The organism is Colwellia maritima (assembly GCF_022669015.1).
GTDB lineage: Bacteria > Pseudomonadota > Gammaproteobacteria > Enterobacterales > Alteromonadaceae > Colwellia > Colwellia maritima.
This window is the reverse complement of record NZ_JAKKSL010000001.1, coordinates 922745-1038087: the sequence shown is the minus strand read 5'-3', so window position 1 is coordinate 1038087 and position 115343 is coordinate 922745. Positions and strand designations below refer to the sequence as shown.

The following is a 115343-nucleotide window of genomic DNA, read 5'->3' as shown; positions in this document are numbered from 1 at the left end:
ATGAGAAAGGCCAGTATAAAAAAGTACACGTTCTGTGGTTGTAGTTTTACCTGCATCTACATGCGCACAAATACCAATATTACGATAGCGCTCTATAGGGGTGATACGGGCCAATTTAAATTCCTCTTATGCTCTCTAATTTAACCTAGAATTATATCAATAGGTTTTATAATTAACTTAACGAAACATTCAATTAATAATTATTTTATTAAGTTAACTGCGATAAAAACACATATTTTAAAAACAAGTATGGCTAGCAAGATAAACTCTTGCTAGCCATGAACTTACTTAAAGATAAGCTCTTAAAGTAAGCATTACATTCAAACATTACCGTGAGATTACCGGTAGTGAGCGAATGCTTTGTTAGCTTCAGCCATACGGTGAACGTCTTCACGTTTTTTAACCGCTGAACCTTTGCTGTCAGACGCATCTAACATTTCGTTAGCTAGGCGCTGAGCCATTGATTTTTCACCACGTTTACGAGCTGCTTCAACTAACCAACGCATGGCTAGTGCATTACGACGCACTGGACGAACTTCAACTGGAACTTGATAAGTAGAACCACCAACACGACGAGATTTAACTTCGACTTGTGGACGGATGTTATCTAACGCTTCTTCGAACATCTCTAAATGAGTTTTCTCAGTCTTTTTTTCAGTTAAAATGTCTAATGCACCGTAAACGATTTTTTCTGCAGTAGATTTTTTACCATCAACCATAAGGATGTTGATGAATTTTGCTAAAAGTTCATTATGGAACTTAGGATCTGGCAATATTTTACGTTGCCCTACGACGCGTCTTCTTGGCATCTTAATTCTCCGTAGTATTCAGGATTAATCCAAAATATATAAATTTAAAATTTTTCATTTGGCCTTACTTAACGTTTTTATCTTTTACCATCGCTTTCTATTTAGAAAGGGGTAAAGATGGAAACTTAAGATTTAGGTCGTTTAGCACCGTATTTAGAACGGCCTTGTCTTCTGTCGCTTACACCAGAACAATCTAGTGCGCCACGTACGGTGTGATAACGCACACCTGGTAAATCTTTAACACGACCACCACGGATTAAGATCACGCTATGCTCTTGTAAGTTATGACCTTCACCACCAATATATGAAGTTACTTCGTAGCCGTTAGTTAAACGAACACGCGCAACTTTACGTAGTGCTGAGTTAGGTTTTTTAGGTGTAGTTGTATATACACGAGTACATACGCCACGACGTTGTGGACAGGCTTGTAACGCCGAACGTTACTTTTAGTTACCTGTCTAACACGTGGTTTACGTACTAGTTGATTAATAGTTGCCATTATAGCTCCTGATCAGTAAAAACATTGGATAATCTAAATTGACTAAGTTTGTCAAATTACCCGCTTATAAACGTGAAAATCTTACCTTTAGATACTGTGCCTACTGAGCACGGAATATAAGGTCGCGAAATTCTATAGGTCAATGAGCTAACTGTCAAGTAATAACTAATATCCAATGGTTAAAGTCTTTTCTGGTCAGTCTGTATGCTCATATGTGTGCGGCGCTAAAACAAAAAAACCGTACGCTTTCACGTACGGTTTTTTAAGTTATCTAAGTAATACCTCGTTTAAAGTATATTACCCATAAGCTTATTCTGAGCCTAAGTCTGCACTCAATGCATCAGCTAACGCCTGTTCAGCTTCATCTGCAGACACGGTTGTATCTTCGTGAGCATCAAAAGCAGCTTTAGCTTTAGCACGTTCTTGATGATAAGCATAACCTGTACCAACAGGAATCAAACGCCCAACAATAACGTTTTCTTTCAAGCCACGTAAACCATCTTTTTTACCTGCAACAGCCGCTTCAGTAAGTACACGTGTTGTTTCTTGGAAAGATGCTGCAGAAATGAATGATTCGGTAGCTAAAGAGGCTTTAGTAATACCCATCATTTGCATTTCGTATTCAGTCAGTACTTTACCTTGTGCTTCAAGATCACGATTAGCAATATTAACACGTGCTACTTCAACTTGTTCACCTTTTAGGAAGTCACTATCGCCAAGATCAAGTATTTCACATTTACGGATCATTTGACGTACGATAACTTCAATATGCTTATCGTTAATCTTAACACCCTGTAAACGGTAAACTTCTTGTACTTCGTTCACGATATAGTTTGCTACTGGTGCAACACCACGTAAACGTAGGATGTCATGCGGAGACTCAGGACCATCGGCAATAACTTCACCTTTAGCCACTTGTTCACCTTCAAATACGTTTAATTGACGTGTTTTAGGAATCATCTCTTCATATACATCGCCGCTCGGTTGAGTGATAAGTAAACGTACTTTACCTTTCGTTTCTTTACCGAAACCGATAACACCTGTTTTCTCTGCTAAAATAGCAGGTAGTTTAGGCTTACGCGCTTCAAACAAATCAGCAACACGAGGAAGACCACCAGTAATATCGCGAGTTTTAGAACTTGCTTGTGGTATACGTGCTAGTGCATCACCTACACTTACATCGGCACCATCTTCAAGGTTTACTATTGCATTACCTGGTAAGTAATAAAGTGCCGGGATTTCTGTACCCGCAATCATTACATCTTGTCCTTTAGGACCAACTAACTTCAACGCCGGACGCATTTCTTTACCACTAGCGCTACGCTGAGCAGCTTCAGTAATAACAATGCTTGATAGACCAGTAAGCTCATCAGTTTGGCGAACCATAGTCACGCCATCAATCAAGTCAACAAATTGTACTTTACCTTTTACTTCGGTAATGATTGGATGCGTATGCGGATCCCAGTTGGCGATCGTATCACCGGTTACCGTTTCACCGTCATTTTTAGAAAGTACTGCACCATAAGGCACTTTGTAGTTTTCAGTGACTCGACCCATATCATCAATAACCGTCAATTCAGATGAACGCGAGGTAATAACAATATGTTTGTCTGAGTTTGTAACAAACTTAGCATTCTGTAATTTAAGTATACCCGTGTTGTTCACTTGTACGCTATTTTCAGCAGAGGCACGAGATGCAGCCCCACCAATATGGAACGTACGCATAGTAAGCTGAGTACCCGGTTCACCAATTGATTGTGCAGCAACTACACCAATTGCTTCACCTTGGTTGATCATATGGCCACGAGCCAAATCACGACCATAACAGTTTGCACAAATACCGAAATCCGTTTTACAGGTGATAATTGAACGTACTTTGATATGATCAACTGAATTTTCTTCAATCACATCACAAAGAGCTTCATCAATTAACGTATTACGAGGAAGTAATACTTCTTCTGTACCTGGGATATATACATCTTCACAAACTACACGACCAAGTACACGCTCACGTAACGGCTCTACAACATCACCACCTTCAATCAGTGGTGTCATTAATAACCCGTCTTCAGTTCCACAATCATGCTCGGTAACTACCAAATCTTGCGCAACATCAACTAAACGACGAGTTAAGTAACCCGAGTTAGCTGTTTTAAGAGCAGTATCGGCCAAACCTTTACGCGCACCATGCGTTGAGATGAAGTATTCAGATACATTCAAACCTTCACGGAAGTTAGCTTTGATTGGTGTTTCGATGATTGACCCATCTGGTTTAGCCATCAAACCACGCATACCTGCTAATTGACGAATCTGTGCAGCACTACCACGAGCACCCGAGTCGGCCATCATAAAGATAGAGTTAAATGAATCTTGCTCTTCCATTACGCCATCGCGGTTTAAAACTTGCTCTTTTGATAAGTTATCCATCATCGCTTTAGATACTTTTTCGTTCGCAGACGACCAAATATCAATAACTTTGTTGTATTTTTCACCCGCAGTTACAAGACCTTGGTCAAACTGTGCTTGAATTTCAGCAACTTCAGCTTCAGAATCTTCGATGATAGTGTACTTAGCATCAGGGATAACCATGTCATCAATACCAACAGAAGCACCAATCATTGCATAATGAAAACCTGTATACATAATGTGATCAGCAAAGATAACGGTATCTTTTAAACCTAACGTACGATAAGCATGGTTGATCAATTTTGATATCGCTTTTTTCGCGAGAGGTTGATCAATAACGTCAAAAGGTAAGCCTTTTGGACAAACCTGCCATAAAATAGCACGCCCTACCGTTGTATTACGTAAACTAGTTTTCGCTTCATATTCACCATCAGCCGTTTTAACATATTCTGTGATGCGAATTTTAACTCGGGCATGAAGTTCAGCAACACCAGTACGGTAAGCTTTTTCAGCTTCTTTAGTGTCCACAAATACCATGCCTTCACCTAGGCCATTGACACGATCGCGTGTTAGATAATAAAGACCTAATACAACATCTTGTGATGGTACGATGATTGGTTCACCGTTAGCCGGTGCTAAAACGTTATTCGTTGACATCATCAACGTACGTGCTTCCATTTGTGCTTCGATAGTTAGTGGTACATGTACCGCCATTTGGTCACCATCGAAATCGGCGTTGTATGCCGCACAAACTAATGGATGAAGGTGAATTGCTTTACCTTCAATCAACACAGGTTCGAACGCTTGGATACCTAATCTATGCAATGTTGGTGCACGGTTAAGCATTACAGGATGTTCGCGGATAACTTCATCGAGTACATCCCAAACTTCCGAGCCTTCACGCTCAACTAATTTTTTTGCCGCTTTGATTGTTGTAGCTAAACCACGACGCTCTAATACACCGTAAATAAATGGTTTGAACAATTCTAGCGCCATTTTCTTTGGCAAACCACATTGATGAAGTTTCAATGTAGGGCCAACCGTAATTACAGAACGACCTGAATAATCTACACGCTTACCAAGTAAGTTTTGACGGAAACGACCTTGCTTACCTTTAATCATATCGGCAAGTGATTTAAGAGGACGTTTGTTAGAACCCGTAATAGCGCGACCACGACGACCATTATCTAATAGTGCATCAACAGACTCTTGTAACATACGTTTTTCATTACGTACGATAATGTCTGGAGCAACCAAGTCTAGAAGACGTTTTAAACGGTTGTTACGGTTAATAACACGACGATATAAATCGTTAAGATCTGACGTTGCAAAACGACCTCCATCAAGTGGTACCAATGGACGCAAATCTGGTGGTAAAATTGGTAGAACATTCATAATCATCCACTCAGGCTTGTTGCCTGAAGCAGCAAATGCTTCCATCAATTTTAAACGCTTAGTGATTTTTTTACGTTTTGTTTCACTACCGATTTCAGGCAATTCTTCACGCATTTGCGCTACTTCGCCATCTAAATCAATTTGTTGTAGTAAAGCTAAAACAGCTTCAGCACCCATTAGGGCGTCAAATTCATCACCGTGTTCTTCTAACGCATCAAGATATTCTTCTTCTGTTAGAATTTGGCTTTTCTCTAATGTTGTCATACCTGGTTCAGTTACAACATAAGATTCAAAATAAAGCACGCGTTCAATATCACGCAATGTCATATCAAGTAATAAACCAATACGCGATGGTAATGATTTCAAGAACCAGATATGAGCAACGGGACTTGCTAATTCAATGTGACCCATACGTTCACGACGAACTTTAGTTAAGGTCACTTCTACGCCACATTTCTCACAGATAACACCGCGATGCTTTAAGCGTTTGTATTTACCACAAAGACATTCATAGTCTTTTACAGGGCCAAATATACGTGCACAAAATAAACCGTCACGCTCTGGCTTAAAGGTACGATAGTTGATGGTTTCAGGCTTTTTAACTTCACCAAATGACCACGAACGTACCAAGTCTGGCGACGCTAGACCGATGCGAATGCCATCAAAGTCTTCTGTTTGATTTTGTTGCTTAAGAAACTTAAGTAAATCTTTCACACTCTTCTCCTGTCGGAGTTAAATCTATAGAAGAAGGTAAATATCTACCTTCTTCGCTTACTGCTTCACTGATATTTCAAATCATCAGTGTTCAGCGACTCATTGCTTAGAACCTAGTCTTGGTCTAATTCGATGTTAATGCCTAAAGATCGAATTTCTTTAAGTAATACATTGAATGACTCAGGAATTCCTGGATCCATTCGATGATCACCGTCAACTAAGTTTTTATACATCTTAGTACGACCGCCGACATCATCAGATTTCACGGTAAGCATTTCTTGTAGGGTATAAGCTGCGCCATAAGCTTCTAATGCCCATACTTCCATCTCACCAAAACGCTGACCACCAAATTGTGCTTTACCACCAAGAGGTTGCTGTGTAACCAAGCTATATGAACCGGTAGAACGTGCATGCATTTTATCATCAACTAAATGGTTTAGTTTTAACATATACATGTAACCAACCGTTACTGGACGTTCAAATTCACGGCCAGTACGACCATCTGTTAACGTGAACTGTCCACTTTCTGGCATTTCTGCAAGTTTAAATAACTCTTTGATTTCTTTTTCAGCCGCACCATCAAACGCAGGTGTCGCTATTGGCAAACCAAGACGTAAGTTACCGCTAAACGTAACACTTCCTCATCAGAGAAACTTGCTACATCGACAACTTGACGCGATTCACCAACATTGTAAACTTCTTGAATGAAATTACGTAGTTTATGAATTTCTTGTTGCGCTTCTAACATACGGTTAATCTTTTCACCAATACCGCGACATGCCATACCTAGGTGAGTTTCTAAGATTTGCCCTATGTTCATACGTGATGGAACACCTAACGGGTTCAACACAACATCTACCGGTACACCATGTTCATCGTATGGCATGTCTTCAACAGGTACTACGTTTGAAATAACACCTTTGTTACCATGACGACCGCCCATTTTATCACCTGGCTGTATACGACGTTTAACAGCTAAGTAAACTTTAACTATTTTTAACACGCCTGGTTGTAGGTCATCGCCTTGCGTTATCTTACGACGTTTAATTTCATACTTCTTATCGAAGTCTTCTTTAATATTGTCGTATTGCTCAGCTATTTGTTCTAATTCTGCTTGCTGATCTTCGTTTGATAAGTTTTGTGTTAACCACTTATCACGAGACATAGACGTTAAGTCAGACTCATTTAAGCCGGAGATAGTAGTAACTTCTTGGTACGTGCATAGATTCCGTCTTCTAAGATACTTAATTCATCGCCAAGATCTTTCTTAACTTCTTTAAGCTGCATTTCTTCAATTTCTACAGCTCGAGCATCTTTCTCAACACCGTCACGAGTGAAGATCTGTACATCAATGATAGTACCTTTTACAGAGTTTGGTACACGTAAAGAGCTGTCTTTTACATCAGCTGCTTTTTCACCAAAAATTGCACGTAACAGTTTTTCTTCAGGTGTTAATTGTGTTTCACCTTTAGGAGTAACTTTACCCACTAAAATGTCACCACCATTAACTTCAGCACCGATGTAAACAACACCCGCTTCATCTAATTTAGATAACGCTGATTCACCAACATTAGGAATATCAGCAGTAATTTCTTCACTACCTAACTTAGTATCACGTGCAATACATGTTAGCTCTTGAATATGAATCGTAGTAAAACGATCTTCAATCGCAACCCGTTCAGATAACAACATTGAATCTTCAAAGTTGTAACCATTCCAAGGCATGAAAGCAATACGCATGTTTTGACCAAGCGCTAATTCACCCATATCAGTTGATGGACCATCAGCTAATACATCACCACGAACTACTGGCTCTCCCATACGACATACTGGACGTTGGTTAATACATGTATTTTGGTTTGAACGTGTATATTTAGTTAAATTATAAATATCAATACCTGCTTCACCAAGACGCATTTCATTTTCATTTACTCTAACTACGATACGTGAAGCATCAACATAACTTACCACACCACCACGTTTAGCAACCGCTGTAACACCAGAATCAACAGCAACAACTTTTTCCATACCAGTACCAACTAACGGCTTATCTACGATAAGTGTAGGTACTGCTTGACGTTGCATGTTCGACCCCATCAAAGCACGGTTAGCATCATCGTGTTCAAGAAATGGGATAAGTGACGCCGCAACTGAAATAATTTGTTGTGGAGAAACATCCATATATTGAACTTCAGCCGGACCTTTTAATGTAAATTCATTTTTATGGCGACAGTTAACTAAATCTTCAGTCAGTGTATCGTTAGCATCACGTACAGCATTCGCTTGAGCGATAACAAAGTTACCTTCTTCAATCGCTGATAAATAATCAATATCGTTACTTACCACACCGTCTACTACTTTACGATATGGTGTTTCTAAGAAACCAAAATCATTAGTACGTGCGTAACAAGAAAGCGAGTTGATCAAACCAATGTTTGGTCCTTCTGGCGTTTCAATTGGACATACACGACCGTAATGCGTCGGATGTACATCTCGCACTTCAAAACCAAGACGTTCACGTGTTAAGCCACCCGGCCCTAAGGCAGAAATACGACGTTTGTGCGTTACTTCTGATAACGGGTTGTTTTGATCCATAAATTGTGACAATTGTGATGAACCAAAGAATTCTTTCACTGCCGCAGAAATTGGTTTTGCGTTAATTAGATCTTGAGGCATGATCGCATCTAAGTCACCAAGACTTAAACGTTCACGTACTGCACGTTCAACACGTACAAGACCTACGCGAAATTGGTTTTCAGCCATTTCACCTACGGAGCGAATACGACGGTTACCTAGATGATCAATATCATCAACTTCACCTTTACCATCACGTATATCGATTAAGGTTTTCATAACAGAGATAATATCATCTTGCGATAAAATACCAGAGCCAATATCATCAGCATTGCCTACGCGACGATTGAACTTCATACGACCAACGGTTGATAAGTCATAACGTTCTGAAGCAAAAAACAAGTTATTGAACAATGTTTCAGCGGCATCTTTTGTCGGTGGCTCGCCTGGGCGCATCATGCGGTAAATCTCAACAAGTGCTTCTAAGCGGTTAGTTGAGCTATCAACGCGTAACGTATCAGACATATACGAACCAACATCAAATTCGTTCATATATAAGGTAGATATTGATTTATGACCGACTTGGCTTAACTCGGCTAATAATTCTAAAGTTAACTCAGCATTCGCTTCAGCAATAACTTCACCTGTCGATTTGTCGATATAAGCTTTAGATAAAACCTTACCAACAATATATTCAGCAGGTACTTCTAATGAATCAATTTTAGCTTTGTTTAGCGCATTAATATGACGAGCCGTAATACGACGACCAGATTCAACTAATACTTCACCTTTTTCAATCGAAATATCAAAAGTAGCTGTTTCACCACGAAGACGATCTGGGATAAGATCCATAACCAACTTATCGCCTTTAATGGCAAAATTCGTTGTATCATAGAAAATATCTAATATTTCTTCAGTTGAATATTCTAATGCACGTAACATAATTGACGCAGGTAGTTTACGACGTCTATCAATACGCACAAATAAGTTATCTTTTGGATCAAATTCAAAGTCTAACCATGAACCACGGTAAGGAATAACACGTGCGTTATATAACACTTTACCAGATGAATGCGTTTTACCTTTATCGTGATCAAAGAAAACACCTGGTGAACGATGTAATTGTGAAACGATAACACGTTCTGTACCATTAATTACAAAAGTACCGTTATCTGTCATCAACGGGATTTCACCCATGTACACTTCTTGTTCTTTGATATCTTTTACAGTACCTGCCGGAGCTTCTTTATCGTAGACCACTAAGCGCAATTTAACGCGTAGCGGTGCAGAATAAGTTACACCACGTATTTGACATTCTTTCACATCAAATAACGGTTCACCTAAACGATAGCTTACATATTGTAATTCTGAGCTACCTGAATAAGCTTTTATTGGGAAAATAGAACGGAAAGCAGCCTCTAGACCGGTTTCACCTGTGGGATCAATATCAATAAACTTGCGGAAAGAATCGAGTTGAATGGACAACAAGAATGGATATTCCATTACTTGTGCACTTTTACCAAAGTCCTTTCTAATTCGCTTTTTCTCAAAGTATGAGTAAGCCATGGGGTTCCTCAGCTTGCTTGTTATGGCCAAATCTGTCTAGTAAGTAAAACTTACATAGACAGGTTATTTAGATAATGTTTACGTCTAAACATTACTAGATGATTACAAGAATCACCTAACACTTTTACAATAATACATACTGCCCTGTTTTTGTTAAAAAATCAGCATTTGTTTTATAACAGTAAAAAGCGCAAAAAGGCCGGTGACGTTAAAATCACCGGCCATGCCTTTTCAGGCAAACAATCTGTTTAATAACAGACTATTTGATCTCAACAGAAGCACCGACTTCTTCAAGAGTTTTCTTAAGCTCTTCAGCTTCAGCTTTTTCTACGCCTTCTTTGATTGCTTTAGGAGCAGCTTCAACTAACTCTTTAGCTTCTTTAAGGCCTAAACCTGTAGCGCCACGAACAGCTTTAATTACTGCAACTTTCTTCTCACCGAAGCTAGTTAGAACAACATCAAATTCAGTTTGTTCTTCAGCAGAAGCACCGTCACCACCGGCAACAGCAACAGCTGCAGCAGCTGATACGCCAAATTTTTCTTCCATTGCTTCGATTAGTGCAACAACGTCCATTACTGACATTTCAGCAATAGCGTTTAGGATATCGTCTTTAGAGATAGACATTATAAAATTTCCTGTTTTTTAAGAAACAGCCTTTGCTTCATTTTGAAGTCATAAGTACTGTTTGAATAACTATTAAATACAATAAGCTTGACTGATATTAAGGTTAATACTAGCCAAAATAGATTTCTTAGAATAAGAAAAACTATTAAGCAGCTTCTTGTTCTTTCTGATCGCGAACTGCAGCAATCGTACGACATAATTTGCCGGCAGATGCTTCTTTCATAGCGCTCATTAAACGGGCAATCGCTTCGTCGTAAGTAGGTAGCTTCGCTAACATATTTACATCGACTAAATTACCTTCAAATGCTGCTGCTTTTAATTCAAATTTTTCGTTAGTTTTAGCGAAATCAGTGAATAAGCGTGCTGCGGCACCTGGATGTTCGTTTGAAAATGCAATTAGTGTAGGACCTACAAATGTATCATTAACACATTCAAAATCCGTACCTGCTACTGCACGACGTGCTAATGTGTTACGGACAACTTTCATCCATACGCCATTCTCACGTGCTTGCTTACGCAATACAGTAATTGCTTCAACTGTTACACCACGGGCATCCGCGATAACAGCTGATTGAGCGCCGCGGCAGCTTCTTGAACTTCAGCAACAATTGCTTTTTTGTCATCAAGATTGATAGCCATTGGCTTTAACTCCTGGTTCAAACCGGAAAAATACCGGTATTTACAATCCCTAACGCCTAGTAATCTAGTCGTTAGGCCATTACGGCGAGGACCAGAATTTAAGGAAAAATATCTGGGTAATCACCATCTACGTAGGAAATTAAGTAAAATAAAATTAGTAGAAAGAATTAATTACAAGCTTCGAAAAGATAACCTGCACCACTAATGATTCTCTACACCTACGGTCTTGGACGGGGGTCATGCTGTATTTGCCATAAGACAAAAACAACTCGACTCCTACCAAAATTTAAGGGGCGAAATTATAGGTTATAATTTCGCCCTTGTAAAGTTCAAAAAAATAAACTTTACTTTTATACTATTAAGCTACAGTTAAACTAGCTTGGTTAACGGCAACGCCGGCACCCATAGTAGTAGAAAGTGAAACTTTCTTAATATACTGACCTTTCGCGTTTGCTTTGGTTTTGCTTTTTTAAGCGCTTCTAGCAAAAACTCTAAGTTAGCTTGCAATTGTTCAGATTCGAAATCAGCCTTACCAATAGTAGTATGGATGATACCGTTTTTATCATTGCGGTAACGAACTTGACCAGATTTAGCGTTTTTAACAGCGCCGGCTACGTCAGGTGTTACAGTACCAACTTTAGGGTTTGGCATTAAACCACGTGGGCCTAATATTTGACCTAATTGGCCAACAACACGCATTGCGTCAGGAGAAGCGATTACAACATCAAAGTTCATTTCGCCTTTCTTAACTAATTCAGCTAAATCTTCCATGCCTACAACATCAGCACCGGCTTCTTTAGCTTTTTCTGCGTTTGCACCTTGTGTAAATACAGCAACACGAACATCACGGCCAGTACCATTTGGTAATACAGCTGCGCCACGTACGTTTTGATCTGATTTACGAGCATCAATACCAAGATTTACAGCAACATCTACGCTTTCACGAAATTTTGCTGTCGCAAATTCTTTTAATAAAGAAACTGCTTCGTTAATATCATATTCTTTCGTTACGTCTACTTTTTCACGGATAAGACGAGCGCGTTTTGATAATTTAGCCATTGATTAGTCCTCTACCACTAAACCCATTGAACGAGCACTGCCCGCAATGGTACGCACTGCAGCTTCCATAGAACCGGCAGTTAAATCAGATTCTTTAGTCTTAACAATTTCTTCAAGTTGAGCTGTAGTTACAGTTCCAACTTTTTCTGTGTTAGGACGACCAGAACCGCTTTTTACACCGGCAGCTTTTAATAATAAATAAGCAGCAGGTGGAGTTTTTGTTTCGAAAGTAAACGAACGGTCACTATAAACAGTAATTACTACTGGAACCGGAGCGCCTTTTTCTAAAGAATCTGTTTTCGCGTTAAACGCTTTACAGAATTCCATAATGTTAACACCGTGCTGACCAAGTCTTTGGACCAACTGGTGGTGACGGGTTAGCTGCACCGGCAGCTACTTGTAGCTTGATTAAAGCTTGGACTTTTTTAGCCATTTTTAAAATACCTTCATTATGGGTAGTTAACGCTAATCACTATAAATTTATTACAGCTTTTGCTTCCCTGTTTACTAAATATTTTATTATAAGATACTTAAATAAAATTAAATTTAGGCCGCGCTAAAAAAACGCGGCAGCGGATTATATATTAATCAATCACTCAGTTTCAAGTGATTTTTTAAACTGCCTATAAAAAAGACATAAAAAAACCAAAGAGGACTTTGGTTTTTTTATTTAGTAAAAGTGCTTGTTACTTTCAGATGTGCCTAGCTACCTTTTTCGACTTGACCAAATTCTAGATCAACAGGGGTAGAACGACCAAAAATAAGTACGGATACTTTAATACGGTTTTTCTCGTAATCCAGTTCTTCCACAACACCATTGAAATCAGCAAAAGGTCCGTCAATAACACGAATAACTTCGCCTGGTTCAAATAATGTTTTAGGTTTAGGTTTATCAGTATCAATCAGACGTTGTAGTATACGATCAGCTTCTTTTTGTGTAATAGGTGCAGGACGATCACTCGTACCACCAATAAAACCTAAAACTCTCGGTACACTTTTAACTAAATGCCAAGACTGCTCATCCATTTCCATTTGAACTAAAACATATCCAGGGAAAAATTTTCGTGAACTTTTACGTTTTTGACCGGCACGCATTTCAACTACTTCTTCAGTAGGCACTAATACTTCGCCAAATTTATCTTGTAAACCTTGAATTTCAATATGCTCAAGTAATGTTTTCTGCACTCGACCTTCATATCCTGAAAACGCTTGCACTACATACCATCTTAATTTTGGATTCTGTATTACGGTTTCTGCTTGTGGTTCTTCGCTTTCATTACCTTCAACAGAATCTTCAATAAAATCTTCAGACATTATAATACCTTCATACCTGTAATTAAGCCGACTAACCAGAATAGAACAGAATCTAATCCCCAAAGTAGTAATGACATGAGTAATGTAACCACCAAAACAATACCTGTAGTTTGAATGGCTTCTTGACGTGTTGGCCAAACAACTTTACGAACTTCAGTTCTTGATTCTTTAGCAAACGCAACGGCTGAGCGCCCTTTAAAGGTTTGCATAGCAACTAAACCGGCAATACCTACAGCAACGACAACACCAACCGCGCGTAATAACACTGATTCTTGATCATAATAATAATTCCCACCAATAGCAGCAATTAATAATAAGACAATAATGCCCCATTTTAAGCCATCTAAAGAACTGCTTGGTTGTTCTTCTGTACTTGCATTCATATTTCTATCCGTAATTATCGTCAAATTTGAAACTATCTGGAAATGCGATTCCCGCGAATTTTTATTAAAATGGCAGGGGTGGAGAGACTCGAACTCCCAACCATCGGTTTTGGAGACCGCTGTTCTACCAATTGGAACTACACCCCTACAATGCATGAGACAGATATTATCTGCCAAAGCAATAGTTACACTTATCGGGCTAATCTTAGTTTTGTTGGGAATTAAGAGATACTCGAGAAGTGAGGCGCTATTATACTTAGTCAATCAGTTTACTCAAGGGATATTTACAAGATAATCCATTAGATGTGATGATAGCCCCCTTATCCCTTGACAAAAACGATGTGAAGCACTTAGTTAAATTATAAAAAAAGCAGTTATTCTTTTACCTCCATCACTATACCTACCGTTGTAACACGTTCATCCAACATATTACGCACATATAAGCAGATATTATCTAACCGAACAATTGCACCAATGTATAGTTCTGAATGATGAGAGGATTTTATAACGTGGTCTAAAGTATCATGCCCTTCGCCGATTTTAATACCGTAAGAAAGTTCTATATCAGAAATACAGGTATAACCTTTAACCCGCAACTCCCTATGCGGTAATTCTTCATTTTCATTACCGAGTGCGCCCGAGAACACATAATCAACAAAAGGTCGTATTCCAGGTTTAAGTACAATAAAGATTTGGTCTTCTGCTAGCAAGAGCGTAGAACCTCGTGGTGCAATTACTTTTTTATCACGACTGATCATTGCAATAACTGCATGTTCAGGAAGTGCTAAATGTGAAATTCGTCGTCCAACCGCAGGTGATGTGTGCCCTAAACTATATTCGACTATATCAGCATCCACTTCACCAAGTGCTGTAATTTCAAGGGTAGCTGCAGGTGTGACAGGAGGGGCTAATGTTAATTTCAACTTTCTTGCCATCCAAGCTAAACTTGAACCTTGTAGCGTGGCAGAAATTAACACAACAAAAAAGACCACGTTAAAAATAAGTGCTGCACCTGGTAATCCAAATATTAATGGAAATATTGCTAAAATAATAGGTACAGAACCTCTTAACCCAACCCAGGAAACCAATGCAATTTCACGTAGATTAAAACCAAATATAGCTAGAACAGGAATAACGGCCAGTGGTCTAGCAACAAAAATTAACACTAAGGCAATAAGAAGGCCTTCAAACCAAACGTCTAGTAAAGATGTCGGTGTGATTAATAAGCCAAGCACCACGAACATAGTAATTTGACTTAACCAAGCTAAGCCATCGTGAAATAGAAATGTACTACGTTGAAAAACAAATCGACTATTACCTACTACAACACCGGTAATAAATACAGCTAAAAACCCACTACCACCAATATTTGCTGTGATCCCAAATGATAACATGCCACAGGCAGCTACTAGCACCGGGTACAACCCTGCTGAAACGAGATGAATTCCATTAATCAATTTTACTGATAACCATCCTACAGTTAACCCAACAGCAGCACCTAACCCCATCTGCGAGATAAACATAACTAATAGGCCTGTACCTGGCTTCATGTCATTAACAAGGACCTCTAACAAACCGATCGTTAAAAAAATCGCCATAGGATCGTTTGAAGCACTCTCTATTTCTAACGTGGCCTTTAATTTACTATTTAAGTGAATGCCCGCATTTCTCAATAATGAAAAAACGGCGGCAGCATCTGTAGAGCCCACAATGGCCCCCAAGAGCATGCCTTGTAATAACGGGAGTTTTAAAATATATGCAGCTGCATAACCAGTCACAATACCAGTGATTAATACACCAAAAGTTGCCAGAGCAGAAGCGGGCTTCCATACTTGTTTAATCGCTTTAAATGGTGTCTGTAAGCCACCATCAAATAAAATGACAGCCAAAGCCAATGTACCTAAGGAATGAGCGGCCTCTGCATTATCAAAAAATATCCCCCCTGGCCCATCTTCACCGGCAAGCATACCGACGAGTAAAAACAGAACAAGTACAGGCAACCCCAAACGTGCTGATAATTTACTTGAGATTACCCCCAATAAAATCAAGACCGCAGCCAACAATATTATTTGGTCAACTAAAAACATAGACAACTCTCACTAAGGGCTAACAAGAAAAACCTCATCGCCGAAATATTTAATCATGTCTTTAAAAATAAGATCGAATTGCATATTTACTAATGATTATAGCATTAGTTCCTAACAATTATTTTTAGAGACAAATAAAATAAACCTCAAAAAAACATAGCCGCATACTAATCACATTACAAAACTCAGTATAGGTAAGCATAATTCATATTGATTTCTCAAAAATAAAAGGTAATGCACTACTAGGTAATACACTACTATTAATTTAAAGTTGTATTTCTAAGCCTATTTTACCAAAAAATAGCCTTAACATATTATTTCATTTGATATTTATTTCATTCAATTAGTTTGCAACAGAATGTAAATTTATAGATGGGTCACTAGCAATTATTAAAATGATTAGATGAAGAACAAAGTATTTTAATTTAATGAATTGCCAGAAAGGCACAAAATAAATCTGTGTTTGTGAAATAGTCACTAATGAAGATTAATTTACAATAATAAAACAAAAAAGGCCGCAGAAGCGACCTTTTCATTTAACGTATTTGAGTTTTATTTTGCTTGATAACCGATGGGATAACAAGGCATGGACACGGCGTTGACGCTAGTCAATGAGTATCCACAACGCAGTTAACGCAAGGGTAGCTGCAAATAAACCTTCAATTAAGCGATGATTGATGAAACAACACCGCCCTACAGTACGACCACCTTCACGGATTGCGAAGCGTAAACCTTCATCCATCGCTACTGGGTTGATTAGCTCAACAACAAATTTCAAGTTGTCACCAGGCATTACCATTTCAACACCTTCTGGAAGCTCTACTGAACCAGTGATATCCGTTGTACGGAAATAAAACTGTGGACGGTAGCCTTTAAAGAATGGTGTATGACGGCCACCTTCATCTTTAGAAAGTACGTATACTTCTGATTCAAATTTTGTATGAGGTGAAATTGAACCAGGCTTACATAATACTTGACCACGTTCAACATCTTCACGCTTAAGACCACGTAAAAGTACACCACAGTTCTCGCCAAGACGACCTTCGTCAAGAAGCTTACGGAACATTTCTACACCTGTACAAGTTGATTTTTGTGTATCACGGATACCTACAACTTCTACTTCTTCACCAACTTTGATGATACCACGTTCAACACGTCCAGTTACTACGGTACCACGACCTGAAATTGAGAATACATCTTCGATTGGCATGATGAATGCTCCGTCGATTGCACGCTCTGGCTCTGGAATGTAGGTATCTAATTGGTCAGCAAGTTCTATTATTTTAGCTTCCCACTTCTCTTCGCCTTGAAGTGCACCCAAAGCTGAACCTTGAATTACTGGTAAATCATCACCTGGGAAGTCATATTCAGATAGAAGTTCACGAACTTCCATTTCTACTAATTCTAATAATTCTTCGTCATCTACCATGTCACATTTGTTCATGAAAACGATGATGTAAGGTACACCAACTTGACGTGATAATAAGATGTGCTCGCGTGTTTGTGGCATAGGACCATCTGTAGCAGCAACTACTAAGATAGCACCATCCATTTGTGCAGCACCAGTAATCATATTTTTGATATAATCAGCATGGCCTGGACAATCTACGTGTGCGTAGTGACGTGTTTCTGTATCGTATTCAATGTGAGATGTATTGATTGTAATACCACGTTCACGCTCTTCTGGTGCATTATCGATTTGTGCGAAATCTTTAACTTCACCACCGTGAACTTTTGTTAATACCGCAGAGATAGCGGCTGTTAAAGTTGTTTTACCGTGATCAACGTGTCCGATAGTACCAACGTTTACATGTGGTTTATTACGTTCAAATTTTGCTTTAGCCATTTTAAAATACCTCTGGGTATAAAATTAAGTTTAGTTTTACATTTACTATATGTTTATGTGGAAATAATAGGATAGATATCTATTGAATGGTGCTGATAGGCAGATTCGAACTGCCGACCTCACCCTTACCAAGGGTGCGCTCTACCAACTGAGCCATATCAGCATTCATTTACAAAGATTGGAGCGGGTGGCGGGAATCGAACCCGCTTCATCAGCTTGGAAGGCTGAGGTAATAGCCAGTATACGACACCCGCTAACTCTATCAGATTATTTCTGTTTACATTTACACTTACTAATAAGCATAAATGAAAAATATGGTGGAGGGAGGTGGATTCGAACCACCGAAGGCGGAGCCGTCAGATTTACAGTCTGATCCCTTTGGCCACTCGGGAACCCCTCCAGTATATTTTTCTCTACTCTAGTAAAACAGAGTAGTATTAATGGTGCCGACTGCCGGAGTCGAACTGGCGACCTACTGATTACAAGTCAGTTGCTCTACCAACTGAGCTAAGTCGGCACTACATTAAGTGGTGCGAATTCTAGAGTAATGTTTTGCCCCTTGCAAGTGTAAATTTCAAAAAAACTCATGTTTTTTCTACTTTAAGGATGGTTTAGTGTGCGTTTGATGTTTTTTTATCCAAAGCTCATATGATTCATAGTACTAAGGACTAAATATATGCTTCTAAACCCAGAAACACGAGTTCATCGATAACATTGCAATGATGAGGGAATAATGACGACAATAGATATCCATTTCCACCAGTAAAAATGATTTTATCAATAACAATTCTTTGTTCTTCTATTTTAGATATTGCTAAATTCACCATACCTACAGTTGCAGCTAAAGCTGCATTGTTTACATTATCTGACGTATTTAGACCAAATTCTGTACTTTCATTTTGTATACCATCAGCTTTAACTTGTGCTGTTTTATCTAATACACTAGAAATAAGCGTATTAATTCCGGCCAAAATCCACCCCTTGGTGCTCCCCTGTAGCTAATACGAAATCCACAGTCGTTGCTGTACCTGCATCAATGATTAAAATATTGCAATTTGGAAACGAATTAGTTGCACCAATTAGTGTTAACCAACGATCTACTCCTAATTGGCTCGGGATTTCATACCCAGATGTAATAGTATTTTTTTGCTTTTCGCTCACTACCCGTTGATAAGATATTCGATTAACTTGACACCATTCTTTTATCTTTTCCGCTATCAGCGCATGGCTTACACTTGCAACCAATAACCGTGATGCCGTTTTAAAAGTTTCAGATAAAAATGGCTCAGTTACTTGGGTAGTCAGAATACTAAGTATCGTTGTGCGTTTTCCCTCATTAACAAAACAATACTTTGTTCTAGTATTACCAACATCAACTAAAACAATCATTCTAAGCCTCGTAAACTTACTTCTCCACCATATATAGGTTTCAATACGCCTTCAATTTCAAGCATTAGTGCCCCTTGACTATTTACACCTCGGCAAATACCTATTGTTTCTCGTTGACCAGTTATTAATTTCACTGGCTTGTCTAAATAAAAATCATGCTTATGCCATTCACCAACCATCGTAGACAATCCGTCGTTTTGTTGTTGCTTCAACCTTTTCATGAGATGGTATATCAACTTAGCCGCTAAATCATTTCTATCAATTTCATTTTTGCAATGAGATTTTAAGTCTGTCCATTTTTGATCTATCTTTAATGCAGCTTGTACCGGCATACTTAGGTTTAACCCTATACCTATTACACTATGACTTGGCTCTAGTGCGTGACCTTCAAGATCGATTAATATACCGACCCAATTTAACACCATCAAGATAAATATCATTAGGCCATTTTAATTGAACCTGAATGTTTGATAATTCATAAATAGCATCACTAACTGCTAGGGCAGCAACTAAACTCAAACCCATTGCCGCAGATAAACCTTGTTCTAAATACCAATATATTGATAAGTAAATTTGAGATCCGAAGGGAGAAATCCACTGCCGTCCCCTCCTACCACGACCAAGACTTTGATATTCTGCTAAGCATACTTGCCCTTGTGATAATTGATTAGGTAAACGACGCATCAGATAACTATTAGTTGAATCAATCAGACTATGGACTTCAATATCATATAAGTCATCCGAGTTAGCTAATGATTCAGCAATCCTACGTTTAGACAATAGATTTAATGGTTCAGATAATTTATATCCTTTGCCTGTCACACTATAAATATCTAACCCCATAGCATTCAATGCTTTAATGTGCTTAGAAATTGCAGTTCGACTTATACTGAGTTCATCACCAAGTGTTTGACCAGAAACAAAACTGCCTTCAGCAAGGGCTTGAATAATATGCTCTCTTACTGTTTTAGTCATAACAGTTCCGTTCAAAAGTTGGAGGTAAATCGGCAAAATCGACTTTACCTTGTGATGTAACCATATGCACTTCTGGAGAAAGTAATATGCCAAAAGATTCAAAAACTTTACGTTGAATTAACTTAGCTAATGCTACAATATCTTTTCCATTTTGACTTGCGTAATTAACTAAAACAAGCGCTTGATGCTCATGAACCCCAACACCATCTTTACAAAAACCTTTCATTCCAACTTGGTCTATGAGCCAACCTGCTGCAAGCTTAACTTGATTTATATCTTGTGGAAAAAATGGCATGTTAGGATAGATACTATGTAAATATAACAATTTTTCTTGACTGACAAGTGGGTTTTTAAAAAAACTGCCGGCATTAGGTAGCAACTTGGGATCCGGAAGTTTAGACTCACGTAATTTAATTACCTGATCCATCACTTCAAAAGCACTTGGGTTCAATCCTAAATCCTGTAAGCCAAAGATAAGATAATTTTGGTTGCCATATTTTCGGGAGTGACAATGACACTTCAGTAATAATACCTTTATTGAAAAATTCGTTCTTAAAGATACTTTCTCGATAACCAAACAGACAATCACGACTATTTAAGCACTTTATCGTCTTACTAGAGAAGTCATACCAATTAACTTGAATACAAAAGTCAGAAAACTCAACACCGTAAGCTCCAATATTCTGTACTGGTGCTGCACCTACACTACCCGGTATTAGAGCCAGATTTTCTAAGCCATTTATTCCTTTTTGTACACACGATGTCACTAAATCATGCCAGTTTTCACCTGAAGCGACATTAACTATGTAATTAGTATCATTTTCTGATATTGAAATCCCTTTAAAAGCCGGCTTAATGATCACAGGGGCAATAGTATCTACAAATAAACTGTTTGTACCTTCACCTAATATATAAAAACACTCTGCATCTAAGTCAGGTATTTCAGATAAATCACGTAATGAATTTAGCTGATATAGTATGGGTGAAACAGTCTTTATATTAAAACTATTATTATGTTGCAAAGAAAACTGTTTAATCAATTCCATTGCTTTTCCATATGGATAAATTTGAATGTAGATATTGTACTTAATATTCAGATCAACGCCAATGAAAGCATTAAAAGTTCGCTAATGTTTGAGCAAAACAAAAACAAGATCACTCTATCAATAATACCAGTTTCATTAATTAAGTGATCTATTTTTACGTAAAGAGAAGAACACCCACACGCTTTGCACCATCCGGCGCTACTGCGTTTCACTTCTGGGCGCCGCTGCAGTATATGCGAATGGATTCAGGTGGTGCCACTGTGCTAGTGTCTCTGTGACTTCAATTAACCTGTTTTAAATTTCATACAGCAAAAATCACGTCTCTTTCGAATCGGGCTTGGTGTCGTTCAGCAGACGCTTACTATACTTTTAATAATAGAAGTTTAGCAATGTCCTAATCTCACCTAAAGAGAAGAACACCCACACGCTTTCCACCATCCGGCGCTACTGCGTTTCACTTCTGGGCGCCGCGGCAGTATATGCGAATGGAGTCAGGTGGTGCCACTGCGCTATTATTGCTGCTGTGCAATTGTCGTTAATTTTATTTTAAATTCCCACACAGCAAAAAGCCCGACTCTTTCGAATCGGGCTTCTCTTAATAGAAGTTTAGCAATGTCCCGCTACGCTCTCACATGGGCTTTACTGCAACATAAGTCACACTACCATCGGCGCTACTGCGTTTCATTTCAAAACTAAATAGAAGTTTAGCAATGTCCTACTCTCACATGGGAACTCCCACACTACCATCGGCGCTACTGCGTTTCACTTCTGAGTTCGGAATGGAGTCAGGTGGTACCACAGTGCTATTGTCGCTAAACAAAAACTTTTTAATCACTCAACTTACGTTGGTAATTAGCAATCTTGGAAAACACTTAAGCAAGAATATTCTTACCTACGATATAAATACATTTATTCATTCAAGTCTCACGTGCGTGATGTTGCTATTCTCATAGCCTTTATTTGTCAGTCTTCACACAAAACCACTTGGGTGTTGTATGGTTAAGCCTCACGGGTAATTAGTATCAGTTAGCTCAAGGCCTTACAACCCTTACACACCTGACCTATCAACGTTGTAGTCTCCAACGACCCTTTAGGGAGCTTAAAGCTCCAGTGAGAACTCATCTCAAAGCCTGCTTCCCGCTTAGATGCTTTCAGCGGTTATCAGTTCCGAACGTAGCTACCGGGCAATGCCATTGGCATGACAACCCGAACACCAGTGGTTCGTCCACTCCGGTCCTCTCGTACTAGGAGCAGCCCTCTTCAATTCTCAAACGCCCACGGCAGATAGGGACCGAACTGTCTCACGACGTTCTAAACCCGACTCGCGTACCACTTTAAATGGCGAACAGCCATACCCTTGGGACCGACTTCAGCCCCAGGATGTGATGAGCCGACATCGAGGTGCCAAACACCGCCGTCGATATGAACTCTTGGGCGGTATCAGCCTGTTATCCCCGGAGTACCTTTTATCCGTTGAGCGATGGCCCTTCCATACAGAACCACCGGATCACTATGACCTACTTTCGTACCTGCTCGACGTGTCTGTCTCGCAGTTAAGTCGGCTTATGCCATTGCACTAACCGTATGATGTCCGACCATACTTAGCCAACCTTCGTGCTCCTCCGTTACTCTTTGGGAGGAGACCGCCCCAGTCAAACTACCCACCAGACAGTGTCCCCAAGCCCGATCAGGGCCCTAGGTTAGAACATCACGCATACAAGGGTGGTATTTCAAGGTTGACTCCACTCCATCTGGCGACGAAGTTTCAAAGTCTCCCACCTATCCTACACATGTAGGAGCAATGTTCACTGTCAAGCTATAGTAAAGGTTCACGGGGTCTTTCCGTCTAGCCGCGGGTATACGGCATCTTAACCGCAAATTCAATTTCACTGAGTCTCGGGTGGAGACAGTGTGGCCATGATTACGCCATTCGTGCAGGTCGGAACTTACCCGACAAGGAATTTCGCTACCTTAGGACCGTTATAGTTACGGCCGCCGTTTACCGGGGCTTCGATCATGAGCTTCGTCCGAAAACTAACCCAATCAATTAACCTTCCGGCACCGGGCAGGCGTCACACCGTATACGTCATCTTTCGATTTTGCACAGTGCTGTGTTTTTAATAAACAGTTCCGACCACCTGGTTACTTCGACCCTCCATCGCTTAGGAAGTAAATTCCATCACCATTGAGGGCGTACCTTCTCCCGAAGTTACGGTACTATTTTGCCTAGTTCCTTCACCCGAGTTCTCTCAAGCGCCTTAGTATTCTCTACCTAACCACCTGTGTCGGTTTGGGGTACGGTTCCTATATATCTGAAGCTTAGAAGCTTTTCCTGGAAGTATGGCATCAATGACTTCAACTCCTTGGAGTCTCGTCTCGTGTCTCAGCCTTAAGGGAGTCCGGATTTACCTAAACTCCCGCCTACGCACTTTCACACAGATTACCAACACTGTGCTCACCTAGCCTGCTCCGTCCCTCCTTCGCAATATATAGAAGTACAGAAATATTAATCTGTTTCCCATCGACTACGCGTTTCCGCCTCGCCTTAGGGGCCGACTTACCCTGCCCTGATTAACATGGGACAGGAAACCTTGGTCTTTCGGCGGGGGAGTTTTTCACTCCCCTTATCGTTACTCATGTCAGCATTCGCACTTGTGATACCTCCGAAGAACTTCTCAATTCACCTTCAACGGCTTACACAACGCTCCCCTACCACTCGAGCATATCTCTAAATCATCTCAACTTTAACCCCGCAACCGATTGACGTTCGGGTTGCTTGAACGTTATTTTACTTTTTTACATAAAGTAACATGTGAAAAATAACGTTAGTTAAAATAGCTTAGTGATATGCTCGAATCCGCAGCTTCGGTGACTAGTTTAGCCCCGTTACATCTTCCGCGCAGACCGACTCGACTAGTGAGCTATTACGCTTTCTTTAAAGGGTGGCTGCTTCTAAGCCAACCTCCTAGCTGTCTATGCCTTTCCACATCGTTTCCCACTTAACTAGTACTTTGGGACCTTAGGCGGCGGTCTGGGTTGTTTCCCTCTTCACAACGGACGTTAGCACCCGCAGTGTGTCTCCCGGATATCACTCACTGGTATTCGGAGTTTGCAAAGGGTTGGTAAGTCGGGATGACCCCCTAGCCTTAACAGTGCTCTACCCCCAGTGGTGTCCATCCGAGGCTCTACCTAAATAGATTTCGGGGAGAACCGGCTATCTCCCGGCTTGATTAGCCTTTCACTCCGACCCACAAGTCATCACCGCATTTTTCAACATACGTGTGTTCGGTCCTCCAGTTGATGTTACTCAACCTTCAACCTGCCCATGGGTAGATCGCCGGGTTTCGGGTCTATACCCTGCAACTAAACGCGCAGTTAACACTCGCTTTCGCTACGGCTCCCCTAATCGGTTAACCTTGCTACAGAATATAAGTCGCTGACCCATTATACAAAAGGTACGCAGTCACCAAACTAAATTTGGCTCCCACTGCTTGTACGTATGCGGTTTCAGGTTCTATTTCACTCCCCTCACAGGGGTTCTTTTCGCCTTTCCCTCACGGTACTGGTTCACTATCGGTCAGTTAGTAGTATTTAGCCTTGGAGGATGGTCCCCCCATATTCAGACAAAGTTTCACGTGCTCCGTCCTACTCGATTTCACTTAAAGGTTGCTTTAGTGTACGGGACTATCACCCTGTATCGTGGTCCTTTCCAGAACCTTCCACTAGCGCCCAATAAGCTTAAGGGCTGATTCGCGTTCGCTCGCCGCTACTAACGAAATCTCGGTTGATTTCTTTTCCTCGGGGTACTTAGATGTTTCAGTTCTCCCGGTTCGCCTCATTAAGCTATGTATTCACTTAATGATACCTGCCTTATGACAGGTGGGTTTCCCCATTCGGAAATCGTTGGCTATAATGGTTTTTATCACCTTACCAACGCTTATCGCAGATTAACACGTCCTTCATCGCCTCTAACTGCCAAGGCATCCACCACATACGCTTAGTCACTTAACCATACAACCCCAAATTGTTTCATTGTCTTTTGATTGTTATACTGTGTTGCTTACGTGTTTGTGTAGAAGAAACTACACGTCACAAATAAGCGCCTTGTCTAACAAGCCAAAATCCTGCGAAAAATCATTTTTCTTATAATAAGAGAAAAGACATTTCAAACATTTTAGACTACTCGGTGACTAAACCGAGTTAATTGTAAAGTCTGACATTTTCACGCACTTCACTTCATTTATTGCTAAATAAAAGTGATGAGTTACTTGAATAAGAGCTCATAACATTTGTTTAAAAACAAACGTTAAAAACAATTTGATAAGACATTCGAGGAGAACGCCTTATCACCATTACTTACCCACGATATTGGATAAATAACAGCTTGATATTTATAGTTATGCGAGCAACAGCGCGACACCGTGCTTGCCCTATAAATATCGGTATTTATATCAGCTTTCCAGATTGTTAAAGAACTCATCTCTTAGTCGCATTCGCTAAGAAATTTGGTTTAAAAAACCAAATTTAATTTATCAAAAAGATAATTTAAATTTGGCTTCTTTGTTCAATTAAAGAAGATCAGATGGTGATTTTGTTTTTTACAAGGCTTTTGGATACGACGCATAGTGTCTCTTATGCGAGTATTCAAGTAACGCCATAAAAATCAAAATGGTGGAGCTAAGCAGGATCGAACTGCTGACCTCCTGCGTGCAAGGCAGGCGCTCTCCCGGCTGAGCTATAGCCCCATCAGGGTTTCTTCTAATTTGTTATCATGTAATTTGTGTGAATACTCGTAAAGCCGAGGCTTTCATTAATCGTTTTTACTTCAAGATAAGGAGGTGATCCAACCCCAGGTTCCCCTAGGGTTACCTTGTTACGACTTCACCCCAGTCATGAAACACAAAGTGGTGACCGTCCTCCCGAAGGTTAAACTAGCCACTTCTTTTGCATCCCACTCCCATGGTGTGACGGGCGGTGTGTACAAGGCCCGGGAACGTATTCACCGTAGCATTCTGATCTACGATTACTAGCGATTCCGACTTCATGGAGTCGAGTTGCAGACTCCAATCCGGACTACGACAAGCTTTGTGGGATTCGCTCCACCTCGCGGTATTGCTGCCCTCTGTACCTGCCATTGTAGCACGTGTGTAGCCCATCCCGTAAGGGCCATGATGACTTGACGTCGTCCCCACCTTCCTCCGGTTTATCACCGGCAGTCTCCTTAGAGTTCCCGACTTAACTCGGCAAATAAGGATAGGGGTTGCGCTCGTTGCGGGACTTAACCCAACATTTCACAACACGAGCTGACGACAGCCATGCAGCACCTGTCACAGAGTTCCCGAAGGCACAAGTCTATCTCTAGTCTCTTCTCTGGATGTCAAGGGATGGTAAGGTTCTTCGCGTTGCATCGAATTAAACCACATGCTCCACCGCTTGTGCGGGCCCCCGTCAATTCATTTGAGTTTTAACCTTGCGGCCGTACTCCCCAGGCGGTCAACTTAGTGCGTTAGCTGCGCCACTCACGGTTCAAGACCACAAACGGCTAGTTGACATCGTTTACGGCGTGGACTACCAGGGTATCTAATCCTGTTCGCTCCCCACGCTTTCGTTCCTCAGCGTCAGTATCTGTCCAGGTGGCCGCCTTCGCCACTGATGTTCCTTCCAATCTCTACGCATTTCACCGCTACACTGGAAATTCCACCACCCTCTACAGTACTCTAGTTGACCAGTTCAAAATGCAGTTCCAAGGTTGAGCCCTGGGCTTTCACATCTTGCTTAATCAACCGCCTACGAACGCTTTACGCCCAGTAATTCCGATTAACGCTTGCACCCCTCGTATTACCGCGGCTGCCGGCACGAAGTTAGCCGGTGCTTCTTCTGTAAGTAACGTCACAGAATGCAGTTATTAACTACATCCCTTTCCTCCTTACTGAAAGTGCTTTACAACCCGAAGGCCTTCTTCACACACGCGGCATGGCTGCATCAGGCTTTCGCCCATTGTGCAATATTCCCCACTGCTGCCTCCCGTAGGAGTCTGGGCCGTGTCTCAGTCCCAGTGTGGCTGATCATCCTCTCAAACCGGCTAGAGATCGTCGCCTTGGTGAGCCATTACCTCACCAACTAGCTAATCTCACTTGGGCTAATCAAATGGCGAGAGGTCCGAAGATCCCCCCTTTGGTCCGTAGACGTTATGCGGTATTAGCAGTCGTTTCCAACTGTTGTCCCCCACCATAAGGCATATTCCCAAGCATTACTCACCCGTCCGCCGCTCGTCATCTTCTAGCAAGCTAGAAATGTTACCGCTCGACTTGCATGTGTTAAGCCTGCCGCCGGCGTTCAATCTGAGCCATGATCAAACTCTTCAATTAAAAATCGTTTGTGTAACCTCACCCTTTTTACCGAAGTAATAATGATGTGTTACTGCTCAATGAATTCTGTCGTGTATCAAAAAATTTGATACGCATTACATATATAAGTATTACTTTTCCGAAGAAAAGTATTCATTTATGTGAACATCATTCATTAAAGCGTTTTTTTGTTCTCGCTAATAAAAGCTAAAGAACTATGTAAAAACAAGTTAATGTGAGTATCCACACAAATTGCATGATAACTAATTGTTAAAGAACATCTTCTTAAGAAGATAAGTAAGAATCGCATTCGTTCGTTACTTTGAAATTAACCTTTGCTTCGTTGCTGTTGCCCCGAAGCAGGATGCGTATCATACGCTTCCGAGTTTTGATGTCAACGTTTTTTTGAATTTATTTAAAAGTTTTTTTAAACTTCCAAGCTTTTCATTTTAAAACGTTAAGTTAACTTGTTTACTGAGTAAGTAATGAGATAACTTATCAAAACATCCAGTTGGTTAAGCTTTTTGGCTGAACCCCTTGGAACTGGAGCGCATTGTAGAGAACTTTCAGAAAGGATCAAGCATTATTTTAATGTTTTTATTTGTTCGCATGTTAATTGAACTAAATGCTGTTATATCGAGCTAATAATCATTTTTACACTTTATATTGCATGTTTTTTACACTTATTGTTGCACAATGATAAAAGGTGGGTAACATAGAATTGTAAATTTCTTTTTTACATTTTGTTCTATATAAATTAAATAAAATAATAATTAGGTATCCATTATGAAGTCTCCGAATATCTCTACAATTGTGATAGCTGCTATTTTTGCTATTATTGCTTTTTTTGTTTTTAGTTCTATAACAGCTACACCCGTAGTTATTGCTGTTTTTGTTTTTGTCAGTATCTTTGTTGCTTTAATAGTAAACATTGGATCTGATAATCCTCAAGCAAGTTCTCCAACTGATCATCCTACCGCTGATATAAAAACCCTCTATGTTGGTAATTTACCTTACCGAGCAAATGAAACAACTGTTCGTGAGTTATTTTCAACTTATGGCTCAGTGGAGTCAGTTAGGTTAATGAAGGATAAGCATACAGGTAAACGTCGTGGTTTTGGTTTTGTAGAAATGTCAGCCGACGGTATAGACAAAGCGATTGAATCATTAAATGATGCTGAATTCAAAGAACGTACTTTAAAGGTTAGAGAAGCAAAAGAACGCCCTGAGCGATCTGATACCTCTGAATAAACATAATTCTGTTACATCTAATCTTTATCAACTCAAAACCCGAGACATATCGGGTTTTTCTTTTCTTATACATTACATTCTATGGTAAATAATATACCACTTATATTTTTAAATTTGATTCTACCTCTTTAAACCAACCCTTGCTTTATTATATGCACTAACTATTTTATTATACAGTCGATAAACAACTTAGCTTGAATAAGTATCTACTCAGTACTAGACAAAATATAAACTAACGCTAAAATTGCGCTCGTTAATATACCTGTTTCTTCCGGCACTAAAATTCAGCACTCACATTTAAGTATCATCATAAGGTAAACATATATGTTTAGTTATATACACCCAGATAACTATGAAAATCAATTAGCGGATAAAAAACAAGATATGACAACTTTATTTTCTTGTTTTGACTTACCCTCTGCTGAAATTTTCACATCAAAACCTCTACATTATCGTTTACGGGCTGAATTTAGGGTATGGCATCAAGATGATGATCTCTTTTACATTATGTTTAACAGTGAAACAAAAGAAAAATATAAAGTTGAGGATTTCCCGGTTGCAAGCCGGCTGATTAATCAGGCCATGAAAGCTTTACTGATAATAATTAAAGATCAACACGAATTACGTTTCAAACTGTTTCAAGTAGATTTTCTTTCAACGTTAAGTGGAGAGCTACTGATTAGCATGCTCTATCATAAACCTTTAGATACCACATGGGAGGAAAAAGCTAAAGCACTAAAAGCTAACTTATCGGTAATTGCTCCTGTAGATATAATAGGTAGAGCAAAAAAACAAAAAATTATTATTGATAAAGATTACGTGATGGAGTCACTTATTGTTGGTAGTGATACATATATTTATCAACAAGTTGAAAACAGTTTTACACAACCCAATGGCGGTGTTAATGAGCAAATGTTGCTCTGGGCTCAGCAAGCAACAACTAATTCAGGCGGAGATTTAATTGAACTTTATTGTGGCAACGGAAATTTCAGTATTGCATTAGCGAAAAATTTTGATCGCGTATTAGGTACTGAAATTTCAAAAACATCCGTTAAATCAGCACAAATCAACATAAAAGCAAACAATATTAACAATATTGATATAGTGCGAATGTCTAGTGAAGAATTTAGCCAAGCAATGAATGCCGAACGGAAATTCAGACGATTAGAGGGCTTCGACTTAACTGCATATAATTATGATACTGTATTAGTTGATCCCCCTAGAGCGGGTCTTGACAAGGAAAGTGTTGCCTTAGTTAGTCGTTTTAATAAAATCATTTATATATCTTGTAATCCTAATACATTAAAAGAAAACTTACTTGATTTAACTAAAACTCACGCGATTGAAAAATTTGCACTCTTTGATCAATTCCCTTACACCGCGCATATTGAAACAGGCATTGTTCTCATACGAAAATAACCCTAAATCCTTAACACTTACGATAGGTGAAAAGAAGCAACAACATCACTTTGTTGCCTTTCTTGCTCCTTTTCGCCTATCACTAAGCTCAGCGGCTCCACGAGCAATAAATCGTAATTGTTGAATTGTTTGCTTTGATAAATGTGTTCTTTCTGCTTTATTTTCCATGTCCAACGCATCTGAACCTGCACTAAATACAATGGTTACAGCCGCGTTAGCCTGCATGTAAGCAACATCTGAATCAAGATCATTAGCTTGTTGTAAATAATCACATAGCTCCATAGTGAAATAGCGAATTTCTCTTATAACAGCAGCCCTAAAAGCCGCAGATGTTCCTGAGCGCTCACGCAATAACAATCTAAAAACGTTACCATTACTTTCTATAAGTTCCATAAAAGTTTCAACTGATATTTGAATCACCGAGCCCCCCTTAGCAATACGCTGTCTTGCTTGACGCATCAGCTGCCGTAACGTTAATCCGACTTCATCTACCAACGTCAAACCAAGTTCATCCATATCACTAAAATGGCGATAAAATGATGTAGGTGCAAGACCTGCTTCTTTCGCTACCTCACGCAAACTCAAACTTGAAAAGCTTCGCTCTGCACTCAACTGATTTAGCGCTGCATCTATCAATAGTCGCCGTGTTTTTTCTTTTTGTTGGGCACGAACACCACTCATTGTCACACACTCCTAAACATATTCTATCGATATCATACTTTAATCAAGATTCAATATGCAGAAAAACAATGCAAACCGATAAAAACAAATGAATCAAGGCATAATGTATATGAAAAACGATATCGACATACCTAAATACATTATAGCAACTCATCTAGGGGGTAATAAAATAGTGATCTATTTTCTTACCATAATGTATAAATCCTGCTAAAATTTTCCGATAAATAGCAACAAACGCAGAACTTGAGGAAAACCTTTTGACTAAAGCCAAAGCACTGAAGAAAAAAGAAGAGAAACCTTATGATTATGATGTCATCATAATTGGCACAGGTCCAGGCGGTGAAGGTGCGGCAATGGAGCTTTCTAAAAAACATAAAAACGTGGCAATTATAGAACGTTATAAAGATGTGGGCGGTGGCTGTACACATTGGGGAACTATTCCCTCTAAAGCATTACGTCAAAGTGTAAGTCGATTAACTGAATACAATGCTAGCCCACTATTTAGAGGACACGATAAAGCTAAAAGTTTAACCTGCGCTGAAATACTTTCTCATGCTTCTGAAGTTATACGCAAACAAGTTCAGCTGCGAAGTGGATTTTATGACCGTAACAGAGTAACCGTAATCACAGGTAACGCATCTTTTATTGATTCTAACACGATTGAAATAGTGAAAGATGATGCTTCTATAGAAAAAATTACAGCTGAAAAAATAGTAATAGCAACAGGGTCATATCCATATCGCCCAGATAACATCAACTTTTCACATCCTCGAGTATATGACTCTGATACTATCCTTTCACTGAAACATGAGCCCCGTTCTATCATTATTTATGGTGCAGGTGTAATAGGAAGTGAGTACGCCTCTATATTTCGTGGCCTAGGTGTTAAAGTAGATTTAATTAATACTAGGGATCGGCTACTTTCTTTCTTAGATGATGAAATATCAGATGCACTGAGTTATCACCTGTGGAATAACGGTGTAGTAATTCGACATGGGGAACAAATTGAACGTGTTGAAACGAGTGACAAATCTGTTGTTGTTCATTTAGAGTCTGGTAAAAAAATGCGTGCTGACTGTTTACTTTTTGCCAATGGGCGTACCGGTAATACAAAGGATTTAAACTTAACCCATGCCGGCTTAAAAGCTGATGGTCGCGGACAATTGAAAGTAAATAATCAATATCAAACTAAGATAGAAAACATCTATGCTGTTGGTGATGTAATTGGTTATCCAAGTTTAGCTAGTGCTGCATATGATCAAGGTAGGCTAGCAGCATCAGCAATGATTGACCATCAAAGCAATGCTAAGTTAATCGCTGACATCCCTACTGGTATATACACAATCCCTGAAATTAGCTCTGTTGGTAAAACTGAGCAGGAATTAACAGCAGCTAAAATACCTTATGAAGTTGGTAGAGCACAATTTAAACATTTAGCAAGAGCCCAAATTGCTAACAGTTTAGTCGGCTCTTTAAAAATTCTTTTTCATCGAGAAACTAAAGAAATTTTAGGTATTCATTGCTTTGGTGAAAACGCCGCAGAGATTATTCATATAGGCCAAGCAATTATGCAACAAACTAATGGTGGGAATACGATAGAATATTTTGTTAATACAACGTTTAACTATCCAACAATGGCAGAAGCTTTTCGTGTTGCGGCTTTAAACGGATTAAATCGTTTATTCTAATCATTAAGAAATAAGCTTGTCCTAGAGGTTCAATATTTGAGCCTCTAGTGTTGAACAACACAAAAAAATTGAATGAAGGAATCTGCAGTGACAAAAACTCTAATTGTAATCATTTTATTTCTACTGAGTTATCCCGCGTAGCAGTTAATAATTATAGTATTTATTTAGTGAGACACGCTGAGAAGACGAACAATGCAGAGAATCCTTCATTAACAAGTTGCGGTAAGAGACGTGCGGAGATGTTAGCTAATATGTTGTCAAAAACAAATATTACTTCAATCTATAGCACAAGTTACCAAAGGACCATGCAAACATCAAAGCCACTGGCTGACTTAAACAATAGACCCATAAAAATTTATAATCCGAAACAATTAGACCAGTTAGCTTTAATATTACAGCAAAAGCATGAAAATACATTAGTCGTTGGTCATAGTAATACAACACCACAATTAGTTGAGTTGTTAACTAATCAAAAAATCCCCCCATTAACGGAACAAGATTTTCAATACCTTTATCAAGTTCATTTTGTTAACGAACAACCGCTACTCACCATTTTTCAACTGCCACTGAATTGTTTAGTAACCTTAAACTAACAAACCTCTAATACCAGTTTCATTAATTAAGTGATGCATTTTATACATAGAAAAATTGCCAGATACAAGGCATTTATTTCAATAACTAGTTGTTCTAATTATTAAATAAATAACGAAGTTGTTGGTGATTTTGGCAAGTAGAAATGATCACATAGTTAGTGAGATTGGTATAATTAAGATATAAAAAAAGGGCTATTTATAAAACATAACTAGCCCTTCATACTTCATTTACTTAATAAAGCTACTGCATATAATTATCTGGCATCGGTAGAGCCGCTACTCCAGAATCTATTGCTGCCTGTGCTACAGCTCTTGCAACCGTAGCTAATAAGCGTGAATCCATTGGTTTAGGAATAATATAGTTTTTACCAAAAACCGGCTCTTTGTCACCACTAGCAGATAACACTTCTGCAGGTACTGGTTCTTTAGCTAAAGTACGAATAGCATGAACAGCTGCAACCTTCATTTCATCATTTATAGTCCGTGCACGTACATCTAATGCACCACGAAATATAAAGGGGAAACATAACACATTATTCACCTGATTCGGGTAATCACTTCGACCAGTCGCAATGATTAAATCACTGCGAGCAGCTAAAGCTTCTTCTGGTCTAATTTCAGGATCAGGATTAGAGCAGGCAAATATGATTGGGTTATCAGCCATCAATTTAACTTGATCTTGTGATAATAAATTCGGTCCGGAAACGCCAACAAAAACGTCTGCACCAGTGATCGCATCGTCTAATGTTCGCTTATCTGTATTGTTTGCAAATAATTTTTTATATTCATTCAAGTCATCACGACGTGTGTGTACTATCCCTTTTGTATCAAGCATATATATCTTTTCGCGCCGGGCGCCACATTTTATGAGTAACTCCATACAAGCAATAGCAGCCGCTCCTGCACCTAAACATACGATGTTAGCTTGCTTAATATCTTTTCCTTGAATATCTAAAGCATTCATCATCCCTGCAGCTGTTACAATAGCGGTACCATGTTGATCATCATGGAAAACAGGTATTTTACATCGTTCAATGAGTGCTTTTTCAATCGCGAAACACTCTGGCGCTTTAATATCTTCAAGATTAATACCACCAAAACTATCCGCAATATTAGCAACAGTATTAACAAACTCTTCTACAGTTTTATGTTTAACTTCAATATCGAATGAATCAATATTAGCAAAACGCTTGAATAACAGAGATTTACCTTCCATTACCGGCTTAGATGCCATTGGACCTAGATTACCTAAACCTAAAATAGCCGTACCATTAGTAATTACTGCAACCGTATTACCTTTGGCTGTATATTTGTAAACATCATCTGGGTTTGCAGCTATCTCACGAACAGGTTCAGCGACACCTGGACTATAAGCTAGTGATAAATCTTCGCTTGTTTCAGCCGGAGTCGTTAGTGCTACACTAATTTTTCCTGGTGTTGGTAATGAATGGTAATCAAGTGCTTGTTGACGAATATCTGACATTGTTTTTCCCTAGTGCGTTGTTGTAAGTCTACAAATATTAAATTTTATTATTTTTCTTCTTATAGTTTATTTCATTCTCTGTGACTATCTAAAGCTTATTTAACTATATAAAATCGCTGTATGCTATATTAAATATAATCTTTTTCCTCACTAAAATCTCATTACTTCAAGTAATATCCACTATTGTATCAAAGTAATAGTAACAAAATGATGACATCATAACCGAATCAGGTCTTAAACTACTGAAAAACAAGTTTAGGTTAATATTGTAGACTACACATGGAGATGATTGTTTTCTTGAATTATTTTACGTAACCTTTCAAACATTATACCAGTTTCATTAATTAAGTGATCTTCTTTATATGCAGAAAAAATCGTCAAATACAATTCATTTATTTCAATAACTAGTGGTTCTAATTATTAAATAAATAACGATGTAACTGGTGATTTTAGCAAGTAGAAATGTTCGCATAGTTGCTGAGATTGATATTATATACGTATTAAATTTAAATTAAAAAAAACCCTTATCACATAAATGATAAGGGTTTTATATAACTTTTCGATTATAAAATTTAATCTAATAGATTAAGCTTTTACAACAACATCAACTAAAGTCCAGTTTTTAGACTTAGAAATTGGTGCTACTTCACGAATGGTTACTACATCACCTTCGTTACATACGTTAGCTTCATCATGTGCTTTCAACTTAGTTGAACGCGTGATAAATTTACCGTATATAGGGTGCTTAACGCGACGTTCGATCATTACAACAATAGACTTGTCCATTTTGTTACTGATAACAACGCCTTGTAGTGTGCGGATTTTCGCTTCGCTCATTACTTACCTGCCTTTTCAGTGATGATCGTCTTTACACGTGCAATATTGCGACGTACAGTTCTTAGCAAATGAGTTTGTGCTAATTGACCAGTGCTTGCCTGCATGCGGTAGTTAAACTGCTCGCGTAGAAGCTCTAGTAATTCAGCATTAAGCTCTTCAATGCTTTTTGCTTTAAGTTCACTAGCTTTCATTACATTACCGTCCTAGTTACGAAGGTAGTTTTAAACGGAAGTTTAGCAGCAGCTAAAGCAAATGCTTCACGTGCTAATTCTTCTGAAACACCTTCCATTTCATAAAGAACACGGCCAGGAAGAATTTGGCATACCCAATATTCTACTGAACCCTTACCTTTACCCATACGAACCTCAAGAGGTTTTTTGGTAATTGGCTTATCAGGGAAAACACGTATCCAGATTTTACCTTGACGTTTAACATGACGAGTCATAGCACGACGTGCGGCTTCAATTTGGCGAGCAGTCATACGACCACGCTCAACCGATTTCAAACCGAAAGTACCGAAGCTAACTGAACTACCAACCTGTGCAAGACCACGGTTACGTAATTTAAATTGCTTACGGAATTTAGTACGTTTTGGTTGTAACATTACTGATTCCTCTTACTTCGCTTTGCGGTTGTTCTTTCTTTTAGGTTTAGCCGCTCGGTTGTTCTGCCACAAGTGGCATTTTACCAATGATTTCACCTTTAAAGATCCAAACTTTAATACCAATAACACCATAAGTCGTGTCACCACGCGCAATGGCGTAGTCGATATCAGCACGTAAAGTATGTAAAGGTACACGACCTTCACGATACCATTCAGCACGTGCAATATCAGCGCCGCCTAAACGACCACTAACTTGAACTTTGATACCCTTAGCACCTAAACGCATTGCGTTTTGAACTGCACGCTTCATAGCGCGACGGAACATAACACGACGTTCTAATTGACTAGCAATACTGTCAGCAACAAGCTGCGCATCCATTTCTGGCTTACGTACTTCAGCAATGTTGATTTGAGCAGGAACGCCGGAATTTTAGACACTGCTAAACGTAATTTTTCAACATCTTCGCCTTTCTTACCAATAACAACACCTGGACGAGCCGTGTGAATTGTTACGCGGATAGATTTAGTCGGACGTTCAATAACTACTTTAGATAGTGAAGCGCGTTTAAGCTTTTCTGTTAAATATTCGCGAACCTTATGGTCGCCGTCTAAGTTATTAGCAAAATCTTTGCTATTTGCAAACCAAGTTGACGCGAAAGGTTTCGTGATCCCTAGGCGTATACCGGTAGGATGTACTTTTTGACCCATACTAATATCTCCTAAGAATCAGACACAATCACAGTAATGTGACTAGTGCGCTTAATAATGCGATCGGCACGGCCTTTCGCACGAGGTCTAATACGTTTCATTGTTGGACCATCGTCAACCATAATGGTTTTAACGATTAATTCATCAATGTCTGCACCTTCGTTATGTTCTGCATTAGCAATCGCTGAGTTAAGTACTTTTTTAACTAACTGAGCAGCAGATTTGTTGCTAAAAGTTAATATTTCAAGAGCTTTCTCAACGTGTACGCCACGGATTTGATCCGCAACTAAACGTGCTTTTTGTGCAGAACCGCGGGCAAATTTATGTATAGCAATTGCTTCCATCTAACTTCCCCTTACTTCTTCGCTTTCTTATCAGCGACATGACCGCGATAAGTACGAGTTGGTGCAAATTCTCCTAATTTGTGACCGATCATTTCTTCGGTTACAAATACAGGAACGTGTTGACGGCCATTATGGACAGCTATGGTCAATCCGATCATCGTTGGGATGATCATTGAACGACGGGACCAAGTTTTAATTGGCTTTTTATTCCCGCTTTCCACCGCTTTCTCTACCTTCGTCAACAAGTGTAGGTCAATAAAAGGACCTTTCTTGAGGGAACGTGGCATGGTGATTCCTTAATTATCAGTACTCTAATTACCGAATTAGTCTATTTAACTATCGATAATCTAGAGTATTTAGTTTAATGCACTAATTACTTAGTACGACGACGTACGATAAATTTATCGGTACGCTTGTTCGAACGAGTCTTATAACCCTTAGTTGGTACACCCCAAGGTGATACCGGGTGACGACCGCCAGATGTTTTACCTTCACCACCACCGTGCGGGTGATCAACTGGGTTCATGGCAACACCACGAACAGTTGGGCGAACACCACGCCGGCGTGAAGCACCGCTTTACCTAGAGAGCGAAGCATGTGTTCAGAGTTACCGATTTCACCTAAGGTAGCGCGACAATCAGCTTCTATTTTACGCATTTCGCCGCTGCGAAGACGTAAAGTAACGTAAGCACCATCTTTCGCAACTAATTGTGCATAAGTACCAACAGCACGTGCAATTTGTGCACCCTTACCTGGCTTAAGTTCAATTGCGTGTACAACACTACCTAGTGGTGTGTTGCGTAATGGCATAGCATTACCCGCTTTAATGGGAGCATCAACACCAGACTGGATAGTATCACCAAGACTTAAGCCTTTAGGGGCTAAGATGTAACGACGTTCGCCATCGGCGTATAATACTAAAGCGATGTTAGCACTACGATTCGGATCGTATTCTAAACGCTCAACTTTCGCAGGGATACCATCTTTAGTACGTTTAAAGTCAACAATACGATAATGATGCTTATGACCACCGCCAATATGACGAACGGTAATACGACCATTATTGTTACGACCACCAGACTTAGACTTAGTGTCTAATAATGGTGCGTAAGGCTTACCTTTATGAAGCTCTTTGTTTACCACTTTAACTAGGTGACGACGACCCGGAGAAGTAGGTTTACATTTTACAATAGCCATTTTCAACTACTCCTATGATTCAGCGCCAACGAAGTCGATGTCACTACCTTCTGCAAGAGTTACGTAGGCTTTTTTCCAGTCGTTACGACGACCAGTACGAGCACCTGTACGTTTTACTTTACCCTTTACATTCAGTGTATTAACACCTACAACAGAAACTTCAAAAAGTTTCTCAACGGCCGCTTTGATTTCAGCTTTAGTTGCATCAGTAGTTACTTTGAAAACAACAGTGTTGTTTGCTTCAGCAGCTACAGTTGCTTTCTCAGAAATATTTGGTGCTAAAAGCACTTTTAACAAACGTTCTTCGTTTATCATGCTAAAATCCCCTCAATTTCTTTAACTGCATCAGCAGTAATTAAAACTTTTTCGAAACCAACTAAGCTTACAGGATCAATTGCTTGTACATCGACTGCGTCAACTTTATACAAGTTACGCGCTGATAAGAACAAGTTCTCGTCAACTTCTTTTGTTACAATCAATACATCTTTAAGCTCTAAACCTTTTAACTTAGCAACTAAGTCTTTAGTTTTAGGCGTTTCTACCGAAAAATCGTTCACAACTACTAAACGTTCTTGACGAACTAATTCAGATAGAATGCTAGCAATAGCACCACGATACATTTTACGGTTAACTTTTTGGCTGTGATCTTGAGGTTTAGCAGCGAATGTTACGCCACCAGAACGCCAGATTGGACCACGAGTAGTACCGGCACGTGCACGGCCAGTACCTTTTTGACGCCATGGCTTCTTGCCACCGCCGCTAACTTCTGAACGAGTTTTCTGAGCGCGAGTACCTTGACGAGCACCGGCTGCATAAGCAACTACTACTTGATGTACTAAAGCTTCATTAAACTCACGTCCAAAAGTTGCTTCAGAAACTTCAAGAGCACCTGATGCGTCTTTTAATGATAATTCCATCACAAAATCTCCTGGACTAAGCTTTAACAGCCGGTTTGATGATTACGTTACCGTTGATAGCACCCGGAACTGCACCTTTAACAAGTAGCAAGTTACGTTCTGCGTCAACGCGAACCAATTCAAGGTTTTGTGTAGTAACGCGCACAGAACCCATGTGACCAGACATTTTTTTGCCTTTGAAAACGCGACCTGGTGTTTGACACTGACCTAACGAACCGTTAGAGCGGTGAGAAATTGAGTTACCATGTGTTGCATCTTGCATGCTGAAATTCCGCTTGATACCACCTTGGAAACCTTTACCTTTAGAGGTACCAGTTACGTCAACTAATTTAGTTTCATTGAAAATCTCAACAGTGATTTCACTGCCGCCTTCAATATCGCTACCTTCATTTGCATTTAAGCGGAATTCCCACAGGCCACGACCTGCTTCAACGCCTGCTTTAGCGAAATGACCGGCTGCTTGGTTTGTTAACACGGCTTGCTTTACGCTTGCCCGTGGTAACTTGAAGCGCTGAATAACCATCGTTGTCTACAGTTTTAACCTGAGCAACACGGTTCGCTTCAACTTCTAGAACAGTAACAGGAGTAGAAACACCATCTTCAGTGAAGATGCGAGTCATACCCACTTTACGTCCAACTAGACCTATAGTCATTGTTAAAACTCCTCTTAGCCCAAGCTGATTTGAACATCAACACCGGCTGCAAGATCTAAACGCATTAATGCGTCTACAGTCTTTTCAGTTGGCTCAACGATATCAATCATGCGTTTGTGAGTACGAATTTCGTACTGATCACGCGCATCTTTGTTAACGTGTGGAGAAATCAAGATAGTGAAACGTTCTTTGCGAGTAGGAAGTGGAATTGGACCACGAACCTGTGCACCAGTACGTTTTGCAGTATCAACGATTTCTGCTGTAGATTGATCAATCAAACGATGATCGAACGCTTTCAAACGAATGCGAATTCTTTGATTTGACATGTATCAAATCCCCTTTTAAAAGAACAAAAAAATACATCCCTCTGCTTCCTTATGTCTTTGGAAGGGGGTGTATTACATAAACATTCAACGCAAAATTAGCGCTGCTGTAAAAGAAAACAACTACAAAGCTGTTCTCTTAGTTTGTTATATTAGTATAAACACATAAAACAAACACACATTCCCTTGAACCGAATGCGGACGCGAATTATACATGATTTTGCCACTTGGGCAAGTAATTATTTATTTTTACCTATATTACAATTCCACATCAAACTTCGACGATAACCATCGCCTCCATCAATACACTCAATTCCCCCTATATAAAACAGAATAACTTGATTAATATTTTGTATTATCAGCCCTGCTTAACCTAATTCAACCTAATTCAGACTTAACTTAGTACTAACTTAAATTAATGCTGCTGTAATTTAGGTTTTTAAGCGTGAAGTCAAGCTAAACTCAAAATGTTGTTTACTTTAACCAACTCTCTTAATAATCCGCTAGTTACTAAAAATTACCCATTTACCTATAAACTATACTTATTTATCTATATATAAGCAGAGCTATTGTTCTTTTGTCATCATTTACAATTTATTTGCCAATTTTCTATCGATCTTTGTTGAGTAATGGTATACTCGCGCGCAAATTTTCAACAGTTCTACTTTTGTTCTTTCTTAGCTTATCCTAAGTTTAAGAAGAAAAAGTGGGATAGACCTTAAACTAAGTAGAGTAAAGTAATGGCAGATTTAGCTAAATACAGAAACATTGGTATTTTCGCTCATGTTGATGCGGGTAAAACCACAACAACTGAACGTATCCTTAAACTAACCGGAAAAATCCATAAAGCCGGTGAAACACATGATGGTGAGTCAACAACTGACTTCATGGAACAAGAAGCTGAGCGTGGTATTACTATCCAGTCTGCTGCGGTTACCTGTGAATGGAAAGGCCACCGTTTGAACGTCATTGACACTCCTGGTCACGTTGATTTCACAGTAGAAGTATATCGCTCACTTAAAGTTCTTGATGGTGGTGTTGGTGTGTTCTGTGGTAGTGGTGGTGTTGAGCCACAATCAGAAACTAACTGGCGTTATGCAAACGACTCTAAAGTAGCGCGCTTAATCTTCGTTAATAAGTTAGACCGTTTAGGTGCTAACTTTTACCGCGTAACTGACCAAGTTAAAAAAGTACTTGGTGCTCACCCGCTTATTATGACTTTACCCATTGGTGAAGAAGATGATTTCGTAGGTGTGGTTGATGTATTAAGCCAAAAAGCTTACATCTGGGATGAAACAGGTTTACCAGAAAATTATACTATTGAAGATATTCCTGCTGATATGATAGATGATGCGGCTATGTACCGTGAACAATTAATCGAAACTGCTTTGGAAGCAGATGAAGATTTATTGATGGACTATTTGGAAGGTGAATTAACACCAACTGAAGAGCAAATTAAAGCGTGTATCCGTAAAGGTACTAATGAATTAATGTTCTTCCCTACCTACTGTGGTTCTGCATTCAAAAACAAAGGTATGCAACTGGTTCTAGATGCTATTGTTGATTACTTACCTTGCCCTACTGACGTTAATCCTCAACCATTAACTGATGAAGAAGGTGAACCAACAGGCAAGTTTGCCATTGTTGATACTAAAGAAACATTCAAAGCGTTAGCATTCAAAATTATGGATGACCGTTTTGGGGCTCTTACTTTCATCCGTATCTACTCAGGTAAGCTTAAAAAAGGTGATACCATCTTAAACTCGTTTACAGGTAAAACTGAGCGTGTTGGTCGTATGGTAGAGATGCAAGCAGATGACCGTACTGAGCTTTCTGAAGCACAAGCCGGTGATATCTTAGCTATTGTTGGTATGAAGAACGTTCAAACCGGTCACACATTATGTGATCCTAAAGACCCATGTACGTTAGAAGCCATGGTTTTCCCTGCACCTGTAATTTCTATTTCTGTAACCCCTAAAGATAAAGGTGGTTCTGAGAAAATGGGCATCGCTATTGGTAAAATGGTGGCAGAAGATCCAACGTTCCAAGTTGAAACTGATATCGATTCAGGTGAAACAATCTTACGTGGTATGGGTGAGCTTCACTTAGATATCAAAGTTGATATCCTTAAGCGTACATACGGTGTCGATTTACAAGTAGGTAAACCACAAGTTGCTTACCGTGAAACAATTACTACAGCGATTGAAGATTCTTACACACATAAGAAACAATCAGGTGGTTCTGGTCAGTTCGGTAAAATTGATTACCGTATCCGTCCTGGTGAACCAGGTTCAGGCTTTGTTTTCACTTCAACAGTTGTTGGTGGTAACGTACCTAAAGAATTCTTCCCTGCTGTAGAAAAAGGCTTTAAGTCTATGATGGATACCGGTGTTCTTCTTGGTTTCCCTGTATTAGACGTTGAAGTTGAATTATTTGATGGTGGTTTCCATGCTGTCGATTCATCTGCTGTTGCTTTTGAAATCGCTGCTAAGGGCGCTTTCCGTCAATCAATTCCAAAAGCGGGTGCTCAGTTAATTGAACCTATTATGGCTGTTGATGTGTTTACTCCTGATGATCACGTTGGTGATGTTATTGGTGATTTAAACCGTCGTCGTGGGATGATCAAAGACCAAGAAGCAGGTGTTACTGGTGTTCGTATCAAAGCTGACGTACCACTGTCAGAAATGTTCGGTTACATCGGATCTCTACGTACAATGACATCAGGTCGTGGTCAATTCTCTATGGAATTCTCTCATTACTTACCTTGTCCAAATAACGTAGCGGAAGAAGTAATTGCTGAAGTAAAAGCTGCAAAAGCTGCTGCTAAAAAATAATTAACACTATGTTGTTAATATAAAAACCCACTTCGGTGGGTTTTTTATTGTCGGTAAAAAACAAATAAAAAAAGGTTGATAACCTTAATTATCAACCTTCACGAATTTGTTTTTATAAAAATTAACTGTTCTCTTGTTCTCGTGCAATAGCACGGTAAGCAATATCAGTTCGAAATTCGACACCTTCCCAACTAATTTGATGCAGTAGCTCATACGCTAATTGTTGCGCTTCGGTTACAGTGTTACCCAAAGCCGTCGCACACAATACACGACCGCCATTTGTTATTACTTCACCTTGCTCGTTTAACTTAGTACCCGCATGAAAAGTTTTAGCAGAAGAATTAGTGTTAATTTCAAGCCCAGAAATTACATCACCTTTAGGGTAGCTTGCCGGATAACCTTTAGCAGCTAGCACTACACCAACTGCAGCACGGCTATCAAACACAACGTTGATTTTATCAAGCTCACCACGAGTTGCCGCTAAACAAAGCTCTACAATGTCAGATTGTAAACGCATCATAATGGGTTGTGTTTCAGGGTCACCAAAACGACAGTTGTATTCAATGACATTCGGAGTACCATCTTCAGAAATCATCAAACCGGCATAAAGGAAACCTGAGTAAGGCGCCCCTTCTTTAGCCATTCCTTCGACGGTTGGCATAATAACTTCTGACATAATACGATCATGAATTTCAGGAGTAACGACCGGTGCAGGAGAATAAGCGCCCATTCCCCCCGTATTAGGTCCCAAGTCCCCATTTAAGGCACGTTTATGATCTTGGCTAGTTGCCATAGGTAAAACATTTTTACCATCTACCATTACGATAAAACTTGCTTCTTCGCCTTCAAGAAACTCTTCAATAACAACCCGATGTCCTGCATCACCAAAGGCATTGCCTGCAAGCATATCTTGAATGGCATCTTCAGCTTCCGCTAACGTTAGGGCAACAATAACTCCCTTACCCGCTGCTAAGCCATCCGCTTTAACAACAATAGGGGCTCCTTGTTCTCGCACATAAGCAAGTCTTGGTTCTACTTCGGTAAAATTAGCATAACTACCTGACGGTATGTTATTACGTGCCAAAAAATCTTTAGTAAACGATTTTGACCCTTCAAGTTGCGCTGCTTTCGCACTTGGACCGAATATGGCTAAACCTCGCGCTTGAAATGCATCCACTACACCATCAACTAGCGGTTGTTCCGGACCAACAATGGTTAATGCAACATCTTCAGTTTGAGCAAATGTCACTAGTGCCTTATTGTCGCTGATATCCAATGCGATATTTTCTACTTTATTTTCAGTTGCGGTGCCTGCGTTTCCAGGCGCTACATAGACTTTAGTAACTTGACTAGATTGTGCCGCTTTCCATGCTAGGGCATGCTCACGGCCACCTGATCCTATAACTAAAATTTTCATGTTTTTTCCTATTATTTATTTTGCTTTTTAAAGTCGCTAAAGCTACTATTTTCCGGCTTTACAAACTTTAAAGTCATGCGATCACTTTCGCCAATCGCTAAGTATTTATCTTTATCTTGCTCGCCTAAACGTAAAACTGGCGGTAACGTCCATACACCTTTAGGATGTTGAGCCATATCTTTTGGATTAGCATTAATTTCACTGGCGCCGAAAAACGAAAACCCGCGGCTTTAGCTTGCTTAATTGTATTAGATTCTGATACATATCCTACTGCTTTTTCAGGCGCTACACCTGCGGGTAATCTATGTTCAACCACGCCAAGTACACCACCCGCTTTAAGCGCTTTATAAGCATCTTTAAATGCTTGCTCTACACCTTCATCTTTCCAGTTATGTAAGTTCCGAAAAGTTAACACTAAATCAGCACTACCCGGAGGCGCTAAAACACTTGGCTTACGAGGTACAAAATCGGTCAGTTCAACCTCACTAAAAACAGGGTTTGAGGCAAGCATTGTTACTAATTGCTTACGCGAATTAGAATAATAATTATCTTCACCTGTATCTGGATAATGGGCACCATAAAGTTTGCCTTTTCCTTTTAGAGCCGGCGCTAGAATTTCGGTATACCAACCACCACCTGGTGTAATTTCAACCACAGTCATTTCTGGTTTAAAACCGAAAAAAGCTAAAGTTTCAATGGGATGACGATATTGATCCCTCGCTTTATTTTGAGCTGAGCGATGCTCACCTGCAACCGCTAGTTCAAGTGCTTCATTATTATGTTCATGATGGGCATGAGCATGAAGGTTAGCGCTAGTAAACGCACTTAAACTAAGTGCGCCTGTGATTACTATCGAGCAAAATACGGATTTCAAACTTTTCAACTGAGTCATAATATTTCCATTCACTGTATTAAGTTACTAAAAGAACACTATTTATAGCAGATTTTAAATAAACAAGCAGCGAGGATTTTATTCAAATACTCATTTTCATTGTAAGTAAATAAATCAACACTGCTTGAGAACGTATTTTGCTTTAAAACAAGCGTAAATCTTCGTAATTAATGTCTGAAATGTCTCATGCCAGTAAAGACCATGGCGATACCATGCTCATCTGCGGCAGCAATCACTTCATCATCTCGCATTGAACCACCAGGTTGAATTACTGCGGTGATACCTGCTTCTGCTGCAGCATCTAAACCATCGCGAAACGGGAAGAATGCATCTGATGCCATCACTGAGCCTTTCACTTCTAGGTTTTCGTCAGCCGCTTTAATTCCTGCCACTTTTGCAGAGTATACCCGACTCATTTGACCAGCTCCAACACCAATGGTTGCGCTATTTTTGACATAAACAATCGCATTAGATTTTACAAATTTTGCTACTTTCCAACAAAATTGTAAGTCGCGCATTTCATCAGCTGTAGGTTGACGTTTAGTCACAACAGTTAATTCGTCTTTTGTTACACGGCCTTGATCAGTATCTTGTACTAACAAACCACCATTAACGCGTTTGAAATCAAAACCAGTAGTTTTGGCGTGCCATTGACCGCATGCTAATAAACGAAGGTTAGGTTTTCCGGCAATAATCTGTGCTGCGGCGTCTGAAACACTTGGTGCAATAATTACTTCAACAAATTGACGAGAAACTATCGCTTCAGCAGTGCCTGCATCTAACTCACGGTTAAAAGCAATGATACCGCCAAATGCTGATGTTGGATCTGTTTTATAAGCACCTTCATAAGCAGCTAAAATATCATCTCCGATGGCAACGCCACATGGGTTTGCATGTTTTACAATCACACAAGCAGGTTCATCAAACTCTTTTACACATTCGGCGCTGCATCCGTATCAGCAATATTGTTATAAGATAATGCTTTTCCTTGCAGCTGTTTGGCAGTAGACACCGAAGCTTCTTCAGGGTTTGCTTCAACATAAAATGCCGCATCTTGATGAGAGTTTTCACCATAACGCAAATCTTGAGTCTTGATAAATTGACTATTGAATGTGCGTGGGAATTTAGCCTTCTCTTCAAATGAAGGGGCGGCTGCTTTGTCGCCATATGCAGGTAACATTTTACCAAAATAATTAGCTATCATGCCATCGTAGCTTGCCGTATGCTCATAAGCAGCAATAGCTAAATCGAAACGTGTTTTATAAGTTAGTGAATTTTCATTAACCTCCATTTCAGCTAAAACACGATCGTAATCACTCGTATTAACAATAATGGCCACATCTTTATGGTTTTTAGCTGCCGCACGTACCATAGTTGGTCCGCCAATATCAATATTTTCAACGGCATTTTCCAGGGTACAGTTTTCGTCACTTACTGCATTAGCAAAAGGGTATAAGTTCACCACAACCATATCAATCGCACTGATATTATTCTCAATCATTACTGCTTCATCTATACCGCGACGCGCTAAAATACCGCCGTGTACCTTGGGATGTAATGTTTTAACTCGACCATCCATAATTTCAGGATGACCAGTGTAATCTGAGACTTCAGTTACAGGGATGCTTTCAGCAGCTAATAATTTAGCGGTGCCACCTGTTGAAAGTAGCTCAACACCTTTTTCACTTAAACGACGAGCAAATTCTACAATACCTGTTTTATCGGAAACACTTAACAGTGCGCGTTTAATTGGACGTGGAGTATCCATTATATTTACCTTTTTAGTTGTAGCCTACTGCTAGCCTATTACCATTAACTGATAGCACTAACTTGCATAGCTACATGAAAATTTAGATTAGTTTAAAAACAACAAAAGCACCCGAGGGTGCTTTCTAGAAAAATGCTTTGGTCTAATTCATACCATATTTTTTTAATTTTTTACGCAAGGTGCCACGGTTGATACCTAATAAGTTTGCAGCTCTTGTTTGATTGCCGCGCGTATACATCATTACCTCTTCTAACATTGGCGCTTCAATTTCGCTTAATACTAGGTCGTACATGTCATCAACATCGTTACCATTTAATTGTTTTAAATAATTGTTAATCGCTATTTTAGCTTGTGTGCGTAATGGAGACGTTTTAGTTTGCGTTTGAATATCACCAGTGATAAACGGAGAAGAAATATTTTGTTCGAACATAATGTACAACTCTTTCTATTAATATAAATTAAACAACCAATTGCTCACTAATGAGCAAATTGATCAAAACAAAGGGTTAGCGCCTCAAGTTGTTCACTTGTTGACGATAAACCATTAAAAGTAGTTCTTAAAACCTTGCCTTGCTCACCTGCAAATTGCGCAGACAAACCATTTTCTAGCTCATAACCATATAAAGCAAGAGCATGGATATACCAAGACACGTGTTTACGAGCGATTCTCACGCCCATGTAGTCACCATAAAACTGATGCAATTCCATTACATGTCCAAGTAAAGTTGAACGTATCTCAGTCACTGAGGGGGCAGTCATTTTGGTACCTGTTTTCAAAAAATGATTAATCTCTCGAAAAATCCAAGGTCGCCCTTGAGCACCTCGGCCGATCATAATGGCATCAGCTCCGGTATAGCTTAATACTTGCTCAGCTTTTTCTACTGAGGTTATATCGCCATTTGCCACAACAGGAATTGAAACAGCCTTTTTAATTGCTTTTATCGTGTCATACTCAGCATTTCCTTTATAAAAGTCATTGCGGGTACGACCATGTACTGCAAGCGAAGCAATACCATTGTCTTGAGCAATTTTAGCTATTTCTATTCCATTGCGGCTATTCTCGCACCAACCAGTGCGAATTTTTAACGTAACAGGGATATTAACCGAGTTCACCACAGCTTTTACAATTTGTTCAACCTGTGTTGGCTCTCTTAATAGAGCAGAGCCCGCTAATTTTTTATTTACTTTTTTTGGACAGCCCATATTAATGTCAATAATTTGTGCACCATTTTCAACATTCATCTGAGCAGCAAAAGCTAATTCATCAGCACAACTACCCGCAATTTGCACACTACGAATACCGGCCTCTTGGCTATGAATCATTCTCAGTCTTGACTTATCGGTATTCCATACCATCGGGTTTGACGACACCATTTCAGATACAGCCAATCCGGACCTAACCGACAACATAATTCCCGAAAAGGTTGATCGGTAATTCCTGCCATCGGTGCAAGAAACACGTTACTGTCAAATTGATATGAACCTATTTTCAACGCATCACCACGAAAATCACTTTATAAGCTGATTATTTTTTAAGCACCACTGCAAAAGGGCGCTAAGTTTACGTGTTTTTTTATGAATTGAAAAGCCTAGAATTTGAACAAATTTTATTTTTTTTTGCCTTTTTAATATTGACTTTTGCCAAACCATTGAAGTGAACAGTTTTTGAACAACCCATTGGTGTTTTTAGTGATAAATATCACTTCGTTTTATTACTTCTTTTGCAAAAAAAATAAAATGGGGTATGGTTGCTGCTTGTGAAAATGATAAATAACAATTAAAGCCATGTAAAAAAGGCCTTAAACACGAGTAAAGGTTATCTATATGTTTGGTAGTTTAGTATGTGTTGGTACGGGTATGACTTTGGGTGCCCATATTAGCCCTATTTCACGTAGTTATATTACCCAAGCTGATGTGGTCTTTTCATTAATGTCTACAGGTATCACCGAACGTTGGGTAGAGGAAATGCATGAAGATGTTCGTAGCTTGCAACCTTACTATCAAGAAGGTAAAAATCGTAATATTACTTACAAGGAAATGGTTAACGCCATACTAGCCGAAGTACGTGCAGGCAAAAAAGTCACGGCGGTATTTTATGGTCACCCTGGCGTATTTGCTTGTGTTAGTCATAAAGCGATAAAGCAAGCAAAAAAAGAAAATTTTCCGGCCCACATGGAAGCAGGTATATCAGCAGAAGATTGCTTGTATGCTGATTTAGCGATAGATCCGGGTAAAACAGGATGCATACATTATGAAACCACCAGTTTATGTTTTATAAACGTAATATTGATACAGCCGCTCATCTAGTTCTTTGGCAAGTGGGTTTAGTGGCGACAAATCACTTAAAAAATTTGCAACGGGTAAAGCCTACAGACAAGTACTGATAGATTTGTTATTAGAAACTTACCCAAAGAGACCATCAAGTCATCCTTTATCAAGCGAAAGTATTACCCATAGAGACCATCCGCGCTGAATATATTGCACTAATCGATTTAATTGATGCTAAACTGGTTATGCATACCACTTTAGTGATTCCACCTAGTGAGAAAATGCTGCCAAATCAAACGATTTTGGATAAATTAGCAGCAATAGATTGTCAAGAATCACAAACTAGCTATAGACCTAAACTAACACTAGTGTTATAAAAATAGACTTAGCACAATAAAATTCGACACAATGGTTACAATAACAAAAACGGAGTACAACACATGTCTAAAGTTATTCATGTATTAGAACAGATGAGCCGTGACGCCAATTGTCAAAGTGAAGACGCTATCAACAATTTATTGGAGACTGCTGAACTTGACACTAAAATCACTGAAGCAATTATTAATAAAGATGTCAGCTCACTTGAATGTCAATTAGATGTTTGTCCTGATATTATATGCATAGTTATGACTCCTGATGATGACGAAGATGAAGAAAAAGATGATGAAGATTCATCAGAAGAAAAAAGCATTAACGTTATTGGTTTTTAACAAGCGCTTGAACTAGTGAACCTTATCAAGCTAAAAAACTTTCTTGTTAACATCACTGTTATTTTTACTATTTTCAATAGCACACCTTTGTGGGCTAATGAAAATACCAGTGCAGATAAAAATACTAGCTTTGATGATAGATTAACCCATGCCGATAACATCAGAAGCAGCCAACCTAAACTGTTTTTAGACTTAATTAATGAACTTAATCAAGATGCTAATAACATTTCTCTTGAGCAACGTCACTACCTTAATTACCTAAACCTTTACCTGTTAATATATCAAGGCAACATAGCCGAAGCCATTAACTCAGCCAACGCATTAATGAATTCTAATGCTAACAGCTTGCTAAAATTTAGGGCTAAACTTAGTTTAGCTAATATTTTTGCCGTTAACCAAAACTGGGCTGAAGGTTTGTCAACTGTATCGAATATACTAACTGAATTGCCCTTAATAGAGGATAAGAAGCTATATCCTTTTGCGTTAATCGTCACAGCCATCTTTTATAACCAGATAGGGCAATACAAGCTTGGACTTTCTTATGCCCAAAAGGTAGAACTTAGTAGCGAGCAAGGTAGGGATAACTGTATTGCACAGGGGCTAATACTTGAATCAAGGTTTAAATTAAAACAACTAACGCCTTCAGATCCTGCCATTAAACATACTATTAGTTTATGTAGAATAAATAATGAGCATCTTATTATTAATTGGATTCACTCTTTCGAGGCAAAAATGTACCTTGAAGCTCAACAACAAGATAAAGCATTAGAACTACTAAACTCGACCTTACAAAATGCCCTAAATACCAAATACCCGCGCATCATCGCTGACTATTATTCATTATTAGCACAGGTACATTGGTTAAATAAAGACGCCGTTTTAACCAAACAGTTCGCGTTAAAAGCACTAGAATTCGAGAAAAAAGAAGATACTGCACAAGCCAACATTTTGTCGTATAAATTACTCTTTGAACTAGAAAAAGCACAAAAAAATTATGAATTAGCATTGCTGTACCATGAAAAATACACGATAGCTGATAAGCTTTATTATAATGAAACACAGAAAAAATATTTGGCGTTTCAACTGGCTGAACATCAGGCCAAAGAACAACAAAGCAAAATCGACTTATTAAATAAAGAGAATGCCTTATTAACGGCTGAAAAAGTATTGCTAACCACTGAAAAAGCAATGACGCATAGTAATATACAGAACAACCGTTTAATTATTATTATCTTAACGTTAGCAATATCTTTATTATCTTTTTGGGGTTATCGATTATTAAAAGCACATAAACGAATAAAACAACTCGCTGAATATGATGCCCTTACAGGCATTTTTAATCGAGGACATTTTACCCATATTGCTGATTCTACCTTAGCTTATTGTAAAGATGCGGATCAAAATTTAAGTTTAATTATGTTTGATCTAGATGAATTTAAAAATGTAAATGACACTTATGGACATGCTTGCGGTGATTGGGTATTAAAGAAAACCGCTGATGTCTGTAAAAGTCTTGGGAGACAAAACGATATATTCGCTCGTGTAGGCGGTGAAGAATTTTGTATATTACTCACCAGTTGCGATATGCAAGCAGCTTTACAACGCGCCGAAGCATGTAGAAAGGCAATTGCCGAGATCAACACTACTGACTCAGGCTTTCAGTTCAACATAACCGCCGGCTTCGGCATAACTGATGCTAAAACGAGTGGTTATGATTTAGGTAAACTTTTAGCTGATGCGGATAACGCCGCTTATGCCTCTAAACATGCAGGTAGAAACGAAGTTACATTATTTAAAAAGGAAACCGTTGAGCAAGAAGTAATAAAACTAGATGATTCACTTAATGCTTTTTAGCCCATTATCAAACATTACTTATGCAAACTTTTATTTACGTTGCCCGTTTAAGCGTACCCATTCCTCTTGGACAGTAACAGGAGCCATATCGCACCACTGACCATAAATAATTTGTAAGCTTTCAGCCTGTTCTTCTAATACACCCGACAAAGCTAATAAGCCTTTATCACCAACATATTCTATTATCGTAGGCGCTAGTTCACGTAATGGTCCTGCTAAAATATTAGCCACCACTACATCTGCTTTAAACATAGGTTGATCTTTAGGAAGGTATAACGCTAATCTGTCATCAACCTTATTTCGTTTGGCGTTAGCAAGGCCGGCTTGTAGCGCTTGAGGGTCTATATCAATACCTATTACTTTTTTTGCGCCAAGTTTTAATGCGGCAAGTGATAAAATACCTGAGCCACAACCAAAATCAACAACGGTCTTACCTTGTAAATCTAAACTATCAAGCCAAGTTAAACAAAGTGCGGTGGTGGGATGTGTTCCTGTACCGAACGCAAGGCCAGGATCTAACATAACATTAACAGCTTCTGGTTCAGGCACATCACGCCGGCTTGGGCAAATCCATAAACGCTTGCCAAATTTCATCGGGTGGAAGTTATCCATCCATTCGCGTTCCCAGTCTTTGTCTTCTAACTGCTCTAATTTATATTGCATTTGTGCTTTGTCTGGATGAATGCCTTGTAAATAACTGATCACTTTATCCATATCATGACTAGCATCAAACAACCCCATCACTACCGTATTTGACCAATAAAGCACTTCATCACCCGGCAAAGGTTCATAGATAGGTGTATCTTTTGCGTCGATAAAAGTAACGGCTTGTGAACCACAAGCTACGAGCCAATCACTGTATTTTTCTGCGGTTTCTTCATTGGCACTTAATCTAAGTTGTATCCAAGGCATACTGTTTTTCCGATAAGGTTAATTAATTTATGGTCACAATAACTATTCGTAATGATAGTTTATCATTCATTGATGCTAGAGTAGGAACAAATTCACCTAATGCAGCAAAAATACTATGTTAGATTTACTTCCTGATTTATTCGATCTTTACCCTGAGCAATTACAACTAGCTGACCCACTGTTTAATGATTATGGCGGAAAAGTTATTTTTTCAGGTGAAATTATTACGGTATCTTGCTTTAACGATAATTCAAAAGTGAAGGAACTTGTGGCTACCGATGGCACAGGCAAAGTGATGGTAGTTGATGGCAAAGGTAGTACAACACGCGCATTATTAGGCGATATGCTCGCTGAACAAGCGGTAACCAATGGATGGGAGGCTATTGTGATTAATGGTTGTATACGTGATGCAGGAACTATTGCAACCTTACCACTTGGTGTAAAAGCATTAGGATGTAATCCGATTAAAACTGAAAAACTGGGTGTAGGTGAAGTTAACACAAACATTTATTTTGCCGGTATTAAGTTTATACCTGGCCACTTTATCTATGGTGATGCAAATGGTTTAGCCGTTAGTGAAAAAGTTTGTGTTTAACCTTCCATGGTTCTATATTTTGTCATGACTGCTATAACGACATGACAAAATTAACCAGTGATTGACGCTCAGAAAGTGCTAGCGCCATAAAGTCGCTCTTACTTTGCTCAGCTTCGCCACCATGCCATAAAATAGCCTCTTCAACTGTAGCAGCTCTACCGTCATGTAAAAATCCGGGCAGGGTTCACTGCTTTAGTTAACCCTATTCCCCATAGAGGTCTTGTTTTCCACTCTTGACCATTCGCAGTAAAATCCCGTCGATTGTCTGCTAACCCTTCACCTAAGTCATGTAATAACATATCGCTAAATGGATAAATACGCTGTCCTTTTATTGCTTCTGGTGCGGCTAAACCACCAACCTGTATATCCCCCGTTGCGGTTATGAAATCAGGTTGATGACAGCCTGTACAATTTATTTGGCTAAATAATTGTGCTCCCGCAATCACAGATTCATCATAAATATTACGTCTAGCCGGCACCGCTAAGGTTTCAGCATAAAACACCACTTCATCAGAAAACGCTTGAGTTGCTTCTGTATTCCCTTCTTCATCACGTCCGGTATCAATAAAGCCTGTGCGGCTAAGATAACTTTCATGCATTGCGGTATTGGCAATACTTTCTTCTGGAAACAAAGGATTTGTTATCCCCATATCTCCACGCAAAGCAGCAAGCGATTGTACACGTACGCTTGGCGTGCTTGCTTTCCAACCAAAACGCCCTAACGAAACAGGCATAGGGTCATTATTTATGGCTTTTACTGGATCGAACACCCAATTAGGACGGCCAGAAATTCCATCGCTATCAGTATCGTCTTCATCAGACAAAGCCAATATATCCGCTTCACTAATTGCTTCAAGTAACCCTAAACCAAATATTGGCATACCATTTCGTGGGCTATAACGTACATTGGCTTGTAAAAGTGCACTATTATCTCGGTTTTGTTCGCTGACATCGTAAGGTTTTTCAATGGTAAATATTGGTTTTTTAAGTTCAATTGTATTGCCATCAGGATAGCTAATCGTTGAATACTCATAATAAAGATAGACATTTGCTTGCCCGATAAAAGGGTTTTCTTGCCAATCGTGCCGTGCTTTCAATACACCTCGATGAAATAATTGTGTTCCAAAGCCGTCAACAGCTTTATTTTCACAATAATTATTTTCTACCGTGGGTATTTCACATTGACCATCCTCGGTGCTTATTCGTAAAAAAATACCGGCTTCAGAGCCTAACAGTACACGTGTTTGATCTTTGGCCAAGGTAATAGTTGAAGAGCGGCCATCACGTTGATGACAAGAATTACAGTCTTGATTATTAAAGACTGGCCCTAACCCATCTAGTTCTGGATGCTCTGCATTAGGTGCGGTCGTAAATGCTGTTTCAAAATTAGTATCACCCTTCAAATGCTTTTCTAATTCCTCAGCGGTTAAATTAGGCATAGGAGTAGAAAAACCATGACCTGAATCACTTGCATCTATGGCGGTAGCCTCTCCCCCTAATTGACTAATATAAGTATATGTAACTTCCGTCACTTCTTGTTCTAAATCTGTTTCAGTATCCTCTGAACTACTTGAATTACAGCCGATAATCAACGAACTAATCATAACCATCGTAAAATTAGACAAGGTTGTTCTTTTGAAATGTTTCATTATTAATAGTTCCAGGAGTCTACTTACTATTGTTGTGCCGTGCGGCACAACAATTAAATACAAAATGACTTGAGATTAATTAGTTTACTGTTGCCATGTTTGCAACTTAGTTAATACATCATTTTCTAGAGAAGTTTGTAGAATAGATAAAGCGTCAATGGCGGTTTGAATTCGCACACGTCCCTCTTCATCATTAATGGCTTGCCTAAATGGTAAATCTGATTCGCCGAATAATAGCTTCTATTGCCGCAATGGCATCAACTATTTCAGCGTCTATTCTTGTCGCAAGTTCAGCATCTGCTGCACTAACAAAATCGATGATACCTGACTTGTCTGATTGCCCTAAAAATTCGCCACGGTAAACATTTTGTACGCCACGAATATTATCGGTAAAATCGGCTAATGAATTCCAACTATATTGAGACTCAACTTTTGAGGTATCAATATTCGAAATGCTACTACCAAAAGGTTCTGCAATTTTACCATTACCAACTTCATCAACAATACCGATCATACCATTGATTAATTCTTCCACTACGCCTAGCTGTGATGCATAGACATCATTGTTTGCTGTCAGTAATAATTCTTTGTAAGCAGGCGAATTTTCAATATTAGGATTATTCGCTACTACCCATGCATCATATAACGTTTGGGTATATCCTTTAAACACTTCGGCTGCCGCTGAAAGATATTCGCGTTCAAGGGAAGTCATATCCGTAATATGTTTTTCATTAGTGGTAACACCATCACCAAATAATAAAAACTCCATGGTATGAAAACCCTGTACATCATCATTAAAAGTTGCCAATTCTTCTGCATTAAAACTTTCTTGAGAATCTAGTAATGCTTGTAAATCACTGGTATTTAAAGGCCATGTATCTAAATGAGGATCGATAGAAAGTGCATCAACCGGTCCGAATATATGGGCTTCACCTTGTTCCCAAGGTACACGAACATCTTTCCATGCTTGTTGCGCCGCAAGTAAGTTTTCTTCAGTCGGCGTATTGACTAAACTTTGTAACGCTAATAAAAAATCAGCAGCTTCACTATTAAGGTTCTGATATCCCACAACAATCACATCATTGGTTAAATTAGTAATCATTTCAGTTGCTGTAAACTCAAAACCAGTAGGTTCAACATTGGTTTCTTCCCCACCAGATGAACTACCGCCACAAGCAGTTAATACCAATGCTGAGACAGCGGCTGCTAATAAAGATTTCTTAAAGATCATGTTTTTCCCTTAATTTTATGTAAACTAATCGTGTTATATAGAAAAGAAATAACCCATAGATAGGCTAAAGCTTGTGCTGTTATCTAACGTATTGAGTGCATGCATTTTCTGCCCTAGCTCCGCTTTTAATACGATGTTGCTGATTGGATAATAATTCACTCCAACCGCAATCGATTCCATATCAAAGCGATCTGTGGCTTCACCTTGCTCAACCTTTTTCATTGGGTTGGCATACTCATAAGTTGAATATAAGTAGAGAGGATTCGCTAAATCAAAAAGATCTTGGCTATTATATGATAACTCGATGAACGCTGACTCTGCTTCACTACCGAGTTGTGAAAAGTTTCCAGGCTTTAAGCCCGCAGTGGTTTTATTGGCATTTGTGATAGCTTGGCTATCATCTAATTGCCCAAATAAATATTGACCACGTACTAACCAGTTTTCAAAACTAAATGCACCATGCAGACCAAAAATGGTTAAATTGCCATCACCCTCCACTTTGGTATTGTTATTCCGATTACCAGAGGTATCGCCTGTATAGTAGCTAAACCCAACACCTTTACCTGCTTTCACATTTCCATAATCTAAGCGAAAAGTAAAAGCTAAATCATCGGCATTCACAGACTCAAAGCGTCTTTGATGCCCTGTTGCCACCCAGTTATAAGTTCTGAAATATTCTGAATTTAATCCTGTAGTTAGTAACGTCTGCACAGTAAAATCTTGCCATTTACTGACTAAATTAATACCTGTTTCATGCCATACTTGTGGTATGAGTGTCGATTCACTCCAATATCGCTGTGTTGAAAAGTATTGTGTCGGTTTGTGCAAGTCTGTACCTAAACCCACAGGGACAAAAATATGCCCCATCTTCATTGTGAAGTATTGATTAGCCCGATATTTGGCTTGCATTTTTTCAACAATAACTTCACCACCCGCCTCTATTTCGGTTTCAAACTCACCAAATTCTTCAAAACCATCATATTCGAGTGTTGTTCCTGTTCCTCCATGTTCATATTCAAGCTCAATTTCCATCTGCCATTGAGCATCAAAATCATAAACAAACTCGAGCACAACACGTTCTAAGTCAGTAGTCGCTCTACGCTCAGGATCTGTGTCTTGAATATTACGATACACATCCTCACTTTTATAAAGAAGGCTACCATAAGAATTTATCTGCCATTTTTTTTGGCTAGTCCCGCTCTGCAATTCCGTTGCTACCTCATTTTCAGTTGATTTAGCAGAAACTGACTTTAAATCCATTAACTGCTGTTCAATTAATTTGAGCTGTTTTTGCTGTTTCTCTAGTGCTAGCTCTAAATCAGACTGTGTTGGCGTAGCCGCCAACACTTGGGTAGAAAAACTAAAAAAACCGTAAACGACAATAAGTATAAAATGCTTTTTCATCAGGACAACCAAAAACCTAAATAAGAATTAATATCATTCACTAATAATAATGGCAATCGAACTCATTTACAACTGATAACGATTATTATTTGTATTGTTGTGTTTTAAAGCTGAAACATGATTATTAATATTTTACTAGTTATTATTTTTTAACTGGCTTGTGATAAAATTAACTTACCCAATATTAAAAACCCTTTCTAAGTAATTTAATGAAATATTTCCCTGTTTTTCTCGATGCTAAAAAGATCTCTGCCATGGTGATTGGTGGTGGTGAAGTTGCTACCCGTAAAATTGAATTACTTCTAAAATCAACTACAAATATCACTGTTATGAGTGAGAAAGTTTCTACCAGTGTTGCAAGACTGATAGATAAGCATCAATTAACTTGGTTACAACATAATTATCAAACAGGTTATTTAGATAATATAACTTTAGTCATTGCAGCAACTGATAACATGTCTGTAAATAAAGCAATTTACCAAGAAGCGGTTCCATTAAAAATATTAACTAACGTTGTTGATCAGCCTGAACTATGTACTTATATAACACCTGCTATTATTGATAGAAGCCCAATGATCATTGCGTTATCAAGTTCAGGTAGTTCTCCCATTCTCATTCGTATGTTACGAGAACAAATTGAAAAAACATTACCACAAGCCTATGGAAAATTAGCGGATTTTTCCTACAAGTTTCGTGATCATGTCAAAGTAAGAGTTAAAGGCTTACGTAATAGACGTAGTTTTTGGGAAAATATACTAAAAGGGCCAATAGGACAAGCTGTTCTTGATGGCAAGCAACAACAAGCGGAACAGCAATTAATTGCCAGTATCAAACAAGAAATAGCACCACCTTGTGGTGAAATTATATTCATTTATACAAAAGGCGGTAATCCTGATAATTTAACATTAAACGCTCATCGCGCTATGCAATTTGCCGATGCCGTTTTTTATGATGAGGAAGTTAACATTGAACTGATTGAATATGTACGACGAGATGCAGAAAAGTTTTCACAAGATATCCCATCACATATATTGATTAACTTCCAAGACGCTATTGAATTAGCACAACAAGGTCAAAAAGTCATTTACTTACTGGTCGGCAATGAAGCCTTGCCACAAAATGCAGCATTAAAAGGCAGTAATATCATTACGCAAATAATTGTTAGTGGTGATTAATCAGTAATCTGGTATTAATATTGATTAGTATTTCCGATTAATATTTGTGAGTGTAAACGTGAATAAGTTCCTGTATACACTCACTTGTTTATCTACCTAATTGAGTACAATTGATACGCCTCTACTGTGTTTACTTGCCTCTGAAGCCGCTTGAAATGTGTCATCATCTCTAAAAATAAGTTGCACATCACCAAAGGTTTTTTCTTTTGTTATATACCCTAACGAATGTAATGCTTTGATTACCTCAGCATCAATCCCTGGATAATACTTTATCTCATCTTTTGGCCATAGTTGATGATGAAAGCGAGCACTGTTAACCGCTTCATAGGCACTCATATTAAACTCTACCACATTTAAAATTGATTGATACACAGAGCTAATAATTGTGGTGCCGCCTGGGGATCCCGTAACTAAATCAACTGTTTCTCCTTTTAATAGTATTGTAGGAGACATAGAAGACAACATACGCTTTTTCGGGTGAATTTCATTTGCTTTGCCGCCTATAGCGCCAAATACGTTTGCTACACCGGCTTTTGCACTAAAGTCGTCCATTTCATCATTCAAAATAAAACCAAGACCTTCAACAATAACACCACTACCAAAGGTATAATTAATAGTTGTGGTATTAGATACGGCATTACCCCACTTATCAACGATGGAAAAATGCGTAGTGTCAGTGCTTTCTTTTAGGCCAGGCTTTATCTCTTGAGTAGCTGAGATTTTATCAAGTGAAATATTTTTAACTCGACTAATTAAATAATCTTCATTTAATAAAGCCTCTGATGGCACATCAACAAAATCAGGATCACCTAAATATTCCGCCCGATCAGCAAAAACACGTTTCCCAATTTCTGACAATAAATGAATATACTCAGTTGAGTTGTGCTCATAGACATTATCGCCTTTTACCAAATCATACATAGTGAGCCACTGCAATATAGCTAAACCACCTGAACTTGGTGGTGGCGCTGTAATAACAGAATACTCCCGCCATTTTTTCACTAAAGGCTTTCGCCATTTTGCTTGGTAATTTGCTAAATCTTTTTCGTCGATAATCCCCCCATTTTTCGCCATAAACTGGCTAATAATTTTGGCCGTTTTACCCTTATAAAAACCATCTCTGCCATAAATTGATATACGTTTTAAGGTCTCTGCTAAATCAGGTTGTTTAAAAACAGTACCCGCCTTGGCGTGAGCAAAATATTTAGAAAAATTGACTTTAATCCCTTCTTTCTTAAAACTCTTTATTCGCCACTCTATAGAGTTTTGCATAACTGGATGAACAATATAGCCTTGTTCAGCTAACGAGATGGTCAGGGCTAATAACTCAGTCCATTTTTTACTGCCATACTTTTGATGCGCTTTCCACATGCCATCCACCGTGCCAGGCACACCTGTTGATAATATGCCGTATAGAGATAAATAAGGGATAACATCACCTTTTTTATCTAAATACATATCCCTGTGTGCTTTTTCTGGCGCAACTTCCCGGTAATCTAAAAAATCTGCTTTTTTGTCTTTATAAATCGTCATAAAGCCACCGCCACCAATATTACCCGCTTCAGGCAAAGTAACCGCTAAGACAAATTGCGCAGCAATTGCTGCATCTATCGCATTACCATCAGCGTCGAGAATTTTTTTAACGGCTTGAGCGCTATAACTGTCTGGCATCGATAATGCTGCATTTTCTTTTGCATTCGCGGTAACAGCAAAACATTGAGAGCAAGCAGCTAACAACAACATAATTTTATGATTCATTCATTTATTCCTTATCAGTGAATATCACTATAAAAGAGTGCAAATTTTAAAGCAATTAGCAGCCCCCTTCTGCACCAAAATGAGGCATTTTAATTTATTAGTACAATATAATAAAAGTTATAACATCAAAAATAATATAAAACGTAAAAGTAAAAATTAAAATCCATTAATTTACAGCAACATAGATATAAAGGTAAACTTTTCATTTAAGTGGCATAAAAGTTGAATTCATACAAAGTAGTAGATATATATCAAGAGTAAAAATGATGCTTTCAACCTTTATTGAAGAACACAAATTACCGGCCGAATTCAAGCGCACAATCGAACAATATTATATACCGCTTGCTGAAAAAATTGTCAGTCAATTTACAAAAACCTCTAAGGCTTTCTTTGTTGGCATTAATGGCTGCCAAGGGAGTGGTAAATCAACACTTACTGACTTCATATCGAGTTATTTAATAGAAAAACATCAGCTAAATGTTGCCGTTATGTCGTTAGATGATTTTTATTTACCTAGTGAAAAACGCAATCAATTATCTCGTGACATTCATCCTCTATTATCCACTAGAGGCGTTCCCGGTACGCATAATATAACTGCGCTGAAATCAGTATTATCTCAATTGGAAAACCACAAAACAGGTTTTACTATCCCACGATTTAATAAAGCTACTGATGAGCCTTTTCCTGAGGAACAGTGGACATTAATTGATAAGCCAGTAGATATTATTTTATTAGAAGGTTGGTGTTGGGGTGTTCCCTCCCAAACAGAAGAGCAACTGCAAGCGCCTGTGAATGAACTTGAATTACAATATGATGCTAACGGTGTATGGCGACATTATGTAAATGAACAACTTAAAAATAACTACGAACCATTATACAAAAAAATGGATTTTTGGTTGGCGCTACAGTCGCCGTCTTTTGACTGTGTTTACCAATGGCGATTAGAGCAAGAGCAAAAATTACAAGCGAGGAATATTGGCATAGCAAATTCAAAAATAATGTCCCCCGCTGAAATATTGAATTTTACACAACATTTCCAAAGGCTTAGTGTTCAAGGATGCAATACCATTTCTCACGATGCTGATGTGATTTTTTATTTAGATTATAACCGTAAAATTAGTGATACCCCTTTGCCTTCGGTTGCAGAGAAATAACAAGGATCAAACATGAGCAAGATAAATAACATTATCTTTAGTGATCTCGATGGCACTTTACTTGACCATTATACTTATCAGTCAATTGCTGCAAGTGAAACACTGCAACAATTAAAGCAAGCCAACATTCCTGTTATTTTGAATACCAAAAAACGCTCGCCGAAATAGAAATAATTAAGCAAGAATTAGAGCTTGATACCCCGTTTATTATAGAGAATGGTGCCGCCATTTACATACCTATTGGTACCTTTCCTACTCAACCCAAAGGCACCGTAGTTGAAAACAACTATTGGGTAAAATCTTTCTGTTTCCCGAGACAATACTGGCTAGATTTACTAAGTAAAAATTCCGATGAATTCGACCAATGTTACCAAGGGTTTTCTACCTTGTCAGAATCCGCTTTATCAACCTTAACTGGGTTAACGTTAAGTGAAGCAAAACGTGCAAAAAAAAGGCAATACGGCGAACCTATTCAATGGTTAGGTGACAAAGCAACGAAGCAAGCATTTGTACATCATATGCTAGATTTAGGAGCCAATGTTGTTCAGGGAGGAAGATTCCTCCATATAGGTGGCTATTGCGATAAAGGACAAGCGTTACTTTGGTTAGCTGAACAGTATCGTGAATTTTATTTAGAAAAAAATCAAACATCAGATAAAAACACCTCATTGTGTACTATTGCCCTTGGTGATGGTGAAAATGATGTACCGATGCTTGAAGCTGCCGACATCGCCGTACAAATTCGTTCTCCGGTGCATGAATTTCCTAACCTGTCACGGCAATATAAAACGATGCAAACTACTTTATATGGTCCTGAAGGATGGGTAGAAGCTATACAAAAAATTCTAGCTAACTCGCTAGTTTTAGATTCAAGCAAGGCACTTAATTAATTTAGTAAACATAGTCAACATCTAAAGAGGTAACCCATGGCTGATTTTTATCAAAACGGTACGGTAACAACATTACACAATTTAGCACAGCGAGATCCTAATGATCTAGCAGCCGAATTGTTAACATTTTCTAAAACACGCCCACTAGGGCTTATTTTACCCTCATTGTTTTCAGAGCTAGAAGGCAAAGCGCTACCCGATATTATTAATAAACTTAAAGATGTGGAATATCTTTCTGAAATAGTTATTGGCTTAGACCGTGCAGATTTAGGCCAATATAAACATGCCCTATCATTTTTTGGTAAGTTGCCACAACATCACAGAGTGTTATGGAATGATGGACCTAGGTTGCAAGCCATAGATGCTAAATTACAGGCTCTGAATTTAGCGCCAAAAGAATTAGGCAAAGGCCGCAATGTTTGGTATTGCATGGGATACATTCTAGCCTCAGGAAAAGCTGAATCTGTAGCGTTACATGATTGTGATATTTTAACGTACGAAAGAGATTTACTCGATAGATTACTTTACCCTGTTGCCAATCCGATGTTTAATTATGAATTTTCCAAAGGATATTATGCACGTGTTGTCTTGGCGGAAAAATTAACGGCAGAGTGTCTCGCTTGCTAGTTACGCCATTAATTAAAGCATTGAAGAAAACTGTTGGTCATTGTGACTACCTTGAATACATGGACAGTTTCTTATACCCCTTAGCAGGTGAATTCTCATTTCGCCGAGACGTACTAAGTGATATTCGTATTCCTAGTGATTGGGGCTTAGAAATTGGTGTGCTTTCTGAAATGTACCGTAACTACGCACCAAACAGAATATGCCAAGTTGATATTGCGGCAACTTATGATCATAAACATCAAGATTTGTCTTTAGATAATGATCAAGGGGGTTATCAAAAATGTCAGTTGATATCACTAAATCATTTATCCGAAAACTTGCCACACAGGGCGAAACGTTCACGTCAGAAAAATTTAGAACCTTAAAAGCGACTTACTATCGCATTGCCTTAGATTATGTGGAAACCTATCGTAATGACGCGATGATGAATGGCTTACAACTCGATATACATAGCGAAGAAAAAGCGGTAGAGATGTTTGCCGAGAACATATTAACCGCAGGTCATACTTTCTTAGAACAACCCATGGACACACCTTTTATTCCTTCTTGGAATAGAGTGGTTAGTGCTATTCCTGATATTTTATCGCAGTTAAAAGAAGCGGTTGAATTAGATAACGAAGAGTTTAGTCAATTATAAAAGTAAAAAGTGAATGGTACCTATGACAATTAATCAGTTTAAAGATGACTTACTAAGTGATTTAACAGCGAAATTAACTCAACAACTTCATACTATATACCAAGACGTTGAACTTGAGCAGTCATATGAAAATATAGCTCAATCACTCTTAACTATTATGAACTTGTCTAACAAAATAGTTATTTCTGAGCCGTTCACAAATCATTGGTCTGAAAAAGACATTATTTTGATCACCTATGGCGACAGTATTCTTAGCGATAGCCGACCACCGCTAAAAACATTAAAAAGGTTTTTAGACAAAACAGTTGAAGATAGCATTAACAGTGTGCACATCTTACCTTTTTTCCTTACAGCTCTGATGATGGTTTTGCTGTTATTGACTATTCATCGGTGAATGAATCACTGGGTTCATGGCAAGATATAGAAGCGATAAGTGACAGTTATCATTTAATGTCTGATCTTGTTATTAACCACTGTTCAAGTCGTAGTGCTTGGTTTGACAACTTCATTAAAGGTGAAGGTCAAGGCAGTGATTTTTTCTTTACCGCCCTGCCGGATGATGCATTATCAGAGGTAGTGAGACCGCGTACCTCGCCATTATTAAAAGAAGTGGAGACCGGGCAGGGGAAAAAGTATGTCTGGTGTACTTTTAGCCACGATCAGGTAGATTTTGACTTTAGAAACCCAGAAGTGCTCAAAGCATTCACTTCAATAATCAAGCAATACCTTGATGCAGGTGTAAAAATATTCCGTTTAGACGCCATCGCTTTTTTATGGAAAATTCCAGGCACAAGCAGTATTAATTTACCGCAAACTCATGAAGTGGTGAGATTATTCAGAACACTGATTGAAGCAGCTGACCCAAGCGCAATTATTATTACAGAAACCAACATCCCGAATACGCAAAACTTAACTTATTTTGGTAACGCTAATGAAGCTCACGGAATATATAACTTTTCATTGCCTCCATTATTATTAAACACGTTGCTAACTGGTAACTGTTTATACTTAAAGCGTTGGTTAATGAGTATGCCACCACCACAAGACGGCACTATGTATTTTAACTTTATCGCTTCCCATGACGGCATTGGTTTACGCCCTGCTGAAGGTTTATTGAGTGATGAGGAAATTAATAAGCTAGTGCACACGGTAGAAAATTTTGGTGGTAAAATTTCATGGCGAACCGCTGATACTGGCGAACAAAAAGCCTATGAAATGAACATATCGCTTTATGATGCCATGCAAGGCACTGTAAACGGAAAAGATCAGTGGAATTTTGAACGGTTTATTTGTGCTCACGCCATAATGTTTGCGCTTGAAGGCATACCTGGCATCTATATTCATAGTTTACTAGGAACACAAAATGATTATCAAAAACTAGTAAACACCCATCATAACCGCTCTATTAATAGACATCGGCGGGAAGAAAAAGCATTGGCTGAGGCACTTAATGACGACAGTTTGCACCATGGTAAGGTACTTTCTACATTGAAATATCTATTGAATATACGTATTTCAAAACCAAGATTTCATCCTAACGCTACACAATTTACCTTGCATTTAGGTTTGCAATTATTTGGTTTTTGGCGACAAAGCAAAAACAGAGCGCAAAGTATTTTTTGTATCAGCAACATATCTGATCAGCCAATTGAATTACCCTTGAGTGAATTGAATTTAATTGTAACTGACAACTGGGTTGAACTAATTAGTCATACTGAAATAACCGATTTAACTGAGACTATACTATTAACGCCCTACCAAACAGTTTGGATATCAAATAGTTAATCCTGATTCACTTTCTCTCGCCTATAAAAACATGAGTGATTACTTAAGTAATCACTCATGAACTATTGACCTATTGACCTGCCACTTGCATTTCATCAATCAAGATTGAACCTGTACTAATACTGCCATGCTTATCAAAATCTGTTCCTACAGCAACAATGCCTTTGAACATTTTGTCTAGGTTTCCTGCAATGGTAATTTCACTCACAGGATAAGAAATCTCCCCATTCTCAACCCAAAAACCGGCAGCACCACGAGAGTAATCACCGTTAACAATATTAACACCTTGACCCATTAATTCAGTCACTAACAACCCTGTACCTAAGGTTTTTAACATGGTATCAAAATCAGCCCCTTGGCTCCCCTTTGAGATTATATTGTTATCAGTCACTTGCCAGTTATGAATACCACCCGCATGCCCCGTAGTAGTAAGCCCTAACTTACGCGCAGAGTAACTAGTTAAAAGGTAAGTTTGTAACGCACCGGCTGAAATAATATCGCGATCTTGGGTAAGCACACCTTCACTGTCAAATGCACTACTCGCTAATGCTTTAAGAATGTGTGGTCGCTCTTGTATCGAAATAAAGTTAGGAAAAATGTCATTACCTAAAGCATCCATTAAAAAAGACGATTTACGGTACAAGTTGCCACCACTAATAGCAGCAATAAAATGTCCCCAGATGGTATTGGCAATATCAGCACGAAATAGTACAGGGACTTTCATCGTAGAAAGTTTTTGCGGATTAAGGCGTGAAATCACTTCGCTAGCCGCTTTTTGCCCAATTGTGACGCCACTGTCGAGTAATGAAAAATCACGATTAACGTCATACGCATAATCTCGCTGCATTTGGTCATCACTGCCCGCGATAACAACACAACTCAAGCTATGACGCGAACTTGGGTAACCCACTAATTGACCATGGCTATTGCCATACACTTTAAAACCAGAGAAACAATCTAAGTTGGCACCATCAGAATTGGTGATTCGTTTATCACTATCTAAGGCACTATGTTCACACTCTTTAGCGATTTCTATTGCTTCCTCAGTCGTCAACGATTTGGGATGATACAAGTCTAAATCTTGTGTTTCCATCGCAAGTAAGGCTTTATCGGCCAATCCTGAGCAATCATCAACAGAGGTATATTTGGCTATATTTACAGCCGCTTCAACCGCTTGAGTAAGCGCCTTTTCAGATAAATCAGCCGTTGACGCACTGCCTTTTCTACCTGCTTGATACACGGTTATACCCAAGGCACCATCGTTAGTGAACTCTACATTTTCAACTTCACCAAGACGAGTACCAACACTTAGGCCCTGTCTTTGCGACTCATGGCAACTTCAGCGCCATCAGCCCCTAAAGATTTTGCGAGTTCAAGCACTTTAGCTACGCGATTTTTTACTTGATCAAATTGCTCAATTAACGGGTCACTGCTGTGGTTTACTTGGGTCATAGTATATTTATCTGCTTATATTTCTTTAATTTAAAATTCAAATTATGATTTATGTTTAAGTATAAATTCAAAATATTAACTTTATTGGTTTTTGAGTATATAAAATCACGCTATAATAACGACAATATTTATATAATCTACATTAGCAACTATTATGCCCCAGTCAGCCAACGATATCGATGACTTAACACCAGAAATAGAAGAAGAATTAAAAAGTAAAACAGAAATTAAGAAAGAAATGCACCAATTGCAAGACTTTGCCCAGTCTTTGGTGGAAATGTCGAAGCATCAACGCAGCCTTATTTCGTTAACAGACGAGTTAAAAGACGCGATGGTTGTTGCTGATAAAATTAAAAATAAGCATGAAGCCCTTCGCCGACATATACGTCATATAGCTAAGATATTGTTAGAAACTGATCTAGCGCCCATTCATCAAGCTATTGATGTAATGGCAAATAAACACCAACAATCTACGGCTAAGTTTGAACGATTAGAAAGTTTAAGAGAGCAACTCATTGACCAAGGCAACGACGCTGTTGAGGCTTTATTGTTAGAGTTTAAGCAAATGGATCGTCAAAAGTTAAAGCAGCTTGTTCGTAATGCCACTAAAGAGAAAAAAGCTGAAAAACTCGGCAAGCACTATAAAAACTTATTTACCTACCTTAAAGATAATAGTTAAAAAGTCGTCGTTAGATAAAGACAGTAATTAAATAAAAGCCAAAAAAAATGCATCTATAATAATAGATGCATAAAACATGAAACATGAAACATGAAACATGAAACACTAAGGGAATAACATTACTATTAAGTAAGAGTGCGGTTTGATGAGAAAGTTCAATTTATTTTAAATAAAAAATAATGCGCACAAAAATGTCTTTTACTGTGTGCCACCTATGGTCATTTCATCAATTTTTAAAGTAGGTTGCCCCACACCAACAGGAACGCTTTGACCATCTTTACCACAAACCCCGACACCCGCATCAAGTTTGAGATCATTCCCCACCATAGAAACATTTTTCATGGCCTCTGGGCCGCTACCAATTAACGTAGCCCCTTTAATTGGCGTGGTGATTTCGCCATTTTCGATTAAGTAGGCTTCTGAGTGGTGAATACAAACTTACCTGAGGTAATATCTACCTGCCCACCGGCAAAATTAGGTGCATAAATCCCTTTTTTCACTGATTTAATAATATCTTCAGGGCTAGATTCACCTGCTAACATATAGGTGTTGGTCATACGTGGCATAGGTAAATGGGCGTACGATTCACGACGACCATTACCAGTTGGCTTAACGCCCATTAATGACGCATTATGTTTGTCTTGCATATAGCCTTTTAAAATGCCTTTTTCAATTAGCACATTGTACTGCCCCGGTGTACCTTCATCATCAATAGTCAATGAACCACGACGGTTTGCCATGGTGCCATCATCAACAATAGTACAAAGTTCAGAGCACACTTTACTGCCAATTTTACCCGCAAAGGTAGATGAGCCTTTTCGATTGAAGTCGCCCTCTAAACCGTGCCCTACCGCTTCATGTAATAATACACCAGGCCAACCTGCCCCTAAAACTACGGGAAATGCACCTGCAGGTGCATCAACAGCCACCAAATTAACTAACGCTTGGCGAACAGCTTCTTCTGCATAGGTAATATAACGCGCTTTAGCTTGCGTAGTACCGTCTGATACGGGTTCAAAGAAATAGCTGTAATCTGTACGCGCTCCGCCCCCTGCGCTAGCACGTTCACGTTTACCTTGGTCTTCAACTAAAACCGAACAATTTAAACGTACTAATGGGCGTATATCGGTAGCATAAGTACCATCACTTGCAGCCACCAATACTTTTTCATGCACACCCGACAAACTGACAATCACTTGACTAACACGGCTATCTATTTGTCTAGCATGGGCTTCAACCTGATGCAGTAATTCAATTTTTTTCTCTTGTGTTAAACTCCCTAACGGTTCAACTGATTGATATATTTTGATAGGAGATTGACGCTTAAAAGCTTGTACAGATATCCCTTGCCCAAGATCAGCAATACCTTTAGCTGCATCCGCAGCTTGCTGTAAAGCATAAGGCGAAATATCATCTGAATAGGCAAAACCTGTTTTTTCACCCGATATAGCGCGTACCCCAACACCTCGTTCAATATTGTAGGAACCTTCTTTGACTATACCATCTTCAAGCATCCACGATTCATGTTGGTTAGACTGAAAGTAAAGATCTGCATAGTCGACTTGACGCCCCATAATTCGCTTTAATGTGTTAGATAAAATAGCATCATCTATTTGGCTATCGGCTAATAAAACTTGTTCAACTATATTCATTTATAACTCTACTTAACGTTAGGTTTCAGCGGTATGTTTTAATGGCATACTTGTTCGTATTCGTTTAATTTCTTGTGGGTTAAATTCACTTGTAATTATACCCTCACCTTCTTCAAGACAATCTAATACTTCGCCCCAAGGGCTTATTATCATTGAATGTCCCCAAGTTTCTCTACCATTTTCGTGCACACCTTCTTGCCCTGATGCAATAATATAGACTTGGTTTTCAATGGCTCTTGCTTGTAATAATGTTTGCCAATGTGCTTTACCCGTTACTCGGGTAAAAGCGCTAGGTACCGTAATAATATCTGCGCCCATAGTTGTTAGTTTTTGAAATAACATAGGAAAGCGAACATCAAAACAAACCGTTAGGCCTATCTTTGCAAACGGTGTATTTACCAGACAAGGGTTTATACCCGCTTGGGTAAAACGTGATTCACAATAATTTTTTTCACTGTCTTCAACATTCACATCGAACAGATGAATTTTATCATAACGGCCAATTAATTCGCCATTGGTATTAAAAGCACAACTACTGTTGGTATATTTGTTACCTTCTGCCGTTAATATTGGCACAGTACCACCAATAAGCGTCACATTAAATTGTTTTGCGAGGGCACTTAACGCACATTGTAAATCATTATTCGTATAGGTTTGGTTTGCAAGGGATAACTGCGCTTTATCATTGGCACCAAAAAACAAACAACATTCAGGCAACACGACTATATGTTCAATAGTATCATTATTGTCAGCTTCTGTACTAACAGGGCTGTGTACTAATTTTTCAAGTTGTGCTGCAATAACTGCTAAGTTAAATGCAACATCTGCTTTAGAGTTAAGTTGTATGGCACTAAGCTTAATCATTTAATTCTTCTTGTTGTTGGTTTTCTTTAAAAGTGTTTGCTTTAAATTCTGTGTCGGTTTGTGTTGGAGTTTTCAATTGAGCTTTATCTTTAGTATCAACAAATTCAGGTGGTTTTGACCGTCCTACGCTCACATCGCGGCTCTTACGATTCACTTCTTTAAAATTCGGATCGTTTACACTACCCGTTAATTCAAAATTAAACTCAGAAACTACTTGCGAAGTGATCACTTGATCTATTGCCACACCACCCAAAAACACTACGGGATTTAAGGTTGCGATCCAAGCAAGCACCGGTAAACTAGAGGTCAAATTAGGTTTATAAGACATTTTATAATCAAGAGTATTATTAACAAAACTAGTATTACCTTTGACAAATAAATTACCTGCAGAGCCATTCATCCGTGTATTATCGGTATATAACACGCCCTCTTTAATGTGATAATCACCTTTAATATCTTTATAAAACATACCTTCACTAAAGATATCTCGAAAATCCGGCGTTAGTTTTCTCACAATTGATTGCAAGCTTAACACTGAAAATATACGCGCTTTATCACTCACTTCAGCTAAGTAACCATCATCTATATTTGCGCTAAGATCGCCATTTAAGTGATTAAAGCTAAAATCATGAGGGCCACCTTGCCAATTTACATCAAAGTTAAGTTTACCGCCGCTATCTCTAATAATTGACCCATAACCTAATTGCTCTAGTTCATATTCAATATTGTTTAATACTAAAGAGCCCTTCATTGACGTTAATGGCTTACTTAAGTCAGGGCCTAGTTTTTGCCACTCACCTGATAAATTAATCTCAGCTTGTTCGCGTTTAGCTTGAAAATTATTAATTTTAATCACATTGTCATTGGTTCTTGATAATGAAAAACTCACTTTTCCAAGATTAAGCTTATCCACTTGGCAACGTTCACAATAAAAATTAATTTTTGGAATACTGTCAAATGTATCATCGGTTAATAAGGCTTGTTTAACCTCATTAGTTTTTGGGTTTTGCCTAGCGTTTAATTTACTTTCTAACTCAGCTTCTTGCTTACTGGTTTCGTCAGACGACTGGTCGACTAAATTAATAAAATCAGAATTAATATCAATACCTTGCGCTAACCAATCAGGATAAATTTTAATTTGACTACGGGTTTCCTTGGCATTAAGTTGTAATAGCCACCAATTTTTCTTATCAAGTAAATTAAAAGAAACGTTATGCCATTCTTGCCCTAATAAATCTAACTGCCCTATTGTACCTCTGATTCGTTCAGGACCAGGAAATAATGCAGTATTTTGATTGTTTATACTATTCTCAGTATCGGAAGGTGCTACCGTATTAATAATATCAAGGATCAAGGGTTGCCATTCGCTAAAATCTACTTGTGCTAAATTAGTAGTAATGTGAAACCCATCCATTGGCAAAAGCATCTTTTCATTACCCAAACACTATATGTGCACGAGAAAAATGCGTTGTTTCATGATCTAGCACCCCAAAAAAACTCAATTTATCACCGAACGTTCCATTAAAAGTTGACTGCTCTAATTGGCCGTTTATCTCAATATTCAATGGCACCTTTGTTTGTGCTACTTTTGTGTATGGCCTAGGAAATTTGAGTGAAAGATTCAAGAGTTGAATTAACAAGCAACTGATAAGAAAACCCGCCACCGTGGTGCTGATATAACGATAGGTCACCTTGAAGCTGTAATTTACCATCAAAATATTTTTTCATCTTGGCTGATATATGTGGCAGCCACTTGCTACTTTGCCAATCAACTTTTAGTGCAATATTCGTATCATAATAATCTGCTTTATCATTACCATTCACCGTTAATGTTAACGGTAAACCTTGCCATTTAAGGGATAAATCCTCTGTGGTAATTTTCGCATTTTCAAACCTTAATTGTCCGTTCACTTGTGTAAAATCCATGTGCGGCGTTTGTAATAACACGTCATTATCCGCAAAGTTAATAACACCTCTGGCTAATGCATTCTCAGTTGCAATCAAGGGTAAATCTAGGTGAAATTCCCCCTCTATATTCCCCTTTATTTGTAACTTTTCTAAAACCGCCCCCACAGAATCTTTTAAAGGGCTATTAAGCATCAACTTAGCAACTTTAGCGGCAGACGACGGTTTAATAAGTGTATCAACGGTAAGTATTGCATCGTCGCTTAAATCATCAATAGCCGCTTGTACACCTGTTACGTCAAGAGAGGTTAAGGTGCCTGACCGTCCCGTAATTAACATGCTGTTATTAGTGAAATTCAAATTAGCATCAAAGTCTTTGATTACAGGCCAATCTTCGCTAAAGCTAAACGTAGCTTGAGCAAGTTCCGCATCAACTATAAAAGTTCCCGACTTATCCGTAAAAGGAAAGTTAGCCAAAGGGCCATTAATTAATACTTGGGCTTGCTTTATTTTCCCATCGACTAAAGCCGTGTTGAGGTAATCAACCAACTCATTACTCATAACGGTTAAAGGATAATAATGTCCGGCTTTACTGGCATCACCGTCAGTAATATTTGCCAGTAACGACATTGACAGTTCACTATTTTCGGGTGAGTCAATAGCTAAATCAGCCTCTATAGTTAATTCATCAGACTTAAGCACTATATCACTAACGTTGAGCAGCCATTGGTTTTCAGCAATAGATAAATCAACATTAGCTTTTAGTGATTCGTAAGGTATGGGAATATCAAAGTGCTTATTAAAATCAATATTACCTTGTTCCGCAGCTAGATTAAGGTGTAAATATTGTTGGGTGAAACTTAACATGCCAGAAATATTATCAAGCCCAGGAATCCCCTGACTGTAATGAGTAGACACATTGCTAAAACTAGCTACTGCTGCAATATTTTTCGTTGTTTTTTGAATAAAAATATCATTACTTTTTCCACTAACCTTTAGGTCAGACAAGCGTTCTCTGACATTTTTTGTTGTAATAAATAAAGGTGATACTTGGCTAAGTAACGCCAAGTCAAAAGTAGATAAGTAAACTAAAAACTCTTCTGGGGTTTTATGTATTTGTACCGTGAATGGCTGTGACTCTTCTTGATCAAATTGAAATGACAAAGGCGTACTAAAGAGTTTAAAGTTGTCGGCGTTTTGGCCTTTAACCAATAATAGTTGCCCTTCGCTCAAGGTTAACTTGTGCCGAACTTGATTGGTTTGGGTTAGATTTACATCAGTCTGAGTTTCTTTTACCTCAGTAGAAATACTGTCTTGCCAACTAATAATATTTTCATGCAACGATACTTGTAACCGCTCAATACTCCCTTTATCGACTTTTAACCAAGTAGAAAAACCAATATCCGCTTTGGTTTTATCATTATCAAGGGTTAATACATTATCAAGCCAAGGGGTTATATCCAGGTGGTTTGCCTCAATATGTATCATGCCCGTTAACTCATCAATATATTGGCCATTAATATCTATTTTCAAATTCAAATTATTCGAGCTTAATTCATCAACGGTAATGTTGCCTTGGGCTTGATGACGATCACCTCGGTTAAGCCATTGTAAATTATTAACGCGAAAGTGACGTTCTAGATCATTATTTTTTACTGATATTTTACTATCAAGCAAAGAGAAGCGATTAATTCGATTTAAAAATATATCCGAAATTTGCTTGAAACCATCGAGCGGTTTGACTGTTCCTGAAGTGGTATTGTCTTGTGTGGAAGGGTTACGTTCAGAAGAATCCCAAACATCTTGTTCTAAATTAACCTGAGCACCATCAAGTATCAAATTGCCGGAAATCAAACGCTGCATGGTTAGCGTTGCCCAAAAATCAACTTGTATTTCTAGATGATTTACATAAACATAAGCGTCATTGGTATCAACTAAAGTGACTTGATTAGCAATTAAAGTTGGCCCTGAACGTTGCCAATTCATACCTAAACTGCCAATAACCAGATTAGTATGGTTATTAGCATTGATGTAATCTTGAAAGTCTTGCCGATAATGATCCACATAGGGTGAAAATAAGCGTAACGCACTGATCAATACCGCCGAATACTAGCAAGATTGCCAATATTTTATAAAGACGGTTAAGCCAACGATTAGAGACGCTTACAATCGACATTAAAAATCATTTTCCTATCATTATAATGAAAGCCGTTGAACAATAAATATTGTAGCCTCCGCTACATCATGACCACATCAAATTGTTCTTGAGAATACATAGTTTCGGTTTGTACTTTTATTGATTTCCCAATAAACATTTCAACCTCAGCTAAGCTATGAAATTCATCATTAACTAAAAATTCACTCACAGCAGAAGCCGCATAAACTATAAATTGATCTGCCTCATGGGCGCGATTTACCCGTACAATTTCGCGTAATATTTCAAAACAAACCGTCTCAACTGTTTTAAGGTTACCACGTCCTGCGCACACAGGACATTCGCCACATAAAACATGTTCCAAACTTTCTCTCGTACGTTTACGTGTCATTTCAACCAAACCTAGCGAAGAAAATCCATGAACACTAAATTTTACATTATCTTTTGCCATTGCCATTTCTAAACTATTTAAAACACGTCGTTTGTGGTCGTCGCTATGCATATCAATAAAATCAACAATGATGATACCACCTAAGTTTCTTAACCTTAGTTGTCTGGCAATTGCTTGAGTTGCTTCAATGTTCGTACTAAAAATAGTGTCTTCAAGATTTCGGTGGCCAACAAAAGCCCCCGTATTAATATCAATGGTTGTCATGGCTTCAGTTTGATCAATAACCAAATGCCCACCTGATTTTAATTCTATTTTACGTTGTAAGGCGCGTTGAATTTCTACCTCAACGGAAAACAAATCAAAAATAGGCCTCTCACCAGGATAATATTCCATTACTTGCGTTAACTCTGGTACAAACTCTTGAGTAAATGAAATAAGTTGGTCGTAGGTTAACTTAGAATCAACACGAATACGCTCAAACTTAACCCCAACAAAATCCCTTAACACACGTAATGATAAAGATAGATCTTGATACAAAGGTAAATCAACTTGTTTACGCTGTTTTCGTTCTTTTACTTTTTCCCAAACTCTACACAGAAACTCAGCATCGTGTTTTAATTCGTCTTTTCCCGCTCCTTCACCCGCGGTTCGCACGATAAAACCTTGTTGTTCATCACAGTAAGGGCTAACAATTTTTTTAGGCGTTTTCGTTCTTCAATATCTTCAATGCGTTGAGAAATACCCGCATGAGTAGCATGTGGCATTAAGACAAGATACCTTGATGCGATTGTTATATCCGTTGTTAATCGCGCCCCTTTTGAACCGAGTGGATCTTTAACCACTTGCACCATTAAATGCTGTCCTTCATGCACCAAAGCACGAATATCAGGTACCTGATCTGAATCTTCTTTTAAAATCAATCTTGAATTAATATCCGACGCATGCAAAAAAGCAGCTTTTTCTAAGCCAATGTCAATGAAGGCTGCTTGCATGCCCGGTAAGACTCTAATAACTTTGCCTAAATAAATATTTGAAACAATACCTCGTTTGGCTTCTCGTTCAATATGAACTTCCTGTAAAGAGCCATGCTCAATTAACGCAACACGCGTTTCACTAGGGGTTACATTGATTAATAGTTCACTACTCATTTGATATTAATCCTTCATTTATGCGTTAGATAGGCTAGATGGTAGGCCTACGTGCTCCAAAAGTTGTACTGTTTCGTATAAGGGTAAACCAACAACAGCAGAGTAACTACCATTAATTGTAGTCACAAATTGACCACCTATCCCCTGAATACCATAAGAGCCTGCTTTATCACAAGGCTCTCCTGTACGCCAATAGGCTTTTATTTCATCAACCGTTAATGACTTAAATTGAACCTGTGTTTCCACCAGTTTAGTTATCACATCATTGTTGTGCTCTTGGCTATTTTGATCTTCAGCAACAACGGCAATAGCCGTAAGTACTTGGTGTTCTTTATTAGATAAACGTAAGAGTGTGGCTATGCATTCGGCTTCATTTGCCGGTTTACCTAAAATTTCATCATCTAATACTACACAAGTATCCGCGCCAAGAACGATCATCTGCGTATGTTTTTGTTCTGGCAATACTGACATAATCCCTTGAGCCTTTTCTATTGCTAGGCGTACTACATAATCTTTAGCATTTTCATTTGGCTTTACTGATTCGTTAATATCAGCTGCTTGGGTGATAAACTGATAGCCTAGTTGCGTTAACAAAGCCTTTCTTCTAGGCGATTGTGAAGCCAAAATTAGTTGTTTCATGCAACCCCAAATGAATTAATTATGTAATAGAAAAATGACGGCGTACTTTACGTAACAAATAAAACACCCATGGCCACAACACAACGGTTGTAATCACAGGATATAAATAACTGCTAATAAAAGAAGCGTCGATTAAAAAACGCTGCAACCAAAAAACAATTAAATGATATAACGCAGATAAAACGCCAGTAATAAGGGCTTGTTGCCAAATAGAAAAGTTACGGATTTTTTGATAATTTTCTACAACAATAAAGACAGATATTGCCATAGCGGCCGCATGAACACCTAATACGGACCCAAGTAAAACATCCATTAAAAACCCCATCACCCAAGCGGTAATAATATTAACCCGCCCTGGTAAAGCCATACACCAGTATATAAGCACTATGAGTACCCAATCAGGTCTAAAGGCATCAACACTTAATGGTAGCGGCATTATACTTGCCATTACGGCAATTAGTAACGTCAGCAATATCATAACACCATTACGAGCAAACATTATTTATTCACCTGTGTCTGTGCTTCAGTCGGAGTAGTTTCGGTCTGAGGTTTAGGTGCAAAAATACTCACAGGCTCTTTTGTTGATAATAACAATAAATAGCGTAAACGATCGATTTCGGCAATGGGCGTACTATAAACCCTCATAAATTCCCTCGATTCGTTATTACTAACATACGAAATCGTCGCCACAGGATACCCTTCAGGATATTTTCCTCCTAAGCCAGAGGTAACCAATACATCACCCACTTTAACATCTGCACTCTGCGGTACAAAATTATGAGTTAAACGATCGATTTGACCACTACCTGAAGCTAATAACCTTAAACCATTACGTTTAATTCTAACCGGAACAGCATGAGAAACGTCGGTAATGAGTATAATGCGAGAGGTTGTTTGTCCAACATGTAATATTTGCCCTACAATTCCCAAGGCATCAAGTACAGGCTGCCCTTCATAAGCACCATCTCTAGCACCTCGATTAATAACGAGTTGGTGAGTGTAAGGATCACTATCTACAGAGAGAATTTCGGCCACCATCTTTTTTAACTCACTACGTAAAGGTGACGCGAGTAATATGCGTAAGCGTTCATTTTCTTGCTTAATGATATCTAACTGCATAGCTTGTTCATGAAATTTTAGTTCATTCAAACGATACTCTTTGGTTTTCTGCCATCAACTGACTACGGGTAGCAACATTAGTTGATATCCATGTCATCGCTAATTTAGGTGTATTAGCAAGATATTGTAGCGGGCTAACCATAGACTGTAAGTAACCGCGCAACGATTCAAAGCTCGCCATTTTATGATCGAAAAAAATCAATAAAATAGAACAAAAAAGCACCAAGACTAGTCGGTGCTGTGCGGATGGGCCATGTTTAAAAATTGGATTCATATAAAACCAGTTATGAGTTGATAATTTCTAACAATGAGTTTGATTAATGCTAATTCTCCTTGGTAAATTGATTGTTTCTTCACAGGGATTTAATTCAAGTACAAGGCAAAAGCACGGAGTTGACGCTAGTCATTATTTCGTACATCCTGTACTCCACACTTCGTGCCAACCTTCGGTTGTTCAAATTCTTTCCAGAAGAATTTGGGAGTACTTTTAACGCCGTAATTGGGTTAAATAACAAAGAAGCAACATCAATTTTATTCATAGGAGACCTTACTCATATGAAAAAAGGTCGCCCCCATGCATATCAATCATCTCAAGGGCTTTACCACCACCTCTGGCAACACAAGTCAATGGATCTTCAGCAACCACAACTGGAATACCAGTTTCTTCCATTAATAAGCGATCTAAACCTCTTAATAATGCACCACCGCCCGTTAACACCATACCACGCTCGGAAATATCTGATGCTAATTCAGGAGGAGATTGCTCCAAAGCAACCATAATAGCACTCACAATCGTAGATAACGGTTCTTGCAAAGCTTCTAATATTTCATTGCTATTTAAGGTAAAACTACGTGGCACACCTTCCGCTAAATTACGACCGCGCACTTCAATTTCAATGAGTTCTTCACCTGGATAGGCAGAGCCAATTTCATGTTTAATACGCTCTGCTGTCGCTTCACCAATTAAGCTGCCAAAATTACGACGTACATAATTAATAATTGCTTCATCAAATTTATCGCCACCAGTGCGTACTGATGATGAATAAACCACACCATTTAAAGAGATAATACCAACTTCCGTTGTACCACCACCAATATCAACTACCATTGAGCCAGTCGCTTCCGACACAGGCATTCCTGCACCAATAGCCGCTGCCATAGGTTCGTCAATTAAATACACTTCTCTTGCGCCGGCACCCATAGCTGACTCACGAATCGCACGGCGCTCTACTTGAGTTGAACCACAAGGCACACACACTAATACTCTTGGACTAGGACGTAAAAAGTTATTGCTATGCACTTGTTTAATAAAATGTTGCAACATCTTTTCAGTCACAAAAAAGTTAGCAATAACGCCATCTTTCATTGGACGTATTGCTTCAATGTTTCCAGGTGTACGCCCCAACATTAATTTTGCCGCAGTACCAACAGCAGCAACACTTTTTGAGCCACCTGAGCGATCTTGACGAATGGCAACCACTGACGGTTCATCTAACACAATACCTTGGTCTTTAACATAAATTAGAGTGTTGGCTGTACCTAAATCGATGGATAGATCGTTAGAAAACATACCACGTAATTTTTTAAACATAAGCTCGAAATGTCCTGTGAAAATGCGAGTTAATTAGTGCGTGTTATTAATTCAAATAACAGATCGAACAATGATACCTGACAATTCAAGTCAATTCTATTATGTCAGTTGATTTTCGTGGCTAATTCAAGCATTTATTTTATAAAAACCTAATTATTTACTTCTCGTTGATAAATTATCCGGTCATTACCACGAAATTGGCCAAAAGTAGCCGTAGCAAATGGGTTTTCATTAAACTCTCTGGTGCTTACACCATCCCAATCCCAGTCGTATTGAAGCCAAGGCATGGCAGGAATTAAATAACTAACGGGTACTGCACCTTGATAAGGTGTTCCCGGTGCAGATAAAGTCATTTCAGATGCTATACCATTAACAAAAACACCGCTACCAGATGCGGTGGTTGTGCCTGGGTTTAGGTTTGTCTCGTTAACACTTAACTTAGTCGCAGTAAACGTTGTACAATTATCAAGGGGGTTGGTAACAAAATCACTGCCATTCCAGTATTGAATTGCCATTGGCAAAGACAAATCACGGGTTTCAGGGCCAAAGGTATTATCAACAACCCAACGACCAAAACGAAGATTTACCCCCGTTGGCGATACCTTATTATTAGCTGATAACGCAATACTAGCGTCTACGTCATCTGAATCTTTAATGCTATTAATAACAATATCGTAACCCATTTGAAATGGGTCAACTTGCGAGTTAGCATTTTTGGTAAAGGTAAAATTATCTGTCGATTTGAAAGTATAAGTCATCTCACCTGGATTAAGTGACACCAACATTGCTGAATCACTAAAAACATTCGCTATTATTGCCATTTTAGGCGCGTCATCAATACTATTATCGGTTAGATCAAGTCCGTCTTTACTCGTGTCCGCAGTAGGGAATATACGTTCTACACCATCAAACGTTAATTTCTGGTAACTCCCTTCAGTATAGTTTTTAGTGGTATCACCTGCGGTATTTTTTGCCGTTATCAATATCTCTGGTGGGTTTAAATAACTAAACGGTTGGCCAATATAAGTAAAATACTTGGTAATATCGCCCCCTGGGGTACAGGTATTTTTAAATGATTTTTCAGCGATTTCAACGTCAAAATGATCAGGAATAAAGCGCCCCACAGTACTGAAACCCGCAGAACTAATCTCATTTCCCATATAATTACTATCTTTGGCGGCTAGGTTAATAATACCGACTTCACTGTAACTTCCATTAAAATTTAACGCGACCTCATTAGCACTGCTAAATTGTGCTGTTGCCAAAGGTGTCAAATTTGTTGCACTAATATTAGTATTGCTAAGTGCCAATCCCCCCTTATTAGCAATCGGTTCTTTTTGCTGAACAGATAACTGTAATGTGTTATTTGATTGCGGTTCATAATTGTTAGTTGGAGTACCACCTTGACATTGAGCAACAATACTTATGGGGAAATCTAGCCCTGCTTTTTGTTTAACCGAACCATCGCTATCTGTTGAGGTTAAAGGCGTAGAAACCGCTAATTGCGTTGGATAAAATACTTTTTGTAACACACCTGACGTTACGCCTGACGGAACAACCTCGGAAACTGAAAATTGTAATTCACCGGCATCATTGTATTGTATGGGTAATGAAGCCTCGCCATTACCATCAAAGGTTACGTTTTTTGTTTGGCTTCCCCCTGATTGCTCCATATTCACACCTTCGAGTGTTGGCACAACAGTGCCCGTATCGGGATTTTGATAATCAAAAACAAATTTAAGTGATTGGTTACCAACAAATGCAGGCGCACAACTCACACCATCATCACTTAACTTGACTGCTTTTATAGATAAAGACTTACTATCATCGCAAGATGGAACATCATTACCGCCATTAATATCTAAGATAAAACCTGCCTCAGCAAACACCACATCACAACTAGTTGAAGCACCATTTTTACATTGATAAGGTTTATCTAAGCTCAGTGTGGCAGGATTTGTACTATCAATATATGAAAAACTAGTGGACATACTTCCACCCGTTACCGTGACAATTTTGTCGAGATTACCATTTATTGAAAGTGCCACATCAGCCGGACCTATATACAAATTAGCGCAGCTTGCATCAGCACATGCTTTGATCGTGATAGCTTCAGGCGGCACGTAAGGCCTTGACCATCATGGCTAATTTCAAAATGGTCAATAACTGCGCATTGATGTGTTTCATTTTGAATATCATTAATTTCTGCATTGGTTAAAGCACTTGGGTACATACGTATTTCATCTATTGCCCCGGTGAATCGATTACCCGTTTCACCTAAGTCTGATTCACCACCAATGGTCGCTATACCTGTATCTATCCCCCAAGTCCCTGTATACGTACTGCTTGTTCCGCCGCCTGTAACCGTTTGCGCCACACCATTAACATATATTTTGCGTGTTTTAGCTTCACTATCATGCACCGCAGCAACAAATGTCCAAGTATCTGTAGGTATCACACTTGTTAAAGTATCAACGGATACGGGATTTACACCACGCGAATAAAACCTAAGCTTGCCGCTACCGGGATCACCTAAACTCAGCGCATACCCTTGCGAATTATTTTCATCGTCGGCAAAAATACGTGATCCTGAGTTGGTATTAATGGGTTTTATCCAAGCAGTTATCGTAAAGCTCTCTTGTTGGTTATCAAACGTGTTAGGTAATGCAACATAATCATTAACCCCATCAAACGTTCCGTAACCACAGGTTCCAGGATTAGACGCAATCGCAGGGGTTAAGTTTGCCGTATTTGCACCATTGACTGATTGACTGTTGAAATTACCCGTTTCATCAATAACTTCATCTGCATCACCTGACCATGAAGGTTCATCGAATTGCATATTAAGTATAGGTTCAGGCAACAAGGGGCAAACTCTAGGTGTGGCATCAAAGTTTAAACCTGAACTTTGGTTGCTATATACCGTAGCCACTTGCGTAGGCGTGAGTGCCTTACCAAAAACTAATAGTTCATCCACTAGCCCTTCAACCGCTTGTGCGCTATCAAAACTCCCCCCAAGCGAATCTTGCTCTTGCCCTAAAATAAGACTAGTTATGTTCAGTACTCCACTGGGTAGACTAGCGCTTCCTGCTTGCAACACACCATCTCGATAAAGTACATTTTTAGTGCTTGAACGCGTCCAGACTAAATGGTGCCAGTTATCATCAGAAATATTGCTAGTAATAACCGAGTTAGTGCTACTTTTTATATGAGGACCAAATTGGTTACTATTATTAAACCAAAAAATCAATTCATTAAAACTTGCGGCACTCGCACCAGAAATTATACTTTGGTTACTTGTTTTCGGCGTTTTATACCACAGAGAAATAGAGAAATTATTACGGTTATTCAATGCCGTACTGTCTAGCGCAATATAATCATCAATGCCTGAAGTTGATAAATCTGCTGCCCGACAAATCGCGCCGTCTGTCGATAAGGTTGGTATGGCATTCACGGCATTTGCGTGATATTCATTGCCGCTAATATCAATAATAGCATTTGTGGCATTCCAACTGGTTTCGTCAAAATGGAGATCTAACACAGGCTCAGGGAAAACAGAAATAGGACAAGTGCGAGCAGTGCCATCATAACCTAGCCCTGCTGCTTGGTTATCATGTATCGAAGTAACATCAGCGAGTGAAATAGCTTCATCAAACACTAAAAGCTCATCAATTAAACCATCAAAGGTTTGAGTTGAATCGAAGTTTCCGCCAATACTGTCTTGCTCTTGCCCAAGAATCAAGCTTTGAATACTCAATGGTAGAGTAGTTTGCGTAACGCAGCCTTGCAGTAGTTTATCTACAAACAAACAACTTTTACTGCCTTCGCGAGTCCAAACTATGTGATGCCAGTTATCATCAGCAATTGATTGTGTACTAATACTGCCATTCGCAACATCCTTTAAATAAGGATAAAAATTAGTATCATGGGTAAACCACATGATTAATTCGTTATAAGTAGCACCCGCTCCCGAAAGAAAGCTCTGATTTGAGGTTTTGGCTGTTCTAGCCCACAAAGAAATACTGAAATCGGTTTTGTCGTTTAAAATATCTTTAGGTAATGTCGCATAATCAGCAGTTCCCATAGCCGAAAGATCAATGGCATTACAGACCACACCTTCTTCTATTGGTTGGCTAGATTTTGCCTGTCCGTTGAAGCCGCCAATACTATCTACAATTTCATCAGGTGTGTCTGCATATTCGGTTTCGTCAAAGCGGTATTCTGCAATGGGAGTAATGGCCGATTCACACATACCATTAAAATCAGCATTGTTGATGTAACTGGCATTGTAGTTAACGCTAAAACTAGTAGCACTTCCTAAAGCAACAACGGCACCATTTATGCTTGCATTACCATTTACTGAAATAGCACCTTTTGTGTAGATAATAGCATTAATAACGGTATTGCCACCTGTGATTTGCAAACTACCATCAACAACTATAATTAGATCTTCAGGGTTACCATTTTCATTGATCTTGACATTTTGCCGGCTAACCGATGTTCTAAAAAATAATCGAGCGGTTGTTTCCGCGCCTGTTACTGCACCAACAAAAATTTCATCTTTATTTCCAAGGGTTGAATTTAAGTATAAATTATCACCACGAGGTAAAATGGTACCATCGGTTAGCGTGTTACCTGAGGTGTTACTAGGGAAGTTGACTAATTGTTCATTCGGCGGCGTATTTTGACGCCATCCTGAAGGAAAAACAGTTAAACAGTCTACTGCGTAAGCAGAAGGTATTACGGAGACTAATAGACAAAGAAGCAATATAAAACGATTAATCATGGTAAGTTCCTTGCTTCAACTTGAATTTTTCTACTGCTGACAACAACGTCTGTACTGGTGCTACCCAAAACAGAGCTACCGCATTTTCCTATACTCGTTAAACGATAGAATTTTTCACCTGTTGAAGTATTAGTCGCGTAAAGATTACAACTGGTGACCGCTTTACAATGATATAAGCCATTAACATCAGCACCTGAAGTAGAAAAATCATAAGGGGGAGGATTACTATCACACTGAAAATCTGTCTCATCTACAGGATTTAACGGAAATAACTTTTGCAATTCTGCCTGCATAGCTGAATTAGCAGCCATATAAGCACGTGTGCCAATCACTTCTTGGGCTATTGCTTCGCTACTGGTTGACAAAACACGCATTAAAGCACTCCCTATCAAAATGAGTACAACAAGAATGAATAATGCCATCATGAGTGCACTACCGCTTTGTTTTTCAACAGAAGAGGGAACTTTAGAAAGTTGGAATATGCGATTGATCATTTGGTGTTAATCATTATGACACTCATAAAACAACGTTAACCCTAAGTTAATAAACATGCAAATAAAAAGCAAGAAAACCTAGTGATTACAAGGCTAGTAACATTAATAAAGTGGTTATTAACTACGGAATATTTTCAATATGTACGTCGTTTTCAAACGCTACCACTTCGCCATCTCGGTTAAAATTCAGCTTAATTTGCACTACGGCATTTCTTTGCAATGACAGTAAGCGAATAGACAAAGGGGGGAGCATCTTTGTCAAACTCCACGTACTCAGCCATTAACGACTCACTACCTGCCGGGGTTAATGATTGAGATGGCTCAAAATTACTCCCTTGATAGCGTTTTAACTGAAAATTACTAACACAATAAGACACGGTTGAGTCAAACACATAAAGCCTGTCAGTAGGTGAATGTTGTTCGAATACCATACCGCCCGTAGGCTCAATCGGTACAGTCCAAATATCCCCCGTTAAACCAGAAAATGGTTTCAATTGTGTCACTTTGCCATCACCTGAGTTTATATCAAAATCATAAACATCTGATGGTGTCAGTGGATAAACCACAATGTAATCGGGACAAGTACCAGAGCAACTACTAAATGGAGCATCTTGAGAATTAACAAAGTTAACAACATCAATATTCGCTCGTTTGTTGTCAGGCACTACAGGAACATCAGTATAAATAGTACTGGCTTTAATTGGGATAAATTCAATGCATTGCTGTGTAGTAAATGGAGTAATTGGTGTGATTCTGATACTATTAGGGATGGCATTTCTCAATTCGCGATTTAACCGCTCAACAGCAAAACGAGCACTTGATAACAAATCATCACGTTCACTAACATTAAGATAAGTTTGTGTACTTAATGATATAAAACTCGTTATCCCTAAAGACATAACCCCAAGGATAATAATAACGATAATTAACTCTAACAGCGTAAAGCCATTATTTTTATTAATTAAAGCCTGTTGGTTTGGACACTTTTGTTTAACATCGCTTTGCCTTGATTGAAAATTAGGCATCAAAAGTTAGCCTTATGGGTTGCGAATTTAATCTCAGTGCCTAAGGGCGTGGTAATAGTCACCGTTATTTTTTTCGCTGCTCGGTGAGCTAAACCTAAAGAGGCGCCGTCGTACGTTACGTCTATATAAATTGTAAAATTTGTATAACTGGCGTGCAAACCTTCACCTTGAGCATTATAACGTTGTTCATATTCATGGAAATCATCAACATCATTATAAGTCGCTCTCGTTTCGGTTATACCTAATACGGTATCTGGCCCAAAATTCACCTCATCTGTGCAAAGATTGGCTGAGCCATCAGACTTAGGCTCACCACACCGCAGTAAACCACCAACCATATCTGATTTTTCATCAAATGCGCGCGAGCTAATATCATTTAATAAGCTTTGACCAAGTTCTGCCGCTTTAACTTGTAGTATTTGGTCTGCACTTTTTTGCTCTGCTGGTGCTATCAAGGTTGAAATAACAGATAAGGAAATAGATAAAACGACGATACCGACAATTAACTCTATTAACGTAAAGCCAGTGGCAAGTTTGGTATCACTTTTTGATAATGCCGTAGGTCTATTTCGCATGAATATAGCCCTCGGGTTCGATTTCTATTGCCAGTGTTTCTAGGCCACTATCAATATTAACAGTACATCCACCTTCGCAATTATTAGCCAACGAAGCATTAGCAACGGGTCGTCCCATACTATTAAACGTTACTGCACTAGGGTTTGATTTTCCGACTATACCAAAATTAACAGTATACTTATCTTCAACAATAAACCCCGTGGCATCTGGCTGCCAATTATTTGGAAACGTTGTTACTGTGCAATCAAGCCTGTCAGGCGTACCATAACGTGAGGGATTATTGTCAATAATGAGTTGATGGCAATAATTATCACTATGATCCGTTTGCTGCATTGCCCGTTGCTGAGTTAAGCGTAACGCAGATATTAGTTGTGCGCGATGTGTATGGGCTTCATAACTCGCCGTTCCATCAAATTTAGGCAGCACCGACACGGCAAGTATCCCAATAAGAATAATAACGGTAACTAATTCTACTAAAGTAAAGCCAATTTGATGTTTATTCATAACCATTAAATGATATTTTTAGTCAAAAAAGGAGAGCATTGCTCTCCTATATATTAGACAAATATAAAAAATTATTACAAACAATCGACAACAGTATAAGTTGGGGTTGTTGTTGATGTGGCTTCAGTATAATAAGCATAACAATTATTAGTTGCTGTTACAGTTGCGCTTACAGCAGACGGTGCCGTTATACCAGTAGGGTGTACAACAAATTGCGTACCTACGACAACCATAGTGAATTCTGCAGTATTCAAATCAAGCAAGTCTTCCCAATCCCCTGGGTTAGCAGCGTTAGCACCAGTATAATCAGCTAACGGGTAACCATAATTAACTTGTGTTTGTACGCCATTAACCGTCACAACTGATGTCGCTGCACTCGCATCGTTTTCAACTCCCGCTATCAACGACTTACTATGTATTAAAGCCGACGCTGACTGCATTGAAGCTTTTACGGCTTTAAGCGTCGCCGTTCTCGCATCACTTTGTAAATCAATAAATTTTGGGGCAGCTGTTACCGCTAAGATACCTAAAATAACAATAACGACTACTAATTCAATTAACGTAAAACCTGTTTGTTTATTCATTGTTTGTCTCGCTGCATTTTTCATATTAATACCAACTTCTGTTTTTTGTACTTTTTAAATTAAATATCTGTTATATAAACGGTTACCGCACTAGTCGCGGGTTGGTAGGTAAAGCTGTTACCTGTTGACGTAGAGCCTACCGGTGTTGGCGCTAGATATACACCACTTGTATTGCGATCTAAGCTTTCTTTTAAATAATAGTGGCAGGTTGAGTTTTCAACATCACCTGATTCACTCGCATAATAACGCATAGAGCTATCAGAATTTAATGTGGATATTGAATTCGTTATTCTTGGAGGCTGTTGTAGAATATTACTCCAAATTTCAACGCAGTTTACTGAATCGAAACCGGCCCCTAAAGCATCACCATCGGTTAAACCAGTTACATATCCTGGGCGAACTGTTGTGGTTTCTGTTGTTAAAACTAACGTTATACCATCATAATCGACACTGTTTTGTGTACCAACTTGTGGACGTCCATCGGCTTCCCATTGCGCCCTTGCTAATGAAATAGCCGTAGCAAAACCGCCTGCCATGCCTTCGATATTGGCTTGCTTAGCTTGCTCTGTTAAGTCGATAAACTTAGGGATAGCCGTTACTGCTAAAAAACCCAATATAACGACAACAATGACGAGTTCAATCAAGGTGAAACCTGAAGATTTCTTCATGCGCATTCTACTATTCATACCAACCTCTCAATGTATTACCTATATTTGATTGTAGCAGTGATTTATTTACTAAGTCACTTATTTAACGCTAATAATTGTACTTTAAAGAAAATTAAGAGCCAAAAACTAATTTATCGTCATTACCTTACTTACTTTTCCTTTCGCAGGGTTGTACTGAAAATAACTTCCATCTTGTAATACGTAGCGACATTCACTATTTGTATTGTTCAATTCACTATAAAATATATGCATCTCTAGCGCACTAACCGACAGTTTTACATCACTTATCGGCATTTCCATAACTAATTGCCATATGGCTTCACAAGACAATTTGGTTTGTTGTGCATCTATCCAACCTGCTTTATTAACAGGTATAGCTTGTTTTCCTTTACTATACAATGACGCCACATACACAACCTTAGGTTGATTATCCATCATCCATTGTGCATGTACCGCATTTACCTTGGTATTAAAGGTTTGCGCTATAGTGGCAAAACCAAACTTGCTTAAATTGTGATTCATTTTTAATATAAAAATTAATAAAAACAGCCATCAATATTCCTACGATGGCAATAATCACAACAAACTCGGCAAGTGACATATCCTTTTTTTCACTGTTTGTTGTCATATATTAAGCCTTAATAGGAATGAAACTCGAATTTATAATCTCTCAAAATGAAAATACCAACACATTAACGCTGTTAATTCATCACTTTACTCTATTTACCTTGCATAGCTGATGCCATATCCCACATTGGGGTAAATATACCTAGCGCTAGTACTAACACCATTACCGCAACCACAACCAATAACAAAGGTTCTATTCTGGCGGTTAAAGTACTTAAATCGTAATCAACTTCTCGTTCATAGTAATCACCTACCTCTTTTAATAGTTCGTCCACACGACCCGTTTCTTCGCCTACGGCAATCATTTGCAAAACAAGCGGAGTAAATAACGTACTGGCTATGGCTGAGCGTAATAAGCTTTCACCACTTTCAATGGCTAACCGCATAGCTACAATTTTTTCTTGCATAAATTTGTTATCTACGGCATCGGCAACCAAGGTTAACCCTGTGGTCATTGGAATACCTGACTTTAAAATAATGCCAAAACTGTGGGCAAACCTAGCTAGAATTGAACGTTCAATGATGCTGCCAATAACAGGTATCTTGGTTTTTCGTTTGTCCCACTGATAGCGTCCTTTTTTAGTTTTCAATGATTTTTGAAGCGCGAGATAAGCCGCGATACAAGCAATGAGCATATAGGGCCAGTAATTTAAAAAGAGATCAGAGCTAGAAATTAAAAACCTTGTTGCTAAAGGTAATTCTGCGCCCAATTTTGAAAACATATTGGCAAAAGTTGGAATAACAAAAATATTTAAAATAACTAACGCCGCCGCAAGCGCTATTAATACCATTGACGGATATCTCAATGCTGTTTTAATGCGTTTTCTCGTGGCTTGTTCTCGTTCTAAGTAAGACGTTAATTTCAGAAAGGATTCTTCTAGCTGCCCAGTATTTTCTCCTACGTGAACTAAAGAAACGAATAAAGAACCAAAAATATCAGGATATTGATTGAGTGCAGAGGATAGAGTATAGCCACCTTCCAATTGACCACTTATTTCGGTTAATGCTTTTTTTAACGCTTTTGACGTACTGGCGTCAGCCATACCATGAATAGCACGTAAAATAGGAACGCCTGATCGCATTAAGGCATACATTTGCCGAGAGAATATGATCAACTCATCAAGAGATACTTTATCAAAACCAAAAATTTCGCTAACATTTTTTCCAGCAGGACTTTCCGATTTATTTTTACTTGTGCCTGTAATAGATATCGGCGTAATATTTTTACGCATTAATTGCTCGGCAACAACAGAGGGATTATTCGCTTCAATAACGCCCTTTACTTGGTTACCACTTTGGTTACGACCGATATAGTTAAATGATGCCATTGTTATTTATTATGCCTCTTTTGCACTTTGTATTTTTGCAAGCAACTTCCACCCTATACCACATCAACCGTTTCAACTAAACGTAGCACTTCTTCAACTGTTGTTATACCTTGTGCCGCATAATCAAAGGCAGCAAGTGCTAATGGCGTAAATGTCGGGTTTTCTTTTGACAAACGAGTAAAAGCTTCAGAATCATCACGTTTTAGTGCTGACATCATGGGTTCATTCATTTCCAATAGCTCAAAAACACCTATTCGCCCTTTATAACCCGTATATTGACAACTTTGACAACCTCGCCCATGCACAAATTTAGTTGTGTTAACTCTATCTCCGGCTAAATTTGTTAACCATAGTAATTCTTGTGATTCTGGCTGATATTCCTCTTCACAATTTTCACAAACCCTACGCACCAATCGCTGCGCAATAATAGCACGCAATGAACTACCGACTAAAAAACCAACAGCGCCCATATCAATCAATCTTAATGCACTAGTAATCGCATCATTGGTATGTAACGTGGACAACACTAAGTGACCGGTTAAAGCACCACGTAGGCCGATCTCTACGGTTTCTTTATCGCGCATTTCACCTACCATCATGATATCGGGATCTTGTCGTAGGGCGGTACGTAATACGGTTGAAAAAGTTAAACCTATTTTAGGGTTAACTTGCACTTGGTTAATTCGGGGTAAACGATACTCAACAGGATCTTCTACTGTGATTATCTTTTTACTGGCAACATTGAGTTCACTTAAGGCGGCATAGAGGGTAGTTGTTTTACCACTACCCGTTGGCCCCGTAACTAAAACCATACCATGAGGACGTGTAATTTGATGACGAATACGTTTAACAAATTCATCAGGCATACCCGTTTGATCAAAGGAAAGTAACCCTGCAGATTGATCAAGCAAACGCATGACCACAGATTCACCATATTGTACGGGCATAGTTGACATACGCACATCAATACTATGGCCTGATATTTGTAAATGAAAACGGCCATCTTGCGGTATACGTTTTTCAGAAATATCTAACCCCGCCATAAGCTTTAAACGTAATACCATGGCTGAAGCAATTTTACTTTCTTTTAAAATGCTTTCTTGTAAAACCCCATCAATACGTTGACGAATGCGCAATTGACTTTCATCTGGTTCAATATGAATATCTGAAGCACGCATTTGTACTGCATCTTCAAATACTGACTGCAATAGTTTTCCAACCGTAGCATCTCCCGTTTCATCAATAAAGGAGGTTGATAAATCAAAGCTTGATGATTGTTCATATTCTTCTTCAAGTTGACTAGCAAAAGATTCAATATCCGCTGTTCGTCGATAAAGACCATCAAATGCATCAAACATTTGTGAGTCCATCACGACAGCAAATTCTAGTCGCTTAGGAGATAATATTTTTTCTAGTTGGTCAATTGCATTTAGATCCGCGGGATCACTCATACCGACAATAACGGAATCACCTTTATCTTCGATAATCAGTGCCCGTAACCGCCTTGCATGAACTTCAGACAACAAATTAGCACTTTCTGTCGGTATACGTCGTTGGCTGATATCTAAAAAAGGCAGATCAAGTTGCTGCGCTAAAAACTCTAACAACTGTCGCTCTGATAGATAACTTAACTCTATCAGCGTATCCCCTAATTTTCGACCTGTTGTTTTTTGGCTATTTAGCGCCTGCATCAACTGTTCATTTGTAATAATATGCTCATGAACAAGTAAATCGCCTAAGCGCATTTTTAATTTGGGAGCTGCCATAATTAATATTCCCCAACTAATAATATGATATCAGGCAAGCCTAATTGAACCAAAAAATCAGTCTCTCCAACTGAGCGCATTTTTATTTTGGGAGCTACCATGTTCTTTATTCTCCTAAAGCTTGCATACGTTGCTTGGCAAACTTAACTGATGATACTGATAAATCGGCTTTAGTTAATGCAAGTGCATAGGCATTAACAGCTAATGAAAACTGGCTATTTTTGTCATAAACAATAGCTAATCCCAAATGCCAACGACCACTTTCAGGTTGCATGTTTATTAACACTTGATAAGCCATTATAGCACTTGGATACTGTTCTATTTGTTGAGCAATATTAGCAAGCATAACTTGATACTCCTCTTGTTCCAGAGATGCTAACGGCTTTAATGTATTATAGGCCGCTATTTGCTGTCCTTGCTTAAGCTGAATTTGCGCCTTCATTAAACGCATTTCACTGTCAAGTTTATCAAATGCTATTCCTTGGGAGAGTAAATTCACAGCCTGTTGATATGATTGTCGTCCAAACCATAAGGCAGCAAGTTTTTTACGAGCCTGTTTTTGGCGAGGATCAATAATAAGGATTTCTTCAAATAATTGCTCTGCGTTAACAATGTTGTTATTAGTAATTGATTTTTCGGCCCTTGCCAACTTTTGTGCTATCAGCTCGCTTGATGTTAACTGACGTCGAGAAACAGACATTTGACCACGTACACTGTTTACTTTAGCTGTTGTATTTGTTTGTGGTAGTACTTCAATATTTGTAGGTTCAGTATTTGTGGGCTGTGTTACTTGTGTTAGTTTTGCTACCTGTGTTTGATGTATTTGGTCTTTTTTATCAAGTTTATCAGTAACGCTAGGTGTGGATATAAACGCTTTATCTTTCATCGGTTCTTGTGTGATCTCAGTCTGAATTTCGCCCTGTGACTGTTGTGCAATTTGTAATGCACTATGTTTGCTTTCTGGCTCTAGTTCTGATTCTGGTTCAAGTCTTAATTGCTCCTTTGGCTGACGAGCTAAATTAACAATCGCTTTATTTTTTACTTCTGGAGGTGCTTGAGGTGTTACAGCTTGCGCTTGATCTTCGTTTACTGGGATTACGGTTAAGCTAGCTGATTTTTCCTTTTTAGGAGCACTTTGTGATTGAGACTCTTGCAAGTTCCAAATATAAAAACCAAGTGCATTCAAGCTTAGCAGTACAGCGGTTATAAGTAGTACTATTTTCAATGTTGATGTCTTTTTAGGAACCGCTGATAGTGAAGATACACGCCCTTGTTCTGGTGCGCGCTCCTCTAAATCTTTTAGCATTTGGTTAATAACACTCATTGCACTGTCCTAAAAAGATAAAAAGTATAAATAAAATATCCTAACACCATTATGGTTAAGCTACCGATAACAATAGCAGCAGCTTTATTTATCCAACCATCACGACGTGCAGCCCCCTGATGAAAACCAATACTTTCGGTGTCTTTTATTGCCGCATTAAGCTGCTTTGTTGTGATTTGATAACCGCCTTGCCCATAACTTAGCATTAACATTTTATGGCATAACACATTTACTAAGCGTGGTATTCCTTTGCTGATTTTTGTTATTTTTTTACAAATTTTTTCAGAAAATAAGGTGGGCCTTTATAACCTGCGACCTGTAACCTGTGCTGAATATATTGCTGCACCTCTTCGTGATTCATCGCTCTTAACCGATAAGAAAAGGTAATACGTTGATACAATTGTCTGAATTCTGTTTGTGCTAAACGTTGATCTAACTCAGGTTGGGCAAATAACACTACTTGCAATAACTTACGTGTTTCTGTTTCTAAATTAGTGAACAAACGAAGCGCTTCTAAACTTTCAGCAGGTAGTGCCTGTGCTTCATCAAGAATAAGTACAACCGAATGTCCTTGGCTGTGCAAATCAAGTAACCGATGTTGAATACGTTGTGTTAATAACTGAGCAGACATACGTTGCGCTTGCTTTACACCTAATTCTAGTGCAACTGCCCTTCTAAGCTCATCTGGATTCAAATATGGATTGGGGATGTAGGCAGTAACAAAATGCTCGGGTATTTCATTGAGTAATTTACGGCACAATAAGGTTTTACCCGTACCAACTTCTCCCACTACCTTGATAAAACCTTCACCGGTTTTCAGCGCCGTCATCAGTACCGCAAAAGCTTCATTATGTGATTCAAGCGCTAAAAAGAAATGAGTATTTGGCGTCAGTGTAAAAGGTAGTTCTGTTAAGCCAAAATGATACAAGTACATAAGCGCTAATCTATTTTATTGATTTACTGAAACATCTTCTTCAGGAAACCATTTTTTCAATAATGCTCGTGCATCTTGAAGCTGTGTATTCCATGTATCTTGACCAATAACAACGGGTTTTAACAAAATAATCAACTCTCGTTTTTGAGTAGAATCAGTAACACTTTTAAATAAACCACCAATAAGGGGAATATCACCAAACAGTGGTGTTTTCGACTCTTGATCGATAGTGTAGGTTTCAATCAAACCACCAATCACGACTATTTCCCCTGATTTAGCCCGAATAATAGTGTCAGACTCACGAACTCGACTTTGCGCTAATGGTAAAATTAATTCTTCAGCGCCCAGTTGAATTGTTTTGTTTTGTTCGTCAGTTACGGTAACCGAAGGATGAACATGCAAGATAACACTGCCATCTTTATCGATTTGAGGGGTAACATCTAACGCAATACCTGAGAAAAACGGCGTTAACTCAACCTCTGGCGTTGTGGTTGTTGACGTGCCTGTTGTGGTGGTACTCGATACATCCGTAACAAAATATTCATCCTCACCTACTTTTATCACCGCTTTTTGATTATTTGTTGCGGTGATTCTTGGGCTAGACAGCACTTGAACATTGCCTTGAGTTTGGAGTAAATCAATAACACCACTAAAGTCTGGGCCAGAAAAACTCAATGAAGTGACACCACCAATATTACTCGATATTGTATTACCATTAATATTGCCACTGGTGCTAAAAGTAAGATCTGTTTTACCTAAACTTCCTAGCACTTCATCCCAATGAACACCTTCTTTGGGTATTCATCATTTAAGGTCACTTCCATTATTTTAGCTTCAATAATCACTTGTCGATGCAAATGGGTTTCGGTTTCAACTATAAATTTTCTTACGGCTTCAATTTCCGCCGGCAAACCACGTACTGTTACCAAACCACTTGAGGCGAAACAATCACCGAACGTCCCGCTTCTGTGCCAACAAAGGCTGTCAGGGTTTCTTTTAATTCTGTCCAAAAATCCGATTCATTTTCGGTGTAGATATTAATTCCGCTGTTGCCTTGTCCGTTTTGACTGCTTTGATTGTTACTACTGTTACTACTGTTACTATTATTACTATTATTACTATTGCCGCTGCTACTATTAGGGTCGTTTTCTGAAACACCACCAGAATTTATACTGGTGCTAGACGTACCAAATCGCTTCAAAAATAAATAATTTAACGCAAAGGTTTCTGTGCGAATACCCGCCGGATATACTTGAATGATATTTCCTTTAATACGAATATCATACCCATAAATAGCTTCAAGCACTTCAATAGCTTCAGTGAGTGTTACATCCGTTAAGTTTAAGGTAATATCACCGCTCACATCAGGATGAATGGCAACACTGTAACTTGATCCTTCAACAATCGCTGCAAAGAAATCTTTTGCATCTACTGAAACAGCCGAAATCTCTAGTCTTTTTTCTGACAAAAGTCCTTGTTTAGCTTGTGCTAAACCTTGTTGCATTAACTCTTGTTGCACTGAACTTGGCACTTCCGTCAAAGCTTTAGGGCCATTTAATATTTTAGTTTCACCAATGGCGTGATCTAATCCTTCTTTCATATCATCAGGAGGATTGGGTACACTTTGACAACCTGCCAATGTTAGCAACAAGGTAGAAAGGACTATTTTTAATTTTGACTGTTTCATAATTTCATTTATCTTTATTATTTTCATGGTCTAACATCAAATCATTCAATGTAGGGTGGTTTGTTGTCCAACAAATAAGCAATAAGTTTGCTCCTACAAAAAACACCACGCTTTCCTAATTGAAACACAGAGCTGTGCTTATTTACCTTAATCCTATTTGGTTATACTCACTTTAATAAGGTTGTCTTTAAATAGAGTTAATTCTACTTGATCGCTCTCACTGCGTAATACCACACTTTGCGTCTTGACCTCGATTAATTGATATTCACCAATATAGTCATGCATTTTCAAAATATTACCACTAACCACTACAGTTTTAACACCGTCCCCAGAAATAATAGACTCCAATAGCAGTGCTTTTCCTTCGGGTGTTATTGTCGTTAGTCCTTTGTGACCAAAAGGTCGTGTTGGATCAACTTTAGCCGAAAAAACCTGATGTGGCATTATTAACATACTGAATAAAAACGCATAACATAATTTAAACACCGACAAACTCCTTCTTAGTGCCTAAGCTGTACATTTGAATTTCTAATTCACTATTTGGGTATTCAATTAACTTGAAATTAAAATCTTGCCAGAAAAATTTCCATGAAAGCTGCTCAAGTCGCGATAGATAACTTTGTAAGTCAAAGTAACTTCCTGAAAGTTTAATTTTAAAACCGTGACGATATAAATTAACCCCTGCAGGCAATTGATTATTTTCTAGCGATAACGCTGCTGATGTGTCACTGCTTCTATTTTGTGGTGATGTTGATGATCCCGAGGAAAGATTAGACAACAGTGGTTGTGCTCCTAACAACTCAAATGAAAGTAACGACACATTTTTTTCAAGCTTTAATAAATCTAACAATGCATAACGCATTTGTACTGGGCTAATTAAATCACTGGTTAACGTTAAGAGTTTTTCATCAACTTTTGCTAACTTCGCTTCATACTGAGCAATTTGATTTTTAGTGTCTTCATTTGGGTCTCGCTGTAAAGCTTCCTGCATTTCTGTATTTGTGATTTGCAACGTTTGATTGCTTGCTCGAAGCTGCACAATTTGTTGAACTGACTTTCTGTTTTCAACTATGTTCGCATCAATAAAGAAATAGAAAGTAATAAAAATAATAGCAACCAATCCCGTTAGAATAATCAGGTATTGTTCACGAGGCGTTAGATTAAGATAATTGTCACTGTATTCTTGCCATTGCTTACTCATGAGAAGTTGCCTCTTCATTTTTAGAGCTAACCATAAATTGAGTAATATGCTCTTCATTTTCAGCTAATTTAAAGCGAGAAAATGATTTTCCAGATAACAATGCAGAATTTTCAAAACCCGCTAACCAAGCAGGCACAGCTTCAGGTGTTAAAGCGATACCAGAAAATGTCATGTCATCGTTATTAATATTTATAACCTCCAAACGAATATCTGGATGATGCAAGTTCGCTAAATCTCCCATTGCACCGGCAAAACCGGCTACATAGGTATTACTACCATTAGTTAATTTCTCATGCAACGCCTGTTTGGTTTTCATTATTAATTTAAGTGTTTCAAGTTTATCTGATAGCTTTCTATCAACTTTTCGCGACGATAATTGTGCGGTAAGTGTACTTTGTAAATTGGTATATTGACTATTTTCTTGCTGTAAAAGGGTTAAGTCTGACTGGAGAGATCGGTGAGTATAATGCGTTTGGAAAACCCAAGCTATCATAAGCAATAATGTAAAACACCAAACTAGAGCAACACGCGGTAACGTTAATAATACCTTTTTAGGTAAAAGCTCTGGTTGCAGTAAATTAATAGTAAGTTTATTCGTATTAACTGACATTAGCAGACTCCTGCAAATGCTCTACTGCTCTTGCTTCACTCATCGTTGCCCCTATTGCGGATGCATATTCACGACGTGCTTCATAGGGTGCTTGGCAAGGTTAATAAGCTAACAGGCAAGTGAGAATTTTCAGCAAGTTTTCGGGCAAAAAAACTTTCTGTTTTGATCGGTAATAATACTTTAATATCTTTAATGGGGGCTTGCTTCAATTGTCGTTCGAAATAATCGGAAGATCGTTGAATTTCTAAGGCAAAGCTATCAATAACAGTCATTGTTAATTCATCTTCAGATTTATTAGCGATTTGACTAAACCCATGTAACCGTCGGTGAAAGTATAACTTCCCTTGCTTAATGATCAAGAGCACAACTTCTTCGTTAGGCTGTTGACACACCAATAAGCAAGCATCATTTTGTATTGGTAATAAATTAGCAAAGGCAAATTCAGCAATCGTAATACTGACAACCTCCATATTGCCTGCATTTGCTGCATTTACAATTTGTTTAAGTTCATTTAATGGTGAACAAACCACGTTAACTTTTTCTTTCCCCCTGCTAGCACTGGGCCATCAAAATAATCTAGCACCATATTTTCAGGTGAGATACTCACAAGATCTTTCACTTGCCACTTCAAGGCACTGTTTATCTCAGCTGCGGGAATCGAAGGTTTATCTACTTGCACTATTTGAGATTGTTGCCCGTTTAGCACTATATGACATTTTCCTGTAAGGTTCTCTTTTGCTTCTGCTTCAATGATTGCGGCAGAATAATTTAACTCATGTACATTGAACAACTGAAATGTTGTCTTAGTTGCCTTTTTTTCCTCAGAGGAAGTCGTACGCTTTACGCTAGGTAAAGAACATACGGCAACAGAATTGTGTTGCAAAGAAATACCAACCAACTGATTCGATTGTTTTTTTGCTAACATATTTTTTATTTTTGTTAATAAAGACATTTATCAGTGCTGTATTATTTTGAGTTAAGGTATTAAAATAAAATACTAAAAAAAGTATTTAAAAGAAGTACTTCTAACAATATCCTTTAATGACGTATGCCTGCAAGTATTTTCGCTGACTTATTCATTTTTCTAAAACTATAGTGTATATGTAATGACCATTTTATCTGAACTGCAGCCACTACATCACCCTTTGTTCACACATTATAATGTGCAAGTTCATGTTAAACGTGACGATAGTATTCACCCAATTATTTCAGGTAATAAATGGCGTAAACTAAAATATAATTTAGCACAGATAAAACAAAATATGAGTATTAAGGGTGTACTCAGTTTTGGTGGCAGTTATTCTAACCATATTCATGCGTTGTCCTTTGCATGTTATCAACAAAAAATCCCTTGTATTGGCGTAATTCGTGGCGAAAAAAACTATGCTAGCAACTTTACTTTATCTTGGGCTAGATACTGGGGCATGAAATTACATTTCGTTGATCGAAAAACTTACCGCCGCAGACATGATGCCGACTACTTAGCGCAATTACAGCAAACATTTCCTGATTACTTTATTGTGCCTGAAGGCGGTAGTAATGAACTTGCTATTGCAGGGGTTGCTGAAATAATCACGGAGTTAAACCAACAAACCACCTTTGATACATTAATCACACCTACGGGGAGCGGCGGTACATTAGCAGGGCTTGTCGCCGGAGATTACAACACAGGGAACAGACAACACAAACTATTAGGTATTGCTGTCTTAAAAGAAGCTGGTTATTTAATAGATGAAATACAAAAGCTACTCCCTTCAACCGCAAAACAACATGATAATTGGCATTTACTTACTGACTTTCATCGTGGTGGCTATGCTAAATTTAATCCTTTGGATGTAGGGCAATTGCTTGAGTTTAATCAGGTAACTGGGGTTGTGTTTGAACCAATATATTCAGGAAAAATGATTTTAGCTTTTCTTGATTTACTTAAACAAGGCTATTTTTCTAGTGGCGAACGTATCGTTTTATTACACACAGGTGGCATGCAAGGTATTGGCGGTATGATAGAACGCGGGGTTTTAAGTGCTAAACATTGGTCAATGCCTGAGCAAGCTCAACAATTATAGTGCGGCTTAATACAAAAAAACCGTAATAACACAAGTTACTACGGTTTTTCAAAAATGTGTTTTTAACGTAACAAACGCGCTAGTTTAAAGCTGATCTTATCTGGCCGCTTACCACGCCCATGTCTGCTTTACCTTGCATTAACGGTTTTAATACCGCCATTACTTTACCCATGTCAGCCATTGAGGCAGCACCAGTTTCAGCAATAGCATTATTAATTAACGTGCTAATTTCTGCATCGGTCAAAGGCTGAGGAAGAAAGAACTGTAATGCAGCCACCTCTTCAGCTTCTTTAGCAGCTAATTCATCACGACCACCATCGGTAAACATCTTAATAGACTCTTTACGTTGTTTAACCATTTTGGTTAAAACAGCAATAACGTTGTCATCAGTTGCTTCAGTGTTATGATCAATTTCCGCTTGTTTAACAGCAGATAGTGCCATACGAATAACACCTAGACGTAACTTGTCTTTGGCACGCATAGCATTTTTCATTTCATCTTTGAGTTGAGCTAGAAGTAACATCTTTTACTCTCCAAAGGCGACTAAGGTCATTCTGAAAAAGAATGCTTAGTACATGCGAACGTGACGAGCGTTCTCACGAGAAACTTTTTTCGCAGCACGTTTAACAGCAGCTGCTTTTTTACGTTTACGTTCCCAAGTTGGTTTTTCATAACATTCGCGACGACGAACTTCTGAAAGGATTCCTGCTTTTTCACATGAACGTTTAAAACGACGTAAAGCTACGTCAAATGGTTCGTTTTCTCTTACTTTAATTACTGGCATGTACTTTTTTACCTTAGTGTGTATCTATATAAATCGGCGTTTGACTTCGGCTTTACTACTTTATGTAGCTAAAATAACCTTGTCTACACCCGCTCTATCAAAAATGGGTGCCGTATTCTACTGCTAAGTGCTAAGCGATGTAAAGGATAATTCCTTTATCTACGTAAATATACTAGCGAAACATCATCACTACGGGTAAAATCGTCATACTTTTTGTTAATAAAAATCAACTTTATGCGAATTTTAGGTATCGAAACCTCGTGCGATGAAACAGGCATTGCTATTTATGATGATGGCCTAGGTGATCGTCCTGAGGGTATATTGGCACATCAACTCTATAGCCAAATTGCTGTGCATGCTGATTACGGTGGTGTTGTTCCTGAGCTTGCTTCCAGAGATCATGTTCGCAAAACTATCCCTTTAATAAAAGCAGTATTAAAGGAAGCGAATTTAACCCCACAAGATTTAGACGGTGTTGCATATACGGCAGGCCCCGGCCTAGTTGGCGCCCTATTAGTTGGCTGTTCAATTGGTAGAAGTTTAGCTTATGGTTGGAATTTACCCGCTGTACCTGTACATCATATGGAAGGGCATTTATTGGCACCTATGTTAGAGGATGATGTACCTGAGTTTCCCTTTGTAGCCTTGCTTGTTTCTGGCGGTCATACTATGTTGGTTCGCGTTGACGGCATTGGTCAATATAAGTTATTAGGTGAATCTGTTGATGACGCAGCCGGTGAAGCCTTTGATAAAACGGCAAAATTATTAGGATTAGACTACCCTGGCGGTCCTGCACTATCAAAAATGGCAGAATCAGGTGTTGTTGGCCGATTCAAATTACCACGCCCCATGACCGATCGCCCAGGTTTAGATTTCAGTTTTAGTGGTTTAAAAACTGCTGCGGGTACCTTGGTTCGGAAAGAGTGTCAACTTCCGGAAGGACAAGCGTTAAACGCTGAAGAGCTTAAGCAAACACATGCTGATATTGCAAATGCCTTTCAACAGGCGGTGGTTGATACCTTAGCGATAAAATGTAAACGCGCATTAAAACAAGAAAATTTGAATCGCTTAGTGATCGGCGGCGGTGTTAGTGCAAATACAGCACTACGCGAAAAATTAGCGAATACCACTAAAAAACTTGGTGGTAGTGTATTTTATCCAAGACCAGAATTCTGTACTGATAATGGCGCCATGATCGCCTATGCAGGATTACAACGTTTAAAAGGCGGCACTCATGCTGACTTAACCTTTAAAGCTAGCCCACGTTGGTCTTTAGATTCACTTCCTGCTGTATAAATTAATTTAGGTGCGAATAAGTTCTCGTCTAAACAGTCATAGCACCGAGGTAACTACGTCAGCTACTTTAAGTAACCTCGGTATTTCTAAAGCCTTCGGGTTAATTTTATTTGGTAGAAATTTTACTCTCTGTCCCTTTAAGTAACCTGGAAATATTATCTTTATGACGCCATATAATTAACGCACTCAACATTAAGGTGGGGTAAACATACAACGGCTTTAAAAGAAACACATAAACTGGTGCGAATGAAACCGTAACAATAGCTGCCAAACTCGAATATTTTGTCAATTTTGCTACGCATATCCAAGTGATAATTAATAAAGCACCCAATCCTAATCCAATAGGTAGTAAAGTCCCTAAAGCGGTAGCAACCGCTTTTCCCCCTTTAAAATCAAAAAATATTGGATACATGTGCCCTAAACATGCAGCAACGCCAATAATGCCTAAATAGAATGGCTCTACTTGTAAAAAATAAGCTCCCCACACCGGTATTGTTCCTTTTATTATGTCAAGAAATAATACGGTAGCAGCAGTTATTTTATTACTCATTCTTAACACGTTAGTTGTACCAGGATTATTCGATCCTGTTGTACGAGGATCAGGCAAGCCTAGCATTCTACACACTATAATAGCACTTGAAATCGAGCCTAATAAATAAGCAACAATGATTATAGCAAGCGTTAGTAACAACATATTAATAACAACATAACAATAAGAATTATAATAAAAATAACTATTTTATCTATTCTAGCTTGTTATCTGCTAGTTTTTCTACACTTGCACAGGTAAACTCGCTTTTTATTTTGTAATTATTGATATCAGGTAGCAAATGGACAAGATTTTTATCAACGGGTTAACCATTCAATGTACCATTGGCTTCTTCCCATGGGAAAAAGAAATAAAACAAACCTTAGTTATTGATGTGGTTATGGCTTGGGATACTTCCTTAGCTGCGCTAAACGATGAGCTTGATAAAACCCTTGATTACGCTGCAATATCTCAAGCGATTGAGGTGTTTGCAAATGAAAATCCTGTCGACTTATTAGAAACCTTAGCAGAACGATTAGCTGCTTATTTACGAGCAGAATTTCATATTCCATGGTTACGATTAACGTTAGGTAAACCGGGTGCGGTGCATAATGCAACGACAGTTGGTGTTGAAATTGAACGTGGTCAACTTGAACAATCCTCCAGTAATAAAGCAAACTAACTGATGGCGGTTATATATATATCTTTGGGTAGCAATATTGAACGTGAATATCATGTTCGAAACGGTCTTATCGCATTAGCTAAGACATTCAATATTCCCTTTGAAAAATTAATCTTATCTTCATTGTTCGAAAGTGAAGCCGTAGGGTTTAATGGCAATGCCTTTTACAATATGGTTATTGGTATACACACCCAATGCAGTGTGGAACAAGTGGTAATGAAATTACGAGCTATTGAAATTGATTATGGTCGCACCCTTGATGCTAAAAAATTCAGTCCTAGAACACTCGATCTCGACTTATTACTTTACGATGATTTAATCATCAATAAACCAAGACAAATTGCCTCGTGACGAAATTGATAAAAATGCTTTTGTTCTTTGGCCACTCAGTGAAATAGCCCCGAAGCTTATTCATCCAATCATACAGCTTGATTATCAAACCTTATGGCAAAATTATGACAAAATTAGTCAACAACTAACAATAGTGGAAAATTGTTGGAATTCAACACAATAAAAAGGAATAAAGAATACCTATGAGTACGTTAGAAATCATTATATTGGCTTTATTACAAGGCTTAACCGAATTTTTACCTATTTCTAGTTCTGCCCACTTAATCTTACCTTCACAAATTTTAGGGTGGCAAGATCAAGGATTAGGTTTCGATGTTGCAGTACATGTAGGTACATTATTAGCCGTCATGCTATATTTTCGAAAAGAGCTCGGCGCTATGTCTGTGGCCTGGTTAGGCACAATAAATATTGGTCCACCAAAAACAGTACAGACAACCAAATTAATTTTGAAGGTAAACTTGCGTGGTGGATTATCTTCGCTACTATTCCTGCGGGGTTATTCGGTTTACTTGGCAAAGATTTTATTGAGGAGCATTTACGTTCTGCTCTTGTGATTGCACTCACTACACTTTTATTTGGATTTTTATTGGGTTTTGCTGATGTCAAAGCTAATCACCGAACATCACACAAACCACTAGAAAAGTTAGGATTCAAGGGGGCAATGCTTATTGGTTTAGCACAAGCTATCGCTCTTATTCCTGGTACTTCACGCTCAGGCATTACCATGACAATAGGGTTAATCTTTGGGTTTATCTCGCGATAATGCCGCCCGATTTTCGTTTTTATTATCAATCCCTGCCATTGCAATGGCGGGTAGCTATTTAACACTAAAATTAATATTGTCAACCGAAGGTGTTGATTGGCAAGCTATTGGTTTAGGTAGCTTAATTGCTTTTATTAGCGCCTACGCTTGTATTCATTATTTTCTTATCCTATTAAATAAATTGGGCATGATGCCTTTTGTTATTTATCGTTTAATTTTAGGTTTTGGCTTATTATGGTTTGTGCTTAGATAATTGTACCACCGCAAGCCTAGTCTTTAATCAATGTAAATCGAACAAGAGTGAATTCAAATATGATTGCTATTACCATAGACAACTTTCAACAAATTGTGTTGGAAGAATCGAAAAACAAACTCGTGTTAGTCGCTTTTTGGGCACAACAAATTCCTGAAAGTGTCGAGTTAAAAGATAAATTAGCCGCAAAATCAGCGCCTTTTCCTGAGCAAATACTGATGGCAACCGTTGATTGCGAAACCCAACAGCAAATAGCTCAACAATTTGGAATTCAAGGGTTACCTACGGCTATTTTAGTAAAAGACGGTCAACCTCTTGATGGGGTATCTGGTCCTCAAACAGACGAGACTATCGCAACTTTTTTGGATAAACACCTACCAAAAGAAGAAGATTTATTAGTTGTTCAAGCACAAAATGCTTTGGCTGAAAATGATGTCAGTGTGGCACAAAATGCCATTTTACAGGCATATCAGCTCGATGATCAGCGCGCGGATATTCAATTAATATTAATTGATGTTTATATCCAAACAGGAAAAACACAAGAAGCGAAAATCTTGATTGATAACATAAAAATGGCAGATCAAGATAGTTATTATAAAGGGCTATTAGCAAAATTAGAGTTAGCAAACGAAGCGGCTAATTCCCCTGAAATACAAACCCTAGAAGCCAAGTTAGCAAGCAACCCGGCAGACATAGATATCCAACATCAACTTGCCGCCCAATACAGCCAAGTAAACCGTTATGAAGATGCCTTGAAAATGTTATTCCGATTAGTTCAAGTCGGTGATGAGCAAACTAAAGATAAAAGCAAAACACTATTTTTAGATGTGCTTAAAGCACTGCCCGATGGTGACGCTTTAGCCAATAAATACCGTCGTAAACTTTATACATTGATGTATTAAATTAAGTGACGTTAAAGGAAAATTACGAGTTACGAGATATCCTTTTTGGGCTATGCCACTCGCTACTCGTAGCTTCTCTACGGCAAATGTTCACTAGCTAAGTAATCGTGTGATTGCATTTCCTGTAAACGACTTAGACAGCGTTTGAATTCAAACGCTAAATTCCCCCACAATATAGCTCTTCTAACGGCATAGCGGCTGACATAATAAGTTTCACATTGCGTTCATAAAATTCATCTACTAACGCAATAAAACGTCGAGTACTGTCATCACTTTCTCGTCCCATTTGTTTTACATTGGCCGGCAATACAGTGTGATAAAGTTGGCTAATTTCCATGTAATCACTTTGGCTACGAGCACTTTCACAAAGTACTGAGAATTCTAAAAAGATAACACCATCAGCAACACACACTGTTGGCAACTTTCGGTTATTTATTTCAATATCTACACCTTGTTTACCTTCTTCATAAGCAAGCTGTTTAAAATAAAATTGCAAATTATCATTAGCTCGCTGATCGAGTGGATAATGATATATTTCGGCTTGCTCTAACGTACGTAATCTATAATCAACACCACTATCAACATTAACAATTTCTGTGTTTTCATTGATTAATTTAATTGCAGGTAAAAAACGTTCGCGTTGCAGACCATTACGATACAATTGATCAGGAATGATATTTGAAGTAGCCACCAGTATCACCTTATGAGCAAATAATTCTTCAAACAAAGTTCCTAATATCATAGCGTCAGTGATATCTGACACAAAAAATTCATCAAAACAAATTATGCGCGTTTCCTGAGCAAACTTTTTAGCAATAATTTTTAAAGGATCTGATTTTCCCGTTAACGCTTTAAGCTCTTGGTGCACTCTATGCATAAACCGATGGAAGTGAACACGCATCTTATTTTCAAAAGGGAGACAGTCGTAAAACGTGTCAACCAAATAGGTTTTACCTCTGCCGACTCCCCCCAAAAATATAACCCTTTAATAGGTTTTTCATCTTGTTTTTTATAGACTTTTTTCCATCGATTCAATACTTTTTTAAAACTAGACACTTCAATAGGTTTAGTTTGTAAATCTTCATAAAGCCTTTGTAAATGTAAAACCGCATTTTCCTGAGCAGCATCAAAAATAAAATCGTCTTTTGTTAAATCTTGTTTGTATTTATTAATAGGAGAAAGTTTAATCATGCGTGAACCATATTTGGCTTGTTGTTGTTACTTGAAAAAGATAAATTGCCACATATTTTATTGATATAAGCAGTTATAACTACACAAAACTACGTTGGCATTATATTATTGTAAACTATATCTGAATTAATTAATCACAAATTTCATTTTCAATACACTTAAGGTAATCCTATGACAGTTGTAAGCGCATTAATCATTTTTATCGTGGGCGCAGTAATTGGTTTTTTTGCTAATCATTTTTTGTCTTCTTCAAACCAAGAGCGACGTAAGTTATCTGAGCAAGTTAGTAAGAGTGAAGCGGCCTTATCTCAATACAAATTGGATGTGGCAGATCACTTAGCAAGCTCAGCAAGTTTGTTAGAGCAAATGAACAGTACTTGTCAAACCGCAATGAAACAAATGGAAGAAAGTACACAATTATTACAACGAGTAACCACAAACGACATTGACGGCATGCCTTTCTTTTCACAAGAAACACAAGATCAATTAGCGCAAACGGCAGGTTTAAGACACCCGAAACGTATCGTTAAACCCGAAGAGTCAACAACCCAAGCACCGTTAGATTATTCTGGTGAAGCAAGTGGTTTATTTATTGATCAAAAAAGACAAGATACGTCATCGGCTAATTAACGCCTATGTACTTATCCTTATGAATCAGAAATATAGTGTTACAAATGCCCATAGGGCATTTGTGAACCAAAGGTGTTTTGCTTAGTCTATTTTGAGGTATATTTTATTAAATTAATTAAATTTAGTTTCAGGAGAATTCTTCCATATGAAAAAATTATCAACCATCTCATTATCCGCTTTTCTTAGCGCAGCATTACTTTCTAGTTCACTCATTCCAATTGATGCACACGCTTATTCAATTTGGCCAAGCAGTGTTGACGACAAAGCAATGCCAAGTCTTGCACCAATGCTTGAAAAATCAACGCCCGCGGTTGTCAGTATTGCAGTAAAAGGAACTCATGAAGTAAAACAAAACATTCCTGAGATTTTTCGTTTTTTTGGCAATCGAAGTCAAAACCCCAATCAAGTACACCAACGCCCTTTTCGGGGTTTAGGCTCTGGTGTTATTATTAATGCGAAAGAAGGCTATATTGTCACCAACAACCATGTGATCGAAAAAGCCGATGAAATTCTAATCACACTCAAAGATGGTCGCCAGATTGAAGCGAAAAAATTAGGCTCAGACGCTGATAGCGACATTGCTTTGTTGCAAGTTGACGCGGATGAATTGACGGAAATTAAAATCGCTGATTCAGATAAATTGCGTGTAGGTGATTTTGCTATCGCTATTGGCAGTCCATTTGGCTTAGGTCAAACGGTCACTTCAGGTATTGTTAGCGCATTAGGTCGTAGCGGTTTAAACATTGAAGACTATGAAGATTTTATTCAAACAGATGCCGCCATAAATAGTGGTAACTCTGGCGGGGCGTTAGTGAACTTACGCGGCGAGTTAATAGGTATAAATACCGCTATTCTAGGACCTAATGGGGGTAATATAGGTATTGGCTTTGCTATTCCAAGCAACATGATGCATAACTTGGTTAAACAAATTATTGAGTTTGGCGAAGTTCACCGAGGTGTATTAGGTGTTTCAGGTCGTAGTGTGACAAGTGAACTAGCCAAAGCAATGGAGTTAGATACAAACCAAGGCGGCTTTATTGAACAAGTTATGCCTGATTCAGCAGCCGATGAAGCAGGCATTGAGCCTGGTGATGTGATTACTAAAATAAATGGTAAATCTATAAGAACCTTCAATGAGTTACGCGGAAAAATAGGCTCAATTGGCGCCGAAAAGAAGTGGAATTGACTATTGTGCGCAATGGCAAAGAAAAAGCTTTTGATGTGAAATTAAAACAATCACAAGGAAGTAATGTTGCTGCTGCCTCGATTCATCGTATGTTTGAAGGCGCTAAACTAGAAAATAAAAGTAATAATGAGGGCGTTATCGTTAGTGAAGTAAAAGACGGCTCTCCGGCAGGCAGTGGGGTTACAATCAGGCGATTTAATTACAGGTATAAACCGCACTCGTATCAATAATGTGGCTGATTTACGTACTTATTTAAAAGATAAGGAAGGTGTTTTTGCTTTAAATATTATTCGTGACAATTACTCTCAATACTTAATGATCCGATAAATATTTCTATTGTACGCTTAAATTACACCCAAAAGGCTAGTGAAAACTAGCCTTTTTATTTTCAGGGGTACTTCTTAGCCTTAACTTTTATGCTAAACTCAAGGAATAAAAACAAGACACTATCATTGCAATAACTACCGTACTGGAACCTCATTTGAAATTAAAAGAAACATTAAAATATATTTTACACTCAATCAGTTACGGGGTGTTATTCGCGGTTGCTTTGTTGTTACTTGAACCCAATTTAAATGAAAATGCACTCATTAAACAGTTATTGAGTTCAGAGCAGAAATCTCCTCCACCATTATCTTTTGCAAAAGCCGTCAGTATAGCCACCCTGCAGTAGTAAATATTTATTCTGAAGATATTGTACCTAGCTTAGGCTATGGTAGAGAAGCAAGAAAAAGCACCACGTTAGGCTCTGGCGTCATAATGAATCCTAATGGGTATATTTTAACAAATCTACATGTCATTCAAAATGCAGATCTTATACATGTTGTATTGCAAAGTGGTTTACAATTTCCCGCTCAGTTAATTGGTTTTGATCAAGTTACCGATTTGGCAGTTTTAAAAGTCAACGCAAACAATTTGCCTTCTATTCCACAAAATGAAAATCAACAACCTTTGGCCGGTGATATTGTTCTCGCTATAGGAAACCCACTAAATTTAGGCCAAACAGTAACCCAGGGTATTATCAGTGCTACTGGTCGTAGTGGCTTAAGTAATACTAGTTATTTAAATTTTTTACAAATGGACGCGGCAATCAATAATGGTAATTCTGGTGGGGCTTTAATCAACACAAACGGAGTATTAGTTGGGATAAATTCAAGAAAGTTTACTGAGTCTACTCCACAACTCAATGTTCAAGGTATTTTCTTTGCTGTACCCTACAAATTAGCTGCTAAAATAATGCAACAAATTATTGAAAATGGCCGGGTGGTTCGTGGTTGGTTAGGTATTTCTGCAACTCGCTATTTAACCGATACTAAAGGGATAGTAGTAGAGTCAGTCAATCCTAATAGCCCACTCAATTGGGAGGAATTCAAGCAGGAGATGTTATATATCAAATTTCAGAACAATCTATTGATAGTATTGTACAAGCATTAGATATTGTTGCAGAAACAAGTCCAAATACTGTACTGACCTTTAAACTTTACCGTCAGGGCAAGAGTATTGAAAAACAGATTACCATTGCTGAATTTACTATTTAGTTTCAATTAGTAAACGCCTGTAATTTCAGCGTTATTCTTGACGCGCGCTATTCTTTACGTGTGATATAGCGTTCCATTTCACTAGCAGGCATAGGTTTGGCATAGTAAAAACCTTGTCCATAGGCACAATCCATTTTTTGAAGGAGTTTAGCGTCTTCTGCATTTTCTATCCCTTCACCTACGGTTGCCATATTTAGGTTGGTAGCTAAATCAACAATAGTTTTGATAATTGCTCGATTGTTTTCATGTTCATGTACATTATTGATAAACGATCGATCTATTTTCAACACATCAATTGGAAAACGGTGTAAATAACTTAAACTTGAATAACCTGTACCAAAATCATCAAGTAATATTTTTACCCCTAAACGCTTTAATGCTTTCATATTAGCTAACACTATTTCTGTATTTTCCAACAGCGCTCGTTCTGTTAACTCAACTCTTAAATGCTCGGGTTTTATTCCTGTTTCGATCAAAATATTTTCAATATCACTGGGTAACGTAGGACTAAAAAACTGATTACAAAATAAGTTACAGCTAACATATAGATCGTGCCGAGACAGGGTTTCTTGCCATACTTTAAGTTCTTTGGCATGATTTTTTCATTATTTGAAAATCTATCGACTGTACCAAATTAGTTTCTTCAGCTAACGGAATAAACTCATCTGGAAAAACAAAGCCACGTTTATCACTAGGCCATCGTGCGAGCGCTTCAAAACCTCTTATCTCTTCATTTTCGAGTTTAAGTATCGGTTGGTAGTAAGGAACAAATTCTTCTCTTTCAATTGCTTCTCTAATATCGGCCTCGAGTGTCAAGGCATTCTGCACTCTTTGATGCATACTCGCATCAAATACTTCATAACGGCCTTTACCACTATCTTTTGCATGATACATTGCCGTATCAGCATCTCTTAGCATAGTATCAGCGTCATCATAACGTTCGTCACTAAACAGGATACCAATGCTTGTACCTGTAAACACCAATTGATTATTTATGACAAAGGGCTCTTTTAATAGCTCGGTAATTCGCTTTGCAATTTCAAAGGCTTCTTTGTCAGAATCAAGATCCTCGATTAAAATGACAAATTCGTCTCCTCCTAATCTTGCAACAGTATCTTTATTACGCAAAATACCCAAAAGTTCATGGGCAATTAACTTTAATAAAGTATCTCCGGCATGATGACCTAAACTATCATTCACTACTTTAAAACGATCTAAATCCAAAAATAATATGGCAAAAGACAACTCTGGTTTACGTTTATTACAAGCGATAGCATGATTCAATAAATCAACAAATACGCCTCTATTAGGTAAGCCCGTTAAACTATCGTGTGATGCTGTGTGCTTAAGTTTCTTTTCAACTTCTTTACGTTGTATTATTTCTTCTTCTAAGGCTAACGTTCTTAATTTAACTTGCTGCTCTAATAATTCATGACTTTGTCTTTCTATATCAGAGGTTTCACGACGTTTAATTGCAGAGGACACATGATTCGAAACAAAATTAAGTAATTCAGCATCTTCTTGGTTATAGCTAGTTTGCGGTGTATAACTTTGAATAACCATCACGCCTAACAATTCACCTGAATATTTTAGCGGAACACCTAGCCATGAATGCTCGTTAGAGGTCGGTTTTCGCGTTTGACCACTTTCATATAGGTGTTTCATATCTTCTTTCGATAACAAAACTGTTCGTTGTTGACGAATAACGAGTTCAGAATAATGATTCGATAATTTTCTTGTTTGAAAAAATTGCTGAGAATCAGAATTGCTTGACTCTTCATCGACAACATAAACGTATTCTATGGTGTCGTCATCTTGACTATATTTAGCAATAAAAAAGTTGGTCGCATTAATCAATTGCCCCACGATATTATGCACTTTCGAATAAAACACATTGATATCAAAGTGGCATCATTCGCTAATTCTGAAATACGATATAATGATTCTTGTAATAATTCTGACTTTTCGCGTTCACGAATTTGTGCCATTAACTCTTGCGTGCGGGCATTTACAGCACTGGTTAAACGTTCTTTATCTTGCAAACGAACCATGGCACCTACAACATGCTGCCCCGCAAAAGTTAGCATGTTTAATTCTTGTTCTGAATAGCGGGTTTCTTCGGTATAACTTTGTACCACCATCACGCCAATGACTAAATCATTGTGTAATAGTGGCACGCCCAACCAGTCGGTACCGCCGGTTCCATATTGTTTTATTTTACCATTTTTTTGTAATTTACTTACTAGCTCAGGTGTTATTAATAAAGGCTGCGCTGAATCTATAATTAACGACGTAAAGGAACCTTCGTATTCATGATAATCAATAATACCAACAGGACCTTCATCTTTTTCATCAACATAATACACAAACTCTAATGTTGAAAAAGTTTGATCATAAGTCACAATGAAAAAGTTTTCGGCGGTCATTAATGAACGAATAGTACTATGCACTTGAGGATAAAAATAGTTTAAATCATCACACTCTTGAGATAAGCGATTTAAATTAAACAAAGCACTATAACGCAATTGTAGATTGTCATATTTATCTTGCAACATTAATAACTTAGCATCATGTTCTTGTGCTTTTTTATTGTCTACAATAGTGTCCCTAAATTTTTTGGACTGAGCATTAGTCATAAATAAAAATCACCATCTCAACTACTTCTTGTAATTTAACTGCATAAATCTTCCAGACGATCATAATGAACTTTTATTACAAAAAAATCCACTTTAGTCACTCTAATTCATAAAAACCAACCTGATAAGCAATAAAATGGACTAATGATTATTCGATTCTGTGTTCATTTTCTTTTTAATTTCTTCTGTTTTATGTTTATTACCGCAAATAGCCTGTTGTTTTTCATCACGATAATAGCGAACATCAATACAGTCTTGTTGATATCTACGCTCAAGTTCGGTACGAATTAATGGTTGCCCTTTAGCGTTAACAATTTGACGTTGTAAAATTTGACACTGTTGAATTTGTTCTGACGCTAAAGTGACATCTTCACAAGCATCATTACTACTAGAACAACCCATTAAGATAAATGTCAAACCAAAAGCGGTGCATAAAGAAAGTTTCATGTTGTTAAGTACTTAATTATTTTATGTAAAAGTTATATGTTAATTGCAGTATATAACAAAGTAATGTTAATCGTTATTATTTGTTCGTAAACTGCCAAATAAAGCCTAGGTAATGTACAATCACGCCTTATATTTGGTAATAAAACAGACCAGATATTGACGTATAAATTTTCCTTGCATATTTTGCGGACTAAATTGCGGACTAAAGTAGCAAAACTATCTCACTATAGTGAGCAGATAAAAATTAAACATTATTTTCAATTAGTTAAAAACCTCTTAAACCAAGTTGAGATCAATTAGGCTGATCGTTCTGCTTTCCCCTACTCGCAAACTTTCATCCAAGACATAGTTTCCTATTGATATACGATGCAAAGCGATAACAGGATTATTAAAACGGCCAAACATCCTTTTTATTTGATGATATCGACCTTCCATTAAAGTAACTTCAGCTTGATAAGGCGAAATAATCTTCAACGTAGCAGGTTTGGTTGTTATGTCTTCAAAAGCAAAGTACATTCCTTGTGAAAAAGCTTGAATATAATCTTCAGTTAACGGGTTTTTCAACGTCACTATATACTGTTTAGGCACTTTACTTAATGGCGATGTTAAGTATTCAGACCAACGACTATCATTAGTAAGTAAAACCAATCCTGACGTATTTAAGTCTAATCGCCCAACTATATGCAAACTAGCTTTTTCATCGCCTGTAAATGAAGCCCCTAATAAGTCGATCACCGTATTGTGCTTGTCATCTTTAGTTGCACAAACAACACCTACCGGTTTATGAAGCATGATGTATAAAGGGGTTTGTTGTTGAATAATAGTATTATCTAGTGATATTACTGAAAACTTGTTCACTGGTTTGGGCAATATCGCTTGCAATAACACCGTCCACTGTAATGCGTTTCTGTGCTAATAAAAGGCGGACTTTTTTCGGTTAATTGCACACTTTTCGCTAATAACACGATCAAGTCGGGCGCGGCTTATTGACATAATCACCTAGTTTTTTCAAACAGTTCAATATGGATATTAATTAAATAATACCAGTTTCATTAATTAAGTGATCTATTTTATACGTAGAGAATTTTTCCAAATACAAGGTATTTATTTCAATAACGAGTTGTTCTAATTATTAAATAACGATCTAGTTGGTGATTTTGGCAAGTAGAAATGATCACATAGTTTGTTAGGTTGGTATAACACCTAAGCTTAATTGCTTAGCTATTAAATTAAGTGTTTTTTGTAGTTTAACGCTCAGAAAGCCTGCTAATAATTTGCTTTGTTGAGTTAACATTGTTAGCTCAGACTCGGTAATGGCAATATAACACATTAATATTTGCTCATTTTCAGCCTTATCAAAATAACTAAAAACATCATCACTATAATTTTGTACGGTATGATTTGATCGATATTTTTTTTGGGCTTCAAAACTTGAAGGCGTTTCTATACATAAACGAACAAACCAAAGGTTGTATTCGTCACCATACCAATTAGCAACCATCGTTTGAAAATTAAACTGGGCTTCAAGTTTACGACTTACCGAGGATATTTTAGTAAATTGCTGTAATAACGACTCATTAATATCGATTGAAATCGGTAATTTTTCTGTCATGTTTTTATGGCCAGTGAATACTAAAATTCAAATAAAAACACATGGTAGCAAAGAACATTAGCGTTTTAAATATTGATTAAAATCTATGTTACTACAACCCAGTACAACTTTTACTCGATTAGAGGTGCCGAGTTTTTTAAGAATAGACGAAACATGCGACTTAACGGTAGTTTCTGAAATATGTAGATTAAAACCAATTTCTTTATTTGCCTCACCTTTAATCAGGTGTTGTAGCACGATTAATTCCCGACGGGTAAGTAAAGCGATATTTTCAGGTGATGCTTCAAATTCTTTTTTAGTGGTTGCAACATTAGCTTGGGCGCGCATGATATCCGAGGGTAGATACATATTCCCCTGAAACACACTTTCGATTGCTTCGCCAATTATTTCTTTTGAAGATGACTTAGCAATAAAGCCTACAGCGCCATAGGAGAGCGTTTGTAATATTTTCTGTTTTTCTTGTTCTGCTGACACAATAACGATAGGTGTTGTCGGACATTTATTGCGTAAATCAAGCAAACCATTAAGACCCGACATACCTGGCATGTTCAGATCTAACAATATCAAATCAATTTCATCATTTTCTTGAACACAGACAAGCGTTGATTCAATATCTTCTGTTTCATATGTAGTAGAACCGGGAAATTTAATGCCGATAATATTAACAATGGCATCTCGAAATAATGGATGATCATCTGCAACCAAAATTTTGTACATAAACCAACTACCGTAAAATGAATAACTGATTTACCTTAGCAAATTACTCAGGATTAAGTAACCCTCCTATAGTTGTAGAAAACTCATCTTTAGGTATACAATTTTTTGATTTTGTAAGTA

General features: G+C 38.3%; 83 protein-coding genes, 6 tRNA genes, 3 rRNA genes and 27 pseudogenes (1 of these 119 cut by a window edge). 27 read left to right on the top strand and 92 right to left on the bottom strand.

The annotated features are described in order from the left end of the window. The 27 genes and pseudogenes from fusA (L3081_RS05160) to L3081_RS05035 all read right to left on the bottom strand — a co-directional run. On the bottom strand, window positions 1-114 hold the 5' portion of the coding sequence (gene fusA / locus L3081_RS05160; protein WP_242283959.1) for an elongation factor G. Its footprint begins 1986 nt before the window's first position; only the first 114 of its 2100 coding nucleotides appear in the window; its start codon is at window positions 112-114; its stop codon lies beyond the left edge, outside the window. A gap of 224 nt (window positions 115-338) precedes the next feature. Further along, on the bottom strand, window positions 339-809 hold the full coding sequence (gene rpsG / locus L3081_RS05155; RefSeq protein ID WP_242283957.1) for a 30S ribosomal protein S7: 471 nt from the start codon (window positions 807-809) through the stop codon (window positions 339-341). Window positions 810-934: 125 nt separating this feature from the next. Further along, window positions 935-1308, bottom strand: a pseudogene (gene rpsL / locus L3081_RS05150) (30S ribosomal protein S12). Between the two features lie 309 nt (window positions 1309-1617). Next, complete coding sequence (gene rpoC, locus L3081_RS05145) at window positions 1618-5823, bottom strand: DNA-directed RNA polymerase subunit beta' (protein ID WP_242283956.1); 4206 nt, start codon at window positions 5821-5823, stop codon at window positions 1618-1620. A gap of 113 nt (window positions 5824-5936) precedes the next feature. After that, window positions 5937-9963: pseudogene (rpoB, locus tag L3081_RS05140) on the bottom strand (DNA-directed RNA polymerase subunit beta). Between the two features lie 259 nt (window positions 9964-10222). Then, a complete protein-coding gene (gene rplL, locus L3081_RS05135) occupies window positions 10223-10588 on the bottom strand; it encodes a 50S ribosomal protein L7/L12 (protein WP_242283954.1) in 366 nt (121 codons plus the stop codon). A gap of 145 nt (window positions 10589-10733) precedes the next feature. After that, window positions 10734-11227 (bottom strand): annotated as a pseudogene (gene rplJ / locus L3081_RS05130) (50S ribosomal protein L10). A 358-nt stretch (window positions 11228-11585) separates the two neighbouring features. Then, window positions 11586-12286, bottom strand: a pseudogene (gene rplA / locus L3081_RS05125) (50S ribosomal protein L1). Window positions 12287-12289: 3 nt separating this feature from the next. After that, window positions 12290-12719: pseudogene (rplK, locus tag L3081_RS05120) on the bottom strand (50S ribosomal protein L11). A gap of 269 nt (window positions 12720-12988) precedes the next feature. Further along, window positions 12989-13600 (bottom strand): transcription termination/antitermination protein NusG, encoded by a 612-nt coding sequence (gene nusG / locus L3081_RS05115; RefSeq protein WP_242283952.1) that lies wholly within the window; start codon window positions 13598-13600, stop codon window positions 12989-12991. Beyond that, window positions 13600-13983 (bottom strand): preprotein translocase subunit SecE, encoded by a 384-nt coding sequence (gene secE, locus L3081_RS05110; protein ID WP_242283950.1) that lies wholly within the window; start codon window positions 13981-13983, stop codon window positions 13600-13602. Before secE ends, nusG begins: the two co-directional genes overlap by 1 nt. Window positions 13984-14053: 70 nt before the next feature. Further along, a tRNA-Trp gene (locus L3081_RS05105) sits at window positions 14054-14130 on the bottom strand. 227 nt (window positions 14131-14357) lie between these two features. Further along, the gene (locus L3081_RS05100; RefSeq protein WP_242283948.1) at window positions 14358-16070 is read right to left on the bottom strand and encodes a potassium/proton antiporter; all 1713 of its coding nucleotides are present in this window, start codon (window positions 16068-16070) and stop codon (window positions 14358-14360) included. Window positions 16071-16733: 663 nt separating this feature from the next. Further along, window positions 16734-17916, bottom strand: a pseudogene (gene tuf / locus L3081_RS05095) (elongation factor Tu). A gap of 87 nt (window positions 17917-18003) precedes the next feature. Beyond that, window positions 18004-18079 (bottom strand) — tRNA-Thr (locus L3081_RS05090). A 16-nt stretch (window positions 18080-18095) separates the two neighbouring features. Beyond that, window positions 18096-18170, bottom strand: a tRNA-Gly gene (locus L3081_RS05085). Between the two features lie 61 nt (window positions 18171-18231). Beyond that, window positions 18232-18316 (bottom strand) — tRNA-Tyr (locus tag L3081_RS05080). Window positions 18317-18357: 41 nt separating this feature from the next. After that, window positions 18358-18433 (bottom strand) — tRNA-Thr (locus L3081_RS05075). 151 nt (window positions 18434-18584) lie between these two features. Next, window positions 18585-19305, bottom strand: a pseudogene (locus L3081_RS05070) (type III pantothenate kinase). Further along, on the bottom strand, window positions 19302-19730 hold the full coding sequence (locus tag L3081_RS27995) for a lipoate--protein ligase family protein (RefSeq protein ID WP_338027119.1): 429 nt from the start codon (window positions 19728-19730) through the stop codon (window positions 19302-19304). Before L3081_RS27995 ends, L3081_RS05070 begins: the two are co-directional and overlap by 4 nt. Further along, window positions 19693-20280 carry a biotin--[acetyl-CoA-carboxylase] ligase gene (locus tag L3081_RS27990; protein WP_338027118.1) on the bottom strand — a complete coding sequence of 196 codons (588 nt, stop codon included), beginning with the start codon at window positions 20278-20280 and terminating at the stop codon, window positions 19693-19695. The genes L3081_RS27995 and L3081_RS27990 overlap by 38 nt, the downstream gene beginning before the upstream one ends. Then, window positions 20273-20731: a UDP-N-acetylmuramate dehydrogenase gene (locus tag L3081_RS05060; protein WP_242283946.1), complete on the bottom strand. Its 459-nt coding sequence runs from the start codon at window positions 20729-20731 to the stop codon at window positions 20273-20275. The genes L3081_RS27990 and L3081_RS05060 overlap by 8 nt, the downstream gene beginning before the upstream one ends. Continuing rightward, on the bottom strand, window positions 20712-21326 hold the full coding sequence (locus L3081_RS05055) for an FAD-binding protein (protein WP_242283945.1): 615 nt from the start codon (window positions 21324-21326) through the stop codon (window positions 20712-20714). The genes L3081_RS05060 and L3081_RS05055 overlap by 20 nt, the downstream gene beginning before the upstream one ends. Window positions 21327-22028: 702 nt before the next feature. Beyond that, window positions 22029-22143, bottom strand: a 5S ribosomal RNA gene (gene rrf, locus L3081_RS05050). Window positions 22144-22321: 178 nt separating this feature from the next. After that, window positions 22322-25337, bottom strand: a 23S ribosomal RNA gene (locus tag L3081_RS05045). 658 nt (window positions 25338-25995) lie between these two features. After that, window positions 25996-26071, bottom strand: a tRNA-Ala gene (locus L3081_RS05040). A gap of 86 nt (window positions 26072-26157) precedes the next feature. Then, a 16S ribosomal RNA gene (locus tag L3081_RS05035) occupies window positions 26158-27694 on the bottom strand. The 16S, 23S and 5S rRNA genes sit together here with 1 tRNA gene alongside, the layout of an rRNA operon. A 765-nt stretch (window positions 27695-28459) precedes the next feature. Between L3081_RS05035 and L3081_RS05030 the strand changes: the two genes are divergently transcribed. Both L3081_RS05030 and trmA read left to right on the top strand, forming a co-directional pair. Next, complete coding sequence (locus tag L3081_RS05030) at window positions 28460-28924, top strand: RNA recognition motif domain-containing protein (protein WP_242283943.1); 465 nt, start codon at window positions 28460-28462, stop codon at window positions 28922-28924. Between the two features lie 324 nt (window positions 28925-29248). Next, window positions 29249-30343 carry a tRNA (uridine(54)-C5)-methyltransferase TrmA gene (trmA, locus tag L3081_RS05025; RefSeq protein WP_242283941.1) on the top strand — a complete coding sequence of 365 codons (1095 nt, stop codon included), beginning with the start codon at window positions 29249-29251 and terminating at the stop codon, window positions 30341-30343. 45 nt (window positions 30344-30388) lie between these two features. On the opposite strand, the gene fabR is transcribed toward trmA, so the two are convergent. Then, complete coding sequence (gene fabR, locus L3081_RS05020) at window positions 30389-31024, bottom strand: HTH-type transcriptional repressor FabR (RefSeq protein ID WP_242283939.1); 636 nt, start codon at window positions 31022-31024, stop codon at window positions 30389-30391. Between the two features lie 257 nt (window positions 31025-31281). Here fabR and sthA point away from each other — a divergent pair, with 257 nt between their 5' ends. Further along, the gene (gene sthA / locus L3081_RS05015; RefSeq protein ID WP_242283937.1) at window positions 31282-32712 is read left to right on the top strand and encodes a Si-specific NAD(P)(+) transhydrogenase; all 1431 of its coding nucleotides are present in this window, start codon (window positions 31282-31284) and stop codon (window positions 32710-32712) included. Window positions 32713-32759: 47 nt separating this feature from the next. Further along, window positions 32760-33305: a SixA phosphatase family protein gene (locus L3081_RS05010; protein WP_242283935.1), complete on the top strand. Its 546-nt coding sequence runs from the start codon at window positions 32760-32762 to the stop codon at window positions 33303-33305. 241 nt (window positions 33306-33546) lie between these two features. On the opposite strand, the gene L3081_RS05005 is transcribed toward L3081_RS05010, so the two are convergent. The 12 genes and pseudogenes from L3081_RS05005 to rpsJ form a co-directional block, all read right to left on the bottom strand. Then, the gene (locus tag L3081_RS05005; RefSeq protein ID WP_242283933.1) at window positions 33547-34788 is read right to left on the bottom strand and encodes a malic enzyme-like NAD(P)-binding protein; all 1242 of its coding nucleotides are present in this window, start codon (window positions 34786-34788) and stop codon (window positions 33547-33549) included. Window positions 34789-35373: 585 nt separating this feature from the next. Next, window positions 35374-35625, bottom strand: coding sequence for a 30S ribosomal protein S17 (rpsQ, locus tag L3081_RS05000; RefSeq protein ID WP_242283932.1), 252 nt, complete (start codon window positions 35623-35625; stop codon window positions 35374-35376). Then, window positions 35625-35816: a 50S ribosomal protein L29 gene (gene rpmC, locus L3081_RS04995; RefSeq protein ID WP_159821672.1), complete on the bottom strand. Its 192-nt coding sequence runs from the start codon at window positions 35814-35816 to the stop codon at window positions 35625-35627. The genes rpsQ and rpmC overlap by 1 nt, the downstream gene beginning before the upstream one ends. After that, window positions 35816-36229: a 50S ribosomal protein L16 gene (rplP, locus tag L3081_RS04990; protein ID WP_242283930.1), complete on the bottom strand. Its 414-nt coding sequence runs from the start codon at window positions 36227-36229 to the stop codon at window positions 35816-35818. Before rplP ends, rpmC begins: the two co-directional genes overlap by 1 nt. A 12-nt stretch (window positions 36230-36241) precedes the next feature. After that, window positions 36242-36937: pseudogene (gene rpsC, locus L3081_RS04985) on the bottom strand (30S ribosomal protein S3). An 11-nt stretch (window positions 36938-36948) separates the two neighbouring features. Then, a complete protein-coding gene (gene rplV, locus L3081_RS04980; RefSeq protein ID WP_242283928.1) occupies window positions 36949-37281 on the bottom strand; it encodes a 50S ribosomal protein L22 in 333 nt (110 codons plus the stop codon). Between the two features lie 11 nt (window positions 37282-37292). Then, entirely contained in the window at window positions 37293-37568 is a 276-nt protein-coding gene (gene rpsS / locus L3081_RS04975; protein ID WP_011041718.1) for a 30S ribosomal protein S19, read from the bottom strand. Window positions 37569-37654: 86 nt separating this feature from the next. Then, window positions 37655-38478: pseudogene (rplB, locus tag L3081_RS04970) on the bottom strand (50S ribosomal protein L2). A gap of 12 nt (window positions 38479-38490) precedes the next feature. Continuing rightward, complete coding sequence (rplW, locus tag L3081_RS04965; RefSeq protein ID WP_242283926.1) at window positions 38491-38793, bottom strand: 50S ribosomal protein L23; 303 nt, start codon at window positions 38791-38793, stop codon at window positions 38491-38493. Next, the gene (gene rplD / locus L3081_RS04960; protein WP_242283924.1) at window positions 38790-39395 is read right to left on the bottom strand and encodes a 50S ribosomal protein L4; all 606 of its coding nucleotides are present in this window, start codon (window positions 39393-39395) and stop codon (window positions 38790-38792) included. Before rplD ends, rplW begins: the two co-directional genes overlap by 4 nt. Before the next feature lie 16 nt (window positions 39396-39411). Then, window positions 39412-40048: pseudogene (gene rplC / locus L3081_RS04955) on the bottom strand (50S ribosomal protein L3). Between the two features lie 14 nt (window positions 40049-40062). After that, a complete protein-coding gene (rpsJ, locus tag L3081_RS04950; RefSeq protein ID WP_118958508.1) occupies window positions 40063-40374 on the bottom strand; it encodes a 30S ribosomal protein S10 in 312 nt (103 codons plus the stop codon). Window positions 40375-41111: 737 nt separating this feature from the next. On the opposite strand from rpsJ, the gene fusA (L3081_RS04945) reads away from it, so the two are divergent. After that, entirely contained in the window at window positions 41112-43205 is a 2094-nt protein-coding gene (gene fusA, locus L3081_RS04945; protein ID WP_242283922.1) for an elongation factor G, read from the top strand. A 121-nt stretch (window positions 43206-43326) separates the two neighbouring features. Here the strand turns inward: fusA (L3081_RS04945) and purD are convergent, their stop codons facing one another. The 5 genes and pseudogenes from purD to dusB all read right to left on the bottom strand — a co-directional run bounded on the left by purD (window position 43327) and on the right by dusB (window position 48775). Then, the gene (purD, locus tag L3081_RS04940) at window positions 43327-44622 is read right to left on the bottom strand and encodes a phosphoribosylamine--glycine ligase (RefSeq protein ID WP_242283920.1); all 1296 of its coding nucleotides are present in this window, start codon (window positions 44620-44622) and stop codon (window positions 43327-43329) included. Window positions 44623-44633: 11 nt separating this feature from the next. Further along, window positions 44634-45514 (bottom strand): annotated as a pseudogene (locus tag L3081_RS04935) (class I SAM-dependent methyltransferase). Window positions 45515-45681: 167 nt separating this feature from the next. Further along, window positions 45682-47282, bottom strand: a pseudogene (gene purH / locus L3081_RS04930) (bifunctional phosphoribosylaminoimidazolecarboxamide formyltransferase/IMP cyclohydrolase). A 142-nt stretch (window positions 47283-47424) separates the two neighbouring features. Beyond that, on the bottom strand, window positions 47425-47712 hold the full coding sequence (fis, locus tag L3081_RS04925) for a DNA-binding transcriptional regulator Fis (protein ID WP_114325692.1): 288 nt from the start codon (window positions 47710-47712) through the stop codon (window positions 47425-47427). Window positions 47713-47759: 47 nt separating this feature from the next. Next, window positions 47760-48775 (bottom strand): annotated as a pseudogene (gene dusB, locus L3081_RS04920) (tRNA dihydrouridine synthase DusB). A 331-nt stretch (window positions 48776-49106) separates the two neighbouring features. Between dusB and L3081_RS27985 the strand changes: the two are divergent. The 4 genes from L3081_RS27985 to L3081_RS27975 all read left to right on the top strand — a co-directional run bounded on the left by L3081_RS27985 (window position 49107) and on the right by L3081_RS27975 (window position 52114). Further along, window positions 49107-49589: an SAM-dependent methyltransferase gene (locus L3081_RS27985; protein WP_338027117.1), complete on the top strand. Its 483-nt coding sequence runs from the start codon at window positions 49107-49109 to the stop codon at window positions 49587-49589. Window positions 49590-49593: 4 nt separating this feature from the next. Then, the gene (locus L3081_RS27980) at window positions 49594-49755 is read left to right on the top strand and encodes a hypothetical protein (RefSeq protein ID WP_338027116.1); all 162 of its coding nucleotides are present in this window, start codon (window positions 49594-49596) and stop codon (window positions 49753-49755) included. A gap of 235 nt (window positions 49756-49990) precedes the next feature. Beyond that, window positions 49991-50260 carry a hypothetical protein gene (locus L3081_RS04910; RefSeq protein WP_242283918.1) on the top strand — a complete coding sequence of 90 codons (270 nt, stop codon included), beginning with the start codon at window positions 49991-49993 and terminating at the stop codon, window positions 50258-50260. Between the two features lie 15 nt (window positions 50261-50275). Continuing rightward, window positions 50276-52114 (top strand): GGDEF domain-containing protein, encoded by a 1839-nt coding sequence (locus L3081_RS27975; protein WP_242283916.1) that lies wholly within the window; start codon window positions 50276-50278, stop codon window positions 52112-52114. 30 nt (window positions 52115-52144) lie between these two features. Here the strand turns inward: L3081_RS27975 and prmA are convergent, their stop codons facing one another. Next, complete coding sequence (gene prmA / locus L3081_RS04900; RefSeq protein ID WP_242283914.1) at window positions 52145-53026, bottom strand: 50S ribosomal protein L11 methyltransferase; 882 nt, start codon at window positions 53024-53026, stop codon at window positions 52145-52147. A 115-nt stretch (window positions 53027-53141) separates the two neighbouring features. On the opposite strand from prmA, the gene L3081_RS04895 reads away from it, so the two are divergent. Beyond that, the gene (locus tag L3081_RS04895; RefSeq protein ID WP_242283911.1) at window positions 53142-53621 is read left to right on the top strand and encodes a putative 4-hydroxy-4-methyl-2-oxoglutarate aldolase; all 480 of its coding nucleotides are present in this window, start codon (window positions 53142-53144) and stop codon (window positions 53619-53621) included. Window positions 53622-53652: 31 nt separating this feature from the next. On the opposite strand, the pseudogene L3081_RS04890 reads toward L3081_RS04895, so the two are convergent. From L3081_RS04890 to L3081_RS04880, 3 genes and pseudogenes are all read right to left on the bottom strand, one after another. Continuing rightward, window positions 53653-55270: pseudogene (locus L3081_RS04890) on the bottom strand (di-heme oxidoredictase family protein). An 84-nt stretch (window positions 55271-55354) separates the two neighbouring features. Beyond that, window positions 55355-56501: pseudogene (locus L3081_RS04885) on the bottom strand (imelysin family protein). 33 nt (window positions 56502-56534) lie between these two features. After that, window positions 56535-57905 (bottom strand): alginate export family protein, encoded by a 1371-nt coding sequence (locus L3081_RS04880; protein ID WP_242283909.1) that lies wholly within the window; start codon window positions 57903-57905, stop codon window positions 56535-56537. Between the two features lie 209 nt (window positions 57906-58114). Between L3081_RS04880 and L3081_RS04875 the strand changes: the two genes are divergently transcribed. After that, entirely contained in the window at window positions 58115-59080 is a 966-nt protein-coding gene (locus L3081_RS04875; RefSeq protein WP_242283907.1) for a siroheme synthase, read from the top strand. A gap of 96 nt (window positions 59081-59176) precedes the next feature. Here the strand turns inward: L3081_RS04875 and ggt are convergent, their stop codons facing one another. Then, complete coding sequence (gene ggt / locus L3081_RS04870) at window positions 59177-60838, bottom strand: gamma-glutamyltransferase (protein ID WP_420839695.1); 1662 nt, start codon at window positions 60836-60838, stop codon at window positions 59177-59179. Window positions 60839-61101: 263 nt separating this feature from the next. Here ggt and L3081_RS04865 point away from each other — a divergent pair, with 263 nt between their 5' ends. The 5 genes and pseudogenes from L3081_RS04865 to L3081_RS04845 all read left to right on the top strand — a co-directional run bounded on the left by L3081_RS04865 (window position 61102) and on the right by L3081_RS04845 (window position 65931). Beyond that, window positions 61102-61992, top strand: coding sequence for a kinase (locus tag L3081_RS04865; RefSeq protein WP_242283905.1), 891 nt, complete (start codon window positions 61102-61104; stop codon window positions 61990-61992). 12 nt (window positions 61993-62004) lie between these two features. Then, on the top strand, window positions 62005-62160 hold the full coding sequence (locus L3081_RS04860; protein WP_242283903.1) for an HAD hydrolase family protein: 156 nt from the start codon (window positions 62005-62007) through the stop codon (window positions 62158-62160). Between the two features lie 218 nt (window positions 62161-62378). Further along, window positions 62379-62882 (top strand): HAD-IIB family hydrolase, encoded by a 504-nt coding sequence (locus L3081_RS04855; protein ID WP_242283900.1) that lies wholly within the window; start codon window positions 62379-62381, stop codon window positions 62880-62882. 36 nt (window positions 62883-62918) lie between these two features. Continuing rightward, window positions 62919-64146: pseudogene (locus tag L3081_RS04850) on the top strand (glycosyltransferase family protein). A 22-nt stretch (window positions 64147-64168) separates the two neighbouring features. Continuing rightward, window positions 64169-65931: pseudogene (locus L3081_RS04845) on the top strand (sugar phosphorylase). A 70-nt stretch (window positions 65932-66001) separates the two neighbouring features. Here the strand turns inward: L3081_RS04845 and pmbA are convergent. Then, window positions 66002-67383 (bottom strand): annotated as a pseudogene (gene pmbA / locus L3081_RS04840) (metalloprotease PmbA). Window positions 67384-67537: 154 nt separating this feature from the next. On the opposite strand from pmbA, the gene yjgA reads away from it, so the two are divergent. Continuing rightward, window positions 67538-68062 (top strand): ribosome biogenesis factor YjgA, encoded by a 525-nt coding sequence (gene yjgA / locus L3081_RS04835; RefSeq protein ID WP_242283899.1) that lies wholly within the window; start codon window positions 67538-67540, stop codon window positions 68060-68062. 198 nt (window positions 68063-68260) lie between these two features. Here yjgA and tldD read toward each other — a convergent pair. The 30 genes and pseudogenes from tldD to L3081_RS04690 form a co-directional block, all read right to left on the bottom strand. Further along, window positions 68261-69714 (bottom strand): annotated as a pseudogene (tldD, locus tag L3081_RS04830) (metalloprotease TldD). Window positions 69715-69732: 18 nt separating this feature from the next. Beyond that, window positions 69733-70578, bottom strand: coding sequence for a carbon-nitrogen hydrolase family protein (locus L3081_RS04825; RefSeq protein ID WP_242283897.1), 846 nt, complete (start codon window positions 70576-70578; stop codon window positions 69733-69735). Next, window positions 70571-72004: a YhdP family phospholipid transporter gene (locus tag L3081_RS04820; protein WP_476728546.1), complete on the bottom strand. Its 1434-nt coding sequence runs from the start codon at window positions 72002-72004 to the stop codon at window positions 70571-70573. The genes L3081_RS04825 and L3081_RS04820 overlap by 8 nt, the downstream gene beginning before the upstream one ends. 7 nt (window positions 72005-72011) lie before the next feature. Then, on the bottom strand, window positions 72012-72143 hold the full coding sequence (locus L3081_RS26425; protein ID WP_274620334.1) for a hypothetical protein: 132 nt from the start codon (window positions 72141-72143) through the stop codon (window positions 72012-72014). Window positions 72144-72177: 34 nt separating this feature from the next. Continuing rightward, window positions 72178-74580: a YhdP family phospholipid transporter gene (locus L3081_RS04815; protein WP_242283886.1), complete on the bottom strand. Its 2403-nt coding sequence runs from the start codon at window positions 74578-74580 to the stop codon at window positions 72178-72180. Between the two features lie 140 nt (window positions 74581-74720). Then, window positions 74721-76177: pseudogene (gene rng / locus L3081_RS04810) on the bottom strand (ribonuclease G). 18 nt (window positions 76178-76195) lie between these two features. Next, window positions 76196-76816 carry a Maf family protein gene (locus tag L3081_RS04805; protein WP_242283883.1) on the bottom strand — a complete coding sequence of 207 codons (621 nt, stop codon included), beginning with the start codon at window positions 76814-76816 and terminating at the stop codon, window positions 76196-76198. A gap of 19 nt (window positions 76817-76835) precedes the next feature. After that, window positions 76836-77315, bottom strand: a complete 480-nt coding sequence (gene mreD / locus L3081_RS04800) for a rod shape-determining protein MreD (protein ID WP_242283880.1) — start codon at window positions 77313-77315, stop codon at window positions 76836-76838. Continuing rightward, entirely contained in the window at window positions 77315-77965 is a 651-nt protein-coding gene (gene mreC, locus L3081_RS04795; RefSeq protein WP_242283877.1) for a rod shape-determining protein MreC, read from the bottom strand. The genes mreD and mreC overlap by 1 nt, the downstream gene beginning before the upstream one ends. Continuing rightward, window positions 77958-78116: a hypothetical protein gene (locus L3081_RS04790; protein WP_242283876.1), complete on the bottom strand. Its 159-nt coding sequence runs from the start codon at window positions 78114-78116 to the stop codon at window positions 77958-77960. Before L3081_RS04790 ends, mreC begins: the two co-directional genes overlap by 8 nt. Before the next feature lie 366 nt (window positions 78117-78482). Beyond that, a complete protein-coding gene (locus L3081_RS04785) occupies window positions 78483-79526 on the bottom strand; it encodes a rod shape-determining protein (protein ID WP_242283868.1) in 1044 nt (347 codons plus the stop codon). A gap of 149 nt (window positions 79527-79675) precedes the next feature. Then, window positions 79676-81649, bottom strand: coding sequence for a DUF6701 domain-containing protein (locus L3081_RS04780; RefSeq protein WP_242283866.1), 1974 nt, complete (start codon window positions 81647-81649; stop codon window positions 79676-79678). Next, complete coding sequence (locus L3081_RS04775) at window positions 81586-84312, bottom strand: LamG domain-containing protein (RefSeq protein WP_242283864.1); 2727 nt, start codon at window positions 84310-84312, stop codon at window positions 81586-81588. Before L3081_RS04775 ends, L3081_RS04780 begins: the two co-directional genes overlap by 64 nt. Continuing rightward, window positions 84309-84806: a pilus assembly PilX N-terminal domain-containing protein gene (locus L3081_RS04770; RefSeq protein ID WP_242283863.1), complete on the bottom strand. Its 498-nt coding sequence runs from the start codon at window positions 84804-84806 to the stop codon at window positions 84309-84311. Before L3081_RS04770 ends, L3081_RS04775 begins: the two co-directional genes overlap by 4 nt. Before the next feature lie 191 nt (window positions 84807-84997). Continuing rightward, window positions 84998-85831, bottom strand: a complete 834-nt coding sequence (locus L3081_RS04765) for a prepilin-type N-terminal cleavage/methylation domain-containing protein (RefSeq protein ID WP_242285555.1) — start codon at window positions 85829-85831, stop codon at window positions 84998-85000. Next, a complete protein-coding gene (locus L3081_RS04760; RefSeq protein WP_242283861.1) occupies window positions 85831-86406 on the bottom strand; it encodes a type IV pilus modification PilV family protein in 576 nt (191 codons plus the stop codon). Before L3081_RS04760 ends, L3081_RS04765 begins: the two co-directional genes overlap by 1 nt. Continuing rightward, a complete protein-coding gene (locus L3081_RS04755; RefSeq protein ID WP_242283860.1) occupies window positions 86396-86911 on the bottom strand; it encodes a type II secretion system protein in 516 nt (171 codons plus the stop codon). The genes L3081_RS04760 and L3081_RS04755 overlap by 11 nt, the downstream gene beginning before the upstream one ends. Window positions 86912-86985: 74 nt before the next feature. Further along, window positions 86986-87519: a type II secretion system protein gene (locus L3081_RS26420; protein WP_274620333.1), complete on the bottom strand. Its 534-nt coding sequence runs from the start codon at window positions 87517-87519 to the stop codon at window positions 86986-86988. Between the two features lie 35 nt (window positions 87520-87554). Further along, complete coding sequence (locus tag L3081_RS04745; protein WP_242283858.1) at window positions 87555-88181, bottom strand: type II secretion system protein; 627 nt, start codon at window positions 88179-88181, stop codon at window positions 87555-87557. Window positions 88182-88289: 108 nt separating this feature from the next. Beyond that, window positions 88290-88685 (bottom strand): hypothetical protein, encoded by a 396-nt coding sequence (locus L3081_RS04740; protein WP_242283857.1) that lies wholly within the window; start codon window positions 88683-88685, stop codon window positions 88290-88292. A 197-nt stretch (window positions 88686-88882) separates the two neighbouring features. Then, on the bottom strand, window positions 88883-90118 hold the full coding sequence (locus tag L3081_RS04735) for a type II secretion system F family protein (protein ID WP_242283855.1): 1236 nt from the start codon (window positions 90116-90118) through the stop codon (window positions 88883-88885). A 53-nt stretch (window positions 90119-90171) separates the two neighbouring features. After that, a complete protein-coding gene (locus L3081_RS04730; protein ID WP_242283853.1) occupies window positions 90172-91884 on the bottom strand; it encodes a GspE/PulE family protein in 1713 nt (570 codons plus the stop codon). A gap of 106 nt (window positions 91885-91990) precedes the next feature. Further along, entirely contained in the window at window positions 91991-93208 is a 1218-nt protein-coding gene (locus L3081_RS04725) for a tetratricopeptide repeat protein (protein WP_242283851.1), read from the bottom strand. Beyond that, window positions 93205-94142, bottom strand: a pseudogene (locus L3081_RS04720) (ExeA family protein). Before L3081_RS04720 ends, L3081_RS04725 begins: the two are co-directional and overlap by 4 nt. Window positions 94143-94157: 15 nt before the next feature. Further along, window positions 94158-95829: pseudogene (gene mshL / locus L3081_RS28920) on the bottom strand (pilus (MSHA type) biogenesis protein MshL). Between the two features lie 153 nt (window positions 95830-95982). Then, complete coding sequence (locus tag L3081_RS04710; RefSeq protein WP_242283848.1) at window positions 95983-96315, bottom strand: hypothetical protein; 333 nt, start codon at window positions 96313-96315, stop codon at window positions 95983-95985. Further along, entirely contained in the window at window positions 96308-97030 is a 723-nt protein-coding gene (locus L3081_RS04705) for a hypothetical protein (protein ID WP_242283845.1), read from the bottom strand. The genes L3081_RS04710 and L3081_RS04705 overlap by 8 nt, the downstream gene beginning before the upstream one ends. After that, a complete protein-coding gene (locus L3081_RS04700; RefSeq protein WP_242283843.1) occupies window positions 97023-97640 on the bottom strand; it encodes a hypothetical protein in 618 nt (205 codons plus the stop codon). The genes L3081_RS04705 and L3081_RS04700 overlap by 8 nt, the downstream gene beginning before the upstream one ends. Window positions 97641-97720: 80 nt before the next feature. Next, window positions 97721-98170 (bottom strand): hypothetical protein, encoded by a 450-nt coding sequence (locus L3081_RS04695; protein WP_242283841.1) that lies wholly within the window; start codon window positions 98168-98170, stop codon window positions 97721-97723. Beyond that, complete coding sequence (locus L3081_RS04690; RefSeq protein WP_242283838.1) at window positions 98152-98592, bottom strand: hypothetical protein; 441 nt, start codon at window positions 98590-98592, stop codon at window positions 98152-98154. The genes L3081_RS04695 and L3081_RS04690 overlap by 19 nt, the downstream gene beginning before the upstream one ends. 154 nt (window positions 98593-98746) lie before the next feature. On the opposite strand from L3081_RS04690, the gene L3081_RS04685 reads away from it, so the two are divergent. Continuing rightward, window positions 98747-99706, top strand: coding sequence for a 1-aminocyclopropane-1-carboxylate deaminase/D-cysteine desulfhydrase (locus L3081_RS04685; protein WP_242283836.1), 960 nt, complete (start codon window positions 98747-98749; stop codon window positions 99704-99706). Window positions 99707-99785: 79 nt separating this feature from the next. Here the strand turns inward: L3081_RS04685 and L3081_RS04680 are convergent, their stop codons facing one another. Then, window positions 99786-100229, bottom strand: a complete 444-nt coding sequence (locus tag L3081_RS04680; protein WP_242283834.1) for a GatB/YqeY domain-containing protein — start codon at window positions 100227-100229, stop codon at window positions 99786-99788. Between the two features lie 45 nt (window positions 100230-100274). Next, entirely contained in the window at window positions 100275-100490 is a 216-nt protein-coding gene (rpsU, locus tag L3081_RS04675; protein WP_114326764.1) for a 30S ribosomal protein S21, read from the bottom strand. A 234-nt stretch (window positions 100491-100724) separates the two neighbouring features. Here rpsU and tsaD point away from each other — a divergent pair, with 234 nt between their 5' ends. Next, complete coding sequence (gene tsaD / locus L3081_RS04670; RefSeq protein WP_242283833.1) at window positions 100725-101786, top strand: tRNA (adenosine(37)-N6)-threonylcarbamoyltransferase complex transferase subunit TsaD; 1062 nt, start codon at window positions 100725-100727, stop codon at window positions 101784-101786. A 106-nt stretch (window positions 101787-101892) separates the two neighbouring features. Here the strand turns inward: tsaD and plsY are convergent, their stop codons facing one another. After that, window positions 101893-102480 (bottom strand): glycerol-3-phosphate 1-O-acyltransferase PlsY, encoded by a 588-nt coding sequence (plsY, locus tag L3081_RS04665; RefSeq protein WP_242283830.1) that lies wholly within the window; start codon window positions 102478-102480, stop codon window positions 101893-101895. Between the two features lie 136 nt (window positions 102481-102616). On the opposite strand from plsY, the gene folB reads away from it, so the two are divergent. The 4 genes and pseudogenes from folB (at window position 102617) to L3081_RS04645 (ending at window position 105266) form a co-directional block, all read left to right on the top strand. Beyond that, on the top strand, window positions 102617-102997 hold the full coding sequence (folB, locus tag L3081_RS04660; RefSeq protein ID WP_242283828.1) for a dihydroneopterin aldolase: 381 nt from the start codon (window positions 102617-102619) through the stop codon (window positions 102995-102997). Between the two features lie 3 nt (window positions 102998-103000). Beyond that, window positions 103001-103511 (top strand): annotated as a pseudogene (folK, locus tag L3081_RS04655) (2-amino-4-hydroxy-6-hydroxymethyldihydropteridine diphosphokinase). Between the two features lie 19 nt (window positions 103512-103530). Beyond that, window positions 103531-104364: pseudogene (locus L3081_RS28915) on the top strand (undecaprenyl-diphosphate phosphatase). A gap of 47 nt (window positions 104365-104411) precedes the next feature. After that, entirely contained in the window at window positions 104412-105266 is an 855-nt protein-coding gene (locus L3081_RS04645; RefSeq protein ID WP_242283826.1) for a tetratricopeptide repeat protein, read from the top strand. Between the two features lie 77 nt (window positions 105267-105343). On the opposite strand, the pseudogene zapE reads toward L3081_RS04645, so the two are convergent. Beyond that, window positions 105344-106457: pseudogene (gene zapE, locus L3081_RS04640) on the bottom strand (cell division protein ZapE). A 171-nt stretch (window positions 106458-106628) separates the two neighbouring features. On the opposite strand from zapE, the gene L3081_RS04635 reads away from it, so the two are divergent. The 4 genes and pseudogenes from L3081_RS04635 (at window position 106629) to L3081_RS04620 (ending at window position 109707) form a co-directional block, all read left to right on the top strand. Continuing rightward, on the top strand, window positions 106629-107087 hold the full coding sequence (locus tag L3081_RS04635) for a Z-ring associated ZapG family protein (RefSeq protein WP_242283824.1): 459 nt from the start codon (window positions 106629-106631) through the stop codon (window positions 107085-107087). Between the two features lie 145 nt (window positions 107088-107232). Next, window positions 107233-108600 (top strand): annotated as a pseudogene (locus tag L3081_RS04630) (Do family serine endopeptidase). A gap of 154 nt (window positions 108601-108754) precedes the next feature. Next, window positions 108755-108946, top strand: a complete 192-nt coding sequence (locus L3081_RS04625) for a hypothetical protein (protein ID WP_242283821.1) — start codon at window positions 108755-108757, stop codon at window positions 108944-108946. A gap of 86 nt (window positions 108947-109032) precedes the next feature. Beyond that, entirely contained in the window at window positions 109033-109707 is a 675-nt protein-coding gene (locus L3081_RS04620; protein ID WP_242283819.1) for a trypsin-like peptidase domain-containing protein, read from the top strand. A 151-nt stretch (window positions 109708-109858) separates the two neighbouring features. Here the strand turns inward: L3081_RS04620 and L3081_RS26400 are convergent, their stop codons facing one another. The 7 genes and pseudogenes from L3081_RS26400 to L3081_RS04590 form a co-directional block, all read right to left on the bottom strand. Further along, window positions 109859-110374 (bottom strand): EAL domain-containing protein, encoded by a 516-nt coding sequence (locus L3081_RS26400; RefSeq protein WP_274620447.1) that lies wholly within the window; start codon window positions 110372-110374, stop codon window positions 109859-109861. 16 nt (window positions 110375-110390) lie between these two features. After that, the gene (locus tag L3081_RS04615; protein WP_338027110.1) at window positions 110391-111677 is read right to left on the bottom strand and encodes a bifunctional diguanylate cyclase/phosphodiesterase; all 1287 of its coding nucleotides are present in this window, start codon (window positions 111675-111677) and stop codon (window positions 110391-110393) included. Then, a complete protein-coding gene (locus tag L3081_RS04610; protein WP_242283817.1) occupies window positions 111665-112447 on the bottom strand; it encodes a GAF domain-containing protein in 783 nt (260 codons plus the stop codon). The genes L3081_RS04615 and L3081_RS04610 overlap by 13 nt, the downstream gene beginning before the upstream one ends. A gap of 141 nt (window positions 112448-112588) precedes the next feature. Further along, window positions 112589-112894 carry a hypothetical protein gene (locus L3081_RS04605; protein WP_242283816.1) on the bottom strand — a complete coding sequence of 102 codons (306 nt, stop codon included), beginning with the start codon at window positions 112892-112894 and terminating at the stop codon, window positions 112589-112591. A 276-nt stretch (window positions 112895-113170) separates the two neighbouring features. Continuing rightward, window positions 113171-113887, bottom strand: a pseudogene (locus L3081_RS04600) (pseudouridine synthase). Between the two features lie 193 nt (window positions 113888-114080). After that, window positions 114081-114506: a hypothetical protein gene (locus L3081_RS04595; RefSeq protein WP_242283814.1), complete on the bottom strand. Its 426-nt coding sequence runs from the start codon at window positions 114504-114506 to the stop codon at window positions 114081-114083. 57 nt (window positions 114507-114563) lie between these two features. Beyond that, window positions 114564-115223 (bottom strand): response regulator, encoded by a 660-nt coding sequence (locus L3081_RS04590; protein WP_242283812.1) that lies wholly within the window; start codon window positions 115221-115223, stop codon window positions 114564-114566. Between the last annotated feature and the right edge of the window lie 120 nt (window positions 115224-115343).

Coding starts and splice junctions, on each gene's coding strand:
- yjgA (WP_242283899.1), top strand. CDS start 67,538: ATGCCCCAGTCAGCCAACGATATCGATGACTTAACACCAGAAATAGAA.
- L3081_RS04910 (WP_242283918.1), top strand. CDS start 49,991: ATGTCTAAAGTTATTCATGTATTAGAACAGATGAGCCGTGACGCCAAT.
- L3081_RS04775 (WP_242283864.1), bottom strand. CDS start 84,312: ATGATTAATCGTTTTATATTGCTTCTTTGTCTATTAGTCTCCGTAATA.
- folB (WP_242283828.1), top strand. CDS start 102,617: ATGGACAAGATTTTTATCAACGGGTTAACCATTCAATGTACCATTGGC.
- rpsQ (WP_242283932.1), bottom strand. CDS start 35,625: ATGAGCGAAGCGAAAATCCGCACACTACAAGGCGTTGTTATCAGTAAC.
- L3081_RS04690 (WP_242283838.1), bottom strand. CDS start 98,592: ATGTCTTTATTAACAAAAATAAAAAATATGTTAGCAAAAAAACAATCG.
- rplL (WP_242283954.1), bottom strand. CDS start 10,588: ATGTCTATCTCTAAAGACGATATCCTAAACGCTATTGCTGAAATGTCA.
- secE (WP_242283950.1), bottom strand. CDS start 13,983: ATGAATGCAAGTACAGAAGAACAACCAAGCAGTTCTTTAGATGGCTTA.
- L3081_RS05005 (WP_242283933.1), bottom strand. CDS start 34,788: ATGTCAGATATTCGTCAACAAGCACTTGATTACCATTCATTACCAACA.
- L3081_RS04735 (WP_242283855.1), bottom strand. CDS start 90,118: ATGGCATCATTTAACTATATCGGTCGTAACCAAAGTGGTAACCAAGTA.
- L3081_RS05100 (WP_242283948.1), bottom strand. CDS start 16,070: ATGTTTTTAGTTGACCAAATAATATTGTTGGCTGCGGTCTTGATTTTA.
- L3081_RS04805 (WP_242283883.1), bottom strand. CDS start 76,816: ATGAAACAACTAATTTTGGCTTCACAATCGCCTAGAAGAAAGGCTTTG.
- L3081_RS04825 (WP_242283897.1), bottom strand. CDS start 70,578: ATGATTAAGCTTAGTGCCATACAACTTAACTCTAAAGCAGATGTTGCA.
- L3081_RS04820 (WP_476728546.1), bottom strand. CDS start 72,004: ATGCTTTTGCCAATGGATGGGTTTCACATTACTACTAATTTAGCACAA.
- L3081_RS04590 (WP_242283812.1), bottom strand. CDS start 115,223: ATGTACAAAATTTTGGTTGCAGATGATCATCCATTATTTCGAGATGCC.
- L3081_RS04770 (WP_242283863.1), bottom strand. CDS start 84,806: ATGATCAATCGCATATTCCAACTTTCTAAAGTTCCCTCTTCTGTTGAA.
- rpsJ (WP_118958508.1), bottom strand. CDS start 40,374: ATGTCAAATCAAAGAATTCGCATTCGTTTGAAAGCGTTCGATCATCGT.
- L3081_RS04705 (WP_242283845.1), bottom strand. CDS start 97,030: ATGAGTAAGCAATGGCAAGAATACAGTGACAATTATCTTAATCTAACG.
- L3081_RS04785 (WP_242283868.1), bottom strand. CDS start 79,526: ATGTTTAAAAAATTACGTGGTATGTTTTCTAACGATCTATCCATCGAT.
- L3081_RS27990 (WP_338027118.1), bottom strand. CDS start 20,280: ATGACTAAAACAGTAAGAGAGCATATTATTCAAGCCCTTGCTGAAGGC.
- L3081_RS04760 (WP_242283861.1), bottom strand. CDS start 86,406: ATGCGAAATAGACCTACGGCATTATCAAAAAGTGATACCAAACTTGCC.
- rplV (WP_242283928.1), bottom strand. CDS start 37,281: ATGGAAGCAATTGCTATACATAAATTTGCCCGCGGTTCTGCACAAAAA.
- nusG (WP_242283952.1), bottom strand. CDS start 13,600: ATGTCTGAAGATTTTATTGAAGATTCTGTTGAAGGTAATGAAAGCGAA.
- trmA (WP_242283941.1), top strand. CDS start 29,249: ATGTTTAGTTATATACACCCAGATAACTATGAAAATCAATTAGCGGAT.
- rpmC (WP_159821672.1), bottom strand. CDS start 35,816: ATGAAAGCTAGTGAACTTAAAGCAAAAAGCATTGAAGAGCTTAATGCT.
- rplP (WP_242283930.1), bottom strand. CDS start 36,229: ATGTTACAACCAAAACGTACTAAATTCCGTAAGCAATTTAAATTACGT.
- L3081_RS05055 (WP_242283945.1), bottom strand. CDS start 21,326: ATGGAATTGATTAAACAGTTTTCTTTGCAACATAATAATAGTTTTAAT.
- rpsS (WP_011041718.1), bottom strand. CDS start 37,568: ATGCCACGTTCCCTCAAGAAAGGTCCTTTTATTGACCTACACTTGTTG.
- fabR (WP_242283939.1), bottom strand. CDS start 31,024: ATGAGTGGTGTTCGTGCCCAACAAAAAGAAAAAACACGGCGACTATTG.
- rplD (WP_242283924.1), bottom strand. CDS start 39,395: ATGGAATTATCATTAAAAGACGCATCAGGTGCTCTTGAAGTTTCTGAA.
- mreD (WP_242283880.1), bottom strand. CDS start 77,315: ATGTTTGCTCGTAATGGTGTTATGATATTGCTGACGTTACTAATTGCC.
- L3081_RS04610 (WP_242283817.1), bottom strand. CDS start 112,447: ATGACTAATGCTCAGTCCAAAAAATTTAGGGACACTATTGTAGACAAT.
- L3081_RS04605 (WP_242283816.1), bottom strand. CDS start 112,894: ATGAAACTTTCTTTATGCACCGCTTTTGGTTTGACATTTATCTTAATG.
- tsaD (WP_242283833.1), top strand. CDS start 100,725: ATGCGAATTTTAGGTATCGAAACCTCGTGCGATGAAACAGGCATTGCT.
- L3081_RS04595 (WP_242283814.1), bottom strand. CDS start 114,506: ATGACAGAAAAATTACCGATTTCAATCGATATTAATGAGTCGTTATTA.
- L3081_RS04635 (WP_242283824.1), top strand. CDS start 106,629: ATGACAGTTGTAAGCGCATTAATCATTTTTATCGTGGGCGCAGTAATT.
- L3081_RS04755 (WP_242283860.1), bottom strand. CDS start 86,911: ATGAATAAACATCAAATTGGCTTTACTTTAGTAGAATTAGTTACCGTT.
- L3081_RS04700 (WP_242283843.1), bottom strand. CDS start 97,640: ATGTCAGTTAATACGAATAAACTTACTATTAATTTACTGCAACCAGAG.
- L3081_RS04860 (WP_242283903.1), top strand. CDS start 62,005: ATGAGCAAGATAAATAACATTATCTTTAGTGATCTCGATGGCACTTTA.
- L3081_RS04790 (WP_242283876.1), bottom strand. CDS start 78,116: ATGGCGAGCTTTGAATCGTTGCGCGGTTACTTACAGTCTATGGTTAGC.
- fusA (WP_242283922.1), top strand. CDS start 41,112: ATGGCAGATTTAGCTAAATACAGAAACATTGGTATTTTCGCTCATGTT.
- L3081_RS04685 (WP_242283836.1), top strand. CDS start 98,747: ATGACCATTTTATCTGAACTGCAGCCACTACATCACCCTTTGTTCACA.
- L3081_RS04680 (WP_242283834.1), bottom strand. CDS start 100,229: ATGTTACTTCTAGCTCAACTCAAAGATGAAATGAAAAATGCTATGCGT.
- L3081_RS27985 (WP_338027117.1), top strand. CDS start 49,107: ATGTTTGGTAGTTTAGTATGTGTTGGTACGGGTATGACTTTGGGTGCC.
- L3081_RS26420 (WP_274620333.1), bottom strand. CDS start 87,519: ATGAAAAATGCAGCGAGACAAACAATGAATAAACAAACAGGTTTTACG.
- fis (WP_114325692.1), bottom strand. CDS start 47,712: ATGTTCGAACAAAATATTTCTTCTCCGTTTATCACTGGTGATATTCAA.
- L3081_RS04875 (WP_242283907.1), top strand. CDS start 58,115: ATGAAATATTTCCCTGTTTTTCTCGATGCTAAAAAGATCTCTGCCATG.
- L3081_RS04620 (WP_242283819.1), top strand. CDS start 109,033: ATGAATCCTAATGGGTATATTTTAACAAATCTACATGTCATTCAAAAT.
- L3081_RS04730 (WP_242283853.1), bottom strand. CDS start 91,884: ATGGCAGCTCCCAAATTAAAAATGCGCTTAGGCGATTTACTTGTTCAT.
- L3081_RS05030 (WP_242283943.1), top strand. CDS start 28,460: ATGAAGTCTCCGAATATCTCTACAATTGTGATAGCTGCTATTTTTGCT.
- L3081_RS27995 (WP_338027119.1), bottom strand. CDS start 19,730: ATGGTGTTAAATTGGGTCGGTATATTAATCGATCTTGAAGGTCACGCA.
- ggt (WP_420839695.1), bottom strand. CDS start 60,838: ATGAATCATAAAATTATGTTGTTGTTAGCTGCTTGCTCTCAATGTTTT.
- L3081_RS04725 (WP_242283851.1), bottom strand. CDS start 93,208: ATGAGTGTTATTAACCAAATGCTAAAAGATTTAGAGGAGCGCGCACCA.
- L3081_RS04740 (WP_242283857.1), bottom strand. CDS start 88,685: ATGAATCACAATTTAAGCAAGTTTGGTTTTGCCACTATAGCGCAAACC.
- L3081_RS04895 (WP_242283911.1), top strand. CDS start 53,142: ATGTTAGATTTACTTCCTGATTTATTCGATCTTTACCCTGAGCAATTA.
- L3081_RS04745 (WP_242283858.1), bottom strand. CDS start 88,181: ATGAATAGTAGAATGCGCATGAAGAAATCTTCAGGTTTCACCTTGATT.
- prmA (WP_242283914.1), bottom strand. CDS start 53,026: ATGCCTTGGATACAACTTAGATTAAGTGCCAATGAAGAAACCGCAGAA.
- rpsU (WP_114326764.1), bottom strand. CDS start 100,490: ATGCCAGTAATTAAAGTAAGAGAAAACGAACCATTTGACGTAGCTTTA.
- L3081_RS04865 (WP_242283905.1), top strand. CDS start 61,102: ATGATGCTTTCAACCTTTATTGAAGAACACAAATTACCGGCCGAATTC.
- L3081_RS04880 (WP_242283909.1), bottom strand. CDS start 57,905: ATGAAAAAGCATTTTATACTTATTGTCGTTTACGGTTTTTTTAGTTTT.
- rpsG (WP_242283957.1), bottom strand. CDS start 809: ATGCCAAGAAGACGCGTCGTAGGGCAACGTAAAATATTGCCAGATCCT.
- plsY (WP_242283830.1), bottom strand. CDS start 102,480: ATGTTGTTACTAACGCTTGCTATAATCATTGTTGCTTATTTATTAGGC.
- purD (WP_242283920.1), bottom strand. CDS start 44,622: ATGAAAATTTTAGTTATAGGATCAGGTGGCCGTGAGCATGCCCTAGCA.
- rplW (WP_242283926.1), bottom strand. CDS start 38,793: ATGATAAACGAAGAACGTTTGTTAAAAGTGCTTTTAGCACCAAATATT.
- L3081_RS04765 (WP_242285555.1), bottom strand. CDS start 85,831: ATGCCTAATTTTCAATCAAGGCAAAGCGATGTTAAACAAAAGTGTCCA.